The sequence below is a fragment of the Pseudomonas sivasensis genome, from assembly GCF_052938085.1.
In genome coordinates, this window is sequence record NZ_CP176442.1 from 5,583,994 (window position 1) to 5,699,336 (window position 115,343).

At 60.6% G+C, this 115,343-nt stretch carries 93 protein-coding genes, 2 tRNA genes and 1 riboswitch (2 of these 96 only partly in view); of the genes, 24 read left to right on the forward strand and 71 right to left on the reverse strand.

Features of this window, described 5'->3' with window-relative positions; genetic code table 11:
- Together amaA and amaB are read right to left on the reverse strand one after the other, a co-directional pair.
- Positions 1–289 carry the 5' end (the start) of an L-pipecolate oxidase gene (gene amaA, locus ACKZ62_RS25825; RefSeq protein ID WP_095186058.1) on the reverse strand. 995 nt of this gene lie to the left of the window's left edge, so 289 of the gene's 1,284 nt are visible here — the first part of the coding sequence; its start codon is at positions 287–289; the stop codon falls past the left edge of the window.
- 170 nt (positions 290–459) lie between these two features.
- A complete protein-coding gene (gene amaB / locus ACKZ62_RS25830) occupies positions 460–1,950 on the reverse strand; it encodes an L-piperidine-6-carboxylate dehydrogenase (protein ID WP_095186059.1) in 1,491 nt (496 codons plus the stop codon).
- Between the two features lie 154 nt (positions 1,951–2,104).
- On the opposite strand from amaB, the gene ACKZ62_RS25835 reads away from it, so the two are divergent.
- The 3 genes from ACKZ62_RS25835 to nadE all read left to right on the forward strand — a co-directional run bounded on the left by ACKZ62_RS25835 (position 2,105) and on the right by nadE (position 5,246).
- Entirely contained in the window at positions 2,105–2,995 is an 891-nt protein-coding gene (locus tag ACKZ62_RS25835; RefSeq protein WP_032890523.1) for a LysR family transcriptional regulator, read from the forward strand.
- Positions 2,996–3,200: 205 nt separating this feature from the next.
- Positions 3,201–4,415, forward strand: coding sequence for a nicotinate phosphoribosyltransferase (gene pncB / locus ACKZ62_RS25840; RefSeq protein WP_032890522.1), 1,215 nt, complete (start codon positions 3,201–3,203; stop codon positions 4,413–4,415).
- Positions 4,416–4,418: 3 nt separating this feature from the next.
- The gene (nadE, locus tag ACKZ62_RS25845; protein ID WP_032890520.1) at positions 4,419–5,246 is read left to right on the forward strand and encodes an NAD(+) synthase; all 828 of its coding nucleotides are present in this window, start codon (positions 4,419–4,421) and stop codon (positions 5,244–5,246) included.
- Positions 5,247–5,382: 136 nt separating this feature from the next.
- On the opposite strand, the gene azu is transcribed toward nadE, so the two are convergent.
- Positions 5,383–5,829, reverse strand: coding sequence for an azurin (azu, locus tag ACKZ62_RS25850; protein WP_032890518.1), 447 nt, complete (start codon positions 5,827–5,829; stop codon positions 5,383–5,385).
- A 332-nt stretch (positions 5,830–6,161) separates the two neighbouring features.
- Here azu and ACKZ62_RS25855 point away from each other — a divergent pair, with 332 nt between their 5' ends.
- Entirely contained in the window at positions 6,162–6,344 is a 183-nt protein-coding gene (locus tag ACKZ62_RS25855) for a hypothetical protein (protein ID WP_032890516.1), read from the forward strand.
- Between the two features lie 47 nt (positions 6,345–6,391).
- On the opposite strand, the gene ACKZ62_RS25860 is transcribed toward ACKZ62_RS25855, so the two are convergent.
- From ACKZ62_RS25860 to ACKZ62_RS25885, 6 genes are all read right to left on the reverse strand, one after another.
- Positions 6,392–7,282 (reverse strand): transglutaminase family protein, encoded by an 891-nt coding sequence (locus ACKZ62_RS25860; RefSeq protein ID WP_032890514.1) that lies wholly within the window; start codon positions 7,280–7,282, stop codon positions 6,392–6,394.
- Positions 7,282–9,768 (reverse strand): circularly permuted type 2 ATP-grasp protein, encoded by a 2,487-nt coding sequence (locus ACKZ62_RS25865; RefSeq protein ID WP_447096019.1) that lies wholly within the window; start codon positions 9,766–9,768, stop codon positions 7,282–7,284. Before ACKZ62_RS25865 ends, ACKZ62_RS25860 begins: the two co-directional genes overlap by 1 nt.
- 148 nt (positions 9,769–9,916) lie before the next feature.
- Complete coding sequence (locus ACKZ62_RS25870) at positions 9,917–13,207, reverse strand: transglutaminase family protein (protein WP_447096020.1); 3,291 nt, start codon at positions 13,205–13,207, stop codon at positions 9,917–9,919.
- 187 nt (positions 13,208–13,394) lie between these two features.
- Positions 13,395–13,844 carry a hypothetical protein gene (locus ACKZ62_RS25875; protein ID WP_095186062.1) on the reverse strand — a complete coding sequence of 150 codons (450 nt, stop codon included), beginning with the start codon at positions 13,842–13,844 and terminating at the stop codon, positions 13,395–13,397.
- Positions 13,841–14,773, reverse strand: coding sequence for an Ssp4 family T6SS effector (locus tag ACKZ62_RS25880; RefSeq protein WP_447096021.1), 933 nt, complete (start codon positions 14,771–14,773; stop codon positions 13,841–13,843). Before ACKZ62_RS25880 ends, ACKZ62_RS25875 begins: the two co-directional genes overlap by 4 nt.
- A gap of 209 nt (positions 14,774–14,982) precedes the next feature.
- Positions 14,983–17,286 carry a YgiQ family radical SAM protein gene (locus ACKZ62_RS25885; protein WP_032890504.1) on the reverse strand — a complete coding sequence of 768 codons (2,304 nt, stop codon included), beginning with the start codon at positions 17,284–17,286 and terminating at the stop codon, positions 14,983–14,985.
- A 218-nt stretch (positions 17,287–17,504) separates the two neighbouring features.
- Here ACKZ62_RS25885 and ACKZ62_RS25890 point away from each other — a divergent pair, with 218 nt between their 5' ends.
- The gene (locus ACKZ62_RS25890; RefSeq protein ID WP_447096022.1) at positions 17,505–21,497 is read left to right on the forward strand and encodes a dermonecrotic toxin domain-containing protein; all 3,993 of its coding nucleotides are present in this window, start codon (positions 17,505–17,507) and stop codon (positions 21,495–21,497) included.
- A gap of 5 nt (positions 21,498–21,502) precedes the next feature.
- Here the strand turns inward: ACKZ62_RS25890 and dnaB are convergent, their stop codons facing one another.
- The 7 genes from dnaB to rnr form a co-directional block, all read right to left on the reverse strand.
- The gene (gene dnaB / locus ACKZ62_RS25895; RefSeq protein WP_003217484.1) at positions 21,503–22,897 is read right to left on the reverse strand and encodes a replicative DNA helicase; all 1,395 of its coding nucleotides are present in this window, start codon (positions 22,895–22,897) and stop codon (positions 21,503–21,505) included.
- 110 nt (positions 22,898–23,007) lie between these two features.
- Positions 23,008–23,454 (reverse strand): 50S ribosomal protein L9, encoded by a 447-nt coding sequence (rplI, locus tag ACKZ62_RS25900; RefSeq protein WP_003171376.1) that lies wholly within the window; start codon positions 23,452–23,454, stop codon positions 23,008–23,010.
- Between the two features lie 18 nt (positions 23,455–23,472).
- Positions 23,473–24,363, reverse strand: coding sequence for a YybS family protein (locus ACKZ62_RS25905; RefSeq protein WP_032890500.1), 891 nt, complete (start codon positions 24,361–24,363; stop codon positions 23,473–23,475).
- A gap of 36 nt (positions 24,364–24,399) precedes the next feature.
- On the reverse strand, positions 24,400–24,630 hold the full coding sequence (gene rpsR / locus ACKZ62_RS25910; RefSeq protein WP_003171373.1) for a 30S ribosomal protein S18: 231 nt from the start codon (positions 24,628–24,630) through the stop codon (positions 24,400–24,402).
- A gap of 29 nt (positions 24,631–24,659) precedes the next feature.
- The gene (gene rpsF, locus ACKZ62_RS25915; RefSeq protein ID WP_003171371.1) at positions 24,660–25,082 is read right to left on the reverse strand and encodes a 30S ribosomal protein S6; all 423 of its coding nucleotides are present in this window, start codon (positions 25,080–25,082) and stop codon (positions 24,660–24,662) included.
- Between the two features lie 311 nt (positions 25,083–25,393).
- A complete protein-coding gene (gene rlmB, locus ACKZ62_RS25920; RefSeq protein WP_032890499.1) occupies positions 25,394–26,155 on the reverse strand; it encodes a 23S rRNA (guanosine(2251)-2'-O)-methyltransferase RlmB in 762 nt (253 codons plus the stop codon).
- Entirely contained in the window at positions 26,152–28,785 is a 2,634-nt protein-coding gene (gene rnr, locus ACKZ62_RS25925; RefSeq protein WP_447096023.1) for a ribonuclease R, read from the reverse strand. Before rnr ends, rlmB begins: the two co-directional genes overlap by 4 nt.
- Positions 28,786–29,009: 224 nt before the next feature.
- Between rnr and ACKZ62_RS25930 the strand changes: the two genes are divergently transcribed.
- The 4 genes from ACKZ62_RS25930 to ACKZ62_RS25945 all read left to right on the forward strand — a co-directional run bounded on the left by ACKZ62_RS25930 (position 29,010) and on the right by ACKZ62_RS25945 (position 32,069).
- A tRNA-Leu gene (locus ACKZ62_RS25930) sits at positions 29,010–29,096 on the forward strand.
- 153 nt (positions 29,097–29,249) lie between these two features.
- Positions 29,250–29,336: transfer RNA gene (locus tag ACKZ62_RS25935), tRNA-Leu, on the forward strand.
- Positions 29,337–29,478: 142 nt separating this feature from the next.
- A complete protein-coding gene (locus tag ACKZ62_RS25940; RefSeq protein ID WP_032890495.1) occupies positions 29,479–30,504 on the forward strand; it encodes an extracellular solute-binding protein in 1,026 nt (341 codons plus the stop codon).
- Positions 30,504–32,069 carry an ABC transporter permease gene (locus tag ACKZ62_RS25945; RefSeq protein WP_447096024.1) on the forward strand — a complete coding sequence of 522 codons (1,566 nt, stop codon included), beginning with the start codon at positions 30,504–30,506 and terminating at the stop codon, positions 32,067–32,069. The genes ACKZ62_RS25940 and ACKZ62_RS25945 overlap by 1 nt, the downstream gene beginning before the upstream one ends.
- 19 nt (positions 32,070–32,088) lie before the next feature.
- On the opposite strand, the gene ACKZ62_RS25950 is transcribed toward ACKZ62_RS25945, so the two are convergent.
- The 12 genes from ACKZ62_RS25950 to ACKZ62_RS26005 form a co-directional block, all read right to left on the reverse strand.
- Entirely contained in the window at positions 32,089–34,023 is a 1,935-nt protein-coding gene (locus tag ACKZ62_RS25950) for a methyl-accepting chemotaxis protein (protein ID WP_095186067.1), read from the reverse strand.
- 139 nt (positions 34,024–34,162) lie between these two features.
- Positions 34,163–35,452 (reverse strand): adenylosuccinate synthase, encoded by a 1,290-nt coding sequence (locus tag ACKZ62_RS25955; RefSeq protein WP_032890489.1) that lies wholly within the window; start codon positions 35,450–35,452, stop codon positions 34,163–34,165.
- A 54-nt stretch (positions 35,453–35,506) separates the two neighbouring features.
- Complete coding sequence (locus ACKZ62_RS25960; RefSeq protein ID WP_032890487.1) at positions 35,507–36,694, reverse strand: ATP phosphoribosyltransferase regulatory subunit; 1,188 nt, start codon at positions 36,692–36,694, stop codon at positions 35,507–35,509.
- Between the two features lie 293 nt (positions 36,695–36,987).
- Positions 36,988–37,854 carry a protease modulator HflC gene (gene hflC / locus ACKZ62_RS25965; protein WP_010213607.1) on the reverse strand — a complete coding sequence of 289 codons (867 nt, stop codon included), beginning with the start codon at positions 37,852–37,854 and terminating at the stop codon, positions 36,988–36,990.
- Positions 37,854–39,029: an FtsH protease activity modulator HflK gene (gene hflK / locus ACKZ62_RS25970; protein WP_032890485.1), complete on the reverse strand. Its 1,176-nt coding sequence runs from the start codon at positions 39,027–39,029 to the stop codon at positions 37,854–37,856. Before hflK ends, hflC begins: the two co-directional genes overlap by 1 nt.
- A 96-nt stretch (positions 39,030–39,125) precedes the next feature.
- Positions 39,126–40,427 carry a ribosome rescue GTPase HflX gene (gene hflX, locus ACKZ62_RS25975; protein ID WP_447096025.1) on the reverse strand — a complete coding sequence of 434 codons (1,302 nt, stop codon included), beginning with the start codon at positions 40,425–40,427 and terminating at the stop codon, positions 39,126–39,128.
- A 12-nt stretch (positions 40,428–40,439) separates the two neighbouring features.
- A complete protein-coding gene (gene hfq, locus ACKZ62_RS25980) occupies positions 40,440–40,700 on the reverse strand; it encodes an RNA chaperone Hfq (RefSeq protein WP_003188059.1) in 261 nt (86 codons plus the stop codon).
- Positions 40,701–40,794: 94 nt separating this feature from the next.
- Positions 40,795–41,766, reverse strand: a complete 972-nt coding sequence (gene miaA, locus ACKZ62_RS25985; protein WP_447096026.1) for a tRNA (adenosine(37)-N6)-dimethylallyltransferase MiaA — start codon at positions 41,764–41,766, stop codon at positions 40,795–40,797.
- The gene (mutL, locus tag ACKZ62_RS25990) at positions 41,766–43,679 is read right to left on the reverse strand and encodes a DNA mismatch repair endonuclease MutL (RefSeq protein WP_447096027.1); all 1,914 of its coding nucleotides are present in this window, start codon (positions 43,677–43,679) and stop codon (positions 41,766–41,768) included. The genes miaA and mutL overlap by 1 nt, the downstream gene beginning before the upstream one ends.
- Positions 43,679–45,100, reverse strand: coding sequence for an N-acetylmuramoyl-L-alanine amidase (locus ACKZ62_RS25995; protein ID WP_032890478.1), 1,422 nt, complete (start codon positions 45,098–45,100; stop codon positions 43,679–43,681). Before ACKZ62_RS25995 ends, mutL begins: the two co-directional genes overlap by 1 nt.
- Before the next feature lie 15 nt (positions 45,101–45,115).
- Positions 45,116–45,586: a tRNA (adenosine(37)-N6)-threonylcarbamoyltransferase complex ATPase subunit type 1 TsaE gene (gene tsaE / locus ACKZ62_RS26000; RefSeq protein ID WP_122764197.1), complete on the reverse strand. Its 471-nt coding sequence runs from the start codon at positions 45,584–45,586 to the stop codon at positions 45,116–45,118.
- Entirely contained in the window at positions 45,574–46,434 is an 861-nt protein-coding gene (locus ACKZ62_RS26005) for an NAD(P)H-hydrate dehydratase (protein ID WP_095186070.1), read from the reverse strand. Before ACKZ62_RS26005 ends, tsaE begins: the two co-directional genes overlap by 13 nt.
- A 63-nt stretch (positions 46,435–46,497) precedes the next feature.
- Here ACKZ62_RS26005 and queG point away from each other — a divergent pair, with 63 nt between their 5' ends.
- Positions 46,498–47,562 (forward strand): tRNA epoxyqueuosine(34) reductase QueG, encoded by a 1,065-nt coding sequence (gene queG, locus ACKZ62_RS26010; protein WP_032890472.1) that lies wholly within the window; start codon positions 46,498–46,500, stop codon positions 47,560–47,562.
- Here the strand turns inward: queG and ACKZ62_RS26015 are convergent.
- Both ACKZ62_RS26015 and orn read right to left on the reverse strand, forming a co-directional pair.
- Entirely contained in the window at positions 47,559–48,176 is a 618-nt protein-coding gene (locus tag ACKZ62_RS26015; RefSeq protein ID WP_172681530.1) for a trimeric intracellular cation channel family protein, read from the reverse strand. The genes queG and ACKZ62_RS26015 overlap by 4 nt on opposite strands.
- Before the next feature lie 181 nt (positions 48,177–48,357).
- Entirely contained in the window at positions 48,358–48,900 is a 543-nt protein-coding gene (gene orn, locus ACKZ62_RS26020; RefSeq protein WP_024073074.1) for an oligoribonuclease, read from the reverse strand.
- Positions 48,901–49,008: 108 nt separating this feature from the next.
- Here orn and rsgA point away from each other — a divergent pair, with 108 nt between their 5' ends.
- Positions 49,009–50,040 (forward strand): small ribosomal subunit biogenesis GTPase RsgA, encoded by a 1,032-nt coding sequence (gene rsgA, locus ACKZ62_RS26025; protein ID WP_095186071.1) that lies wholly within the window; start codon positions 49,009–49,011, stop codon positions 50,038–50,040.
- A gap of 81 nt (positions 50,041–50,121) precedes the next feature.
- Here the strand turns inward: rsgA and motB are convergent, their stop codons facing one another.
- Both motB and motA read right to left on the reverse strand, forming a co-directional pair.
- Positions 50,122–51,138, reverse strand: a complete 1,017-nt coding sequence (gene motB / locus ACKZ62_RS26030; RefSeq protein WP_032890466.1) for a flagellar motor protein MotB — start codon at positions 51,136–51,138, stop codon at positions 50,122–50,124.
- A 3-nt stretch (positions 51,139–51,141) separates the two neighbouring features.
- Complete coding sequence (motA, locus tag ACKZ62_RS26035) at positions 51,142–51,993, reverse strand: flagellar motor stator protein MotA (RefSeq protein ID WP_122764199.1); 852 nt, start codon at positions 51,991–51,993, stop codon at positions 51,142–51,144.
- A 167-nt stretch (positions 51,994–52,160) separates the two neighbouring features.
- Between motA and ACKZ62_RS26040 the strand changes: the two genes are divergently transcribed.
- Genes ACKZ62_RS26040 through asd form a run of 3 tightly spaced genes read left to right on the forward strand, consistent with a single transcriptional unit; the run spans position 52,161 to position 55,445 of the window.
- Complete coding sequence (locus tag ACKZ62_RS26040) at positions 52,161–53,696, forward strand: HDOD domain-containing protein (RefSeq protein WP_032890462.1); 1,536 nt, start codon at positions 52,161–52,163, stop codon at positions 53,694–53,696.
- 57 nt (positions 53,697–53,753) lie between these two features.
- Entirely contained in the window at positions 53,754–54,569 is an 816-nt protein-coding gene (locus tag ACKZ62_RS26045; protein WP_122753871.1) for a rhodanese-like domain-containing protein, read from the forward strand.
- Positions 54,570–54,584: 15 nt separating this feature from the next.
- Positions 54,585–55,445 (forward strand): archaetidylserine decarboxylase, encoded by an 861-nt coding sequence (asd, locus tag ACKZ62_RS26050; protein WP_095186073.1) that lies wholly within the window; start codon positions 54,585–54,587, stop codon positions 55,443–55,445.
- A 110-nt stretch (positions 55,446–55,555) separates the two neighbouring features.
- Here asd and serB read toward each other — a convergent pair whose 3' ends face one another.
- Complete coding sequence (serB, locus tag ACKZ62_RS26055) at positions 55,556–56,770, reverse strand: phosphoserine phosphatase SerB (protein WP_032890457.1); 1,215 nt, start codon at positions 56,768–56,770, stop codon at positions 55,556–55,558.
- A gap of 133 nt (positions 56,771–56,903) precedes the next feature.
- Between serB and ACKZ62_RS26060 the strand changes: the two genes are divergently transcribed.
- A complete protein-coding gene (locus ACKZ62_RS26060) occupies positions 56,904–58,436 on the forward strand; it encodes an AhpA/YtjB family protein (protein ID WP_032890455.1) in 1,533 nt (510 codons plus the stop codon).
- Positions 58,437–58,626: 190 nt separating this feature from the next.
- Here the strand turns inward: ACKZ62_RS26060 and ACKZ62_RS26065 are convergent, their stop codons facing one another.
- The 8 genes from ACKZ62_RS26065 to ACKZ62_RS26100 form a co-directional block, all read right to left on the reverse strand.
- Positions 58,627–59,337 (reverse strand): PqiC family protein, encoded by a 711-nt coding sequence (locus ACKZ62_RS26065; RefSeq protein ID WP_032890454.1) that lies wholly within the window; start codon positions 59,335–59,337, stop codon positions 58,627–58,629.
- Positions 59,338–59,513: 176 nt separating this feature from the next.
- Positions 59,514–61,778 (reverse strand): DNA topoisomerase IV subunit A, encoded by a 2,265-nt coding sequence (gene parC / locus ACKZ62_RS26070; RefSeq protein WP_447096028.1) that lies wholly within the window; start codon positions 61,776–61,778, stop codon positions 59,514–59,516.
- A 73-nt stretch (positions 61,779–61,851) separates the two neighbouring features.
- Positions 61,852–62,847, reverse strand: coding sequence for an esterase-like activity of phytase family protein (locus ACKZ62_RS26075; protein ID WP_095186075.1), 996 nt, complete (start codon positions 62,845–62,847; stop codon positions 61,852–61,854).
- Positions 62,847–64,751 carry a DNA topoisomerase IV subunit B gene (gene parE, locus ACKZ62_RS26080; RefSeq protein WP_032890449.1) on the reverse strand — a complete coding sequence of 635 codons (1,905 nt, stop codon included), beginning with the start codon at positions 64,749–64,751 and terminating at the stop codon, positions 62,847–62,849. Before parE ends, ACKZ62_RS26075 begins: the two co-directional genes overlap by 1 nt.
- Positions 64,752–64,805: 54 nt before the next feature.
- On the reverse strand, positions 64,806–65,414 hold the full coding sequence (locus ACKZ62_RS26085; protein ID WP_032890447.1) for a YqiA/YcfP family alpha/beta fold hydrolase: 609 nt from the start codon (positions 65,412–65,414) through the stop codon (positions 64,806–64,808).
- 49 nt (positions 65,415–65,463) lie between these two features.
- Positions 65,464–66,279: a 3',5'-cyclic-AMP phosphodiesterase gene (gene cpdA / locus ACKZ62_RS26090; RefSeq protein ID WP_447096029.1), complete on the reverse strand. Its 816-nt coding sequence runs from the start codon at positions 66,277–66,279 to the stop codon at positions 65,464–65,466.
- Positions 66,280–66,377: 98 nt separating this feature from the next.
- Positions 66,378–66,827: a DUF1249 domain-containing protein gene (locus ACKZ62_RS26095; protein ID WP_122753867.1), complete on the reverse strand. Its 450-nt coding sequence runs from the start codon at positions 66,825–66,827 to the stop codon at positions 66,378–66,380.
- A complete protein-coding gene (locus tag ACKZ62_RS26100; protein WP_032890443.1) occupies positions 66,818–67,435 on the reverse strand; it encodes an NUDIX domain-containing protein in 618 nt (205 codons plus the stop codon). Before ACKZ62_RS26100 ends, ACKZ62_RS26095 begins: the two co-directional genes overlap by 10 nt.
- A gap of 192 nt (positions 67,436–67,627) precedes the next feature.
- Here ACKZ62_RS26100 and ACKZ62_RS26105 point away from each other — a divergent pair, with 192 nt between their 5' ends.
- Positions 67,628–68,365, forward strand: a complete 738-nt coding sequence (locus ACKZ62_RS26105; RefSeq protein WP_032890438.1) for an RsiV family protein — start codon at positions 67,628–67,630, stop codon at positions 68,363–68,365.
- On the opposite strand, the gene cytX is transcribed toward ACKZ62_RS26105, so the two are convergent.
- Positions 68,334–69,623: a putative hydroxymethylpyrimidine transporter CytX gene (gene cytX, locus ACKZ62_RS26110; protein ID WP_095186076.1), complete on the reverse strand. Its 1,290-nt coding sequence runs from the start codon at positions 69,621–69,623 to the stop codon at positions 68,334–68,336. The two genes, ACKZ62_RS26105 and cytX, sit on opposite strands and share 32 nt — an antisense overlap.
- A 144-nt stretch (positions 69,624–69,767) precedes the next feature.
- Positions 69,768–71,657: a phosphomethylpyrimidine synthase ThiC gene (thiC, locus tag ACKZ62_RS26115; RefSeq protein WP_095186077.1), complete on the reverse strand. Its 1,890-nt coding sequence runs from the start codon at positions 71,655–71,657 to the stop codon at positions 69,768–69,770.
- 147 nt (positions 71,658–71,804) lie between these two features.
- Positions 71,805–71,910, reverse strand: a riboswitch (TPP riboswitch).
- A 196-nt stretch (positions 71,911–72,106) separates the two neighbouring features.
- On the opposite strand from thiC, the gene ACKZ62_RS26120 reads away from it, so the two are divergent.
- On the forward strand, positions 72,107–73,546 hold the full coding sequence (locus ACKZ62_RS26120; protein WP_095186078.1) for a TolC family outer membrane protein: 1,440 nt from the start codon (positions 72,107–72,109) through the stop codon (positions 73,544–73,546).
- A gap of 122 nt (positions 73,547–73,668) precedes the next feature.
- On the opposite strand, the gene waaA is transcribed toward ACKZ62_RS26120, so the two are convergent.
- Both waaA and ACKZ62_RS26130 read right to left on the reverse strand, forming a co-directional pair.
- The gene (gene waaA, locus ACKZ62_RS26125; protein ID WP_122753866.1) at positions 73,669–74,946 is read right to left on the reverse strand and encodes a lipid IV(A) 3-deoxy-D-manno-octulosonic acid transferase; all 1,278 of its coding nucleotides are present in this window, start codon (positions 74,944–74,946) and stop codon (positions 73,669–73,671) included.
- Positions 74,947–74,969: 23 nt separating this feature from the next.
- Entirely contained in the window at positions 74,970–75,860 is an 891-nt protein-coding gene (locus ACKZ62_RS26130; RefSeq protein ID WP_032890428.1) for a LysR family transcriptional regulator, read from the reverse strand.
- A 97-nt stretch (positions 75,861–75,957) separates the two neighbouring features.
- On the opposite strand from ACKZ62_RS26130, the gene ACKZ62_RS26135 reads away from it, so the two are divergent.
- The 4 genes from ACKZ62_RS26135 to ACKZ62_RS26150 are packed head-to-tail and all read left to right on the forward strand — an operon-like array spanning position 75,958 to position 79,334.
- Positions 75,958–76,293, forward strand: coding sequence for a DMT family transporter (locus ACKZ62_RS26135; RefSeq protein ID WP_032890426.1), 336 nt, complete (start codon positions 75,958–75,960; stop codon positions 76,291–76,293).
- Positions 76,294–76,348: 55 nt separating this feature from the next.
- Positions 76,349–77,524, forward strand: a complete 1,176-nt coding sequence (locus ACKZ62_RS26140) for an NAD(P)/FAD-dependent oxidoreductase (protein WP_032890424.1) — start codon at positions 76,349–76,351, stop codon at positions 77,522–77,524.
- Entirely contained in the window at positions 77,521–78,333 is an 813-nt protein-coding gene (locus ACKZ62_RS26145; RefSeq protein WP_447096030.1) for an aldo/keto reductase, read from the forward strand. The genes ACKZ62_RS26140 and ACKZ62_RS26145 overlap by 4 nt, the downstream gene beginning before the upstream one ends.
- A 41-nt stretch (positions 78,334–78,374) precedes the next feature.
- Positions 78,375–79,334, forward strand: coding sequence for a hypothetical protein (locus ACKZ62_RS26150; RefSeq protein WP_032890421.1), 960 nt, complete (start codon positions 78,375–78,377; stop codon positions 79,332–79,334).
- Between the two features lie 52 nt (positions 79,335–79,386).
- On the opposite strand, the gene ACKZ62_RS26155 is transcribed toward ACKZ62_RS26150, so the two are convergent.
- The 6 genes from ACKZ62_RS26155 to ACKZ62_RS26180 all read right to left on the reverse strand — a co-directional run bounded on the left by ACKZ62_RS26155 (position 79,387) and on the right by ACKZ62_RS26180 (position 86,298).
- On the reverse strand, positions 79,387–80,322 hold the full coding sequence (locus tag ACKZ62_RS26155) for a UDP-N-acetylglucosamine epimerase PgnE (RefSeq protein WP_095186081.1): 936 nt from the start codon (positions 80,320–80,322) through the stop codon (positions 79,387–79,389).
- Positions 80,315–81,739, reverse strand: coding sequence for a bifunctional D-glycero-beta-D-manno-heptose-7-phosphate kinase/D-glycero-beta-D-manno-heptose 1-phosphate adenylyltransferase HldE (gene hldE / locus ACKZ62_RS26160; RefSeq protein ID WP_032890418.1), 1,425 nt, complete (start codon positions 81,737–81,739; stop codon positions 80,315–80,317). The genes ACKZ62_RS26155 and hldE overlap by 8 nt, the downstream gene beginning before the upstream one ends.
- A 103-nt stretch (positions 81,740–81,842) precedes the next feature.
- Positions 81,843–82,451, reverse strand: coding sequence for an adenylyl-sulfate kinase (gene cysC, locus ACKZ62_RS26165; RefSeq protein ID WP_095186082.1), 609 nt, complete (start codon positions 82,449–82,451; stop codon positions 81,843–81,845).
- Positions 82,444–83,148 carry a sulfotransferase family 2 domain-containing protein gene (locus tag ACKZ62_RS26170; RefSeq protein WP_095186169.1) on the reverse strand — a complete coding sequence of 235 codons (705 nt, stop codon included), beginning with the start codon at positions 83,146–83,148 and terminating at the stop codon, positions 82,444–82,446. Before ACKZ62_RS26170 ends, cysC begins: the two co-directional genes overlap by 8 nt.
- Positions 83,149–83,301: 153 nt before the next feature.
- Complete coding sequence (gene msbA, locus ACKZ62_RS26175) at positions 83,302–85,110, reverse strand: lipid A export permease/ATP-binding protein MsbA (protein WP_032890412.1); 1,809 nt, start codon at positions 85,108–85,110, stop codon at positions 83,302–83,304.
- 9 nt (positions 85,111–85,119) lie between these two features.
- A complete protein-coding gene (locus ACKZ62_RS26180) occupies positions 85,120–86,298 on the reverse strand; it encodes an O-antigen ligase family protein (RefSeq protein ID WP_447096031.1) in 1,179 nt (392 codons plus the stop codon).
- A 147-nt stretch (positions 86,299–86,445) separates the two neighbouring features.
- Here ACKZ62_RS26180 and ACKZ62_RS26185 point away from each other — a divergent pair, with 147 nt between their 5' ends.
- Complete coding sequence (locus tag ACKZ62_RS26185; protein ID WP_177326457.1) at positions 86,446–87,012, forward strand: BUD32 family EKC/KEOPS complex subunit; 567 nt, start codon at positions 86,446–86,448, stop codon at positions 87,010–87,012.
- Here ACKZ62_RS26185 and ACKZ62_RS26190 read toward each other — a convergent pair.
- The 8 genes from ACKZ62_RS26190 to ACKZ62_RS26225 all read right to left on the reverse strand — a co-directional run bounded on the left by ACKZ62_RS26190 (position 87,001) and on the right by ACKZ62_RS26225 (position 95,562).
- Positions 87,001–88,098 (reverse strand): glycosyltransferase, encoded by a 1,098-nt coding sequence (locus ACKZ62_RS26190; protein ID WP_099602048.1) that lies wholly within the window; start codon positions 88,096–88,098, stop codon positions 87,001–87,003. The genes ACKZ62_RS26185 and ACKZ62_RS26190 overlap by 12 nt on opposite strands.
- A 38-nt stretch (positions 88,099–88,136) precedes the next feature.
- On the reverse strand, positions 88,137–88,901 hold the full coding sequence (locus ACKZ62_RS26195; RefSeq protein ID WP_447096032.1) for a glycosyltransferase family 2 protein: 765 nt from the start codon (positions 88,899–88,901) through the stop codon (positions 88,137–88,139).
- 50 nt (positions 88,902–88,951) lie between these two features.
- Positions 88,952–89,908 carry a glycosyltransferase family protein gene (locus ACKZ62_RS26200; RefSeq protein WP_095186086.1) on the reverse strand — a complete coding sequence of 319 codons (957 nt, stop codon included), beginning with the start codon at positions 89,906–89,908 and terminating at the stop codon, positions 88,952–88,954.
- A 23-nt stretch (positions 89,909–89,931) separates the two neighbouring features.
- A complete protein-coding gene (locus ACKZ62_RS26205; protein ID WP_447096033.1) occupies positions 89,932–91,329 on the reverse strand; it encodes a PIG-L deacetylase family protein in 1,398 nt (465 codons plus the stop codon).
- The gene (locus ACKZ62_RS26210; RefSeq protein ID WP_032890397.1) at positions 91,326–92,222 is read right to left on the reverse strand and encodes an antimicrobial resistance protein Mig-14; all 897 of its coding nucleotides are present in this window, start codon (positions 92,220–92,222) and stop codon (positions 91,326–91,328) included. The genes ACKZ62_RS26205 and ACKZ62_RS26210 overlap by 4 nt, the downstream gene beginning before the upstream one ends.
- Positions 92,222–93,352 (reverse strand): glycosyltransferase, encoded by a 1,131-nt coding sequence (locus tag ACKZ62_RS26215; protein WP_447096034.1) that lies wholly within the window; start codon positions 93,350–93,352, stop codon positions 92,222–92,224. Before ACKZ62_RS26215 ends, ACKZ62_RS26210 begins: the two co-directional genes overlap by 1 nt.
- Entirely contained in the window at positions 93,336–95,093 is a 1,758-nt protein-coding gene (locus ACKZ62_RS26220) for a carbamoyltransferase family protein (RefSeq protein ID WP_095186089.1), read from the reverse strand. Before ACKZ62_RS26220 ends, ACKZ62_RS26215 begins: the two co-directional genes overlap by 17 nt.
- Before the next feature lie 133 nt (positions 95,094–95,226).
- Positions 95,227–95,562, reverse strand: a complete 336-nt coding sequence (locus tag ACKZ62_RS26225) for a YceK/YidQ family lipoprotein (RefSeq protein ID WP_032890391.1) — start codon at positions 95,560–95,562, stop codon at positions 95,227–95,229.
- A 205-nt stretch (positions 95,563–95,767) separates the two neighbouring features.
- On the opposite strand from ACKZ62_RS26225, the gene ACKZ62_RS26230 reads away from it, so the two are divergent.
- The gene (locus tag ACKZ62_RS26230; protein ID WP_447096035.1) at positions 95,768–97,855 is read left to right on the forward strand and encodes a TonB-dependent receptor family protein; all 2,088 of its coding nucleotides are present in this window, start codon (positions 95,768–95,770) and stop codon (positions 97,853–97,855) included.
- Here the strand turns inward: ACKZ62_RS26230 and ACKZ62_RS26235 are convergent, their stop codons facing one another.
- The 12 genes from ACKZ62_RS26235 to glnE form a co-directional block, all read right to left on the reverse strand.
- Positions 97,856–98,782, reverse strand: coding sequence for an ABC transporter permease (locus tag ACKZ62_RS26235; protein WP_447096036.1), 927 nt, complete (start codon positions 98,780–98,782; stop codon positions 97,856–97,858).
- A complete protein-coding gene (locus ACKZ62_RS26240; RefSeq protein ID WP_081797839.1) occupies positions 98,779–99,729 on the reverse strand; it encodes an ABC transporter permease in 951 nt (316 codons plus the stop codon). Before ACKZ62_RS26240 ends, ACKZ62_RS26235 begins: the two co-directional genes overlap by 4 nt.
- A complete protein-coding gene (locus ACKZ62_RS26245) occupies positions 99,722–101,245 on the reverse strand; it encodes a sugar ABC transporter ATP-binding protein (RefSeq protein WP_447096037.1) in 1,524 nt (507 codons plus the stop codon). The genes ACKZ62_RS26240 and ACKZ62_RS26245 overlap by 8 nt, the downstream gene beginning before the upstream one ends.
- Positions 101,245–102,231 carry a sugar ABC transporter substrate-binding protein gene (locus ACKZ62_RS26250; RefSeq protein WP_032890384.1) on the reverse strand — a complete coding sequence of 329 codons (987 nt, stop codon included), beginning with the start codon at positions 102,229–102,231 and terminating at the stop codon, positions 101,245–101,247. Before ACKZ62_RS26250 ends, ACKZ62_RS26245 begins: the two co-directional genes overlap by 1 nt.
- Before the next feature lie 1,102 nt (positions 102,232–103,333).
- The gene (locus ACKZ62_RS26255; protein WP_339483409.1) at positions 103,334–104,776 is read right to left on the reverse strand and encodes a lipopolysaccharide kinase InaA family protein; all 1,443 of its coding nucleotides are present in this window, start codon (positions 104,774–104,776) and stop codon (positions 103,334–103,336) included.
- A complete protein-coding gene (locus ACKZ62_RS26260) occupies positions 104,776–105,528 on the reverse strand; it encodes a lipopolysaccharide kinase InaA family protein (protein WP_032890379.1) in 753 nt (250 codons plus the stop codon). Before ACKZ62_RS26260 ends, ACKZ62_RS26255 begins: the two co-directional genes overlap by 1 nt.
- Positions 105,525–106,259, reverse strand: a complete 735-nt coding sequence (locus ACKZ62_RS26265; RefSeq protein WP_095186097.1) for a lipopolysaccharide kinase InaA family protein — start codon at positions 106,257–106,259, stop codon at positions 105,525–105,527. Before ACKZ62_RS26265 ends, ACKZ62_RS26260 begins: the two co-directional genes overlap by 4 nt.
- Complete coding sequence (gene rfaP / locus ACKZ62_RS26270) at positions 106,259–107,065, reverse strand: lipopolysaccharide core heptose(I) kinase RfaP (protein WP_032890375.1); 807 nt, start codon at positions 107,063–107,065, stop codon at positions 106,259–106,261. Before rfaP ends, ACKZ62_RS26265 begins: the two co-directional genes overlap by 1 nt.
- Complete coding sequence (locus ACKZ62_RS26275; RefSeq protein WP_032890373.1) at positions 107,062–108,186, reverse strand: glycosyltransferase family 4 protein; 1,125 nt, start codon at positions 108,184–108,186, stop codon at positions 107,062–107,064. The genes rfaP and ACKZ62_RS26275 overlap by 4 nt, the downstream gene beginning before the upstream one ends.
- Entirely contained in the window at positions 108,186–109,247 is a 1,062-nt protein-coding gene (gene waaC / locus ACKZ62_RS26280; RefSeq protein ID WP_032890371.1) for a lipopolysaccharide heptosyltransferase I, read from the reverse strand. The genes ACKZ62_RS26275 and waaC overlap by 1 nt, the downstream gene beginning before the upstream one ends.
- Before the next feature lies 1 nt (position 109,248).
- Positions 109,249–110,283, reverse strand: a complete 1,035-nt coding sequence (waaF, locus tag ACKZ62_RS26285; protein ID WP_032890370.1) for a lipopolysaccharide heptosyltransferase II — start codon at positions 110,281–110,283, stop codon at positions 109,249–109,251.
- Positions 110,284–110,337: 54 nt separating this feature from the next.
- Complete coding sequence (glnE, locus tag ACKZ62_RS26290; RefSeq protein WP_447096038.1) at positions 110,338–113,277, reverse strand: bifunctional [glutamate--ammonia ligase]-adenylyl-L-tyrosine phosphorylase/[glutamate--ammonia-ligase] adenylyltransferase; 2,940 nt, start codon at positions 113,275–113,277, stop codon at positions 110,338–110,340.
- A 383-nt stretch (positions 113,278–113,660) separates the two neighbouring features.
- Between glnE and aceE the strand changes: the two genes are divergently transcribed.
- On the forward strand, positions 113,661–115,343 hold the 5' portion of the coding sequence (aceE, locus tag ACKZ62_RS26295) for a pyruvate dehydrogenase (acetyl-transferring), homodimeric type (RefSeq protein ID WP_032890366.1). 963 nt of this gene lie beyond the right edge of the window; the window shows 1,683 of its 2,646 coding nt (coding positions 1–1,683); it begins with the start codon at positions 113,661–113,663; its stop codon lies off the right edge, out of view.

The window sequence follows — 115,343 nt, forward strand, 5'->3', positions numbered from 1 at the left end:
TGAGCTGGCTGCCCACCGCTTCGCCGAAACCGGCTTCGATGTCGTCCGGGGGGATCCATAAACCGGCGTTCACCAGCCCGACATTGCGCCCCGAACCGCCGTGGCCAGTGCGATGAGCCTCCAGCACGGCGACGCTTTTACCCTGTTCCAGCAAGTGAATGGCGGCCGACAATCCGGTGATGCCGGCGCCGATCACGCACACATCCACCTTGACCTCGCCCTTGAGCGCGGCACGATCCGGCCGGCCAGGGGTGAGGTGTTCCCACAAACACGTTTCGCGTAATGCCATTGCCAGACTCCGGTGAGACCCAACAAACATCTATTCCGAACTGCAAATGAGGTCACATGCGGGAGGGGGCTTGCTCCCGATGGCGGTGTATCAGACAACACTTCAAACCTGATTCACCGCCATCGGGAGCAAGCCCCCTCCCACGCTGACCTCACTCCGACTTGAGGAAATCAGTCGAAGGTGATGCCCTGGGCCAGCGGCAGTTCCAGCGAGTAGTTCACGGTATTGGTCTGGCGGCGCATATACCCGCGCCACGCATCCGAACCCGACTCACGACCGCCGCCGGTCTCTTTTTCACCGCCAAACGCGCCGCCAATTTCTGCGCCGCTTGGGCCGATATTGACGTTGGCAATGCCGCAGTCACTGCCGACTGCCGACATGAACTGCTCGGCTTCACGCACGTCAGTGGTGAAGATGCACGAGGACAGGCCTTGGGGCACCGCGTTGTTCAGGCGCAGGGCTTCGGCGAAGTCGGTGTAGCCGACGACATACAGAATCGGCGCGAAGGTTTCGGTGCACACCACGTCGCTTTGCTCGGGCATCTCCACAATGGCCGGCGACACGTAGTAGGCGTTGGGGAATGTGTCTTCCAACTGGCGCTTGCCGCCGAACACTTTGCCGCCTTCGCTCAGCGCTTGCTCCAGCGCGTCCTGCATATTGTCGAAACCGTGCTTGTCGATCAGCGGGCCGATCAGGTTGCCTTCCAGCGGGTGGCCGATGCGCACTTTGGAATAGGCGGCCTTGAGGCGAGTGACGATTTCTTCCTTGACCGATTCATGGGCAATCAGGCGGCGCAGGGTGGTGCAGCGCTGGCCGGCGGTGCCGACGGCGCTGAACAGAATGGCGCGCACGGCCATGTCCAGGTCGGCGCTTGGGCCGAGGATCATCGCGTTGTTGCCGCCCAGTTCCAGGATGCTGCGGGCGAAACGTGCGGCGACTTTCGGCGCCACTTCGCGGCCCATGCGCGTGCTGCCGGTGGCGCTGATCAACGCCACACGCGGGTCATCCACCAGCGCGGCGCCTGCATCGCGACCACCGATGATCACTTGGCTCAGATACTCAGGGGCGCCGTCGAATTTCTTCAGCACGCGCTCGAACAGCGCCTGGCAAGCCAGGGCCGTGAGCGGGGTCTTTTCCGAGGGTTTCCAGATCACGGCGTTGCCGCACACCAGGGCCAGGGCGGTGTTCCATGCCCACACGGCGACCGGGAAGTTGAAGGCGCTGATGACGCCGACCACGCCCAGCGGGTGCCAGGTTTCACGCATGTGGTGGCCTGGGCGCTCGGAAGCGATGGTCAAGCCGTACAACTGACGCGACAGACCGACCGCGAAATCGCAGATGTCGATCATTTCCTGCACTTCACCCAGGCCTTCCTGGGTGATCTTGCCCGCTTCCCAGGACACCAGCTCGCCCAGGTCGGCCTTGTATTCGCGCAGCACGTCGCCGAATTGGCGCACCAGCTCACCGCGACGCGGCGCTGGAACTTTGCGCCAGGCGTCGAATGCATGCTCGGCGCGACTGACCTGTTGCTCCACCTCGGCGGCACCTTCCCAATGCACACTGCCGATTTGGCTGCCATCAATCGGCGAATGCACGGGCTGTTTGCCCGCCTGGTACAGCGACGGGTTCACCCCGAGACGATCAAGCAATGCGGCAACCATTGGTCACTCCTTCAAACTGCAAACAGAAAATTCGCGCCGCGGCGCGCACGGCAATCCAGACCTTATTTGTAGCTGGCTCAAGACTTGCCAACAAACGACGATTAGGCGAGATATCATTCCGTTTATTCATGCAAAGCATAAAAAGAGGCACGCCGTGCTGAACAAAAGACATTTGCCCTCGATCACCGCCCTGCAGTGTTTCGAAGCAGCCACCCGCCACCTGAGCTTCACCCGCGCCGCCGAGGAGTTGAACCTCACGCAAAGCGCGGTCAGCAAACAGGTGGCGCAGTTGGAAGAGCTGCTGCAACACCTGCTGTTTCGCCGCGTGCGTCGCCGCTTGCAGATGACCCCGGCGGGCGACCTGTACCTGGTGGAAGTGCGCAAGATCCTCACGCAAGTGGAGATGTCCACCCACTACCTGCGCTCCTACGGCGGCGAGACCGAAGTGCTGCGCGTGTCCACGCCTTACACCTTCGGCGCGCGCTGGCTGGTGCCGCGCCTCAAGGGTTGGCGGTTGCGCCATCCGCAGATCCACCTGGACCTGTGCAACGAGCAGGAGCCGGACGAACTGCTGCAAGGCAAGGCCGACATGGCCTTCTACTTCGGCCAGGGCTCGCGCCCCGGCACCGAGAGCCTGAAGCTGTTCAGCGAAGAACTGGTGCCGGTGTGTGCACCGGAAAGTCTGCCCGCGAAGCCCTTCAACGACCCCACGCAACTGAGCGAACTGGTGCTGCTGCAAAACGCCTCACGCCCCCAGGGCTGGCATGACTGGTTTGCCGATCAGGGGTATCACACCGAGCACAGCTACCACGGGCCGCGTTTCGACACCTTTTATATGTGCATTCGAGCGGCGCAGGTAGGCTGCGGTGTAGCGCTGCTGCCGCGGTTTCTGGTGGAAGAAGAACTGGCCGACGGCAAGTTGGTGATCCCATGGCAGCACGCGATGCCGAGCCAGGATGCGTATTACCTGGCCTATCCCGAGCATTCGGCGGAAGTGCCCAAGGTGCGCGAGTTTGTGAAGTGGATGATGGAGCAGGTTCTTTAGTGCCTGGAATACCGCCATCGGGGCAAGCCCCCTCCCACATTTGAAACACATTCCAAGTGTGGGAGGAGGCTTTCCCCCGATGACGCCAGTGGCCTCACTGAAAAAATCACTGGCAAAACCCCACAGGTCTATGCGCCACTAGCCCCCTTCCTTAATTGTGCGTAAAGGCCGGCGTCCATCGCCGACCCGTCTGGAGATTCCCGTTATGAGCGAGAGTGTGTTTGCCGATCGCATCGTGCAGAACCTGCTCGACACCGACTTCTACAAGCTGACCATGATGCAGGCGGTGCTGCACAACTACCCCAACGTGGAAGTTGAGTGGGAATTCCGTTGCCGTAACAGCGAGGACCTGCGCCCGTACCTGGCGGAGATTCGCTACCAGATCGAACGCCTCGCCGAGCTGAGCCTGAGCCCGGACCAACTGGGCTTCCTGGAACGCATCAGCTTTATGAAACCGGACTTCCTGCGCTTCCTCGGGCTATTCCGCTTCAACCTGCGTTATGTGCAGACCGGCATCGAGAACGGCGAGTTGTTTATCCGCCTGCGCGGGCCGTGGCTGCATGTGATCCTGTTTGAAGTGCCGATGCTGGCCATCGTCAGCGAAGTGCGTAACCGCTACCGCTACCAGACCGTGATCCTCGAACAGGCCCGCGAGCAGTTGTACCGCAAGTTCGATTGGCTGACGGCGAATGCCAGCAGCGAGGAACTGTCGGAGCTGCAAGTGGCCGACTTCGGCACGCGCCGACGCTTTTCGTACCGGGTGCAGGAAGAAGTGGTCAATGTGCTCAAGCATGACTTCCCCGGGCGCTTTGTCGGCACCAGCAACGTGCACCTGGCCCGCGAGCTGGACATGAAGCCCCTGGGTACCATGGCCCACGAATGGATCATGGCCCACCAGCAACTCGGCCCACGCCTGATCGACAGCCAGATCGCCGCCCTCGATTGCTGGGTCCGCGAATACCGTGGCCTGCTGGGCATCGCCCTGACCGATTGCATCACCACCGACGCGTTCCTCGGCGACTTCGACTTGTACTTCGCCAAGCTGTTCGACGGCCTGCGCCACGATTCTGGGGACCCGGTGCAGTGGGCGGAAAAAGCCATCGCTCACTACCACAAGCTGGGTATCGAGCCGATGAGCAAAACCCTGGTGTTCTCCGACAGCCTGTCGCTGCCCAAGGCCTTGGAGATTTTCCGTGCGCTGCGCGGTCGCATTAATGTGAGCTTCGGCATCGGCACCAACCTGACCTGCGATATTCCAGGGGTGGAACCGATGAGCATCGTGCTTAAAATGACCGCCTGCAACGGCCAGCCCGTCGCCAAAATCTCCGATGAAGCGGGCAAGACCCACTGCACCGACCCGAATTTTGTCGCCTATTTGCGTCACGTTTTCAAAGTACCTGCCATTTCCAGCAAGGAGTGAATCATGCAAGCCGTACAGCGCGAGATTGCTGAACAGCTCAAGGTGCAAGCGCCGTTCAACGACCAAGCCGCCCTTGAGGCCGAGGTTGCCCGACGCGTGACCTTTATCCAGGACTGCCTGCGCAATTCCGGACTCAAAACATTGGTGCTGGGCATCAGCGGTGGCGTCGATTCCCTGACCGCCGGCCTGTTGGCCCAGCGCGCGATGCAGGAACTGCGCGCCAGCACCGGTGACGAGGCGTACCGCTTTATTGCCGTGCGCCTGCCCTACGAAACCCAGTTCGACGAAATCGACGCCCAGGCATCGGTGGACTTTATCGAGCCCGACGAGCGCCACACCGTGAACATCGGCCCGGCGGTCAAAGCCCTGGCCAGTGAAGTGGCGGCGTTTGAAGGCAAGGCGGCGGTGTCCCGTGACTTCGTGCTTGGCAACACCAAGGCGCGCATGCGGATGGTGGCGCAATACACCATCGCCGGCGCGGCCGGTGGTTTGGTGATCGGCACCGACCATGCGGCGGAAGCGGTGATGGGGTTTTTCACCAAGTTCGGTGACGGTGCATGCGATCTGGCGCCGTTGAGCGGGCTGGTAAAAAACCAGGTACGCGCGATTGCACGGCACTTTGGCGCGCCGGAGTCGTTGGTGGAGAAGGTGCCGACGGCCGACCTTGAAGACCTGTCGCCAGGTAAGCCGGATGAAGCGTCACATGGCGTGACGTATGCCGAGATCGATGCGTTCCTGCACGGTGAACCGGTGCGCGAAGAGGCGTTCAGGATTATCTGCGAGACCTATCGCAAGACTGAGCACAAGCGGGTGATGCCGTTTGCGCCGTGAGGTGAGCCAGATATTTTTGTGTTGATTGGCAGGCCGCTATCGGGAGCAAGCCCCCTCCCACATTTGATCGCATTCTCATGTTAGAACTCGGTCAAGTGTGGGAGGGGGCTTGCTCCCGATAAACGATAACCCGGTCTTACTTGACGACCACAGTGCCTTTCATCATCGAGATGTGGCCTGGGAACGAGCAGAAGAACGCGTAGTCCGTACCAGCAGCCAGCTTGGAAACATCGAAAGTCACCGAATCTTTCTCGCCGGCACCGATCAGCTTGGTGTGGGCGATGATGCGGTCGTCACCCTCTTTCAGGTAGTTCTTGTCGATGCCAGCGGCCATGCCGTCAGTGGCAACCGGTTGCATGTTGGCGGCAGTGGTCAGCACCCAGTTATGGCCCATGACGTTTTTCGGCAAGCTGCCCGAGTGTTCCAGGTTCACGGTGAACGTCTTGCAGCTCTTGTCGATCACGATTTCCTTGGTGTTGAAGGACATCTGATCGGTGGAGTCGACGGTGACATTGCACTCTGCGGCAAACAACTGGCCACTGGCCAAAGTCAGCAGGGAAACAGCAACGAGTTTGGCAAACATGTGAATCTCCAAGGCAGGGTTTATAAAACGCGGATTGCGGTAAGGGTGCCTCAAGCAGGCTTGAATTCTTATGATCTGAATCAACAGATTGTATACAACTTTAGGCTATCAGACTTATCAACACAATCTACCAGCCAAAGTAGCAGTACCTGCCTATGATCGGCCCATCACCCACTGGAGTCCGAACCATGCGCCTCAATCACCTGTTCAATGGCCTGCTGGCCGCGTACGCCTGCGGTAAGTGAAGGCAAAGCGCCCCTTGAAGCTGCTACCATGTCGTCACAAGGCAGCTGCGCGCCGCCACCCTCACCTTCGACCCTAGAGGATCGCCCATGGCCAAACCTAATTACTCCTTCGCCAAACGTCAGAGAGACTTGGCCAAGGAACAGAAGAAAGAGGAAAAACTGCAACGCAAGAAAGCCGCTGTCGATGAAGAAGCGGGCGCACTGAACCCGGACGCGGAAGGTGAAGTGGCAGCAGACGAGACCGAAACCCCGAAAGACCCGGCTGAATAAATTCTGTTGTGGTGAGCAGGCCCCCCCTGTCTCACCACACTCCACCGTTATTCCAGCGGCATCACCGTCACCCGCACCTCCGGGTCATGGTTCCCTCCCCCCAGAATTACCCCACGCAACGGCGACACATCGGAAAAGTCCCTGCCCCAGGCCAAGGTGATGTGCTCCAGTGCCGGCTGCACATTGTTCGTCGGATCAAAATCCACCCAGCCTGACACCGGGCAAAACACTGATACCCACGCGTGGGACGCATCAGCACCGATCAGCCGTGGCTGGCCGGGCGGTGGCTGGGTGAGCAGGTAGCCGCTGATATACCGCGCAGCCAAGCCCCGCGAGCGCAGGCAGGCGAGCATCAGGTGGGCGAAGTCCTGACACACGCCACGGCGGCGTTCCAGCACTTCCACCAGCGGTGTGGCGACTTGGGTCGCTTCGGCATCGAAGGTGAATTCACTGAAAATCTTTTCCATCAGCGCCTGCACGCCCAACAACAAGGGTTCGCCAGGGGGAAAACAACTTTCGGAGAACTCGACGAAGGTTTTTTTCAGGTGCACGTAGGGTGATTCAAAGCGATACCGACAGGCTTCGATTCGCTCAGGGGTCATCGGCTGGCTGCTGTAGGTCAGGCTGTCACGGGTCTGATCCCAGGCCGGCGACTGCCGAAAATCCAGTACAGGCCGCGCCAGCACCTCCACGGTCAGCCCAGCGTTGACCAGCAATTCATCGTGAGGCCGTTCGAACGCCAGGCGGGTGATCGGGTTGCCGTATACATCCAGCTCATCGCGGCGCGAGGTCGGCTCCGGGCTGATATCCAGTTGTTGCGACGTGCAGCGTTGCCAGGCACAGGGTCGTGGCCATAAATGCGCCAGTTGCTGGGCCAGGGACACCGGGCTGTCGTAGTGGTAGTGGGTATCGTGGAAAATCTGATAGCGCGCGCTCATTACACCGACACCGTTTGCTGGCTGACATCATCCACATGGGCAAAATGGCGCAACGCGAGGCGATCCGACACTTGCCCGCTTTCAGCGGCCACCGCTTGCAGCAGGTCGGCCAGGCCGTCCAACGCAGCACGTACGCTGGACTCGCCAAACAACGGGTTCTCCAGGCAACTCAAGTCGAAACGCGCCAGGCGCTCCACCAAGGGCGCCAGGCCCGTTTCCCGTGGCACACCAAAATCATCATTAAGGCGACGCAAAGTGCGACTGACCAATTTGAGCTGGAACAGCACGGCATGGGGGTTCTGCTCGTCGAGCAGCAACAGGTCGAGCACCGGAATCAACTGCGGCACCGCCAAGTAGCGCGAGCGGTATGTGATGCTGCTGTTGCCCAACTCCAGCAACCACTCCAGCCCCGCCTGATCGAACACCGCGACGCCACGCAGGAATGCCGCCAGGCTGCTGCTTAAGAATTGCAGGCGTTCTATGCGCCGGCCCATCATCAGGAAACGCCAGCCTTCGTCGCGGGTCATGTCGTCCAGGGCAAACCCGGACAGCGCCGCCAAGGACATCACCAGGCGGTTGAGAAAATCCAGCAACTCGCCAAAGTCCGGCGCCTCACTTTCCAGCTCCATGGCTTCGCGTTGCAGCTCCACCAAGGCCTGCCAGTTCTCGCGGGACAACTTGCCACGCACCTGGGACGCCGCCCACTGCAAGCGTTGCAGGTTAGCGCGCAGGCTCGATGGCCAGTCATCGCCGAGCAACGCTGCGAGCAGACGCTCCGGCAGTTCGCCCTCTTCCGGCAGCAGGCGCAGGTTTTCGCCCAGCTCCACCGCCGCCAGCAACGCCAAGGGATCGTCGCCGTCGACATAACGCGCCAGCACGATTCGCAACCAGCGCGCGCTGTCATCGCAGCGCTCGCAGTAACGGCCAAACCAGAACAGGTTTTCCACCACCCGCGACGGCAGATAAGGATCGCGGCGCACCAGGTCATGGGCACCAATCGTGCGCTGGGCACGCCACTGCTCACCACCGGGGGCGCGTTCGCCGAGCACCCAGGTGTCTTTGCTCGCACCGCCGCGTTGCATCGACACCACTTCGGCATCGGCCTCAGCAGCCACACGGGTCAGGCCGCCGGGCAGTACGCGATAGCCCTCGTCACTGGCCACGGCGTACACACGCATGCCGATGGCACGGTGCTGCAGGTGGTCATCCACGGTGTGCCACACCGGCGCCTGGGACAGTTGCGCCAGCTCCTGGGCGACGTAGGCGTACGGCCGCGCACGCATGCGTTCGGCCAGGGCCTCGCGCTGCTCATCGTTCAGATCGCGGCCAAACACCGGGGCGAAACTCTGCGAAGGGAACGCGGGTTTGATCAGCAGCTCCGGCAGTTTTTCCAAGGCTTCGGCGAGCACCGGTGCTTCACCGCACCACCAGGTGGCGATGGACGGCAGGATCAGTTCTTCGCCGAACAAAAACTCGTTGATTTTCGGCAGGAACCCCAGCAACCCGGGCGACTCCAGCACGCCGCTGCCCAAGGCATTGGCCACCAGCACATTGCCCTGGCGCACCGCATCCAACAGGCCCGGCACGCCGAGGGCCGAGTCGGTGCGCAGTTCAAGCGGGTCGCAGAAGTCGTCGTCCAGGCGCCGCATGATCGCGTGCACCCGGCGCAGACCGCTGAGGGTTTTGAGGAACACGGTGCTGTCGCGCACGGTGAGGTCGCCACCTTCCACCAGCGGATAGCCGAGCTGGCGCGCCAGGTAGAGATGTTCGAAGTAGCTTTCGTTGAAGCGGCCTGGGGTGAGCAGCACGATCAGCGGTGTCTGGTCATCGCCGGGCGCCTGGCGGACCAGGGTTTCCTGGAGCGTGCGGAAGAAACCGGTGAGGTGCTGCACCTGCAAGTCACGGTACAAGTCCGGGAAGGCGCGAGACACGATGGTGCGATTTTCCAACGCATAACCGGCGCCCGATGGGGCCTGGGTGCGGTCGGCCGTCACCCACCAACGACCATTCGGAGTGCGCGCCAGGTCAACCGCGTACAGATGCAGGAAAGCACCGTCGGGGGGCTGGATACCCTGGCACGGCCACAGGAAATTGTTATGCCCGAACACCAACTCCGCCGGCAGCAAGCCTTCTTTGATCAAGCGTTGCGGGCCATACAGATCAGCGAGCACGGCATTGAGCAGGCGCGCCCGCTGGGCGATACCGGCCGACAGGTGCTGCCATTCATCCGCCGCCAACACATGGGGCAGCAGGTCCAGCTCCCACGGCCGATCGGCGCCCTTGGGGTCGGCATAGACGTTGTAGGTCACGCCGTTTTCCTGGATCTGCCGCGTCAGCAGCGCCTGGCGCTGGGCCAACTGCGCGGGGGTGCTGCGTTGCAGGTGATCAAGCAAGCGCCGCCAATGGGCACGCACCGCGCCGCTGTCATCCAGCAGTTCGTGATAAGTGCCCGCAGTTAGCGGGTAACGGTCGAGCAAGTCGGACATGGAACGCTCGGCAGAGGCAAAGGGGCTCAGATTACCCTAACAAACACTGCAAATCCCTCTGTGGTTTCCAGGCTTTGTGGTGAGCGGGCTTGCCGCGCGCGAGGCATGCTCGCTCACTACATTATCTGGAGTCACAGTTGGATAGGGCTCAGTCATTTTTATTGGGGAAACGCCGCAGATCCAGGGTCATAGGGAATTCGTCATTGATCACAACACTCGGTACGGTGAGCTTCCCAGGCGTGTGGCCGAGACGGAAAAACCGCGCCATGCGCCGGCTCTCAGCCTCATTGGCGTTCACCGGTAAGCTGTCGTAATTGCGTCCACCCGGATGCGCGACGTGGTACTGGCAACCGCCCAACGAGCGTTGCATCCAGGTGTCCAGCAGGTCGAACACCAGCGGCGCATGGACCGGGATGGTCGGTTGCAAACAGTTGGCCGGTTGCCAGGCGCGGTAACGCACGCCAGCGACAAACTCGCCGACTCGCCCGGTCGGTTGCAGCGGCACTGGGATGCCATTGCAGGTCAACAGGTAGCGTTGCGGTGGCAACCCGCTAAACTTCACCTGCAAGCGCTCCAGGGACGAATCCACATAGCGCACTGTGCCGCCCACTGCGCCCTCTTCGCCCAGTACATGCCAAGGTTCCAGGGCCTGGCGCAGTTCCAGTTCGATACCGCTGACGGCATAGTCGCCGACCTTGGGGAAACGGAACCCCAAATGCGCGGCGAACCATTCGGCACGCAGTGGGTAGCCGGCGGCGTTGAGTTCGACGATCACGTCGGCAAAGTCCTGCTCGATAAAGTGCGGCAGCAAAAAGCGGTCATGCAACTCGGTGCCCCAGCGCGCCAGTTTCGGCGGTGCGTAAGGCTCACGCCAGAACCGCGCCACCAGCGCCCGCAGCAGCAGTTGCTGAGTCAAACTCATGCGCGCGTGGGGCGGCATTTCAAAGGCGCGCAGCTCCAACAGGCCCAGGCGGCCGGTGGCGCCGTCGGGCGAGTAAAGCTTGTCGACGCAGAATTCGGCGCGGTGAGTGTTGCCCGTCACGTCGATCAGCAGGTTGCGCAGCAGGCGGTCCACCAGCCAGGGCGGGCAGTCCTCGCCGGGCTCGGGCATTTGCGCGAAAGCGATTTCCAGCTCATACAGCGCGTCGTTACGCGCCTCATCCACTCGCGGCGCCTGGGACGTCGGGCCGATAAACAAGCCAGAAAACAGGTAGGACAGTGACGGGTGGTTATGCCAGTAGCTGATCAGGCTGCGCAGCAAATCGGGACGACGCAGAAACGGTGAATCCTTGGGCGTCGCGCCCCCGAGCACAAAGTGGTTACCACCACCGGTGCCAGTGTGGCGCCCGTCGATCATGAATTTTTCGGTGGTCAGGCGGGTCTGTCGCGCCTCTTCATAGAGAAACTCGGTGCGCTCGACCAATTCATCCCACGTGGCGGACGGCTGCACATTGACCTCAATCACACCCGGATCCGGCGTCACCCGGAAGTTGCTCAGGCGCATATCGAACGGCGGTTCGTAGCCTTCCAACAGCACCGGGCAGTGCAGCTCTTCGGCAGTGGCTTCGATGGCGGCAACCAGTTCCAGGTAATCCTCGACGCGCTCCAGCGGCGGCATGAACAGGTACAGGCGCCCTTCCCGTGCTTCGGCGCACAGTGCGGTGCGGGTCAGCCAGTCAGCGGACTCGTCGACCTCGGGCACTCGCTCATCGCTCGGCGCTGCTTCGCCGTGGCTTTGCAGTTGGGCACTTGTTGGCAGTTCCGGCTGATCCTGATTAGGGTCGGTGGGGTGCACGAACGGATACTCCGCCGCCGTCACCCACGGCTGCGAGGCCAACGGCAGGCGATAGCCAAGCGGTGAATCCCCCGGTACCAGGCGGCAGTGGTTATCGCGCAGGTACCAACGCCCACTTTGCCAGCGGTCATTCGCGGCCGTACGTGCCAGCGGCAGCACCTGGCCGATGACTTTATCCAGGCCCTGGCTGAACACTTTGCGCAGGCGTTCGCGCTCTAGGTCGTCGCTCAAGCGCGGGTCCTGGGCGGTGACGTTCTGAGGCAACGCACCTTCGCGCCACAGGTAGTAAAAATTGTCTTCGAAGGCCGGGAATACAAAACGCGCCGGCAACTTGAGGCGTTCGGCAACACTGGCCAGGAAGCGCCCGGCCAGCACGCCATCGGCACCGTAGTCCTCTTGCTCATCGGCAATCAGTGCACTGTTGTGCCAGATCGGCACGCCGTCGCGGCGCCAGTAACAGTTGAGCGACCAGCGCGGCAGTTGCTCGCCGGGGTACCACTTGCCCTGGCCAAAATGCACCAGGCCCTTGGGCGCGTAGTGCTTGCGCATGCGCTGGAACAGCTCGGCGGACAAGCGGCGTTTGTCGGGGCCAAGGGCCGCGGTGTTCCACTCGGCGCCGTCGGGGTCGTCGATGGACACAAAGGTCGGCTCACCGCCCATGGTCAGGCGCACGTCGTCCTTGAGCAGGTCGCCGTCGATCTGCCGGCCCAGGGCCTGGATCGCCAGCCACTGCTCTTCGGTGTAGGGCTTGGTGACCCGTGGCGCTTCCCAGATGCGCTCCACCGACATTTCGTGGGTAAATTCGCACTCGCAGGGTTCCACCAGCCCACTAATCGGCGCGGCGGACGATGGATCAGGACTACAGGCCAACGGGATATGCCCTTCACCGGCAAACAATCCGGAGGTTGCATCCAGCCCGATCCAGCCGGCGCCGGGCAAATACACTTCGCACCAGGCATGCAGGTCGGTGAAGTCCACCTCAGTGCCGGACGGGCCATCCAGGGCTTTGACGTCGGCGGTCAGCTGGATCAGATAGCCGGACACAAACCGCGCCGCCAGCCCCAGATTGCGCAGCAACTGCACCAACAACCACGCCGAGTCGCGGCAGGAGCCGGAGGCGTTTTCCAGGGTGAACTCCGGGGTTTGCACGCCAGGTTCCATGCGGATCAGGTAACCGATATCGGTGGCCAAACGCTGATTGAGCCCCACCAAGAAGTCCACGGCGGGCAGTGGCGTGCGGTCGATGCCGGCCAGGTAGGCGGCAAACTTCGGCGTCAGCGGCAGGGTTTCCAGGTACGGCGCCAGCTCGCGCTGCTCATCGGCGGCGTAGCTGAAGGGGATTTTTTCGGCGTAGGGTTCGAGAAAGAAGTCGAACGGATTAAAGACTGCCATCTCAGCGACCAGGTCAACTTCGATCCGCAGCTCATCGGTCTTTTCCGGGAATACCAGGCGCGCCAGGTAATTGCCCTGGGGGTCTTGCTGCCAATTGATGAAGTGCTGCTCGGGCAGCACTTTGAGTGCGTAGGACAAAATCCGCGTGCGGCTATGGGCCGCCGGACGTAAGCGCACGATCTGTGGCCCGAGTTCGACGGCACGGTCGTAGCGGTAATGCGTAACGTGGTGCAACGCGACATGAATCGACACGGCGGCCTCCTGCGAGCCAGGGCATGAACACAACGCGCGCAAGACTTATGCCAGTGCGGCAGCCATTGCGCTTTATCGTAAGACCCGGTGCAGTACAGCACCAAAACGGCGCCATCGTAGGTGCCGTGGTGCGAGGGTTGCACATATTTGTGGCGAGCGTGTGCAAACAGGTGGCGAATCTACCCAGTCAGCCGCGCTTACCCTTCGCGATCACCGCCTGGCGCAGGTGGCGTATTTCGAAGAGCTTTTGGCGCATTTCACGATGGCGCTTGCTGTTAAGCAGCAATAACCCCAGCAACGGAAACAGCACGGCCGAGCCATAGACCCAGCCATTGAGGCCGTATTGAATCATCGGCAGTACGAACAATAGGCAGGCGCCCAAATACCCCGCGACGAGCCGCGTCGCCCAGGGATACCCGCGCGCAATCATGACATTGCCAAACACCAGCACCGCCACCAGCACCAGGATGGCGCCTCCCGAATAGCTGGACTTGAGGGCAGGATCGACACCGCGCAGATACGTCACGCCGGCCATGGACACCGCAGCCGAACCGGAGAAGATCGCCATGAAAATAGTGCCCATGAACACCGGAAAATATCGGGCCAGGAATCCGCCCATATCGGGAAAGCCGTTCATTCCGTCAGATCCTCGTACAGGCCGATAGCAATAGTTTCGGCCGTGCCCACGTGGCCGGTTCGATGGCTGCCCCAGATCCCCAACAGCCCCCCCATGGCATCCTTGAGCTGAGTCAGTGTGGCATGCCGGATTTCGGTGGAGCTGTAGCTCTTGGTCAACGTGCCGGCGCGCTGCTGCAATTTAAGCAACTTGGGGGTCAGGCTGGGGTCTTTCAGGCTCAGCAGTTCTTTGGTCAGCTTCTTGCGTTCCTGGCGGCTCAGGCCCTTGAGCAACTCGTACCAACTTTTGCCCAACGCAGCTGCTTTGTTGGCCTTGAGCAACCGAATCGTTGTCAAGGCACCTGTTCCGATACCCACCAACGAAGCCGCATCGAGAAGGGGGGAAACGGCGCCGTACCATGCGGCGTCATCCATGCGGTCGTTGGCATCCGGATCAAGCACTTCGTTATAAGTGCGCGCCACGCCAAACCCGCATTGAGCGCTGCTGGCCAATGCCGCCGTGATGCCAATGCCGACCACAAACGCGCTGGCACCGGCGGTGAACGGCACCGCGACGCTGCCGCTGAATACCACGATCCAACCGATCACCGCGGCGCTACAGGAAAGGCCCATGTCAAACGCTTCCTTCTGGAGGCGCCCTTCCCGGGGATCGGTCTTCACCTGCTCCACAAACTGTGCGGGCGAGATGTACTTCTGCGCCTCGCGCAAGATGATGCGCTTGGGTTTGATGCTGCAGATCGGCTTGAATTCGCGCAGGGTGATGACGTTGAAGTCGGCGTCGATGTACACAACGCCCGCGCCGACGATGCCGGGGTCGGCGTCGATGGCAGCGAACAGGCGCGGTAGGTTGATCTGGCTTTCGATGCGCTGGCGCGCCATGAACTGCGAACGGTTGAAGTCCATGCCGATGCCGGCCAGGGAGTTGCCCATGGGGTGTTCTTCCTTGAAGGGGTGGAGACCGAACTGACGCTATCGGGGGCAAGCCCCTCCCACATGTGATGTGTGAATACATTCAAAAAGTGGGAGGGGGCTTGCCCCCGATAGCGATTTAATGGGCGCCACCTTAACAAACAGACTCCCCACCGCCTAGAAAGCAAAACGCCAGCACGAGGCTGGCGTTTTACATAGTCAAGCGGCGATCAACGCGGCACAACCGGCTTACGCGCGGGCTTGCCGCCCTTGCCCTTGGCCGCATCGCTGCGCTCTTTGGCCGCCTGTTTGTTACGTGCCTGGGCCGCGGCCTTGGCTTGCTCACGCTTGTCCCACGGGTTGCTGCCATCGCTGCCACGAGGCGGCAGGCCAGTATGCTGGGTGAGGATCTTGGTGGTGGTTTCCTTGGCGACCTTATGGCTGCCGACCGGCGTCGAATTCTTGCGACGGGCGCTCTGGTAGCTGTCGGTGCTCGGCTGGTGCAGCGGGATCAGTTGGTCCTTGCCCGGCCCGATCAGGTCGGCACGGCCCATGCGGGTCAACGCTTCACGCAGCATCGGCCAGCCTTTCGGGTCGTGATAGCGAAGGAATGCTTTGTGCAGACGGCGCTGCTCCTCGCTCTTGACGATGGTCACCGCGTCGCTCTTGTAGGTGACCTTGCGCAGCGGGTTCTTGCCCGAATGGTACATCGCGGTGGCAGTGGCCATCGGCGACGGATAGAACGCCTGCACCTGGTCGGCACGGAAGCCGTTGCCCTTGAGCCACAGGGCCAGGTTCATCATGTCTTCATCGGTGGTGCCTGGGTGGGCGGCGATGAAGTACGGGATCAGGTACTGCTCCTTGCCCGCTTCCTTGGTGTACTTCTCGAACATGCGCTTGAACTTGTCATAGCTGCCGATGCCCGGTTTCATCATCTGGTTGAGCGGACCTTCCTCGGTGTGTTCCGGGGCGATCTTGAGGTAGCCACCGACGTGGTGCGTTACCAACTCTTTCACATATTCCGGCGACTCGACCGCGAGGTCGTAGCGCAGGCCGGAAGCGATCAAAATCTTCTTCACACCCGGCAAGGCTCGGGCGCTGCGATACAGCTGGATCAGCGACGAATGGTCGGTGTTCAGGTTCGGGCAGATACCAGGGAACACGCACGACGGCTTGCGGCACGCGGATTCGATTTCCGGGCTCTTGCAGGCGATGCGGTACATGTTCGCGGTCGGGCCGCCGAGGTCGGAGATCACGCCGGTAAAACCAGGCACCTTGTCGCGGATCTCTTCGATCTCGCGGATGATCGACTCTTCGGAACGGTTCTGGATGATGCGGCCTTCGTGCTCGGTGATTGAGCAGAAGGTGCAGCCGCCGAAGCAGCCACGCATGATGTTCACCGAGAAGCGGATCATGTCGTAGGCCGGGATTTTTTCCTTGCCATACGCCGGGTGCGGAACGCGTGCGTACGGCATGCCGAACACGTAGTCCATTTCTTCGGTGGTCATCGGGATGGGAGGCGGATTGAACCATACGTCCACTTCACCGTGCTTCTGCACCAGGGCGCGGGCGTTGCCTGGGTTGGTTTCCAGGTGCAACACGCGGTTAGCGTGGGCATAGAGCACCGCGTCACCACGGACTTTTTCCACCGATGGCAGGCGGATCACGGTCTTGTCGCGGGTCATGCGCGGGCTGGCCAGGATCTGCACGACCTTGGCTTCTTCCGGGTCATCAACCGGACCCTTTTCCTGCTCGATGGCGCAGGCCTGGGTGTCCTGGGTGTTGACGTACGGGTTGATGATCTTGTCGACCTTGCCCGGACGGTCGATGCGGGTGGAGTCCACCTCGTACCAGCCTTCGGGCGTGTCACGGCGAATGAACGCGGTGCCGCGCACATCGGTGATGTCTTCGATCTTGTGACCCCACGACAGGCGCTGGGCGACTTCGACGATGGCCCGCTCGGCGTTGCCGTACAGCAGGATATCGGCGGTGGCGTCGATCAGGATCGAGTTGCGCACACGGTCCTGCCAGTAGTCGTAGTGGGCGATGCGGCGCAGGGAGGCTTCGATGCCGCCGAGTACGATCGGCACGTTCTTGTACGCTTCCTTGCAACGCTGGCTGTACACCAGGCTCGCACGGTCCGGGCGTTTGCCGGCCATGCCGCCTGGAGTGTAGGCGTCGTCGGAACGGATTTTCTTGTCGGCGGTGTAGCGGTTGATCATCGAGTCCATGTTGCCGGCCGCGACGCCGAAGAACAGGTTCGGCTCGCCGAGCTTCATGAAGTCGTCTTTGGACTGCCAGTTCGGCTGGGCAATGATCCCGACGCGGAAGCCTTGGGACTCCAGCAGCCGGCCGATGATGGCCATACCGAACGACGGGTGATCCACGTAGGCATCACCAGTGACGATGATGATGTCGCAGGAATCCCAGCCAAGCTGATCCATCTCCTCCCTGCTCATGGGCAGGAATGGCGCAGGACCGAAACATTCGGCCCAGTACTTGGGATAGTCAAATAACGGCTTGGCTGTTTGCATGACGGTGACCGGTGTTGAGATGAAAAATCGCGGGCGCGGAATATAGCACAAATTTTGACCAATTCCGACGGTAATGGTCGGCTTTTAAACCGGCGATCTGCCGCTTCCGTATTCACCCCAGTTAATCAAGCACATACGGGGCTATTCCACTAACTCATCGGCAAAAACATCCTCGATAGGCTGGTTTCAATCAACCACAGCCCCTGGTGGCCCAGCCCATGAATACACGCCCCACCCCACCACCACGCCGCCCTCTCCTGACGGCACATCACGCGATGATAGGGCCTCAGTTGCCGTCCTGGCTGCGTCAGGCACCCGCCTCGCAGCTCAAGGATTTTCGCGACTGCCTGATCAATAGCAACCTGGCCCGGCACGACCTCAAAGCGCTGCTGGGCGAGATCCAAAGCCCTGAAGACTTTGCCCGCCCCCGCTTGCGCGCGGCACTGACTGCGCAGTTTTTCACGCTGATTGCCGACGAAAACGCGATCCTAGTGCGCGAATGGAAAAACCATCACCTGCTCGGGCTGATAAAAACCCATGCCAGAACCACTCGGCAGACGCTGCTAGAGGCGGCCCTGCAGAACTTCGAAGCCTCTGAAGCGCAAGAAGGCGGCATGGAAACCGGAACGGCAATTTATAACGTCACGGCAACCGGCGAGGTATCCAGTTCGATCACTGGCCCGGCATTCGCCAAGTTCTGCCGCAATCTGGACCTGGGCGGCCAATACCTTGCACATATCTTCAGCGCGCTTGAGCCGTCGTCGAGCTCCGCCTCGGGGCGCACGCCGCAAGAGGTGCGAAGGGTGTTTCGCGCTCAGGTGCAGCATGCCTTTGGGGTCGCGATACATATCGCTTATATGAACCGCCGCCTCACCGCCAAGCAGCATCTGCAACTGAACAGTCTGTACCGGTCGGGGTCACCCCCGGATATGCAGTGCCATCACCTGACGATCAACGAGGTGGTATTGCCGGGCGTGCTGGTGATTGAGGCGCCAAAGATCGGCCTCCCGTTCATCCTCTACACGCCCGACGATCCAAGCGCTGCGCTACGTCCGCACGCGAGCCTAGCCGAACTCAAGCGCAAGCTGGCCGAACGGCTGCTGGATGAAAACTACCGCGCCGTCTTCGAGCGGCTGGTGCCCTTGCAGCACCAAGGCAGCCTGCTGGACGCAACGCCGGAGCATTCCGGCTCAGACAATATCGAAATGGGAGGACGGATCTACACCGAGCCGGCCCATCTGAACCTTCCTGTGGACCTCACCGCATGCAGCGCAGATGTGTTCCTGTCCATCGCCGAGCACACCATCGCGCAGATCAAGAGTGATGCCCAAACCCTCGCGGCACTCACCGCAAACGTCGACGTGCTGAGCCGGCAAAAGCGTCTGCAGGGCTATATCGATGCGGGCAAATCCGTGCTGTTCTTTGCAGCGTCGTTCATTCCGATTGTGGGCGAAGTGCTGCTGGTGGTCAGCGCCGCCCAGTTGATCGACACAATTTACGAGGGGTTCTCCGCCTGGAGCCGCGGCGACAGTGACGAGGCGCTCAACGATCTGCTGGATGTGGCGGACAATCTCGCCCTCGCCGCTGCAACCGCCGGCGCGATCAAGACCGCAGGTTTCACCGCCGGCTTGATAAAAGTCCGAGTGCGCAACAAAGGCTGGCGCCTGTGGCACTCGGACCTCACGCCGTACCGTCATCCCGACGGGCTGCCGGAACATCTGGTTGCCGACAGCCAAGGCTTGTATCAGCACGGGCAACAGCAGTTCCTGAAGCTGGATGATCACGCCCACGCCGTACGCCGTACCGCTGAGGGCAAGCAATGGGAACTGGCGCACCCGACTGACCCACACGCCTATTCACCACCGCTGCTTAGCAACCAAGCGGGCGGCTGGCGCCATCTGCACGAAACGCCCGGCGAGTGGGAGGACATCAAGCTCATTAAGCGTCTGGGCCCGGATGCGACGCAGATCAAGCAAGCGGCGGTGGAGCCGATCCTGTTGCTCAGCGGTGTGGATAAGGCGGCGCTGCGTCAGATCCATCAAGAGATGGTGCGCCCACCGCCATTGCTGCTAGATACCCTCAACCACTTCAATCTGGAACAAGAAATCAATGACTTCGACCTGAGTCGCGCCGAGGGCATGACGCTCAGCCCGCATTCGCCGCAGATTCAATTCCACCTCCTCACGTCACTGGCGCAATGGCCCGCCAACCGCGTGCTGAAAATTGTCGATGAACAACAGGAGGTGCTGAGCCATGGCACCGGTACAGCCGAAACCCGTATAGACGCGGCGCGTTTCCGGCGTGGCGAGTTGCTGCACGCACTGCAAGAGCAACTGCCCCAAGACGAATTCAACGCGCTGCTGCCACCGGTGTATATCGACTACTTCACCAAAGTCGAAAACCTGGCGCGGACCTTGGAAGAACAAGTCGTAGGGCAAAAGCAGCGGCTGTTTACCTTACTCACCGCGCCGAGTGAAAAACTGATGTCTCAGACCGAAAAGAGCCTTCACACCGCCGCGCCGACACTCTCCAAACGCCACCTTGAAGACATGCAAGGCACACTCTCGCAATCCGAGCGCCAGCAGCTGGAGGGGCTAACAACCTTACCGAACACACAGCGCTGGGAAGCCGAGCAATACGCCCAAACCCAACAGGCAACGCGTTTGGGTGAAAGTATTTTTCTTGAATGCCTACGCAGCCGTGAGAGCGTGCCACTCGTTCTGCACACCCTGGAGCGCATCCCTGGCTGGCCGAAGGCGCGCCTGATCGAAGTACATGACGTAAGCCACAGCGGCCCGTTGCTGGGTCGGATCGGCACCGCGGAGGTCACAGCCCGCGATGTGTTGATTCGCCAAGGCGAGCTTTACGCCCTCCACAATGACAAAAGTGCGCCCATGCCTTTGCTCGGGGCTATCGAGCGCATGCTGCCGGAGTCAGAGCTCAGCGTAATCCTGCAACGCTCAGGAGCCGATTCGCTCGAGCAGGCGCTTTATAAAACCGGCTTGTCGGTGATGAACGAAGGCCCGCCCCCCATTCGCACCCGAGTCGCCTCCGCACAGACATCAAGCGCAGTCGGCTTGCCCCTAGACCCCTTATTCAGCGACCCCTCGCCGCCGTTGGGCCTGACACTACGCGCAGACGGCATTCATCAAGCTCCCCCGCTGGCCAACGGCAACTATCGCTATTACATCCAGGACAACCAGAAATATTACCAAGTCAAATACGACACCATGGGATGGCGCCTGCTCGATGCCCGCAGCCGCTTTCGTGCCTATCAGCCCTACCTGCGCCAGAAAACCGAGGGCGGCTGGGAAATTGATCAGGCCAAAGGCGCATTGCTCGGCGGCAAGGACTCACCTGTACGGCTGGAGGAAGGCATGGAATCCGGTGAGGAGTTTGAGTCGGCCGAATCGGTTAGTTTGAGCAGCGACTACGAGTCAGCCGAAGAGGGCGTGGTGAGGGCGCACTATTCTGCAACCGAGCTTAGCCAAATGCGCACCCACCGCGGCTACCAGTACAGCCAGAACTACCGGCGCATCTATGACCGAGCCAACAACGGCCGATACCCGTTGCGCGACACACTGGGCCGGCCTATGCGAATCCGGCAGATACAGAGCCACGGCAAATCGTTGACCACAGAAGCCGTCTTCGCCGCCAGCGAATTGCACCCCTACATTCGGTGGCAAGGTTACGAAAATGTGGCCCGCCTGTATGAAGACAAGCTTGAGGTCACCTCCTTCACCGCAGCTCATCAGAAGTGTGCACAGGAAGCGTCGCTGATTGGCGAGGCCACAGTCGTCACCCGCCGCGCTCTGAAAAAAGGTCAAGCATTGGGCGTCTACGGTGGAGAACTCTTGCCGCTATACGTCGCCAGGGCAAGGCAGGATCCTTACCTGATGCCGATCAAAAACCTCAGGCCTACTACCCCGCACGCCGTGAATATGCAATTGGTGCTCTCGGGAGACAACGCGCTCTCAAGGATAAACACGATTTTCGAGTACGAAGGCGAATTGCCGATCCGGCAGGCGAGCGTGGGCTATAACGTTGAGGCCGCGCAATTTCGTATCCAGGCGCAAGTGGACGACAACACACAGGAACAACTGATACTCACGGGTCTGTTCGCCAGCGAGGACATAGCCGCCGGCGCCGAATTACGCTGGAACTACCAGTACGACGAATCTACCATCCGGGAGCTGTTTCCTCGCCCTTAGTACGGTTACTCGTCTTCGAAGTTGTAACTGCCCGGCGCCAGGTTTTCGAAGCGGGTGTATTTGCCGATAAAGGCCAGACGCGTGGTCCCGATCGGGCCGTTACGCTGCTTACCGATGATGATTTCAGCGATGCCTTTATGCTCGGTTTCCGGGTGATACACCTCGTCCCGGTAAACGAACATGATCACGTCAGCATCCTGCTCGATCGCTCCAGACTCCCGCAAGTCGGAGTTGATCGGGCGCTTGTTCGGGCGTTGCTCCAGGGAGCGGTTGAGCTGCGACAGGGCAACCACCGGGCAGTTGAATTCTTTGGCCAGGGCTTTCAACGAGCGAGAAATCTCGGAAATTTCGTTGGTACGGCTGTCGCCGCTGGAGCCTGGGATCTGCATCAATTGCAGGTAGTCGATCATGATCAGGGCGATATCGCCGTGCTCGCGCACGAGACGTCGGGTACGCGCGCGCATTTCCGACGGGCTGATGCCCGCTGTGTCATCGATAAACAGCTTGCGGTCGTTGAGCAGGTTGACCGCCGAGGTCAGGCGCGGCCAATCATCATCTTCCAGGCGACCGGCACGCACTTTGGTCTGATCAATGCGGCCCAGGGACGACAACATACGCATGATCAGCGATTCACCTGGCATCTCCAGGGAGTAGACCAGTACCGCCTTGTCGCTGCGCAACACAGCGTTTTCCACCAGGTTCATGGCGAAAGTAGTTTTACCCATGGACGGACGGCCGGCGACGATGATCAAGTCAGCTGGCTGCAGGCCGCTGGTCATACCATCCAGATCGGTATAGCCGGTGGACAGGCCGGTGATGGCGTTGTCGGTGTTGAACAGGGTATCGATACGGTCGATGGCTTTGGTCAGCAGGTCGTTGACGCTGACCGGGCCGCCGGTTTTCGGCCGGGCCTCGGCGATCTGAAAGATCTGCCGTTCGGCTTCGTCAAGAATCTCTTCAGCGGTACGGCCTTCCGGGTTGAAAGCACTGTCGGCGATCTCGGTGGCGATACCGATCAACTGGCGCAACGTGGCCCGTGCACGAACAATCTGCGCATAGGCCTTGATGTTGGCGACCGATGGCGTGTTCTTCGCCAGCTCACCCAAGTAACCCAGGCCGCCCACTTGGGAGGTCTGGCCCTCCTTGTCCAATTGCTCGGCCAGGGTCACTACGTCGATCGGCGAGTTCTGGTCGGCCAGCTTGGCGATGGCACGGAAGATCAGGCGGTGGTCATGACGGTAGAAATCGCCATCCGAGACTTGATCCAGCACGCGTTCCCAGGCGTTGTTGTCCAGCATCAAACCACCGAGCACGGCCTGTTCGGCCTCGATGGAATGCGGCGGCACCTTCAGGGCAGCGGTTTGCAGATCGTATTGCTCAGGAGCTGAAATATCGTTCATGGCCACTTGGAATTTGGGGTTTGTAGAAAAACAAAAGGCACGACCTGTAAACAGGATCGTGCCCGATGTTAACCGTCCGGCACACGAGGTGCCAGCCAGTTAGGTGTTGCTTAAGCTGCTACCACGACAACGCGTACGGTGGCTTCAACTTCAGCGTGCAGGTGCACGGCTACGTCGAATTCGCCTACGTTGCGGATGGTGCCGTTCGGCAGACGAACTTCGCTCTTCTGCACTTCAACGCCGGAGGCGGTCAGTGCATCAGCGATGTCGTGGGTGCCGATCGAACCGAACAGCTTGCCTTCGTCACCGGCGGTGGCAGTGATAGTCACTTCCAGCTCAGCCAGTTGGGCAGCGCGAGTTTCGGCCGAAGCTTTTTTGTCTGCTGCTGCTTTTTCCAGCTCAGCACGACGCTCTTCAAACGCAGCCAGGTTGGCAGCGGTTGCAGCGGTGGCTTTGCCGTATGGCAGCAGGTAGTTACGACCGTAACCGGCCTTAACGTTCACTTTGTCGCCCAGGTTGCCCAGGTTGGCGACTTTTTCCAGAAGGATCAGTTGCATATGAAAATCCTCTAACTTTTAACCTTCACCGTTCGCGTTATCGGCGTCTTTCGGCGCAGAACGTCCGCGAAAATCAATCAGGCTGTCGACAATGGCCAAGACCACGAGTAACGGACCAATCAAGTGCATAAGCGGCAAGACAGTGACGTAAAACCCCACCAGCCAAAAACTGGCCAATTTTTTCTGCGCAACCAACCCATGAATCAAGGACAGGCCAGCGAAGAACAGCGGTACACCGCACAACGGCAACAAGATCAAGGTGTGCCAACCGATAAACGGAGCGACACACATGACGGCCAGCAGTGACAGCGCAACGCGCTTGGGGATTCGGATTGCGCGAAACTCGCTTCCGAAACCTCCGGGGTTATACAACAACGCTTGCCAGTAGCGCCCAAGAATCAGGCACAACACACTAAAGATCTGCACCGAAACCGACGTTGAAATGATCAACAGCGGGACTGTCAACGAAGCGAGAACTGCTTTCTGATCCGCCGAGAACTTCTCGTAAGACTCACCCATCACCAGCGGCAAAACGTGTTGAAACGTCTGCGCCAATGACTCGATGAAAGAACCGAATACGGTCCCCAGGCTCACTGCACACAACAACCCCACGGCCGTGCTGACCAGCAGCACACGATTCCAGGAATGACCGGCGCGCAAAACCAACGCCAGACTACAACTCCCAAACAGCACAAGAAGCGCTGTCGGGTCTTGCAGGAAATGCCAGCTCACCAACACTGACAACAACCCTAGACCCAGGACGCTCAAAGCGTCCGAACCGCGCCGCAGAAGCACAAGGCAACCTGCAGCAGCACTCAACCAAAACAACATCGGCAACACTGCACATCCAGCCACTACCAGAGTGGCCTGCACACGACCGCGCATGATGAACTCAGCTAAGGCGCGCATGCATTCAATCCCTTACTACTTGTCGACTGCCCGGTCTCAGCGGCCGTGGCTGTCGGTGTAGGCCAGCAGGGCCAGGAAGCGGGCGCGCTTGATAGCGGTGGCCAGCTGACGCTGATAACGTGCTTTGGTACCGGTGATACGGCTTGGAACGATTTTGCCGGTCTCGGATACGTAGGCTTTCAGAGTGTTGAGATCTTTGTAATCGATCTCCTTCACTTCTTCAGCGGTGAAGCGGCAAAACTTACGACGACGGAAGAAACGTGCCATTTGATAGGCTCCTTAATAAGGTCCGTGGATTACTCGTCAGCGTTATCGCTGCTGTCGCTGTCATCACTATCAGCGCTATCAGCGCCTTCGTGCTCAGGACGGTCGCGACGCTCACGGCGCTCACTGCGGTTTTCTTCAGCCTTGAGCATCTCGGATTGGCCGGTAACGGCTTCTTCGCGACGGATGACCAGGTTACGGATCACTGCATCGTTGTAGCGGAAGTTGTCTTCCAGCTCGGCCAGGGCCTTGCCAGTGCACTCAACGTTCAGCATCACGTAGTGAGCCTTGTGAACATTGTTGATTGCGTAGGCCAGTTGACGACGACCCCAATCTTCCAGACGGTGGATTTTGCCGCCGTCTTCTTCGATCAGCTTGGTGTAACGCTCAACCATGCCGCCGACTTGCTCGCTTTGATCCGGGTGGACCAAAAAGATGATTTCGTAATGACGCATGAATGCTCCTTACGGGTTGTAGCCTGCCGCTCAAAAACGGTCAGACAAGGAGTGAATGACACTTATGGATCTTGCCGCAGGGAGGCACATGCGTGCCTGCCGAGTGGGCAAGGGGCGCAATTGTAGAGAAGGGGAAGAACGGGCGCAAGGTGATTGGTGATTATTTGAACAATCTCCCACACCTCACAAAAACAAATGTGGGAGGGCGCTTGCTCCCGATTGCAGCGGGCCAGTCACAACAGCTGTAACTGAACCACTGCTATCGAGGGACAAGCCCCCTCCCACATTTTGACGCTATGTCAGGATCAGAATTACTTCTTCACCTTGGCCTTGACCTGGGCACCACGCTGACGCTGAGCTTCAAACAGGCACACGCCGGTCGCAACCGACACGTTGAGACTGCTGACGCTGCCTGCCATCGGCAAATGCACCAGATAATCACAATGCTCACGGGTCAAACGACGCATACCCTTACCTTCAGCCCCCATGATCAGAATGGTCGGTCCAGTGAGGTCCTGGTCATAAATACTGACCTCGGCCTCCCCCGCCGTACCCACGACCCACAGGCCGCGCTGCTGGAGTTTCTCCAGAGTGCGCGCCAGGTTGGTCACGGCCACCAACGGAATCACTTCCGCCGCGCCGCAGGCGACCTTGCGCACAACCGGCGTCAGGGTAGCCGACTTGTCTTTAGGCACAATTACTGCCAACGCGCCGGCAGCATCCGCCGAACGCAGGCAGGCGCCAAGGTTGTGCGGGTCGGTCACGCCGTCCAGCACCAGCAACAGCGGCGCACCTTCGGTGCGGTCGAGCAGCTCGTCGAGCATGGCTTCGCCCCAGACCTGGCTAGGACTCACGTCCGCGACCACACCCTGGTGAACGCCTTCGACCCACACGTCCATTTCACGACGCTCGGCCTGGCCGATGGCAACCTTGTTTTGGGTGGCCAACTCAACCAGCGCCTGCACGCGAGGCTCGCTGCGACCTTCCGCCAACCACACTTGTTTGACGCGTTTAGGGTGATGACGCAGCAGTGCTTCTACGGCGTGGACGCCGTAGATTTTTTCCAGACTCATGACTTGGCCTTAGGTTTGCGCGACCCGCCGCTTTTCGCGGGGGCCGAACCCGCTTTTGGCGGGCCTTTACGATGTTTACTGGGTTTGCTCGACGGCTTTTCCGCCCCTTGGGACTTTCCCCCAGACGCCGCTTTACCACCGCTTTTGGCTTCGTTGAGCAACTGCTGCTTCAGCTCGCGACTCTTGCGCAGCTCGGCGTTTTTCGCCGCTGCGTCACTTGGACGGTAGGCTTCGGGGGCCTTGTCCTTGACGGAGGACCGGCGACCAGCCTTGGCTGGCGCAGGCTCGGCGGCCGCTGCTTTCGCAGGAGTTCCTTTGCCTTTGGCGGTCGGCGCTGCGGTTTCGACGCCGCGCTTTTTACGACCCGCCGGTTCGACTGGCTTGTCTGGCATACCGAAGTCGATCTTGCGCTCGTCAAGGTCGACGCGCATGACCTGCACTTCCACCGTGTCGCCCAGACGGAAGCTGCGACCGGTGCGCTCGCCCGCCAGGCGGTGATGCACGGGATCGAAGTGGTAGTAATCACCCGGCAAGGCCGTAACGTGCACCAGGCCTTCGACGTAGATGTCGGTCAGCTCGACGAACAGGCCAAAGCCTGTCACGGCGGTGATTACACCTGGGAAGGTTTCGCCCACGCGGTCTTTCATGAACTCGCACTTGAGCCAGTTCACTACGTCGCGCGTGGCTTCGTCGGCACGGCGTTCGCTCATGGAGCACTGCTCGCCCAGCTGTTCCAGGGCCGCCTCGTCGTACGGATAGATCCGTGCTTTCGGTATGGTCATGGCGCCAGCGCGCTTAACGTGCGGGGTGTTCTGCTTGGAATGGATCACGCTGCGGATCGCGCGGTGCGTGAGCAGGTCAGGATAACGGCGAATTGGCGAGGTGAAGTGGGTGTACGCCTCGTAGTTCAAGCCGAAGTGGCCCTGATTGTCGGCGCTGTACACCGCCTGGCTCAACGAACGCAGCATTACGGTCTGAATCACATGGTAATCCGGACGGTCCTTGATGCTGGCCAGCAATGCCTGGTAGTCCTTCGGCGTCGGACCGTCCTTGCCCTTGTGCAGGGACAGGCCGAGCTCTCCGAGGAACGCGCGCAGTTTTTCCAGACGCTCCGGCGGCGGACCATCGTGCACGCGGTACAACGCAGGAATCTCATGCTTCTTCAGGAATTCAGCGGTGGCCACGTTGGCCGCCAGCATGCACTCCTCGATCAGCTTGTGCGCATCGTTACGGGTCGTCGGGGTGATTGCGGCGATCTTGCGCTCGGAACCGAAGACAATCCGGGTTTCCTGGGTTTCAAAATCGATCGCGCCACGCACATGACGAGCACCCAACAGCACCTTGTACAGCGAGTAAAGCTGCTTGAGGTGCGGCACGACATGCCCGTACTCACCACGCAAAGCCTTGGCTTCGCTTGTTTTAGGCTGTTCCAGAATGGTACTGACCTTGTTGTAGGTCAGGCGCGCCTGGGAGTGGATCACCGCTTCGTAGAACTGGTAGTCGGTCATTTCGCCGGTTTTCGAGATAGTCATCTCGCACACCATGGCCAAACGGTCGACTTTCGGGTTCAGGGAGCACAGCCCGTTGGACAATTGCTCAGGCAGCATCGGGATCACGCGCTCCGGGAAGTACACGGAGTTGCCGCGCACCTGGGCTTCGTTATCCAGTGCAGAACCGATCTTCACATAGCTGGACACGTCGGCAATCGCGACGAACAACTTCCAGCCGCCAGAGAACAGACGCAACTTGCCGGGCTTGGCTTCGCAGTAGACCGCATCGTCGAAGTCGCGAGCATCTTCGCCGTCGATGGTGACAAACGGCAGATGGCGCAGATCGATGCGTTTTTCTTTGTCTTTTTCTTCAACTTCAGGCTTGAGCTTGGCGGCTTCTTTCAGCACAGCTTCAGGCCAGACGTGAGGAATATCGTAGGTGCGCAGCGCGACGTCGATTTCCATCCCCGGCGCCATGTAGTTGCCGACAACTTCAACGATGTCGCCCTGAGGCTGAAAGCGCGCAGTAGGCCAGTGGGTGATTTTCACCTCAACGAACTGACCGACCTTCGCAGCGCCATTGCGGCCCGGGGTAATCAGCACTTCCTGCTGGACCTTTGGGTTATCCGGCACAACAAAGCCAATACCGCCTTCTTCGAAGTAACGACCAACGATGGACTCGTGGGCACGGGACACCACTTCGACGATCACGCCTTCACGGCGACCGCGACGGTCCAGGCCGGAAACGCGCGCCAAGGCACGGTCACCATCGAACACCAAGCGCATTTGCGCCGGGCTCATGAACAGGTCGTCACTACCGTCATCCGGGATCAAGAAGCCGAAGCCATCACGGTGACCGGCAATGCGGCCAAGGATCAAGTCGAGCTTATCCACAGGCGCGTAAGTGCCACGGCGGGTGTAGATCAGTTGAGCGTCGCGCTCCATGGCACGCAATCGGCGGCGCAGGGCTTCAAGCTGGTCTTCGGTGGTCAGACCGAATTCTTCAACCAACTGCTCGCGGCTAGCAGGCGAACCCCGATCGGCGAGATGCGCCAGGATCAGTTCGCGGCTAGGAATAGGGTTTTCATATTTTTCCGCTTCACGAGCGGCCTCGGGATCGAGGGACTGCCAATCGGCCATTAGAGAGTTTTCACCTTGTCTATATGTGGGTTAGTTTGGCATACGCGTATTGAAACGGGAAATTTCAGGCATCAACAAGCGTTTTAAAGCCCTTAATGGCCCTCGCTGCGCACCTTGCACGACCATTGGCGAAATATTCCAGGCTTTTTTCATAGCAGGGGTTTACAGCTTATAAGCCTCTCCGTATAGTGCGCGCCATCGACGACGGCAACGTTGTTGATGATGCCCAGGTGGTGAAATTGGTAGACACGCCAGCTTCAGGTGCTGGTGATCGCAAGGTCGTGGAAGTTCGAGTCTTCTCCTGGGCACCAAATTCAGATCAAACCCGCGAAAGCGGGTTTTTTCGTTTCAGGCTTTTGATTTTTAACGTAAATCCCGATTTATTTTATTGAATCAGGGGTTTACAGATCAAAAAGCCCGCCGTATAGTTCGCCCCATCAACAGCGGCAACGTTGCTTGATAAAGCCCAGGTGGTGAAATTGGTAGACACGCCAGCTTCAGGTGCTGGTGATCGCAAGGTCGTGGAAGTTCGAGTCTTCTCCTGGGCACCAAATTCAGATCAAACCCGCGAAAGCGGGTTTTTTCGTTTCTGGGGCTGAAACTTTGCAGGTGATTCCCTCCTGGGTCGCACTTGAGAAGTTTTATCGTTTATCCTTGTAAGAATTTGTTGCTTACAAGTGAGGAACACCCCGGATGATGATCCGCGATACCCGCCCCAAGACATCCCTTCTGCGTGGCCTTACCATCACTCTGCTCGGCCTGGCCCTGCTCTCGCCCGCGGCCTACTCTGCCGACAAAGTTTCCCTGACCCTATACAACGGCCAGCACAAAGAAGTCGGCGACGAACTCGCCAAGGCTTTCGAAGCCAAGACCGGCATTCACGTCAACGTACGCAAAGGCAGTAGCAACCAACTGGCCAGCCAGGTGGTGGAAGAAGGCGACCGCTCTCCCGCCGACGTCATCTACACCGAAGAATCCCCTCCCCTGAACAAACTCGGCGAGCAAGGCCTGCTGGCCAAGATCGACGGGAGCACCCTCGACGTGCTGCCCAAAGATTACGTCGGCAGCAACGGCGACTGGATGGGAGTGACTGCGCGCACCCGCGTCGTGGCCTTCAACCCGAAACTGATTGCCGAGAAAGACCTGCCCAAATCCGTGCTGGATTTCGCCGGCCCCGAGTGGCAAGGCAAGGTCGGTTTCGTGCCCACCAGCGGCGCGTTCCAAGAACAGGCCGTGGCGATCATCAAATTGCACGGTCGAGAGGCAGCTGAAGAATGGCTGACCGGCCTGCGCGCCTTTGGCAAGGTTTACAGCAACAACATGGTCGCCCTTAAAGCCGTGGAGAACGGCGAAGTGGCCACCGTACTGGTGAACAACTATTACTGGTTTGCCCTTAAGAAAGAAAAAACCAACCTGGACTCCAAGCTGCATTACTTCACCGACGGCGATGCCGGCGGCCTGATTACCGTGTCGTCCGCTGCCGCATTGAAATCCAGCAAACACCCCAAGGAAGCCCAACAACTGCTGGCGTTCATGGCCAGTGAAGAAGGCCAGCGGGTCATCACCAACACCTCCGCGGAATACCCGCTGCGTAAAGGCATGGAATCCAACCGAGGCCTTAAGCCTTTCAGCGAGCTGCAACCGCCAAAAGTCACGCCTGCGGACCTTGGCAACGCCGAAGAAGCGCTGGAGCTGGAACGTGATGTTGGCTTGAACTGATGAACCCATCGCTACCCGCCACCGCCCTGCGCAGGGGATTGAGCCCTCGACGCAAACGCCCGTCAATCTGGCTGCTGCTTCCAGTGCTGTTTCTGGTTGGCCTGAGCCTGCTTCCATTGGCCTATGTCGGCCTTAAAGCCTGGCAAGCTGGATGGGCGGAGGCGGTGCATCTGCTATGGCGGCCTTATGTGTTCGGGCTGCTGCGCAACACCTTGGCGCTGATGGTTGGGGTAACGGTAACCTGCGGCGTGATCGGCCTGTCCCTGGCTTGGCTGCTGGAGCGCAGCAACCTGCCAGGGCGACGTATATGGGGCGTGATCCTGTGCCTGCCGTTTGCGGTCCCAGCGTTTGTCAGCAGCTTTACCTGGGTGTCCCTGAGCGCCAACTTTGAAGGGCTGGGCGGGGCGATCCTGGTGATGAGCCTGTCCAAATACCCGCTAGTGTTTCTGCCAGTGGCAGCAACATTGCGTAATCTTGACCCCTCCCTTGAAGAATCTGCTCGCACGCTGGGCCTCAATCGCTGGGCAGTTTTTCTGCGCATTACGTTGCCGCTGCTGTGGCCATCGCTGCTGGCCGGGGCACTGCTGATCGCGCTGCATATGCTGGTGGAATTCGGTGCGCTTTCGATCATCGGCTTGCAAACCTTCACCACCGCGATCTACCAGCAGTTCGAGCTGGAATTCAGCAACGCCAACGCTGCGATGCTTTCAGCGGTACTGCTGATGATGTGCCTTACCCTGCTGTGGCTGGAACTGCGCGTGCGCGGCAAGGGCCGACATGTACGTATCGGCCAAGGCGCGGCGCGGCATGCCGAGCAGGTTCGATTGGGCAAGTGGGCGCCACTCGGCCAGGTGTACTGCCTGGCATTGGCGGTCATCGGTAGTGGGATTCCGCTGGGCATGCTCGGCTACTGGCTGGCCGTGGGTTCGTCGGCGGCTTTTCCAGTGGCAGAAATTGGCGAAGCGCTTCTGTCCTCGCTGGCGCTGTCCCTGGGCGGTGCAGCGTTGTGCCTGGTACTGGCCGTGCCGGTCGGCCTGCTGGTGGTGCGCTATAAAGGCAAACTGGCGATCTGGGCTGAGCGTCTGCCGTACCTGCTGCACGCGCTGCCCGGCCTGGTGATTGCGCTTACGCTGGTGTATTTCGCCTTGCATTACGTGCCTGCGCTGTACCAGACGTCTGCGTTGTTGCTGATCGCCTATGCGCTGTTGTTCTTGCCACTGGCTCAGGCGCCGATTCGCACCGCCTTGAATAAGGCCGCGCCGCAGCTGGAGGAAGCAGCGCGCACACTGGGTGCTTCGTCGTTCAGTGCGTTTTGCCGAGTGACTTTGCCGATTATCTTCCCGGCGCTGGGGGCAGCGTTTGCGCTGGTATTCCTGGATGCGATGAAGGAATTGACGGCGACGCTGCTGCTCAGCCCGACCGGGCTGAACACACTGGCCACGGCGGTATGGTCGCATACGTCGAATGTGGAATTCGCGGCGGCAGCCCCTTATGCGGCGTTGTTGATACTGGTGTCGGGGCTGCCGGTGTATCTGCTCACAACGCGGATGTATCTGAGTCGCTGAAACCGCTATTGAGGCAATGCTAAGCGCGAAACTGCCCCAAGCTCGCCTTCAACTGCGCCGCCAGCCCATCCAGGACTTTGCCACTGGCGGTCGTTTCCACCACCGCCTGCGCGGCACGCTCAGCCTGGGCATGGATCACCTCCACCCGACCACGCACTGCATGGGCGCCCTGGGCCTGATGCTCAGCCGCACGGGTAGCCAAGCCGATCGCGGCATGCACCTGCTCTACCGAAGCCTGCACCGTCTGCTGCAAACGCTCGCTCTCACGCAGCACCAGTAAACCTTCGCTGGCCTGGCGCCCGGCCTTGCCAATGGTTTCCACAGCCTCACGCGCGCCCTGTTGCAACGCCACGATATGCGCCTGGATATCACCGGTGGAGCTCTGGGTTTTACTGGCCAGCGCACGCACTTCGTCCGCCACCACCGCAAAACCGCGCCCGGTCTCACCAGCGCGTGCCGCCTCAATGGCCGCGTTGAGCGCCAGCAAGTTGGTTTGCTCGGCGATACCATGGATTACCGTCAACACCACTTCGATCTGCTCACTTTGCTGAGCCAGCCGTTCGATCACCTGTGAGCCAGCCTGGACCTGCCCCGCCAACGCCTCGATCAAGCTGCCGACTTCAGCCGAAGTGCGTGAGTTTTCATCCGTGGCCTGGCGAATATCGACGACCTGTTGCAATGCCGCCTGCATGGCGTGGCTTTCGGCCTGGGCTTCGTCGGCCATCTGCGACAACGCGCGCAAGCTCTCGGCCACTTCGTCGCGCTGCAAGCCAGCCGCCGCATCAGCACCGGCATTACGCAAGGTCATGGCACCAATCTCCACACCGGTACGCTGGGCCACATCGCCCGCCTCGCGCACGATGGGCTGCAACTTATCCACAAAGCGATTGACCGCTGAGGCCATGTCGCCGATTTCGTCCTTGCTACTGATCTGCACGCGCTTGGTGAGATCCCCCTCGCCCGCCGCCAGATCATCCATAGCGGCAATCAACAACTTCAGGCGATTGACCACGCGGCGACCGAGCACGACAGCGATCAACACCAATACGCCGAAACCCACTACGGCCAACCCCATGCCGATACGCCAGCGCAGCGTGCCCGCGGCCTCCTGCACGGCCTCGGTGGTGTTGGCAGTCATCTGGGTCGCAGTGGCCTGTGCCGACTGCAGGCGAGCACCCATGGCCGCCGCACTGTCGGCTGCGGCGCCTTTGAGACTATCGCCGACCAACTGATCACCGCTGGCAATCAGGGCGGCAAAGCGCTTGTCCAGTGCTTGCAGGTCGGCCTCTACCGAAGCAGTCGATACGCCCATGAGCACTTTGCCGATTTCTACGCCATTGGGGCTGATGGAGGCCTCAACGTAGAACACCGAAGGGTCGTTTTTCGCGGCATTCAGCACTTTGTCCAAGGCGCGGTCGCCTTGGCCTTTTTCCAGCAGCGCCTTGTTGATCGGATTTTCGCGATTCAGGTAACGGGTTAGATGCTCACCCGCTGCGTCGTCGTAGACCACAAACAGCACGTTGGGATTGCGCTGGGCGCGTCGGGCAAACTCGGACAATGTAGGTACGTCGCTGTCCCACATGGCGCGGGGCGCCACCGAAGCCAGCAGCTGCGCCATGTCGTTGGCGGAATCCTTCAAGTCTTTTTCCAGGGTCGCACGCAGCTGCTTCTGCTCTTCCTGCAGGCGTGTGGAAAGCCCTGCCGTCAGACGTTGCCGAGTGCTGGCAGACAAGCTATCGAGGCTTGACGTGACCTCCTTACCGGCTTGGGCCAACTCACCAGACAGCTTCTGGCTATCGATACCCAGACGATTACCCAAATCAGCTTCCAATGCAGTGACGGTGCTCCGGGTTAGAGCGACCGCCACCAGCACTTGCACCAAAAGGGCGATACCCAAGGTAACGAAGACCGGTCGCAACAGACGACTTTGTAACAACGACAGAACGGCAGACATCAAGAATCCCTCCACCACGGGTGCCATTAATTTGATAGCACCGCGAAAAAGAGAAACACAGCAAGGGTCGTGCCGCTTGGCAAACAGAAACGACAAAGGGCTCCCGAAGGAGCCCTTTGCTTTTTACATCAACAGCTTATTAAGCGAACGGATGACGCAGAACGATAGTTTCGTTGCGGTCCGGGCCCGTCGAAATAATGTCAATCGGCGCACCGATCAGCGCTTCGACACGCTTGATGTAAGCGCGGGCGTTGGCCGGCAGCTCTTCCAGGGTCTTAGCACCCACGGTCGATTCGGTCCAGCCCGGCACTTCTTCGTACACAGGCTGCAAGCCTACGTAGCTGTCAGCATCAGTCGGAGCAACATCATTGCCTTCCGCATCTTTGTAGCCGACGCAGATGTTGATGGTTTCCAGACCGTCGAGTACATCCAGCTTGGTGAAGCAGATGCCCGAGATGCTGTTCACATCGATAGCACGACGCAGGATAACGGCGTCGAACCAGCCGCAACGACGGGCACGACCGGTGGTAGCACCGAACTCGTGACCTTGTTTGGCCAGGTGCGCACCGACTTCGTCAAACAGCTCAGTCGGGAATGGGCCCGAACCTACGCGCGTGGTGTAAGCCTTGGTGATGCCCAGGATGTAGTCCAGGAACATCGGGCCAACGCCAGACCCGGTCGCAACGCCGCCAGCGGTGGTGTTGGAGCTGGTCACGTACGGGTAAGTGCCGTGGTCGATGTCCAGCAACGAACCTTGGGCGCCTTCGAACATGATGTCTTTGCCAGCGCGACGCAGGTCGTGCAGCTCGGCCGTCACGTCCAGCATCAGCGGCTTGAGCAGCTCAGCGTATTCCTTGCACTCGGCCAGGGTCTTGTCGAACTCAATGGCTGGCTCTTTGTAGTAACCGACCAGCATGAAGTTGTGGTAGTCCACCAGCTCACGCAGCTTGTCTTCAAAACGCGGCATGTTGAGCAGATCGCCCACACGCAGGCCACGACGTGCAACTTTGTCTTCGTAGGCTGGGCCGATGCCGCGACCGGTCGTACCGATCTTCAGCTCGCCACGGGCCTTTTCACGGGCCTGGTCCAGCGCAACGTGGAAGGACAGGATCAGCGGGCAGGATGGGCTGATACGCAGGCGCTCGCGCACCGGTACGCCCTTCTCTTCCAGCTTGATGATCTCGCGCAGCAGGGCGTCAGGTGCAACCACCACGCCGTTGCCGATCAGGCACTGCACACCTTCGCGCAGGACGCCCGATGGGATCAGGTGCAAGACGGTTTTTTCGCCATCGATGACCAGGGTATGGCCAGCGTTGTGGCCACCTTGGTAGCGCACTACGGCGGCAGCATGTTCGGTCAGCAGATCAACGATCTTGCCTTTGCCCTCATCACCCCATTGGGTGCCCAGGACTACGACATTCTTACCCATAACACTTGTCCTCATTCGCGCAAACTTGGTGCCGGCGATGGCCGGCAGGAAAACTCAAGAAGCCAGTGGCGATACTTGCCAAAGCCCGTTCTGCAGAATCAATTGCCGGTCGCAGTCCGCTTCACGGGCGGCGGCCAATGGCTGGCCAGGCAAGGCCTGGACAACACGCTGACCCTCACTGCGCAACTGGCAAACCTGCTGCCAGAGTGCTGCGTCCGTACTGTCGGGCATCCAAATGCCACCAGACGGCAGCTCGACCTCAGCACGCCCCAGGGTCACCAGGGTTTTCAAATCGGTGGAGAAGCCAGTCGCCGGACGCGCACGACCGAAGTCGGCGCCGATATCGTCGTAACGACCGCCTTGGGCGATGGCCTGGCCAACGCCCGGAACAAACACCGCAAACACCACACCGGTGTGGTAGTGGTAACCGCGCAGCTCGCCCAAATCAAAGTACAGCGGCAAATCAGGGAAACGTGCCGACAGCTGCTCGGCAATCGCCAGCACATCATCCAGCGCCGCCAGTACCGGCGCAGGCGCATTGGCCAGGCGTTCACGCGCAGCTGCCAGCACTTCACGGCCGCCGCACAGATTCACCAGCGCGCGCAGCATGCCAGCCAGGTCGGCAGGCACACCTTCGGTCAGTGCGATTACTTCATCGATAGCCTTACGCTGCAGGGCATCGAACAGCTGTTGCTCTACCTCACCGGACAAACCGGCCGCACGGGCCAGGCCACGGTAGATACCGACGTGACCCAGGTCCATGTGGACATCAGGCACGTCAGCCAGTTGCAGCATGGCCAGCATCAAGCTGATCACTTCAACGTCGCTGCTCGGGCTGGCATCACCGTACAACTCGGCGCCCAGCTGGATAGGGCTACGGGAAGACGACAAGGCACGCGGCTGAGCATGCAGCACGCTACCGGCGTAGCAAAGACGGCTAGGGCCTTCGCGGCGCAGGGTGTGCGCATCGATGCGCGCCACCTGCGGCGTGATGTCTGCCCGAAAGCCCATTTGCCGGCCCGATTGCGGATCAATGACCTTGAAGGTGCGCAGATCCAGGTCCTGGCCCGCGCCGGTCAGCAGGGATTCCAGGTACTCGATATGAGGAGTTACGACAAACTCGTAACCCCAGCTCTGGAACAGATCCAACACCTGGCGACGCGCTACTTCAATGCGCGCAGCTTCTGGTGGCAGTACTTCTTCGATGCCATCTGGCAGCAGCCAGCGGTCTACCGTTGCCATTACGCCATTCCCCTTTGATCCGGGCGGCCAGCCCTCGGCCGAGCCTTGAGTGAAGCAGAAAATACCCGCCCCCTGCATAAACCACGCGCAAGAGCGACGTGACGAACGGCCTGTAAACGGCCTCGTCGGGCACTTTCCTCGAAAAACCTGTCACGCCTGCCGAATCAAACACGCAGACGCAAAAAAGCCGGGAATTTCCCGGCTGCCGCATCATACACCCGTTTTCTGAAAGGATCACCCCGCCAGGCATTTTAGCCGCCCGACGGAGTGCGCCCTACAAAATCACAGGCTGATTACTTGGACTTTTCCAGGTAGCGGAAAAAGTCGCTGCTTGGGTCCAGCACCATGACGTCGGTTTTGTTTGCGAAGCTTTCACGATAGGCGCGCAGGCTACGGTAGAACGCGTAGAACTCCTGGTCCTGGCCGTACGCCTTGGCGTAGATCGCCGCAGCTTGAGCATCACCATCACCACGGGCCTCTTCAGACTCGCGATAGGCTTCTGCCAGCAGTACGCGACGCTGACGGTCGGCATCCGCGCGGATACCTTCAGCCAGCTCGTTACCCTTGGCGCGGTGCTCACGAGCCTCCCGCTCACGCTCGGTGCTCATTCGCTCGAACACGCTGCGATTCACTTCTTTAGGCAGGTCGATAGCCTTGACCCGAACATCGACCACTTCGATACCCAGCTCTTTTTCCGCCATCGTGTTGAGCGAACGCGTGATGTCAGCCATCAGTGCGTCACGCTCACCGGATACCACCTCGTGCAGAGTGCGCTTACCAAACTGGTCACGCAGGCCCGATTCCAGACGGCGCGACAAACGCTCGTCGGCAATCTGCTTGAGGCCGGAGGTCGCAGTGTAGAAGCGCTCGGCATCCTTGACGCGCCACTTGGCGTAGGCATCAACCATCACAGCTTTCTTTTCCAGGGTCAGGAAGCGTTGTGTCGGTGCATCCAGGGTCATCAGGCGGGCGTCGAACTTGCGCACTTGGTTGACGTAGGGCACTTTCACATGCAAGCCCGGCTGGACATCCGCCTGAACCACGCGACCGAATTGCAGCAGCACCGCACGCTCGGTCTGAGCCACGATGTAGAAGCAGTTCCAGGCAGCGATGACCACGACGACGCCCACAATCAGGGCTGTCAGCGATTTATTGCTCATCAACGACTCTCCCTGGTACGTGATTGCTGTTGCAGCAAGTCAGCGGCGGCACGGGCGCTCGCTTCGTTGGCAGCGGCATTGGAGCCGGAGGCCGGTGCGCTGGTGCTGCTACGACCACCTTCGATCATCTTGTCCAACGGCAGGTACAGCAGGTTGTTCTGCCCACCCTTGCTGCCGGTCACGAGGACCTTGCTGGTGTTGCTGAAGACTTCCTGCATGGTGTCCAGGTACAGACGCTCACGGGTGACTTCAGGAGCTTTGCGGTATTCGGCGACCAGTTTGGTAAAGCGATCCGCCTCACCCTTGGCGCGGGAAACCACTTCGTCACGGTAACCGTTGGCATCCTCAAGGATACGCTGGGCCTGACCACGAGCTTCCGGCACAACGCCGTTGGCATAGGTTTCAGCCTGGTTGCGCGAACGCTGCTCGTCTTCACGGGCGCGGATCACGTCATCGAAGGCTTCCTGCACTTCGCGCGGTGCAGCTGCGCTCTGTACGTTTACCTGAGTGACAGTGATGCCGGTGCGATAGGTATCGAGGAACCGTTGCAGGCGCTCCTTGATCTCGCTGGCCATCAATTCACGACCTTCGGTCAGCACCTGGTCCATCGCAGTGGAACCCACCACGTGGCGCAGGGCGCTTTCGGTTGCGTGCTGCAGGCTGATTTCCGGCTGATCAACGTTCAGCACGAAGTCCTGCAGGTTGCTGATCTTGTACTGCACGGTCAGCGGCACTTCGACGATGTTCTCGTCTTCGGTCAGCATCTGGCCCTGCTTGGTGTAGGCACGCTCACGCGTGACATTCTCCATGTACTTCTTGTCGATCGGCGGGAAGTAGATATTCAGACCCGGCCCGACCGTTTCGTAGTACTTGCCGAAGCGCAGCACCACGGCCTGCTCCTGCTCGTCCACGACGTAGACTGCGCTGTACAGCCATACGGACGCCAGCACGACAAGACCGAGGCCCAGCAGGCCATAGCCGCCGCCCTTGCTTGTGCGACCACCGTCGTCACCACCACGTTTTTTTCCACCACCGAACAACCCATTCAGGCTTTCCTGCAGCTTTCGGAAGGCCTCGTCGAGATCTGGTGGCCCCTTGCGGTCGCCATTATTGCGGCGCTTACCACCCCAAGGATCCTGATTATTCGAGTTGCCACCCGGCTCATTCCAAGCCATAGCGCTCTCCATCTGATAAAGCAAAGACGCGCCCACGGCGCGCCGACCAATGCTACAGAATGCCTGCTACTGCGGCACAACCGCTTTCGGAGGCTTTTATTGCAAAGTGTGTTGTTCGATGAACTCTGTCGGGACTACACCTTCACGGCTGACCAGCCGATTGAGCTCCGAGCGCGGCAACCGAACGGCCAGCAAGCTGACACCTTCTTCGTCGTGTTCTTCTTTCTGTACCGCGCCCAGCTCGAAAAACTGTGCACGCAGTCGAGCAAAACGCTGAGGCAAGCGCAAGGTGCCGACAAACAAATCGCTGCCGAGCAATTCGGCAATGGCCTGTTCAAGCAGCTCCAAACCACTGCCATCACGCGCCGACAGCCATACCCGTTGGGGCCTGCCGTTCTCGTCGCGCTGGATTTGTGGCTCAACGTCTTCAAGCAAATCGAGTTTGTTATACACCTCAAGGATCGGCAAGTCCTGGGCACCAATCTCGCCCAGCACCACCATCACCTGCTCAATCTGCAACATGCGATCCGGTTCGGCCGCATCGATCACGTGCAACAGCAGGTCGGAATTGCTCGACTCTTCGAGCGTAGACCGAAATGCCTCGACCAGCTTGTGGGGCAAGTGACGAATGAAACCCACCGTGTCAGCCAGGACGATCGGGCCGAGGTCGTCAATGTCCAAACGGCGCAAGGTCGGATCGAGGGTGGCGAAGAGTTGGTCGGCTGCGTAAACGTCGGATTTGGTCACGTTGTTGAACAACGTGGACTTGCCTGCGTTGGTATAGCCCACCAGGGACACAGTAGGGATATCCGCTCGGGAACGCCCGCGTCGCGATTGCTCGCGCTGGCTGCGCACTTTTTCCAGGCGCCCCTTGATCTGACGCAGGCGAACCCGTAACAGGCGTCGGTCGGTTTCGAGCTGGGTTTCACCCGGGCCGCGCATGCCTATACCACCACCTTGACGCTCAAGGTGAGTCCAGCCGCGAACCAGCCGGGTGCTCATGTGGTCAAGCTGGGCCAGTTCTACCTGGAGCTTGCCCTCATGGGTACGGGCGCGCTGGGCGAAAATATCGAGGATCAGGCCGGTACGGTCGATCACGCGACACTCGAAAACACGTTCGAGGTTACGTTCCTGACTGGGCGTGAGGGTGTGATTGAAGATCACCAGATCGGCTTCTTCGGCGTGGACCAGGTCGCGCAATTCCTCGACCTTGCCGCTGCCAATCAGAAATTTGGCGGTTGGCCGATGACGCGGCACGTTAAAAAACGCAACGGTCTCGGCGCCGGCCGAATTTGCCAACTCCTGAAACTCCTGCGGATCTTCGCGCGCCTCAGGGTCCTGTCCATCCAAGTGAACGAGGATTACTCGCTCACCACCACCGTGGCGCTCAAAGAACAAAGGAGACTCCTATCAGGCGTTACCTGGCTCAGCGTCACCTTGTTCGTCACCAGCTGCGCTAGGCAGACGGATTGGACGAACTGGAACGACTGTCGAGATAGCGTGCTTGTAAACCATCTGGCTGACGGTGTTTTTCAGCAGGATCACGAACTGGTCGAACGACTCGATCGTGCCTTGAAGCTTGATACCGTTGACCAGATAGATGGAAACCCCAACTTTCTCTTTACGTAAAGTATTCAAGTAAGGGTCTTGTAGCGAATGCCCTTTTGACATGTGCCGCACTCCTTTAAGGATCAATAATAAAAAATCGGAAAATAGATAGCTCAAGGCCGTCACACCCCCAAGGATAGACGGCAATTGCAAGGACTCAGCTCAATATGGAGACCGTTCCCAAGTATTTCAAGGCGCGTGACAGATTGTCGCTGTCCAGGCTGTCCAACCAGTGCAAATCGCTCCAGCTGCGCAGCCAGGTGAACTGGCGTTTCGCCAATTGGCGCGTGGCAATGATTCCGCGCTCCTGCATTTCGGCTGACGTCAGCTTGCCATCCAGATGATCCCAGACTTGGCGATAGCCTACAGCACGTATCGAAGGCAACCCTGGATGCAGGTCACCTCTGGAACGCAGTGCTACGACCTCGTCGATAAACCCCTGTTCCAACATAATTGTGAATCTTTGTGCAATTCGTTCATGCAGCACCTGGCGATTTGCCGGAGCGATGGCCAGATTCGCCACAGTATAGGGCAATTGTGACTGTCCAGATGCGCCTGCGTCAGCACTTTGCGCACTTTGTTTAAGCCGCAGTTCAGTCATGGTCTGGCCGCTGACACGCCAGACTTCCAGGGCGCGACTGAGACGCTGGGGATCGTTAGGGTGAATGCGCGCGGCCGAGACTGGATCAACCGCAGCCAACTGATCGTGCAGAGTCTGCCAACCGAAGCGTGCAGCTTCTTCTTCGAGCTCCGCACGCACTTGAGCGTCGGCCGGCGGCATATCTGCCAGACCTTCCTGCAAGGCTTTGTAATAGAGCATCGTGCCGCCCACCAGCAGCGGAATATTGCCCCGCGCGGTGATCTCGGCCATGGCGACCAAGGCGTCGGTACGAAAGTCAGCGGCCGAATAGCTCTCGGCCGGGTCAATGATGTCGATCAGGCAGTGCGGATGCTGAGCCAATTGCGCTTTAGACGGCTTGGCCGTGCCGATGTCCATGTCCCGGTAAACCAGGGCAGAGTCGACACTAATAAGCTCGCAGGGCAACACCTTGGTCAGCTCAATGGCCAGGTCGGTCTTACCAGCGGCCGTAGGGCCCATCAGGAAGATCGCGGGGGGCAGGGCACTCATCAACGGCCGCGCAAGAACAGTTTGTCCAGATCGTCCAGGCCCATCTGGGTCCAGGTCGGCCGGCCATGGTTGCATTGCCCGCTGCGCTCGGTGTTTTCCATGTCGCGCAACAGCCCGTTCATTTCCGGCAAGGCCAGGCGTCGGTTAGCGCGGATGGCGCCGTGGCACGCCATGGTGCCGAGCAATTCGTTGATGTGCGCCTGGATACGGTCACTGGTGCCGTACTCCATCAGGTCCGCCAGCACGTCGGCCACCAGCCGGTTCGCTTCGGCCTGCTTGAGCAGCGCGGGAATCTGGCGGATCGCCAGGGTTTCCGGGCCCAGGCGTTGCAGTTCAAAACCCAGTTTCTGGAACACGCTGTGATGCTCTTCGGCGCAATCGGCTTCACGCTGACTGACGGAAAGAGACTCCGGCACCAGCAGCGGCTGACCGCTGAGGCCTTCGCTGGCCATGGCGATTTTCAGGCGTTCGTACATGATCCGCTCGTGGGCGGCGTGCATGTCCACCAGCACCAGGCCATGAGCGTTTTCCGCGAGGATATAGATGCCTTTGAGCTGCGCCAGCGCATACCCCAGCGGAGGAATATCACCGCCACCCTCCGGCAAGGCGACTGCGCCCGGCTCGGCGCCTGGCAGAGGCGCGAAGAATTCGCGGTAGGCCGCCTGGGCCTCGGCCACTGGCACGGTCGATTGCGGGCGCGGGGTGTATTGGTATTGATAGCCCGCGCCAGCCCCAGACCCCGGTGCGGTGTAGGCAGGCTGCGACTGCGGCGATTGCAGCAGGTTAGCCGCCAGGCTCATTTCGCCCTGGGGGCCGAACTCACCCGCTTCGGGACCGCTCGGACGCACCACAGCGGTCACTATCGGAGACGACAGTTGATCGTCCGGGCGCACATCGCCCAGCGCGCGGTGCAAGGTGCCATAGAGGAAGTCATGCACCATGCGCCCATCACGGAAACGTACTTCGTGCTTGGTCGGGTGCACGTTGACGTCGACGACCGAGGGATCGACCTCAAAAAACAGCACAAATGTCGGATGACGCCCGTTGAACAGCACGTCGCGATACGCTTGACGCACCGCGTGGGCCACCAGTTTGTCGCGCACCGCACGGCCATTCACGAAAAAATACTGCAAGTCCGCCTGGCTGCGGGAGAAGGTCGGCAAGCCAACCCAGCCCCACAGACGCAGGCCATTGCGCTCGATCTCGATCGGCAGCGCCTGCTCCAGGAACCCGCCGCCGCAGATCGCAGAGACTCGCCGAGCGCGCGCGGCGTCGTCATGAGCCTCGTGCAGGCTGAGGATGGTCTTCCCGTTGTGCCGCAGATGGAAGGCCACGTCGAAGCGGGCCAGGGCCAGGCGCTTGATGACTTCTTGCAGGTGATCGAATTCGGTTTTCTCGGCCTTGAGGAATTTGCGCCGCGCCGGGGTGTTGAAGAACAGGTCGCGCACTTCCACCGAGGTGCCCACCGGGTGTGCGGCCGGCTGGACCCGAGGTGCCATGTCGCGGCCTTCGGTTTCCACTTGCCAGGCCTGCTCGGCATCGCGGGTGCGCGATGTCAGGGTCAGACGGGCCACGGAGCTGATCGAAGCCAAAGCCTCACCGCGAAAGCCCAGGCTCATGACCCGCTCAAGGTCTTCCAGATCGCGGATTTTGCTGGTGGCGTGACGGGCCAGGGCCAGGGGCAGGTCATCGGAAGAGATGCCGCTGCCATCGTCACGTACCCGCAACAACTTGACACCGCCCTGCTCCACATCGACATCGATACGCCTTGCACCAGAGTCGATGCTGTTTTCCAGCAGCTCCTTGATCACCGATGCAGGGCGCTCAACAACCTCACCCGCTGCAATCTGGTTAGCCAGGCGCGGGCTGAGCAACTCAATGCGCGACCCGCTGTTCAAGGTAGATTCGCTCATTACTGCGCCGCCAATTCTGTGCCTGGGATGGTCAACACCTGACCGACTTTCAACTCATCGGTCTTCAGGTTGTTGGCACTGCGCAACGTCGCGGCCGAGACTTGGAAACGCACCGCAAGCATGGCCAAGGTATCGCCGGGCTGCACGCGATGGTCACGCGGGCCTTGGGCGATCTTGCCGGAGTCACGCAGCCAAGCGACGTAAGTGCCCGGCGGCGGGTTCTGCTGGAAGAACTGGCGCACGCCGGCACTGATGGAACGCGCCAACGCCTGCTGATGGCTGGCGCTGGCCAGCTTGGAGGCTTCGTTGGCGTTGGAGATGAACCCGGTTTCCACCAGAATCGATGGGATGTCCGGAGACTTCAACACCATAAACCCGGCCTGTTCCACACGCTGCTTGTGCAGCGAAGTCACGCGACCGATGTTGCTCAAGACCTTCTGGCCGACATTCAAGCTGGAAGTCAGCGAAGCGGTCATCGACAGGTCGAGCAGAACGCCAGCGAGCATCTTGTCCTTGTCATCGAGGGACACGTTGCCGGCACCACCGATCAAGTCGGAACGGTTTTCGCTGTCCGCCAGCCAACGAGCAGTCTCGGACGTGGCCCCGCGATCAGACAACGCAAACACCGAGGCACCGAACGCAGCGGACGACGGCGCAGCATCGGCGTGAATCGACACAAACAGGTCGGCACCTTTCTTACGGGCGATTTCGGTACGGCCGCGCAGCGGAATGAAGTAGTCGCCGGTACGGGTCAGTTCGGCGCGATAGCCTTTCATACCGTTGATCTGACGCTGCAACTCACGGGCGATAGCCAGTACCACGTCTTTTTCATGCTGGCCGCGTGAGCCGGAAGCACCCGGGTCTTCACCACCATGGCCGGCATCGATCACTACGATAATGTCGCGCTTGCCAGCCGGGGCCGGTGGCGGCGGTGGCAACTTGACCTGGGGTTGCGACGGGCTGACAGGCACGGCAGGCACCGTTGCCACGCTCGGGGTCGGCGCAGGCGGCGGTGCGGCATCGGCAGCGTTGTCGAACAAGTCGACCACCAGTCGGTTGCCATATTGGGCATTCGGCGCCAGGGAGAAGCTTTTCGGCGTCACGACTTTTTTCAGGTCGATGACAACGCGCAAATCGGTGGGCGTGCGCTGGGCCGAGCGCATGGCGGTGATCGGGGTGTTGGCAGTAGACACTTTGAGCGGCGCGGCCAGGGTCGCACCGTTGATGTCGATCACCAGGCGATCAGGCGCCGTGAGAGTAAAGACGCTGTGCTGGACCGGGCCAGACAGGTCGAACACCAGTCGCGTGTTATCCGGTGCTCGCCACAGGCGAACACTTTTCACCTGTGAAGCAGCCAGAGCATTGACAGTCATTGCCGCAAGCAACACCCCTACGACAGCAACCAACGCGCGAAAGCGCATACCTAACCCCACCAATTATTTGAATTCCAATGCCAAAGCGGCGCACCACGACTCTGCGCGCGCACTCTGGGGCAACAACTTCAGCTGACGTCCTGATTCACGCGGCGTAATGGTAATGGTCAGGTCCGGCTTTGGCAAAAAGCCTGTGCCTTTATCTGGCCACTCGATCAGGCACAGTGCGTCTTCGTCAAAGTAATCACGGATGCCCATGTACTCCAGCTCTTCGGGATCGACCAAACGATAGAGGTCGAAGTGGAAAGCACGCAACGCACCGATCTCATAGGGCTCGACCAAAGTGAACGTTGGGCTTTTCACCGCCCCTGCGTGCCCCAAACCGCGAATGATGCCTCGGGACAACGTCGTCTTGCCCGCCCCCAGGTCACCTTCGAGAAAGATGAGCCCCGCTGCGCCCGTGACCTCTGCAATACGATGACCGAGCGCGACCATGGCGTCTTCATTGGCCAGGAAAAGGATTACTTCAGGCACGGCGACTGCTCCTCCAACAATTGACGAATGGCCGGTATCAGGTCGCTGGCCGCCAAGCCGCGACCCAGGCTGCCCTGGCGGTCCCCCGCCGTAGCGTGCAACCACACAGCCAGGCAGCTCGCTTCATAAGCAGGCATGCCTTGGGCCATTAACGCGCCCACCAGCCCGGCCAGTACATCGCCAAGGCCCGCTGTGGCCATCGCTGGATGCCCCTGATCACAACGGGAAACACGTCCATCGGGGCAGGCAATCAAACTGCCAGCACCCTTGAGGATAGCCACTGCACTGAATTTCTGGCTCAACGCGCGCGCCACCTTAAGGCGATCGGCCTGAACCTCGGCTGTAGAAATGCCCAATAAGCGCGCAGCCTCGCCCGGATGCGGCGTAATCACGCTACCGCTCGGAAGACTCACATTGCCGGTAGCCAGCTGATTCAGCGCGTCTGCGTCCCACACCTGCGGCAGCAGCGCGTTGGCGGCAACCGATAGCAGGCTTTTACCCCAGGACGCCTCACCCAACCCCGGACCAATAACGATTACCGAGATTTTTTCCAGCAAGCCCATAAGCTGGTTCGCCGAACTCACGCCCACGGTCATGACCTCAGGCACGCGGGCCAACGCGGCAGGCACGTGTTCAAGGCGAGTGGCCAGGGACACCATGCCGGCGCCGCTGCGCAAGGCACTTTCCGCGCTCAGCAGCGCAGCGCCGCCAAAGCCGCGGTCGCCACCAATGACCAACAAATGGCCGAACTGACCTTTATGGGCGTCCGAGGAACGCGCAGCCAGTTGCGGCAAATGGCCGTGCAACAAGGACTGAACGTCGGTTATTTCGTGTTTTGTCTGCGGCATGCGTCTTCAAGCTCCGATGTCTGGCAGAATTATACGCATCTAACCTGTGGTTTCCCGTGTCTCATGCCCGCTATTACCTCCGATCTGCCCGCCCTCGCCCAATCGATCAAAGACTGGGGCCGCGAACTGGGCTTTCAACAAGTCGGCATCAGCGGCCTGGACCTGGCCGAGCATGAACAGCACCTGCAACGTTGGCTAGACGCGGGTTACCACGGCGAGATGGACTACATGGGCGCCCATGGCAGCAAGCGCTCCCATCCCGACGAGCTCGTGCCCGGCACGTTGCGCGTGGTGTCGCTGCGCATGGACTACCTGCCTGGCGACACACAAATGGCGCAACTGCTGGCCCAGCCGGAAAAAGCCTACATCTCGCGCTACGCCCTGGGCCGCGACTACCACAAACTGATCCGTAAGCGCGTACAGCAACTGGCCGACCGCATTCAGGCACAGATCGGCCCATTTGGCTTTCGTGCATTCGTCGACAGCGCCCCCGTACTGGAAAAAGCCATCGCCGAAAAAGCCGGCCTGGGCTGGATCGGTAAAAACACCCTGGTACTCAACCGCAAGGCCGGCAGTTATTTCTTCCTCAGCGAACTGTTCGTCGATTTGCCGCTGCCGGTCGATGAGCCACACAGCACCGAACACTGTGGCCGCTGCACCGCCTGCCTGGATATCTGCCCAACCAATGCCTTCGTCGGTCCCTATGTGCTGGACGCCCGGCGCTGCATTTCCTACCTGACCATTGAACTGAAGAACGCGATCCCTGAAGACTTGCGCCCATTGATCGGCAATCGGGTGTTCGGTTGTGATGACTGTCAGATCGTTTGTCCGTGGAATCGTTTCGCTCGATCCACCGCCGAGGGCGATTTCAAGCCACGGCATAACCTGGATAACGCAGAACTGGCCGAACTGTTTATGTGGGATGAGGATAAATTCCTCAGCAGCACCGAAGGTTCACCCCTGCGCCGCGCGGGCTACGAGCGCTGGCTGCGCAACCTCGCGGTGGGCCTGGGCAATGCGCCGTCGAGCATTCCGGTGTTGGAAGCCTTGAAGGCACGCCGGGATTACCCGTCGGAGTTGGTGCGCGAACATGTGGAATGGGCGCTGAACCAACACGCTACGCGCTAGTGCACGTCGTCGTTGTAGACGAACTTAGGCATTTCCCAGTGAAAACGGATCGCCAGCAGGCGCAATAGAAAGCCGCTGAACAGGGTCAGCAGAATTGCCTGCTCGCTGGGCAATTCCAGATACAGACAGAGCAAGTAGAACCAGGCGGCCAGGAATGACACGCTGGCGTACAGCTCACGGCGGAAGATCAGCGGAATGTCGTTGCAGAAGATATCCCGCAGAATGCCGCCGAAGACGCCGGTGATCACCCCGCTGACCGAGGCCACCAGCATGCCGTGGCCCATTTCCAGTGCAGTCATGCAGCCGATCAGCGTGAACGCGACCAGGCCTACGGCGTCCAGCGCTAGAAACAGCGAGCGCAGATGGCGCATCAACGGTGCGATAAAGATCGTCACCAGCGCCGCGACGGAGGTCAGCACCAGGTATTCCGGGTGTTTGACCCACGTCAGCGGGTAATGCCCCAACAGCACATCGCGCACCGAGCCGCCGCCCAGCGCCGTTACGCAAGCGATCAGCACCACACCAAACCAGTCCATGCCGCGCCGACCAGCCGACAAGGCACCGGTCATGGCTTCGGCGGTGATGGCGATGAGGTAGAGCATCAGCAGCATGATGGCGATCCTTGCAAAGAGGCCGGCAGTCTAATCATTTGCTGATGGCACCAAAAGGGGGCGCTTGGCGATAAAACGAGTTGCCTGCATCGGGGGCAAGCCCCCTCCCACATTTGGACCTGGGAATACATTCAACTGTGGGAGCTGGCTTGTCTGCGATGGCGCCCGGTCAGCCGCCCCCATTTCAAGCCTTGATGAAATGCTTGCGGTAATGCTGCAGCTCGGCGATCGACTCGCGAATATCATCCAGCGCCAGATGGGTGCTGCCTTTATGGAAGCTGTCTTTGACTTCCGGCGCCCAGCGCGCGGCCAGTTCCTTGAGCGTGGACACATCCAGGTTGCGGTAGTGGAAGTAGCTTTCCAGCGCCTTCATGTGGGTATAAAGGAAGCGGCGGTCCTGGCAGATGCTGTTGCCGCAGATCGGCGATTTGCCCTTGGGCACCCACTGTTCCAGAAAGGCAATGGTTTCGGCTTCGGCTTCGGCCATGCTGATTCGGCTGTCGCGTACACGCTGAGTCAGGCCGGAGTTGCCATGGGTGCGGGTGTTCCACTCGTCCATGGTGGCGAGCACGGCGTCGCTGTGGTGGATGGCGATCACCGGACCTTCGGCCAAGGTGTTGAGGTTGCTGTCGGTGACAATGGTCGCCATCTCGATGATGACGTCGGTGTCAGGGTTCAGACCGGTCATTTCCAGATCGATCCAAATCAGGTTCTGTGGGTTTTGCATGGCTTGATTCTCTTGGCACCTTGGCGTAGCTGCGCAGTTTAGCAGGCGGGGCCGTGCTAGACTCGCGACCGTTTCACCCAACCTTTGCATTATCGACACGGAACACCAATGGCCAAACGCCAGCTCAACCGTCGCCAAAACTGGCGCATCGAAAAGATTCAAGGTGAGCGCGCCGCACGCGCCGCCAAACGTGAATCCTCCGCCGTGGAAGCGCTCGAGGGCGGCGACCTGGGCCCCGAGCAAACGGGCCTGGTGATCGCGCACTTTGGTGTGCAGGTCGAAGTCGAGGCGCTGGAAGGCGAACTCGCAGGCCAAGTATCCCGCTGCCACTTGCGCGCCAACCTGCCTGCACTGGTCACCGGCGACAAGGTGGTGTGGCGCGCCGGCAACCAGGGCATCGGCGTGATCGTCGCCCAACTGCCGCGCACCACCGAACTGCGTCGTCCTGACAGCCGCGGCCAACTCAAGCCGGTAGCGGCCAACGTCGACATGATCGTGATCGTGTTCGCACCGTTGCCCGAGCCCCATGCCAACCTGATCGACCGCTATTTGGTGGCGGCTGAGCATGCGGGTATTCGCCCGCTGTTGCTGCTGAACAAATTCGACCTGATCGACGAACAGAACGCCCCAGCGCTCAACGCGTTGCTGGCGGTCTACCGCACCTTGGGTTACCCAGTGCTGGAAGTCTCGGCTCACCACGGCAACGGCATGGAACAGCTGCAACAGCAGTTGGACGGACGCATCAGTGTGTTTGTCGGCCAGTCGGGCGTTGGCAAGTCATCGCTGGTCAACAGCCTGCTGCCGGAAGTCGACACCCGTGTAGGCCCGCTGTCGGAACTGTCCGGCCAGGGCACTCATACGACCACCACCGCGCGATTGTTCCACTTCCCCGGCGGCGGTGAGCTGATCGACTCCCCAGGCATTCGCGAATTCGGCCTCGGCCACGTCAGCCGCAGCGATGTGGAAGCGGGCTTTATCGAGTTCAACGACCTGATCGGTACGTGCCGCTTCCGCGACTGCAAACACGACCGCGAGCCGGGCTGTGCGTTGCTCAAGGCCCTGGACGATGGCCGTGTGCAGCAGCAGCGGATGAACAGCTATCGGTCGATTATTGCGAGCTTGCCCGAGAGCAGTTACTAAACCGCCCGCCCGCCGCGTTGCGGGTGAGCGGGCTTTTGGTGATGAGCGGGCTTGCCCCGCTCATCACAACCGCAAAAGAACTTACGAGCCCGTCTTAGGCGCCGTAGGATCCTTCATCCCACCATCGTCAAACAGGTTCAGCTTCTGCCGCAGTTCATGGGCCGGCAACGGCTCCTGCCCTGGCGGAATGGCATTCGGGTCAACCGGCACTTCGCCCGGCGCGCCCGCACCTGGGGTTGGCACGACAGGTGGCTGATCACCTTCTATCGCACGCTGAGCCTTCTTGGTCAGCACGACGATATCAATGCGCCGGTTAATCGGATTGAACGGATCCTTGGGTTCAAATAGCTGCGAGGAGGCAAAACCCACCACGCGCGCCACTTGCGGGTCGGGGTAGCTGCCTGCCACCAACGCACGACGGGCAGCGTTGGCGCGGTTGGCCGAGAGTTCCCAGTTGCCGAAGTCACCCTGGCCGGCATACGGCTTGGCGTCCGTGTGGCCGCTGATGCTTATCTTGTTCGGCACTGCCTTGATGGTGTCAGCCATGGCCAGCAGGATGTCTTCGAAGTACGGCTTCAGCCGCGCACTGCCGGAATCGAACATCGGCCGGTTTGCGGCATCAGTGATCTGGATGCGCAAGCCTTCCGGAGTGATCTCGAACGAGATCTGATCCTTGAATTTCAGCAACTGCGGATTTTCATCCACCTTGGTCTGCAACTCTTGCAGCAACAGCTCCAGGCGTTCCTGCTCAACCTGTTCAGCCATGCTCTCGACGGTGTCGCGCTCGATCGGGATGTTCTCCTGAGGCGATTCGGTCTTGACCTCTGGATTGATGGTGCGCTCAGGTGCCAACTGCGGCGAGCCGCCCAGGTCGATCACAAAGGGCGTGCCACTCTCCGAGAAGCCAATCGGGTCTTTGAAGTAACCGGCGATGGCGATCTTCTGTTCGGGCGTGGCGGTCGACATCAGCCACAGCACCAGGAAGAACGCCATCATCGCCGTCGCAAAGTCGGCGAAGGCGATTTTCCAGGCGCCGCCATGGTGCCCCGCAGCGAAGCGCTTGACGCGCTTGATGATTATCGGCTGGTTGTTTTCCATGGCTTAGCGACCGCGAACCGCTTGTTCCAGCTCGGCGAAACTTGGGCGATGCTTCGGGTACAAGACCTTGCGACCGAACTCCACTGCCAACGATGGCGGCATGCCGGACGCGGACGCTACCAGACTGGCCTTGATCGATTCGTACAGGTTGATTTCTTCCTTGGCATCGTGAGCCAGGGAGGTGGCCAGCGGGCCGAAGAAACCGTAAGCGGCGAGAATACCGAAGAAGGTACCCACCAGCGCCGCACCTACGTGCATACCGATGGCCGCCTGATCGCCCTCGCCCAGGGAGGCCATGGTCACCACGATACCGAGTACCGCCGCGACGATACCAAAGCCGGGCATGCCGTCGGCGATGCCGGTCACGGCGTGGGAAGGATGCTCCAGCTCTTCTTTAAGGCTGAACAATTCCATGTCGAACAGGCCTTCCAGCTCATGGGGAGCCATGTTGCCGGAGGACATGATGCGCAGGTAATCGCAGATATAGGCGGTCATGCGCTCGTCTTTGAGCACGGCCGGGTACTTGGCAAAAATCGGGCTGGCAGAGGCGTCCTCGATGTCGGCCTCAATGGCCATCATGCCTTCGCGGCGGCTCTTGTTGAGGATCTCGTACACCAGGCCCAGCACTTCCAGGTAGAAGGTATGAGTGAAGCGCGAACCGAACATGGCCAGCGATTTCTTGACCACGTGCATAGTCATGTAACCGGGGTTGGCCTGAAGGAAAGCGCCCAGTGCAGCACCGCCAATGATCATCACCTCGAAAGGCTGGATCAGTGCCGCAATTTTACCGTGGGACAGGACGTACCCGCCGAGCACGCTCGCGAAGACGACGATGATGCCGATAATTTTAGCCATAGGAGATGAGTACTTGCGCCGTCGGGTTCATGGACATATTTGGGGGAACTGGAAAACTCTTGTTCCTCTTATCGGCAAAACTGCGCCAGACTATAGCCCGTTAAGGCGAAAAGCCAGTTCGGCCCGCTCCGGGCGTGTTGACCGCAAGTGATGATCGCGCCCCAATCATGGCTAATGAAACGACAGTCCCATCTGTAAGACCTATCTCTCTCGCCGCTTGGATCAAGCGCCTGGACGACGTGCTGCTGCCAGTTCCCCAGGCCAGCCACGACCGTGTGTGCAAAGCCATCCGCGACAGCCGCAGTTCGTTGCGAGATATTGCCGAGCTGATGCAAAACAGCCCGGCTTTGGTACTCAGCGTCATGCGCGAGGCCAACAGCCATAACCATGGCAGCCTGGCGGAGCCGGCGGAAAACCTCGAAGTAGCGCTCAATCGCCTGGGCCTCAAGCGCGCCGAGGAACTGCTGGCGCGCCTGCCCTCGGTGCCCGCCCAAGAGATTCCCGTAGCATTGCGTCAACTGTTGCTGGTGAGCCAGCACGCGTCGCAGCAAGCCAACGGTCTGTTCGGCAGTCGTCTGGCGCGGCTTTGGCAAGACATCCACTGGGGTAGCCTGCTGTTTCTGTCGCCGCTGTGGCCGATGGCCGTTGCCTACCCCAAGCTCCTTGAAGAGTGGGAACTGCGTGTCATCCACAAGGGCGAGCCTGCACGCAAAGTCGAGCAGGAGCTGTTCGGCGTGCGCCTGCTGGACCTGTGCCTAGGCCTGACCGAAGCCTGGCACCTACCGATCTGGGTATCCCAGGGCTATAACCTGCTGTTGAACGAGCAACGCTTGCTGGTCAAGGCACTTCATATCGCCCGTGAAGACGACTCATTGCGCCATCAGCAATTGCTAGACGCCGAACCCAACCTGCGCCGTTGGCTGAACCAGCCGGCCAATACCGTGCTGCTAGCCAACGGCCTGGCGATGTCAGCCCAAGAGTCCTGGACCTGCCCGCACACTCAACGCTGGCAATACCTTACCGCGCTGTATTTGCAGCAACCGCTGGCTGAAGTGCAGCAACAATCTCACCAACAAGCCGTCACCAGCGCCCGCAGCACTCTAATGCCCGACCTCTGGCACCCGGCGCTGTCGCTGATCTGGCCGTGGAATGTGCAGAAGATTCATCGCGGCCTGCTGCCGGCGCCGCCACCGACTGCCGAGGCCCTGGCCGTGTGGCGTAACCGCTGCACCGAACTGCTGTTGGAACCAAGCCGCTTTGCCAACGCCATGCATTTGACCACCTGCGCCAAGGAAGCTCTGGTGGCCAGCGGCATGCAGCGAGTCTTGTTGTTCATGGCCGATCGCGCCCTGAGCACCTTGCGCGTGCACCAGGCCGACGGTCTGCCCAAAGACGCCGCCAACCTGAGCCTGGACGTGGTCAACAGCACGCTGCTACAGCGCCTGCTGGAGAAATCCGCCCAAGTACGCCTCACGCCGGATAACCACGCGCAGTTCTCGGCCTTGCTGCCGCCGATCCTGCGCCGTCTGTTCACAGGCGAACACCTGCTGTTGCGTTCGATGAGCTGCAACGGCCGCGTGGTAATGCTGATGGTCGCCGACCAGGGCGGCGGACCGTTTTCGGAAACCACCGTGCAGGCTTTCGGCAAAACCGCCCAGTGCATAGAGAAAGCCCTGCACAGCTTTACCAACCGCAGCGCCTGATGCTTGCGCTACAATCGCCGTCCTTTATCGCCAACATTTGTGCCCAGGAGACCTCACATGCCTGACTTCTCTGGCTTGCCGCTGGTGATCGAATCCAGCGACCTGCTCGGTCAACTGGATGCCGAACACCTGATTCTGGTGGACCTCACCAGTGCCGCCCGCTACGCCGAAGGGCATATCCCCGGCGCGCATTTCGTTGACCCCAAGCGCACCCAACTGGGCCAGCCGCCGGCCCCCGGCCTGCTGCCCAATAAAGCCGACCTGGAAAAACTCTTCGGCGAATTGGGCCACACGCCCGACGCCACCTACGTGGTGTACGACGACGAAGGCGGCGGCTGGGCCGGGCGCTTTATCTGGCTGCTCGACGTAATCGGCCACCAGAAATACCACTACCTCGACGGCGGCCTGCTGGCCTGGCTGGAAGAGAAATACCCCGTTTCCACCGAAGTGCCCGGCCCCGTCGGCGGCCCCGTCAGGCTCACGCTGCATGACGGCCCCACGGCCACCCGCGAATACCTGCAAAGCCGTCTCGGCGCGGCCGACCTGGGTATCTGGGACGCACGCGGCCCGCTGGAATATTCCGGCGAGAAGGTACTCGCCGCCAAAGGCGGGCACATCCCCGGCGCGGTAAATTTCGAATGGACTGCCGGCATGGACAAGGCACGCAACCTGCGTATCCGCCGCGACATGCCGCAGATCCTCGAAGACCTCGGGCTGACGAAAGATAAAGAAATCATCACCCACTGCCAGACTCACCACCGCTCTGGCTTCACCTACCTGGTGGCCAAGGCGCTCGGTTATCCCCGAGTCAAAGGTTATGCCGGTTCCTGGGGCGAATGGGGCAACCACCCCGACACCCCCGTTGAGATTTAAGGTTTAAGGACAGTTATGAAAAAGCAGTTGTTTATCCTCAGCCAGTACTTGCTGCCGCACCATTTGCTGTCGCGCCTCGCGGGCTGCATTGCCGAGTGCCGCGTGCGTTGGTTCAAGAACGCTTTCACCACCTGGTTCGCTAAACGCTACCAAGTAGACATGTCCCAGGCGTTGGTTGAAGACGTGACCGCCTACGAGCACTTCAACGCCTTCTTCACACGCGCCCTCAAAGATGGCGCGCGCCCGCTGGATCAAACCCCAGGCGCGGTGCTCAGCCCCGCCGATGGCGCGGTCAGCCAGCTTGGTCCGATTGAGCATGGGCGTGTGTTCCAGGCTAAAGGCCACAGCTTTAGCGTGCTGGAGTTGCTGGGTGGCGATGCGGCCTTGTCGGCACCGTTCATGGGCGGGGACTTCGCAACGGTTTATCTGTCGCCGAAGGACTACCACCGTGTGCACATGCCATTGGCTGGCACCCTGCGGGAAATGGTCTATATCCCAGGCCGTATCTTCTCGGTAAACCAGACCACCGCCGAAAATGTGCCGGAGCTGTTTGCGCGTAACGAGCGTGTTGCCTGCATCTTCGACACCGAGCGCGGTCCGATGGCCGTCGTGTTGGTGGGTGCGATGATCGTCGCGTCGATTGAAACCGTATGGGCTGGCCTGGTGACCCCACCGAAGCGCGAACTGAAAACCTTCCGCTACGACGAAGCGGCGCGTGCGCCTATTCATCTGGAAAAAGGTGCGGAGCTGGGTCGCTTCAAGTTGGGTTCGACCGCGATTGTGCTGTTTGGGCCGGATCAGGTGAAGTGGGCTGAAGAACTGGTGGCGGGTTCGCCAGTGCAGATGGGCCAAGGTATCGCTTTACCTAAAGCCTGACACCGAACCCAATGTGGGAGGGGGCTTGCTCCCGATAGCGGGGAATCAGTCAACACATCAGTGACTGAACCACTACCATCGGGGGCAAGCACCCTCCCACATTTAGTCAGTTACAGCTGACCGTCGCGGTCGCGAAAGCCCAGCAGATAGAGCACGCCATCCAACCCCAAGGTCGAAATCGCCTGCTTGGCCGATTGTTTGACCAATGGCTTGGCGCGGAACGCCACACCCAAACCGGCGATCGCCAGCATCGGCAAGTCATTCGCCCCGTCGCCGACCGCAATGGTCTGCTCCAGACGCAAACCTTCCTTGTGTGCCAATTCCTTCAGCAGATCCGCCTTGCGCTGCGCGTCGACAATCGGCTCGACCGCGACGCCGGTCACCTTGCCATCGACCACTTCCAGCTCGTTGGCGAACACATAGTCGATGCCCAGCTTTGCCTGCAATTGCTTGGCAAAGTAGGTGAAGCCGCCGGACAGGATCGCAGTCTTGTAACCCAGACGCTTGAGTTCGGCGAACAGGGTTTCGGCACCTTCCGTCAGGCGTAGCGAGGCGCCGATGGAGTCCAGCACGCTGACATCCAGGCCTTTGAGCAGTGCCAGGCGCTCCTTGAAGCTGGCGCGGAAGTCCAGCTCGCCGGCCATGGCGCGCTCGGTGATCGCGGAAACCTGCTCGCCCACGCCGGCGGCTTTGGCCAGTTCGTCGATGACTTCTGCTTCGATCAGCGTGGAGTCCATGTCGAATACCGCCAGGCGACGGTTACGACGGAACAGCGAATCTTCCTGGAACGCGATGTCGACATTCAGCTCCTGGGCAACGCTAAGGAATTCGGCGCGCAGGGCCTGCGGATCGGCCGGCTCGCCGCGAACGGAGAACTCGATGCAGCCCTTGCCCTGATCTGCCGGCGTGTCCAGCGGCATGCGCCCCGACAGACGGTCGATATGGTCGATATTCAAACCATACTGCGCGGTAATGGAGCTGACGCGCTGCAGTTGTTCGGCGGTGACCTTTCGGGTCAGTAACGTGACGATATGGCGTTTCTTCCCTTGGCCAGCCACCCAATGCTGGTAGTCGTCTTCGGAAACAGGGGTGAAACGCACCTGTTGATCCAGCTTATACGCCGTAAACAGGATGTCCTTGAGTACGGACGAGGCCTGTTCGGTGCTGGGGATTTCCACCAGGATGCCGAACGACAGGGTGTCGTGGATCACTGCCTGGCCAATGTCGAGAATGTTCACACCACCCTGGGCCAGAACACCGGTAATGGCGGCGGTAAGACCCGGGCGGTCTTCACCGGTGATGTTAATCAGGACAATTTCGCGCAAGGCGCACCCCCAGGCTGGAAAAAAACCGCATTCTACCCACTTTCAGTGACCATCGGGCACAGCCAGCGCTTTGCCGGTCCTAGGCCTGTCGCTATACTGCGCGTCAACTTCACGGACCGAGAGCCGAGCGCAAGTGAACCGGCCCACGCCAGTAAAAACCGATAACTTCTTCCTGCTGATCTTCCGGGCACTGCGCCACCGCCGTGTACCGATCGCATTACGCATCGCCAGCCATAACGTGATCCTGGTGGCCTTGGCCCTGGTGATCTACGCCTGCGTGATGGGTTTGCAGTTCAAACAGGCCATGCACGAGCAAGCCGACGCCCTGGGCGAGAGCTTGACGACCCAGACCGCCACCTCGGCGACTGAGCTGTTGGTGTCCAACGACATCCTCAGCCTCAACGTGCTGCTCAACAACCTGACCAAAAACCCGCTGGTGGCCCACGCCGCCATCTACAGCGTGGACAACCGGATCATGGCCGAAGCCGGGCAACGCCCGAAAAACGGCCTGCTGGGTGAAGCCGAAGGCCTGTACCAGAGCAACATCACGTTCCAGGATGTGAAGGCCGGCCAACTGCGCATCAGCCTGGACATGCAGCAATTCCAGCAGCCGATGACCATCAGCCTGCAAAGCATGGGCATCCTCAGCGCAATCCTGCTGGCACTGGCCTTGGCCTTAAGCCTGCGGCTGGGTCGGCACATTTCTACGCCATTGATGCAACTGCGCATCTGGTTACGGGACATCGACGAACACACGCCAGCCACCGACCGCCAGGACGAAATCGGCGACCTCGCCCGCCAACTCCACGCCAGCTTCGCCCCGGAGCCAGTGGTTCGTGAAGTGGAGCCGGAACCTGAGTTCGACGACACCGATTACGACGACGAGCCCGAGTTTGAAGTGCGCGACCTGCGTGATCCTGGCTTCGACGAAAGCACCCCGGTGGCAGGCCTCAAGCCTGCAACACGCAAGGTCATCCAGGCTGAAGAAGACGAGCTGGACGATGAAGACCCGTTCGCCGACCTGCGCGACACCTCGGCCAACAGCCCGGCCGTCGCGCCGAAACCGGTACCTGCGAGGAACACCGAGCCCCAGCACAGCGCCGTATTGGCCGTGCAACTGGGTGCCCAGGACCAACTGCGCCGCCTGCCCCGCGCACGCCTGACGGAACTGCTGGAACGCTATCGCGATTGCCTCGACCAAGCGGCCTCGCTGTACCAGAGCGAACTGCACACCCTGAACGATGGCAGCACGCTGATGCTGTTCCACAGCGAAGACAGCGGCGAAGACTACCTGACCAACGCCATCTGCTGCGGCGAACTGCTGCGCGCCCTGGGCCATGCCCTGCAGATCGAAGTGGCGGACAGCGGCATCACCCTGCAACTGCAACTTGGCTTGACGGTAGGTGACGACCTGTTCGGCATGAGCCAGATCGATCTGCTGCTGACCGAAATCGCCCAAGACGCCCTGGCCCTGTCGCAACACAGCCGCAACCTGCTGCTGGTGGAGCGCAAGATCAGTGAAGACACGCTGATCCGCCAACGCGCTCGCATCCGACCGATTGCCAGCCCTGAAGGCGCAAGCTGTGTGGAGCGGTTGATGGAGCCGTATCCCTCGATGCTTGAACGCCAGTTGGCGCGGATGCATGAGACTCGCTCCAAGCCCTGAAGAACACCGCCAAACCAATTGGGAGGGGGCTTACCCCCGACTGCGGAGCATCAGTTAGCACATCATTAACTGAACCAACGCTACCAGGGACAAGCCCCCCTTCCACACTTGATCTGCGCCGTGACTTATATCTCCACAAACAAAAAGGCCCGCTAAGTCAGCGGGCCTTTTTTGTTGAAGCTGTTTCAGATCAGAACCTGAACACTTCCATATCCGTACGAATGGGCGTAGCCATCGGCATCTTCGGCTTCTGCGGCTCTGCTGGCTTGGCCTGTACCGCCGGAGCTTGCTTGCGCGGCGCCTCGGCAATCGGCGGCTGGTTGGCCAGTGGCTTGAGGGCCACCGACAACTGCTGTGCCAAGTGCTGCAACAGCACGCCCTGGGCCTGGACCTGGGATGCCGTGGAACCGGTGTGTTCTTCCTGCAGGTGCACGATACGGTTATCGCGCACCTGGCCACGACGGTCGATCAAGCGCCACTGTGCATCCAGGATTGCCGGTTGCGACACACCCGAGTCGAGGCGCGTAATGGTCAGTAGCACCTGCACATCCGGGCTGAAACCCGTCGGTGCGGGTGCCAGTACCACGCGCTGGCTATCGAGATGGCCCGCGACTTGGCGCAATACCAACTGGTTGATATCCGAAGACAGGCTACCCGCCCAACGACCATCGGTGGAACCTTGCAGGCTACCGTCATTCTGACGCTGCAGCAGGGTTTCGCGTTGCAGGTAGTCGGCAACGACCACCGGGCCCAGCAGAACTGCCATACCGGCACTTTGTGCAGGTTGCGCTGGACTTCCGCTGTCCAGCTGGTACAGCGACACCGGTTGGTGTGTGCTGCAACCCGCCAACCCCAAAAGGCCAGCGAGCATCAAAAATAAAGGAAGGCGTGGAGCAGTCATCATCCCATCCAGGTGGCTGCCACAAGGCGAACCACAATGTAATACTAAAAATAACCTAAACACGCTCGGCCACGCCGGCGCTGGAAAGGCCATATCATCCGTGAATATGCGCCATGACTCCAGCGCCAAAGAGTCGATCTACGCTTTAAATCGTAGATCGAGGGCTCTAATACGCCTTAAACCGGCGTTTCCACCAGCAAAGCATCCACACGCTGGAAGCCGCGAGGCAGTTTATTACCGCGACGACCACGCTCGCCCTTGTAGTGTTCAAGGTCGTCAGGGCGCAATGACAACGTGCGCTTGCCGGCCTGGAGCACCAGGGTGGAACCTTCCGGGATCACCGCGATGTCGGTCACGTACTCTTCGCGACTGGCCACCCGCTCCCCTGAAATACCAATAATCTTGTTGCCCTTGCCTTTGCCCAGCTGGGGTAGATCGCTGATCTTGAACACCAGCAGACGCCCTTCGGTGGTCACTGAAGCCAGCCAATTGCTCTCACGGTCATCTACCGGTCGCGGCAGGATCACCTTGGCGTTATTCGGCAGGCTCAACAACGCCTTGCCCGCCTTGTTCTTGGCCTGCAGGTCTTCACCCTTGACCACAAACCCGTAACCGGCGTCGGAGGCGATGACGTACAGCGAGTCATCGTCCGGCAGCAGCACGCATTCAAAATTCGCCCCTGGTGGCGGCGTTAGACGCCCGGTCAACGGTTCGCCCTGCCCCCGTGCTGACGGCAAGGTGTGCGCCGGCACTGAATAGCTGCGCCCCGTCGAGTCGATAAACACCGCAAACTGGTTAGAACGCCCGGCCGCGGCGGTTTTAAAACCATCACCCGCTTTGTACGACAAGCCAGTGGCGTCAATATCATGCCCCTTGGCCGAACGAACCCAACCCTTTTCCGACAGAACGACGGTAATTTTCTCGTTTGGCAGCAGTTCGGTTTCTGTCAGCGCCTTCGCTTCAGCACGCTGCACGATTGGCGAACGACGTTCATCGCCGTAGGTTTCGGCGTCTTTGATCAGCTCGGTACGCACCAGCTTTTTCAGCTTGGCTTCACTGCCCAACAGGGCTTGCAGCTTGGCTTGCTCCTTAAGCAACGCGTCTTGCTCGTCGCGCAGTTTCATTTCTTCCAGTCGCGCCAATTGACGCAAGCGGGTGTCGAGGATGTAGTCAGCCTGGATCTCGCTCAGCTCGAAGCGCGCGATCAATTCGGCTTTCGGGTGCTCGGCGGTACGGATGATGTGAATCACTTCATCCAGGTTGAGATAGGCAATCAGCAAGCCGTCCAACAGGTGCAGGCGGCGCTCGACCTTGTCCAAGCGGAATTGCAGGCGGCGACGAACGGTTTGTACGCGGAACTCCAACCACTCCACCAGCAGGTTGCGCAGGTTTTTCAGCTGCGGCTTACCGTCCAGACCGATGATGTTGATGTTGACCCGGTAGCTGGACTCAAGATCGGTACTGGCGAACAGGTGCTGCATCAGCACTTCGTGATCGACCCGGCTGTTGGTCGGGATGATCACGATACGGCATGGGTTTTCGTGGTCGGACTCGTCACGCAGGTCGGCGACCTGGGGCAGTTTCGACGGTTTGGCCTGCATCAGCGCAGCAATCTGCTCCAACACTTTGGCGCCCGACACCTGATGCGGCAGAGCGGTGACGATAATGTCGCCGTCCTCAATGTGGTACACAGCGCGCATGCGCACCGAGCCCTTGCCGGTTTCGTACATCTTCAGCAGGTCGGCGCGCGGCGTGATGATTTCCGCTTCGGTCGGGTAGTCCGGGCCCTGGATATGCTCACAGAGCTGCTCGACGGTCGCCTTTGGCTCATCCAGCAAGCGTACGCAGGCGGTGGCGACTTCCCGCAGGTTGTGCGGCGGTACGTCGGTGGCCATGCCGACCGCGATACCGGTGGTGCCATTGAGCAGGATATTCGGCAAACGTGCCGGCAACACCAGAGGCTCGTCCAGTGTGCCGTCGAAGTTCGGACCCCAATCCGCAGTACCCTGGCCCAGTTCGCTGAGCAGCACTTCCGAGTAACGCGACAACCGCGCCTCGGTGTAACGCATCGCGGCGAAGGACTTAGGATCATCCGGCGCACCCCAGTTACCCTGGCCGTCCACCAGCGTGTAGCGGTAGCTGAACGGTTGGGCCATCAGCACCATGGCTTCGTAGCACGCCGAGTCGCCATGGGGGTGGAACTTACCCAGCACGTCACCGACGGTACGCGCCGATTTCTTGTGCTTGGAATCGGCATCCAGGCCCAACTCACTCATGGCGTAGATAATGCGCCGCTGTACGGGCTTGAGGCCGTCGCCGATATGCGGCAACGCGCGGTCCATGATCACGTACATGGAGTAGTTGAGGTAGGCATTTTCGGTGAAGTCAGCCAGCGACCGGCGTTCTACGCCGTCTAAGCTGTCTGCGAGGATGTCACTCATGCGGGCCTCATCATTGTTTGGTAAGGCGCAGCGGAAATGCCGCTGCGCTGAGTCAATTCAAGTGTTTGATCATTCACGGCTGGGCACTCCAGCCGCCGACCGGGGCGGCAAAACGATAGACCACCGGGCGTTTTTCACCATCGGCGCGAGGGCCGAAGTTGTTGTCGATACCCAGCCACGCGCCTTCAGCATCAACCACAAGGGCTTCGGCAAGACCATAGGGCTGGGCATAACGCCGCTCGGGCACCAGGGTTTCGTCGGCAAACGACCAGCACAGCTCGACCTTGGCGGTGACCGCATCGCGCCGGCAAATCTGGAACGCGTTGCGCTCCAGCGTAAACAGCTTGCCGTTGAACAGGGAGAGATCAGCGAAATCCTTGGACACGGGCTTGGCGTCGGTGAATTTAGCCGGTTGTACCTCCTGGCCGGCCTCACTTAACAACACGCAAGGGCCCTCACAACTCCACAGGCTTTGCCCACGCTTGATGGAAATTAAGCCACGCCGCTCACGCTCGGCCGCCAGCCAGATTTGATTGCCTTCAGGGTTCACCGCCAAGCCTTCAAACAGCGCATTGAAGTGCAGCAACATGCCACTGGCCCGGGCCTCACGCACCATGCTTGGGGCAATTTTCAGCCATTCAGGTGCGCCGGTGGCAGGCACTTGCAGCACTGCCGCATGGGCTTCACTGACGATGTAGCGATTACCGGCAACATCGCAGCTGATCCCTTCAAAGTCCAGGTCGCCACCGCGAATAAACGAAGCAGCCGTGGTGCGCGAACGCAGCCCCCAAGGCAGACCGGACTCTGGCACGGGCGGGACTTCGATTTTCACTGTTTCTGCCTGCCAGGTCGGCGCGCTGATATCCAGACGGTAGATCTGATCGTCGTCACGGTCGGAAACCGTCCACAATTCCTTGCCGCACACAGCCAGACCCGACAGATTGCCGCCGCGCATGCCATCCACCGGGTGCTCGGACACGAGTTTGAGCTCTGCCACGGGCGCAGCAACCACCGGGGTGGCCGCCAGCCCGCTCATCATCAGGATCGCCAGGGCGACGCCTGTGCGCATCAGCCCACCACCTCGGCCAGGTTGCCTTTGGATTCCAGCCAGGACTTGCGGTCCGGCGCGCGTTTCTTCGCCAGCAGCATGTCCATCATTTCCGAGGTGGCGGCGTAGTCTTCCAGGGTCAACTGCACCAGGCGCCGGGTGTTGGGGTCCATGGTGGTTTCACGCAATTGTGGCGGGTTCATTTCACCCAGACCTTTGAATCGCGTGACCTGCGGCTTGCCACGTTTCTTCTCGGCCACCAGGCGGTCGAGGATGCCATCGCGCTCCGCTTCATCCAGGGCATAGAAAATCTCCTTGCCCAGGTCGATGCGATACAGCGGCGGCATGGCGACGTAGACGTGACCGGCATCCACCAACGGGCGGAAGTGCTGCACGAACAGGGCACAGAGCAACGTGGCGATGTGCAGCCCGTCGGAGTCGGCGTCGGCGAGGATGCAGATCTTGCCGTAACGCAGTTGGGCGATATCCGCAGAACCTGGGTCGACACCAATGGCCACGGCGATGTTGTGCACTTCCTGGCTGGCCAGGACTTCGCTGCCGTCGACTTCCCAAGTGTTAAGAATCTTGCCGCGTAACGGCAGGATCGCCTGGAATTCCTTGTCCCGCGCTTGTTTGGCGGAACCGCCGGCGGAGTCACCCTCCACCAGGAACAGTTCGGAGCGCATCGGGTCCTGCCCCGCGCAATCGGCCAGTTTGCCTGGCAGTGCCGGGCCTTGGGTGATGCGCTTGCGTTCAACCTTCTTACTGGCTTTGAGGCGACGGCCGGCGTTATTGATCGCCAGTTCAGCCAAGGCCAAGCCCAGCTCAGGATGCTCGTTGAGCCACAGGCTGAAGGCGTCCTTAACCACACCAGAGACAAACGCCGCCGCCTCGCGGGACGACAGACGCTCTTTGGTCTGGCCGGAGAACTGCGGTTCCTGCATTTTCATCGACAGCACGAACGCAATGCGCTCCCACACGTCTTCCGGCGCCAGCTTCACGCCGCGCGGCAGCAGGCTGCGGTATTCGCAGAATTCGCGCATGGCATCGAGCAGGCCCTGGCGCAAACCATTGACGTGGGTGCCGCCCTGAGCCGTGGGAATCAGGTTGACGTAGCTTTCCTGCACGCTGTCGCCGCCCTCGGGCAACCACAGCAGCGCCCAGTCGACGGCTTCTTTATTGCCGGCCAGACTGCCGCAAAACGGCTCGTTGGGCAGGCGCTCGAAGTCGCTGACGGAATCTTCCAGATAAGAGCGCAGGCCGTCTTCGTAATGCCACTCGACCTTCTCACCGGTGCCTTTGTCTTCAAAGGTCACCAGCAGGCCCGGGCACAACACGGCCTTGGCCTTGAGTACGTGTTTGAGGCGGCTGATGGAGAATTTCGGCGAATCGAAGTATTTCGGGTCCGGCGCGAAGTACACGCTGGTACCGGTATTGCGCTTGCCCACAGTGCCGATCACTTCGAGGTCGGTGGCTTTGTAGCCATCGGCGAAGGTCATCTGGTACTCGTTGCCGTCGCGCTTGACCTTGACCCGCACCAGCGTCGACAGGGCGTTGACCACGGAAATACCCACACCGTGCAAGCCACCGGAAAACTGGTAGTTCTTGTTGGAGAACTTACCGCCGGCGTGCAGCTTGGTGAGGATCAGCTCGACGCCTGACACGCCCTCTTCCGGGTGAATGTCCACGGGCATGCCGCGACCATCGTCGGACACTTCGAGGGAGTGGTCAGCGTGGAGAATGACGTGCACCGACTTCGCGTGCCCGGCCAAGGCTTCGTCAACGCTGTTGTCGATGACTTCCTGGGCGAGGTGATTCGGCCGGCTGGTGTCGGTGTACATGCCGGGGCGTTTGCGCACCGGGTCGAGGCCCGAGAGGACTTCGATGGCGTCGGCGTTATAAGAGCTAGCGCTGGGAGTGGCCATGGGGTCTCGTCGTGAGTCGTTCGATTAAAAAGTAACCTGCGGTTTTCAAGGCAATTACAGTGCCGAAAAATCGAAGGATTGATACTGATCTGCGCCAATGCCGGCAAAGCTCAACAGCGCCGGCAATTGCTGGGCGAACCCTTGGTAACCATGGTCGCCACCGGCCTGGATGCGCAAGGCGCAGGCCCGGTAATACTGTTGGGCGAGGCGATAATCCAGGGTTTCATCCCCGGTCTGCAACCACACCTGATAACGCGCAGCATCCTGGGGTGCCGGCACTTCCAACTCGGCGAGTGCCGTGACGTGGTCGTGGGTCAGTTCCCAGGTTTCATCGGTGTAGAGGTTCTTCTGGGTGCCCAGGTAGCCGTCGAACATCCGATGGGGGCTCACCGCCGGGTTGACCAGCAGCGCCTTGAGGCCATGGCGCTCGGCAAGATGGGTTGCATAGTAGCCGCCGAGTGAGCTGCCGACCAGCAGTGGCCGCCCCAGTTGGGCAATGGCTTGCTCCAACTGAGGAATTGCCTGACGGGGGTGGTGATGCAGCGCCGGCACGCGCAGTTGGTCGGCCAGGCCGAGGCTGTTCATCACGGTGATGAGCTGGCTGGCCTTGTTGGACGCCGGCGCACTGTTGAAACCGTGGATATACAGGATCGAAGCAGACATACCGGGCTCTCCGTGCTTGCGCCAAAAGCGCGCAGTTTACAGGTAAATCTCAGTAGCCGTTGCTACCGTAATCCACCGTAAACGCGAACCCGACCAAGCGCTCTACCCCGGTCTCCAGCCGCCCGTTGGCATGCAAACGCAACCAACGATACCCCGGCGCCTGCTCACTGACCTTGAAGTCCTCGCTGCCCGGCGCGAACTGGATGCACGTAGACGGCGACGCTAGCAAGCGCACGCCATTACGTTCGCGGTCGATTTCCTGATGCACATGCCCCCAGAGCACTGCCCTGACTTGGGGAAAGCGGTCCAGCACGGCAAACAACGCTTCGGGATTGCGCAGGCCGATGGGGTCCATCCACGCACAGCCGAAAGACACTGGGTGATGGTGAAAGCACACCAGATGATGACGGCCGGGGGCTTCACTCAGGGCTTGGGCCAGCAATTGCAGTTGCGAGTCCTGAAGGTAGCCTGGCACCGAGCCCGGTACGGCAGAGTCCAGCAATGTGATGCGCCAGTTGCCCACATCCACCACCGGTTCAAGCAGGTCGCTGTGCGCAGCGGCGTGCGCCATGATTTGCGGCTCGTCGTGGTTACCGGGAATCCAGCGGGCAGGGGCGCCGATGGATGCGGTCATGTCGCGAAATTGCTGGTACGACTCCAGCGTGCCGTCCTGGGACAAGTCCCCGGTAGCCACTATCAGGTCGATTTGCGGCTGTTGCTGGCACACCAACTCAATTACACGCCGCAGGCTCTCACGGGTATTCATACCCAGCAGCGTGCCGTCGGCCTCGGCAAACAGGTGGCTGTCGGACAGTTGCACCAGCAACGCCGGCGCATCGGGGTTCACGGTGGATACGCTCGGCAAGGCGCTCTCCCAAGGCAATCACAGGAATAGACAATTGGGGCGATTATGCTGGGGCAGAACGCAAAGAGGAAACCCAAGGAAGCAGACGCAGTTCACATCTACCGCACGACCTCAAACTCATGACCCAGAGCCAGGCAATGGCTCAACCACTCGCCGAGGAACACATTGAGCTGTGCTTTCTCATCGGGCTGGTGCATGAACACATTTGGGTAAGGATAGATGCTGCGGAAGCGTCGTGCATGTTCGGCGCTGATCACTTCGGCCATGCGGGCGTCGTGGTAAACCTGCACTTCCAGTTGCGGCACCGGCAGCCAAGGCAGGCTGTGCTCCTGACGAACGCGCAGGGTGGTGGTGTACGGACAGTTGACGATAACTTCCAGGGCCAGTACGCCGAGCATTTGGTCGCCATGGGTTACGCCGATACGCCGTGCCTCGGGGGCGTGGCGCATATCGGGCAACAGGCGCATCAGCCGCGCATAGTTGGCTTCGCAGGCGGCTTGCAGCCCGATCAAGTCGACTCGATAACGTTCCCGTACCTTTACTGCCATAACCCCCTCACTTCCGCGCGATTAAGCGCAAGCCATTGCAGGGCGATAATGCTGGCTGCGTTGGAAATCTTGCCGTCGCGCACCGCTTGCAGGGCATCTTCGAAGGCCCAGACGGTGACGCGGATATCTTCTGCCTCTTCTTCCAATCCATGGACACCACCTGCACCGGCGCTCTCGCAACGGCCCAGGTACAAATGCACAAACTCGGTACTGCCACCGGGCGACGGGAAATACTTGGTAATCGGCCACAGTGCGGAGAACGTCAGCCCAGCTTCCTCCTCGGCTTCGCGGTGTGCAACCTCCTCCGGCTCTTCATCCTTGTCGATCAGGCCCGCGACCATTTCCACCAGCCAAGGGTTGTTGCTGCGGCCCATGGCGCCTACACGGAACTGCTCGATCAACACCACTTCATCGCGCTGCGGGTCGTACGGCAAGACACACACCGCGTCGTGACGGACGAAGACTTCGCGGTTGATCACCCGGCTCATGCCGCCATCGAATTTTTCGTGGCGCAGTTGCACGCGATCAAGCTGGTAGAAGCCCTTGTAGGCATTGTCGCGCTGAACAATTTCGATTGTGCTCGGCGTCGATTTTGCTGTGTCCGTCATATCCCTTCCTCGTTATGCCTGAGCAATTCGCGCCATCCTAACGCGCTCCCGCCCTCGGATGCAGCCCCTTTCCGGTTGCCGGGATAGACGGCGGGCGTCAAACTCACTCTAATCAGCTTAGTGGCGAACTGACTGCCTTGCTGGTAGTCGAAGCTGCACAATTTCGCTCTTATCGATAGACGAAGGACACCCATGTCGCTTTTAAAAATCGCCTCCGTGGCCTGCATCGCCTTGACCCTCGGCGCCTGCCAAAGCTTGTTCCAACCCAACTGGCGTACCCCGCTGGAAGCCACCCGCGACACCACTGAACAAACCCGGCCGGGCTGCGCCAGCGCCGATTGCGCGCTGGTGAATATCGACACCGTGCACTTCGCCAAGGAACCCAAGCTGGACGCGCTGATCGAACAGCGCCTACTGGAAATGACCGGCGCCAACCCGCTGCCGACCAGCCTTGAGACCTATCGCGAGCAATTCCTGAAAACCGCGGCCCCAAGCAACAGCATGTATTTGCAGGCCAAGGTACGGGAGCAGCATGACGGCTTGGTGATCATCGAACTGTCCAGCTATCTGGACCAGGGCGCCACCCATGGCGAGCCGGGCCGCGCATTCATCAACTATTCGCGCCAGCAGCAAAAGGCCCTCTCGCTCACCGACATGCTACTGCCGGGTAAAGAGGACGCCTTCTGGAAAGCCGCCCAAGTGGCACACAACAGTTGGTTGATCAGCACCCGCCTGAGCCTGGAGCCGGAGTTTGTGAAAACCTACCCCTTCCAGAAAACCCCGAACGTTGCGCTGACCTATGGTGGCGTGGTCCTCAAGTACCCCACCACCACCATCGCGCCGTATGCCTTGGGCCATGTCGAGTTGCAGATTCCCTACTCGCGGCTGGACGGCATTCTCAAGCCTGAGCTGGTACCCGCACGCCGCTGAAGGCCCGACCCAGGATGAACTGCAGCAGCCCTGCCAGCACCAGCGCCGGCAGGGTTGCGCCGACATCCGGGTACAGATTGGCCAACAGATGGTAAGTGGCAATGCCACCTAACCAGGCCAACAGCGCCGGCCAACGCAGGCCGGCAACCACACCCTGACCACGACGGCGCAGGATGAAATGATCCACCAGCACCACGCCGAACAACGGCGCAAACACTGAGCCGATCAATAGCAGGAAGTTCTGGTACTGGGCCAACGGCGCGAAACAGGCGATCAAGGTGCAGATGACACCGATGGCCAACGCCAGATGCTCGACTTTCAAGCGCAACAGAACCCCGCTGGACACCGCCGCCGAGTGAATATCGGCAAAAGCATTTTCCGACTCGTCCAACAAGATCAGCAGCAGCGGAATCCCCAGGCCGGCGCCAGCCAAAGCCAGGAGCAGCGCGTTCACTTCACCGCTCGGCGCAAATGCCAGGGTGTAGGCCACGCCCAGGCTCATCAGCCAGAAATTACCGATAAAGAAGCCCACCGCGGTGCCGCCGAACACGCTTTTAGCGCGCTTACCAAAACGCGAGTAATCGGCAATCAGCGGTAACCAGGACAGCGGCATGGCGATGGCAATATCGAAGCCCACGGCGAACGGCATCGAACCATCACCGACCTGAGCCCATAGCGCGGCCAAATCAGCCTTGGCGAACAAGTTCCAGGTGAGCCACAGACAGGCGGCGAGCAGCAGCCAGATGCCCCATTTGCGCAGGATCTGACGCACAAAGGTCAATGGACCGCTGACTGCCAGCAGCGTCGCCAAGCCGCCGAAAAACAGCGTCCACAGCAACGGGCTGGCCAGCAGGCTGCCCTCGCTGAATGCTCGCGTACCCAACAGGCTGGCCGCATCGCGCATCACAATGATTTCGAATGAACCCCAGCCGATCAACTGCAGCAAGTTGAGCAACGCGGGCAGGCTCGCGCCTTTGGCACCGAGGCTGAGCTTGAGCGCCGCCATGGCGGACAGGCCGGTGTCGCTGCCGATCACGCCGACGGCGGCCAGCAACAACACGCCGACCAGAGTGCCGAGGAAGATTGCCAGCAATGAACCCGACAGGCCCAGCCCCGGCGCAAGCAAAGCGCCGGTTTGCAGGACCATCAGGCCAATGCCGAGGGAGAACCATAGGGAGAACAGGTCGCGGGCGCCGAAGACACGTTTGTCTTGGGGGACTGCGATGTCCGGTGAGTAGGTGCTCGGTTGAATGTTCAAGGGTGTTATCTCTGAGGGGCATGTGTTGTTTGAAAGATTGCTATCGGGGGCAAGCCCCCTCCCACATGTTGAATGGCGAACACGTTCAAGTGTGGGAGGAGGCCCGCCCCCGATGAGGCCCTTAAAAGCACCTGCAACCTCGGATCAGACCTTCTTATAAAGCTGACTACCTTCCTGCTTGAACCGCTCTGCCTGCTCCGCCAAGCCCTTGGCCACGTCCACATCCACCGCTTCAATGCGCTGGTTGGCCGCGTATTCACGCACTTCCTGGGTGATTTTCATCGAGCAGAATTTCGGCCCGCACATCGAGCAGAAATGCGCGACCTTGGCCGAGTCCTTCGGCAGGGTTTCATCGTGATAGGAGCGCGCGGTATCAGGGTCAAGGCCGAGGTTGAACTGGTCTTCCCAGCGGAATTCGAAGCGCGCCTTGCTCAAGGCGTTATCGCGGATCTGCGCGCCCGGGTGGCCTTTGGCAAGGTCGGCGGCATGGGCGGCGATCTTGTAGGTGATGATCCCGGTCTTCACGTCATCCTTGTTCGGCAGGCCCAGGTGTTCCTTGGGCGTGACGTAGCACAGCATGGCGCAACCGAACCAACCGATCATCGCCGCACCGATACCGGAGGTGATGTGGTCGTAACCCGGCGCGATGTCGGTGGTCAGTGGGCCGAGGGTGTAGAACGGCGCCTCGTCGCAGCACTCCAGCTGCTTGTCCATGTTCTCTTTGATCAACTGCATCGGTACGTGGCCGGGGCCTTCGATCATGGTTTGCACGTCGTGCTTCCAGGCGGTTTTGGTCAGTTCACCCAGGGTTTCCAGCTCGCCGAACTGCGCGGCGTCGTTGGCGTCGGCAATCGAGCCGGGGCGCAGGCCGTCGCCGAGGGAGAAGCTGACGTCGTAGGCCTTCATGATTTCGCAGATTTCGTCGAAATGCGTATAGGTGAAGTTCTCTTTGTGGTGCGCCAGGCACCACTTGGCCATGATCGAACCGCCACGGGACACGATGCCGGTGACGCGCTTGGCAGTCAGCGGCACGTAGCGCAGCAGCACGCCGGCGTGGATGGTGAAGTAGTCGACGCCCTGCTCGGCCTGTTCGATCAAGGTGTCGCGGAACAGCTCCCAAGTCAGGTCTTCGGCGGCGCCGCCGACTTTTTCCAGGGCCTGGTAGATCGGCACGGTACCGATTGGCACTGGCGAGTTACGGATGATCCACTCGCGGGTTTCGTGGATGTGCTTGCCGGTGGACAGGTCCATCACGGTGTCCGAGCCCCAGCGAATGCCCCAGGTGAGTTTCGCCACTTCTTCTTCGATGGACGAACCCAAGGCGCTGTTGCCGATGTTGCCGTTGATCTTCACCAGGAAGTTACGGCCGATGATCATCGGCTCCAACTCGGTGTGGTTGATGTTGGCCGGGATAATTGCGCGGCCACGGGCGATTTCTTCGCGCACAAACTCGGGGGTGATGATTTTCGGCACGCTGGCACCGAAGCTGTGGCCGGCGTGTTGCTGGTCCAACAGACCACTGGCGCGGGCTTCTTCGAGCTTCATGTTTTCGCGGATGGCGACGTATTCCATCTCGGCGGTGATGATGCCTTTGCGCGCGTAGTGCATCTGGGTGACGTTGGCGCCGGCCTTGGCGCGGCGCGGATTTTTCACATGGGCAAAGCGCAGTGCGGTCAGTTCGGCATCGCTCAGGCGCTGCTGGCCGAAATGCGAGCTGAGGCCGGACAGGCGCTCGGTGTCGCCGCGCACTTCGATCCACGGCGAGCGCACATCGCCCAGGCCTTTACGCACGTCGATGATTACATTGGGGTCGGTGTACGGGCCGGAGGTGTCATAGACCACCACGGGTGCGTTGATTTCACCGCCAAAGTCGGTAGGGGTCACGTCCAGGCTGATCTCACGCATCGGCACACGAATGTCCGGGCGAGTGCCTTGCACGTAGATTTTTTGCGAGCGGGTAAACGGCTGCACAGAGCCGGAGTCGACCTTGGCCGATTCACTTAAATGCACAGTGTTTTTTAGTTTTGTAGTCATCACGGGCTCCAACTTATCCAGGCGGTGGATTTTTGTCGGAGCGAACCTGTGACGGATGGACGCACTGAAACCAGTGCTGTGCTTGGCGCACGAGGACTGTTCGATTGTCGAACAGCATCCCGGACGAAGCACAAGAGGACTCGCCGGGTGACGAGAAATCTTGTTCCCTACGCAGGCGTTAACCTGATCAGGTTCAACGGGATCCGGTATTTACCGATCTCAGCCTTCCAACAAGGCACCCCGACAAGAACGCGGCCAGTCTAGACCATGGCGTGGGCAAATTGCCAACAGTGGAGCATTCAGCGTGATGAATGGCGCAATTACAGGATTGTTGTGCCGGGGTCGCGCCACTACACTCGGATGCCGCCTCAAGGCTTGACGCCAGAAATGACCAGCCGTAGCCTTGGGCGCTAAATTATCGCCGTAATATTCACACTAGGGATCGCCTCATGCTGCGCAAACTTTCACTGGCTGTTGCCGTGTCTTGTGCGACCAACGGAATGGTCTGGGCAGCTGAAGCGCCCTTGTCTGCCAGAACCGATCTGGTCAGCGTCTATCAGGAAGCGGTGGATAACAACGCCGACCTGGCCGCCGCCCGTGCCCAATACGGTGCGCAAAAAGAAGTGGTACCCCAGGCCCGCGCCGGGTTGCTGCCGAATCTGTCGGCTGGTGCCGATATCAACAATGTGCGCACCCAGATCGACACGCCCTCGGCCACCGCCAACCGTGACGCCCATTCCTGGCGCGCGACCTTGAGCCAGCCACTGTTCCGCGCCGACCGCTGGTTCCAGTTGCAAGCCGCCGAAGCCGTCAACGAGCAGGCCGCATTGCAACTGTCGGCCACCGAACAGAACCTGATTCTGCAGAGCGCCGAAAGTTACTTCGCCGTGCTGCGCGCCCAGGACAACCTGGCCTCCACCAAGGCCGAAGAAAATGCATTCAAGCGCCAACTGGACCAGTCCAACGAGCGCTTCGATGTGGGCTTGTCGGACAAGACCGACGTGCTGCAATCCCAGGCCAGCTACGACACCGCTCGCGCCAACCGGATCCTGGCTCAGCGCCAGGTGGAAGACGCCTTTGAAGCGCTGATTACGCTGACCAACCGCCAATACAACTCGATCCAAGGCATCGTGCACACGTTGCCGGTGTTGCCGCCGCTGCCGAACGACGCCAAGGCGTGGGTCGAAACCGCTGGCCGCCAAAACCTGAATCTGTTGGCCAGCAACTACGCCGTCACCGCCGCTGAAGAAACCCTCAAACAGCGCAAGGCCGGTCATGCGCCGACTCTGGACGCAGTGGCGCAATACGAAAAAGGCGACAACGACGCGCTCGGTTTCAGCAACCCGAATGCTTTCGGCACACCGTATCGCGGCGACGTCGAGCAGCGCACCATCGGCCTGCGCCTGAGTATCCCGCTGTACAGCGGCGGCCTGACCAGCTCGCAAGTGCGTGAGTCCTACTCACGCCTGGGCCAGACCGAGCAGCAGCGCGAGGGCCTGCGCCGCCAGGTGGTGGAAAATACGCGCAACCTGCACCGCGCGGTGAACACCGATGTGGAACAGGTGCAAGCGCGCCGCCAGTCGATCATCTCTAACCAGAGCGCGGTGGAAGCCACGGAAATCGGTTACCAGGTGGGTACGCGCAATATCGTCGACGTGCTGGATTCACAGCGCCAGCTCTACTCGTCGGTGCGCAACTACAACAACAGCCGCTACGACTACATCCTCGACAACCTGCGCTTGAAGCAGGCGGCGGGCACCTTGAACCCAGGGGATTTGCAAGACCTGGCACGCTACCTCAAGGCGGACTACAACCCGGACAAGGACTTCCTGCCGCCGGACCTCGCCAAGGCCGCTGCCGAACAACTCAAGGCCCGCCCGGGATACTGAGCACACGACAAAACAACTGTGGGAGGGGGCTTGCTCCCGATAGCAATCTTTCAGGTCAGTCGTTTTGACTGACACTCTGCTATCAGAAGCAAGCGCCCTCCCACCTTTGGATCGGCGCTGGGTCAGCGAGCGATCAATCGGCCCAAACCATCCAGCAACCGCTTCAGCGCGCCCTGATTAGCCTGCATCACTTTGAGCCCCGCCTGCGCCATTTTGCGCGCATCCTGCGGCAGTTCGAACAGCTGTCGCACGGCTTCGGCCAACCCTTCAGCGTCATCCACCTCACGCAACGCACCCGCTTCGCGCATCATCGCGGTGATTTCGAGGAAGTTGAACACATGGGGCCCCATGATCACCGGCTTGGCCAGTGCCGCCGGCTCCAGAGGATTGTGCCCACCGGTCGCCACCAGGCTGCCGCCGACGAAGGCGCTGTCGGCGAGGGCGTAGAGAAACAGCAACTCGCCCATGGTATCGCCGAGCAGCACTGAGGTTTGTGCGCTTACGGGCTCGCCTGTAGAACGGCGCACCGTGGCAAATCCTTGCTGCTTGCACAGCTCGAACATCGGGCCGAAGCGTTCCTGATGACGCGGGACCAGAATCAGTAACGCGTTGGGATAGTGGCTGAGCAACTGACGATGAGCGGCCAACACCACTTCATCTTCACCTTCGTGAGTACTGGCGGCGATCCACACGGGACGCTCGCTGGCGCCCCATTGCTCGCGCAAGGCGGCGGCACGCTCAAGTAGCTGCGGGTCGATGGTCAGGTCGAACTTGATAGAGCCGGTCACTTCCACAGTCTCCGGCCGCGCGCCCAGGCTCAAGAAACGTTGGGCCTCGGTGTGCGTCTGCACAGCAAACAAGCTCATTTCAGCCAGCATCGGCGCCGTCAGCTTGGCGAAACGCCCATAGCCCTTGGCAGAGCGCGCCGACAGCCGCGCATTGGCCAGCGCCACCGGAATTCCGCGCTGGGCGCAGGCGTGGATATGGTTGGGCCACAGTTCGGTTTCCATGATTACCGCGAGCTTGGGCTGCACGCGATCGAGAAAACGCTTGGCGGCGCACGGCAAGTCATAGGGCAAATAGCAGTGCTGGATACGCGGCTCGTTGGCGAACAACGCCTGGATCCGCTCGGAACCGGTGGGCGTCATGCAAGTGACGGTGATCGGCAGCTGTGGATAACGCTCCAGCAGCCCACGGATCATCGGCGCAGCGGCAATGCTTTCGCCCACTGACACGGCATGCACCCAGATTCCGCCAGGCTGCATCACCGGCAAGCCATAGGAAAACCGCTCGCCCACGCGCCTGGCGTAGGCCGGTGCCTTGCGCGCGCGCAGCCACAGACGTAAAGCCACCAACGGCAGCGCCAGGTAAAACAGACAGCTGTAGAGAGTTCTATTCATGGCGGCGGAGTTTATCCACTTTTTCAATCAATCGCCCGCAGGCACTCGGCAAAACGTTCGGCAAGGAAACGCGCAGCAGGCCCAAGGTGCTCGTCGCGACGCCATACCAGCTCCACCACCAGGGCCGGCGGCGTCCATTCGCTGTCCAGCTCCACCATTTGTTGCTGATAGGTCGGGTATTGCACGATATGCCGCGGCAACCAGGCCCAGCCCAGCCCACTCATCAGCCATTCGGCCAATACGTAGAAACTGTCGGCGCGCCACACCAGCGGACTGGCAGCTTCGCTGCCGGGGTAGACACTGGTCTGAGTCGACATCAACAGCTGCCGGTACTGGGCCAAGCGCTGGCACGTCACGTACCCGTCCTTGGCCAGCGGATGGTTCACGCCGCAGACGGTGACCATTTCCACACTGCCCACCACGCGCCGCTCAAGGGCCTCGGGAATCTGGTCGTGATAGAACAACAGGCCCAGGTCTGCCTTGCGCTCCACCAATTTGCGCGCCACGTCGCCTTGGGCGGCACTGGACAGTTGCACTTCCAGCAACGGGTATTGCACCGCCAGCGCCTCAAGGCTATCGAGCACCGGCTGGAACAACATCGCCTCGTCCTGAGCCAATCGCAGGCAGGCTTCTTCACCACGGGTCAATGACAGCGCGCGGCCATTGAGCCGCTCACATTGGCGCAACACTTCGCGCGCTTCCTCCAGCAACACACTACCGGCTTCAGTCAGGCGCGGCTGGCGCCCGCTGCTACGCTCAAACAGGCTCACCCCCAAGTCCGCTTCCAGCAATGCAATCCCATTGCTTACCGCCGATTGCGCCTTGCGCTGCCCACGCGCCACCGCTGAAAACGAACGCTGCTCGGCGACGTCGACAAATAGACGCATCTGTTCAAGATTCCACTGCATGGCCAACCCATCTTCAAATCGGATAGGTAATGACTTTACCCCATCTGGTAAAGCCCTAAAATGCCGACCTTATCAAGTGCGCTGTACACCGAGGATTGACGCCATGAACCCTGCCTACTACTACCTGGCTATCGCCATTTGCTCGGAAGTGATCGCTACCGTCTCGATGAAAGCCATCAAGGGTTGGAGCACGCCGATCCCGTTGTTGCTGGTAGTCGTCGGCTACGGCGTGGCCTTCTGGATGCTGACGCTGGTGGTGCGCACGGTGCCGGTGGGTGTGGCCTACGCCGTGTGGGCCGGGATGGGTATCGTGATGGTCAGTATCGCGGCGCTGTTTATCTATGGGCAGAAGCTGGATGTCCCGGCGATGCTGGGGATGGGGCTGATTGTGCTGGGCGTGGTGGTCATCCAGTTGTTCTCGAAAACCGCCGGGCACTGACCGCTACTCAACAGCCTGTATACTGCGCCTCTTGTCTTGAACACTGAGGTCGCCCATGCCATCCGTTATTTCCACCGACGTTCTGATTGTCGGCGCCGGGGTTGCCGGCCTCTGGCTGAATGCGCGGCTGCGCCGCCAGGGGTTTTCCACGGTGGTGGTGGAGAGCGCCACCTTGGGTGGCGGGCAAAGCGTGAAGTCCCAGGGGATTATTCACGGCGGTGCGAAATACGCCCTTCATGGCGCCCTTACCGGCGCCTCCGAAGCGATTGCCGACATGCCGCGCCGCTGGCGTGAAGCCTTGGCGGGCAACGGCGAACTGGACCTGTCGGGCGTGCGTTTGCTGTCCGAAGCCCATTACCTGTGGTCCCCCGGCACCCTCGCCGGCAACCTCACCAGTTTTTTTGCCAGCAAGGCCGTGCGTGGCCGTGTCGATCAGGTCAAGGGCGACGACCTGCCACCGGCACTGCAAGACCGCCGCTTCAAGGGCAAGGTGTATCGCCTGGCCGAGTTGGTGGTTGATGTACCAAGCCTGATCGAACGCCTCGCGCAGCTTGCCGGTGACGGCTTGCTTGCTGGTCAACATATCGAACCGCTGCTGGACGCCAACACGCTGGTGGGCTTGAAGGTGGATGGCCGTGAAATCCGCGCCCAGCGCATTGTCTTGAGCGCTGGCGGCGGCACCGCTGAACTGCTGAGCACCCTTGGCCTGAACAATCCGGCCATGCAAAAACGTCCACTGCATATGATCATCGCCAAAGGCCCAGGCCTGAAACCGCTGTACGCTCACTGTCTGGGCGGCGGCACCAAGCCACGTATCACCGTGACCACCCACCCGGCTGCCGATGGCAACTGGGTGTGGTACATGGGCGGTGATATTGCCGAGGCCGACGGCGTTGCACGTACGCCCGAGGAACAAATCGCCACCGCCCAGAAAGAACTCGCGCAATTGCTGCCTTGGATCGACATGAGCCAAACCCGCTGGGCCACTCTGCGCGTCGACCGCGCCGAACCGCTGCAATCAGGCCTCAGCCGTCCCGACAACGCCTTTGTCGCCGACGAAGGTCGCCTGCTGGTGGGCTGGCCGACCAAACTGGCCTTGGCGCCTGACTTCGCCGATCGCGTAATTAACAGCCTCGAACGTGACGGCATCCGCCCAAGCGCAGCTGAACCGCTGCCGGACCTGCCAAAACCCGCCCTCGGCGTTCCAGCTTGGGAGCAACTGTTGCCATGAGCCTGCCAACTTTGCACGACCTGCATCGCCCTTTGGGCAGCACCGGCATTCTGGTATCGCCGCTGGGCCTGGGCACCGTCAAGCTGGGCCGCGACCAGGGTGTTAAATACCCCAACGGTTTCCAGATTCCGGATGACGACGAAGCGCGAATGCTACTGCGCCAAGCTCGTCAGCTTGGCATCAACCTGATCGACACCGCGCCGGCTTATGGGCGCAGCGAAGAACGCCTGGGGCCGCTGTTACGCGACCAACGTAAGGATTGGGTGATCGTCAGCAAGGTAGGCGAAGAGTTCGAAAATGGTGTCTCCCAGCACGATTTCAGTGCCGTCCACACTCGGCTGTCCATTGAGCGCAGCTTGAAACGACTTGAAACGGATTTTATCGACCTGGTGCTGGTGCATTCCGATGGTAACGACCTGCACATCCTCAACGAGTGCGAGGTCTACCAGACCCTCGCAGAGCTGAAAAAAGAGGGCAAGATTCGCGGTTTCGGCTTCTCCGGCAAAACCGTCGAAGGCGGCGTGAAGGCTCTGGAACAAGGTGATTGCGCGATGGTTACCTACAATTTGAACGAACAGGCGGAAAAAGCCGTCATTGATTATGCAGCGGCCCATGGCAAGGGCATCCTGGTCAAAAAGGCACTGGCCAGCGGCCACGTTTGCCTGGAGCCCGGAATGGATCCAATACATGCCAGTTTCATGCTGTTGTTTGCGCAAACCGGCGTCGCCAGTGCTATTGTCGGGACCATTAATCCGCTGCACCTGGCCCATAACGTGGCGACCGCTGCCAAGGTCATTCGTCAACTCTGATGCCGCCCACGCGGCCGACCCCGTCGCAAAAAGGAGCCGACATGCCGCGAACGCTCATAAGAAAAAACCCCAGCAACTTTAAAACACTGCCGCTGCACGTCGAAGCCACCCCTGAAGGCCTGAGCTATCAGAGCGTGGGCATGCCGCTCAACTTCGCCCAGACCCTGCAACGGCGCAAGCCGGTGGAGGTGGCAGACTCGGAACGTTTCGTGCTGGAACTGGCCAACCTCGGCGTGTCGGTACGCTTGACCCTGCACTGGCAAAACCGCGATTACTGGGTGCTGGTGCGCCAGCGTCGCCAGGACCGTGGTGATGTGGTGCTCAAGCTGATCTCCGGCTACGTCCCGGCCCACGAGCTGAATCTGCCACTGCACACCGCCATCCAGGAAATTGCTGAAGAGTGCCTGCTGGAAACACCCGAAGGCTGGCTCGGCGGGCGCTTCAATGACACCTGGCTGCCGGCGCCCTACTCCGCGGCGCTGCATTACCGCGAAGCGCTGCCGTTTCGCCTGAGCCCGCTATCCGGTGCGGCCCGCCCGGTGCGTTGCGCCACCACCCAGTTGATCGAACGACCACGGGCCTATGTGCATTTGCCCACGGCATCGCTGCAATTGATCTACGACCTTCGCCTGGAAGTGCCGAAGGAAGCCAAGTCGCTGAGCCTGTTCCATGTCGATGAGCGCCTGGAAGGCGACCAGTTGGTCGCGCGCCTGGACCGCAAGCGTCCGGACTTGTACCTGATGCCGCTAAAAGACGGCCAGCCCCTTCCCGAGTTGTACACCGTGAAGAAAGACCAACTGTACCCGGCCAGTACGCGGGGTTTGTACCTGGCGGAAAGCTTCGCCCAGCAGGAAGGCTGGCTGGTGCGGGAAGAGCGCATTCGCTGGAAGGATTGGCTGAGACAGCAAGGTCTGGCGGAGCCGGAGAAGGAGTCGAAGTTGAAAGGATTGGCGCGGCGCGTGTTGCGCAAGATCGTGCCGAAGAAAAAGGCCAAGGGCTAAACTGCAATCTAAATGTGGGAGAGGGCTTGCCACTCCCACATTGAATTGATGGTTAGCCGTTAAGCAGTCGTTCCAGGCCGACTTTCAGCGGGGTAGGTTCCGGCAACGTGAAACTCGCCAACAACCGCTGGTTGTTCGCCCGTGAATGCCGAATATCCCCCGACCGCGCCGGCCCGTAAGTCACGGATGGCAAGGAGCCCACCGCTTCTTCCAGCGCCTGCAGCACTTGCTTGAGCGTAGTGGTACGGTTCCAGCCCACGTTGATCGCCCCCAAAGGAGCCTGCGGCGCTTCGATCGCCTGCACCAACACGTCAACCAGGTCTTCCACGTACATGAAGTCGCGGGTTTGCTCGCCATCGCCAAACACGGCAATCGGCAAACCCTGCTGTGCACGTTCGCTGAAGATACTGATCACGCCGGAGTATGGCGACGACGGGTCCTGGCGCGGCCCGAAGATATTGAAAAAGCGGAAAATCACCGGCTCCAGACCATGCTGGCGGCGATAGAAATCAAAGTAGTGCTCGCCGGCCAGCTTATCGGACGCATAGGGCGTCAACGGCGCCTTGGTAGTCTCTTCGTCAATCGAAGCACCTTCGCCGTTGTTGCCATACACCGCTGCGCTGGATGCAAAGACCACGCGCTTGACGCCTGCCTTGCGCATGGCTTCGCAGACATTCAGGGTACCGACGAAATTGCTCTGGTGCGTGCTGACTGGATCATCCACCGAGGCCTGCACGGACGCGACCGCCGCCAGGTGCACCACCGCCGTTGCGCCAACAGCGGCACGCGCAACCAGCCCGGCATCGGCGACATCACCTTCGAGCAGCTCGACAAGCGGGTTGTGCAACGGCAGGTTGCTGCGTTTGCCTGTGGACAAGTTGTCCAGCACACGCACCGCGTAGCCCTTAGCTAGCAAGGCATCCACGAGGTGCGAGCCAATAAAGCCCGCGCCACCGGTGATCAGAACCAACGGATCAGCCTTACTCATTATTGCGGATCTTCTCGACAATCGCCGTGGTCGAGCTGTTCTCAACCAGACCCAACACTTTGACCTTGCCGCCGTAGGCGCTGACGATATCTGCACCGACCACCTGGTCGACGGAATAGTCGCCGCCCTTGACCAGGACGTCCGGCTTGACCTGAGCCAGCAGATTTTCCGGGGTCGCTTCAGGGAAACTGATCACCCAGTCCACTGCACCCAACCCAGCCAGCACGGCCATGCGCCGGTCGACGCTGTTGATTGGACGGCCAGGGCCTTTCAGGCGGCTGACCGAAGCGTCGTCGTTGACCGCAACGATCAGGCGATCGCCTTGGGCGCGCGCCTGCTCCAGGTAAGTCACGTGGCCGGCGTGCAGGATGTCGAAGCAGCCGTTGGTGAACACAATGCTTTCGTTATGCGCGCGAGCGTCGTCAATCGCCAGCAGCAATTGCTCGATGGTCAGCACACCGCGCTCCGAGCCTTCGGAGCGTTGGATGGCGCGGCGCAGCTCAGGTGCGCTGATGGCAGCGGTACCCAGTTTGCCGACCACGATGCCCGCCGCCAGATTGGCCAGGGCCACGGCGTGAGGCAGCTCTTCGCCGGCCGCGATGGAAGCGGCCAGGGTAGAAATCACGGTGTCTCCGGCGCCGGTGACGTCGAACACTTCACGGGCCCGCGCCGGCAGGTGCATCGGCGGGTGGCCTGGACGCAGCAGGGTCATGCCGTGCTCGCCACGGGTTACCAGCAAGGCACCGAGGTCGAGATCGGCCATGAGTGCCGCGCCTTTGGTCACCAGTTCGTGCTCATCGGCACAACCGCCGACGATGGCTTCGAACTCGCTGAGGTTCGGCGTGATCAGGCTGGCGCCCCGATAAATCGAGAAGTCCTTGCCCTTGGGATCGGCCAACACCGGGATGCCCTTGGCCTTGGCGGCCTGGATCAGCACTTGGTGATTCTTCAATGCGCCTTTGCCGTAGTCGGACAGCACCAGCACCTTGATGCCTTCGAGCAACTCGTCGACCTGCCCACTGAGGGCCAAGGCGTCGGTGGCGAAGGGTTCTTCGAAATCGATACGCAGCAACTGCTGGTGACGGCTCATGACCCGCAGCTTGACGATGGTAGGCTGGTGGGCAATGCGCTGGAACAGCGCACGCACGCCAGCACCGCGCAGGCTGTTGGCCAGGCTGTCGGCGGCTTCGTCGTCGCCGGTCACACCCACCAGGGAGGCCGGGGCGCCGAGGGCGGCAATATTGAGGGCAACGTTGGCAGCGCCACCCGGACGGTCTTCGATTTGCTCGACCTTGACTACCGGTACCGGCGCCTCAGGGGAAATCCGTGAGGTACCGCCATGCCAGTAACGGTCGAGCATGACATCGCCGACCACCAAGACAGGGGCTTGATCGAATCGCGGCATGGACAACTTCATGGAGCAACCCACATACAAAATGAACAGGGGCGCGATATTAGCACAGGGTGAGCGCTGCCTAGTTCGAGAGCTTTATCCGCAATGCGCCATGCGCCAAAACTGGTTATTTTTTAAACAAAACCGCCAGGATCTGCTCAACGGCATCGGCCAGCTCGACCTCATCGGTGTTGATCTCACAGTCAGCCGCGCTCGGCGCTTCATAGGGGCTGTCCAAACCGGTGAACGCTTTGATACGCCCATCCAACGCCGCTCGGTACAAGCCCTTGGGGTCACGCCGAGCACACACGTCGAACGGCGTGCTGATGTAAACCTCAAAGAATTGCCCCGGCCCGAACAGCGCCCTGGCGGTTGCCCGATCAACGCTGAACGGCGAGATCGCTGACACAATCACAATCAATCCCGCATCGACCATCAACCGCGCTACTTCGCCAATGCGCCGGATATTTTCCTTGCGCGCCGCATCGCTCATGCCCAAGTCATTGCACAACCCCGTGCGCAAATTATCGCCATCGAGCACAAAGGTGTGCCGGCCCTGCTCGTTGAGTTGCACCTCAAGGGCATTGGCCAGGGTCGACTTGCCGGAACCGGACAACCCCGTCAACCACAGGCAGCACGGCTGTTGATGCTTGAGCGCGGCCCGTGCCGCCGCCGACAACGACAGGGCAAAGGGACGAATGGCAGCGGACCCACTGGCAAGCGACTGGTTATTCATAACCCAACACCTCGTAATCACGCTGATAGGCGCGCCTGACCAAACGGCGCGTACGCACCGAGCAGAACGCCCTGACCGGCTCGCTGCGCCGCCCCAGTGAAACATTCAGATGTGGCAGAGATGAAGTCACGCCGAGGCGCTCGCACAGGTGCTGGAAATCTTGTTCCAGCGATTCCTGACGGCCGAGAAAATCCATAGCCATCCCGCCCAGGTGATCAACCAGAAAGTCGGTCTGGGGCGCGAAATGCAGTTGGCGGCGCAGGTTGTCCGGGTGCAGCCAGCCGGCCACAAATTGGTCGAAGTCACGGTAGCTGCTGACCAGTGCCTGGGCTTGCACGTCGCGGGCACCCATGTGGTTGCCGCGCAAGTAGGTGTAGGCCGAGTAAGCCCGCTCCAGCGGGTCACGCACAAAGGCAAACTTGAAACTGCGCTCGCAGTGTTCGGGAAACTGCTGCTGATACCAGTAATAAGGCAGATGCCCCGGCCAGCGGCCATCAAGAAGCGCCGAGCACACGCTGCTGCCGGCGCATTTTGGCACATGGATAAACACGCATTTGTGTCGCTCGAACGCGGGATTAAGGGTGGTCACCCCAGACAGGGATTTGTTCACGGCCTGACGGTCAACCACCGACAAACGCCCCAGCAGAAACACCCTCTGGTGCTTGGGAAGCATTTTCCAGAACAGACGTTGCAACATTCCATTACCCACGCAAGAAGGTTAGCCCTCTCGTTCGTCATTCGAATCGAGAAGGCCAACATAACAAACGATAGGCAACGAATTATTTGGCTTTGGTCAAGCCCTGTAAGGAACTCGATACAAACAACGGGGCGCATTGCGCGCCCCGTCGGATCAGGTGATGTTGTTCGCGACCGGCTCGTCCAGCCCCATCGCATGCAACCGCGAGTAGTAGCCGCCTTTGGCGAGCAGTTCGACATGCGTACCACGCTCGACAATTTCACCGTGGTCCATCACCAGAATCAGGTCGGCTTTCTCGATAGTGGACAAACGGTGCGCGATCACCAGGGTGGTGCGACCTTTCATGACCTTATCCAACGCAGCTTGAATGTGCCGCTCGGACTCGGTATCCAGCGCCGATGTCGCCTCATCCAGGATCAGCAGCGGGGCATTTTTCAGCAGGGCCCGGGCGATTGCCAGACGCTGGCGCTGACCACCGGAGAGCAGCACGCCGTTTTCACCGACCTCGGTGTCCAGGCCTTTTGGCAGCTCCGAGATGAAGTCCATGGCGTAGGCATCGGCCGCAGCTTTCTCGATGTCGGCACGCGGCGCGTCGGCCAGGTCGCCATAGGCGATGTTGTTGGCCACGGTGTCGTTGAACAGAGTCACGTGCTGGGTAACCTGGGCTACATGCCGGCGCAGGTTGCGCAGGCGGTAGTCTTCAATCTCGACCTCGTCCAGCAGGATTTCCCCGGTTTCATGATGGTAGAAACGCGGGATCAGGCTGGCCAGGGTCGACTTGCCGCTGCCTGAGCGGCCAACCAGAGCGATCATCTGCCCAGGGGCTGCGCTGAAGCTGATGTTCTTGAGCACCTCGCGTTCAGTACCTGGGTAAGTGAAGCTCAGGTTGCGCACGTCCAGGCGACCGCTGACGCGATCACGCTCCACGGTACCGCCGTCGACTTCAGGCACTTCATCCAGCTGTTCGAAGATGCTCTCGGCACCCGCCACGCCTTTCTGGATCGTCGAGCTGACTTCCGACAACTGGCGGATCGGCTTGGGCAGCAGGCCCGCCGCGGTGATGTAGGCAACCAGATCGCCCGCCGTGGCGTCACCGCGCAACAGCAGTACCAGGAACATCAACACAGCCATGGCCGTGTAGATCACCAGCTGCAGCATCGGCGTATAGACCGCACCGGTCTTGTTCATGCGCAATTGCTTGTCGGTGTTGCCCTGGCTGGCGGCGGCAAAGCGACGCTGTTCATAGTCTTCGCCACCGAAGCTGCGCACCACACGGTAGCCCTGGATAGTCTCGGAGGCGACGTGGGTCACGTCACCCATCGCCACCTGGATCTTCTTGCTCTGCTTGCGGAATTTCTTGCTGGTGCTGCCGACCATGATTGCGATCAGCGGCAGGATCGCCAGCATCACCAGGGTCAGTTTCCAGTTCATCCACAGCAGGTAACCGAACAGGAACACCACCGTCAGGCCTTCGCGGATCACGACCTTGATCGCATCCGTGGCAGCGCCGGTGACCATGGTCACGTTGAAGGTGATGCGTGAGATCAGGTGCCCCGAGTTATGGGTATCGAAGTAGCGGTTAGGCAGCACCAATAGCTTGTTGAACAGCTGGACCCGCAGGTCATGCACCAGCCCCAAGGAAACCTTGGCCAGGTAGTAGTTGCCCAGGAAAGACCCGAGGCCTTGCCACGCGGCGATCAGGATGATCAGCAGCGGCACGGCCATCAGCAACTTCAGGTCCTTGAAAAACGGAACCTTGGGCAGGAACACCACATCGGGATTGCTCAAGCCATCCACGAAGTACTTGAGAATCCCGGCGAGCATTGGCTGGGTCGAAGCAAAGATCACGAAGCCCACGATACTCAGCAGGAACATGCCGAGGTACGGTTTCACATAGCCCAGCAGCCGGAAATAAATTTTCAGGCTGGATTCCTGGTCCGCTTTGGGCGGTGCGTCACTCATGTGTCGAGCTCACTGATTGGGTAGGACGCGAACTTTATCACACACGTCGGGTTTGGCCCGCGCCCAGACCAAAACACTGGCCAGCGCAACCGGCAACCAGGTGATGAACCACTCGGCCCGAGGAGTGCCTGTGAGGCTTGCCGCATCGAATTGCATCGCCAGGGACGAGAACACCCACATGCCGATAATGCCCTTGCCGTACGGGGTGTCGCGCATTTTCAAGGCTTGCCACAGCACGCCGAACCATACCGCCGACCACAGGATCAGGCCCGGCAGGCCCAGCTCGATGGTCACATGGGTGAACAGGTTGTGGGAGTGATCGAAACGGTGCTCACCCCAGAACAGATTGTAATCACCACCCAGGCCCAGGCCCGTCCAGGGACGCTCGCTAATCATCTGCATCGCTGCCATAAAAATCTGCGGCCGGAAGGACGCGCCACGAGACAGCATCAACGACTGCATCGACAGGAATACCAGCACTGCCGCCACCACTGACGCGATGGCAATCAGGGTGCTGCGCCGGTCTCGGCACCACAGCGGCATGGCCACCACACTCAAAAACAGGGCCAATGCGGCGCCGCGGCTTTGGCTGGCTACCACAAACAGGCCGAGCAAGCCGATCGCCGCCATGCAGGCTACTTGCATCCAGCGCTCACGCGGCATCCAGTGCAGCAACCACACGGCAGCCAGACCAATCACATACGCGCCCAGGATCGGGTGAGACAACTGACCCAGCCCTTCAAGACGCGCGTACCAAACGTTCCCTTCCATGCCATAGAACTTGATCATGGCCAGCAGCGACGACAAGGCAAGACCAAAGCCGCCCCACTGCATCAAACGAATCACGCGCTGGGGCTGTGCTTCGGCGAGTATCGGAAAGAACAACAGGAACACGCCGATATAGAGCAGGCGCTTGGCCTCGCGGGAGCCGTCTTCGGCATTGGTCCACCACAGGCTGATCAAGCCCCATGCCGCCAGCGCGGCGAGTGCCAGACAGATCCAGCGCTGAGCGCGCCAGACTTGTTTGAGTTGCTCACGGGCAGACCAGGCAAACACCAGCGCCGGCAGCCACAGAAAGAGCGCCAGCCCCTGTTGATAAACTTTGTTGGTCGGCGCGAACGCTATCGCCAGCAAAAACCACAACAACCCAAAACACATCCATCCGCGCGCCCAACGACCTGCTTGCATCACCCGCTCCTAATACGGCCAACCTGCCAACCTGGCATGGTTAAAACTAAAAACTTTCGGCATCATTGCCGACCACTGTGCCCGTGACTCCAACAAGGCTTTCCGACGATGCAATGTTCAAGGCTCCCCCAAACCACGCTAAACACGATGATTGAAGGCGCCAGAATCCTGGAAAAGGACAGCTACGGGCCCAAAGTCTACCTGCTGACGGACGGGAACATTCTTAAACTGTTTCGTCGTAAACGTTTTTTTTCGTCGGCACTGTTGCGCCCCTACTCCAAGCGCTTCATCGATAACGCGGTCAAGCTGCAAGAACGCGGTATTCCAACCCTGACCGTCCTTGAGTACTTCCAACTGGACGCTGCAGGCATGACCGCTGTGCTGTATAGCCCGCTGCCGGGCGAGACACTGCGCCAGATTGCCAACAAAGAAGGCTTTGACTGGGAGCAGAACCTGGACCCGCTGGTGGCGCTGATTCGCCGCTTGCACACTGCCGGCATCTACTTTCGCTCCCTGCACCTGGGCAATATCGTCGTCACGCCGGACAACCAGATGGGCCTGATCGACGTAGCAGACATGCGCTTCCTGCGCGCGCCGTTGAGCCCGGCACTGGCGCGGCGCAACCTGCAGCATTTCGCCCGCTATATTGCGCGCGAGAAGCTGAACGAACGCTTTCCAATGCAGGCACTGGAGCAAGCGCTGCTAGGTGCATGAGAACAGACGCCGGGTGGTTTCACTGAATTCATTCCAGGCTTGCTCCGGCGCCAACGCCCGCAACTGAGCCTCGACAACCTCCTCACCCGAACTCGCGAACGCGCGGGTCAGGAGCTCGCCCCAAAACGCGGCATTGTCTGCCGGGGCGTACCAACCGGCATCCCCCAGTTGCTCGCGGAACACTGCCAGTTCACTGGTCAGTACGGGCACGCCGACCATCACCGCCTCTTGCAGAATCAACCCCAGGCCTTCTTCCGTCGAAGGGATGGCAACCCAGTCAAACGCCCGGTAAAGGCTGGCCGCATCAGGCAGATGCCCAGGCAGCGACACTTTGTCCTGCAAGCCAAGCGCTGCGATACGTGCCTCAAGCCCGGGCCTCGCTGGCCCTTCGCCGAGGATCACCAGCCGCGCATGGGGCTGATCAGCCGCCGCACGGGCAAAGGCCTCCAACAAACAGGCAAACCCCTTGCCGTCTACCAGTCGACCAACCGCACCCACTACGGGCGTGCCAGACAACGGCAAGCCCAGACGGGATCGCGCCTGCTCACGGGAAAGCGCCGCAGCGCGAAAAACGGCCGGGTCAAAGGCGCTGCGCAGCACCGTCACTGGCCGTTGCAGAGAACGCTCCAGCGAGTGTGCAAGGGTTTTCGAGACGGCCGTCAGCGTCAGTTGGGACGCCGGGAATTGATCGAACAACTGTTGATCAGCACGCCGCAAGCGCGTGGCACCATGAAAAATCACCACCGCACGCACGTTCGGTAAACGCTTGAGCACGGGCAAAAGCACCCGCGCAACACCGACCCCATCAAGAAGCACAACCTGTACATCCTCAGGCAGGGCCTTCTGGAAACGTGCACGCATCAAGGGCATCAACCATTTCCAGAAGTGCCGCCCCTTGAGCCTGGCGGAAGAGAGGTTCCACTCCACGGCCTGTTCAACCAGGCCGTCACTCGAATCAGCACTGCCTTGAAGCAACCAGGTGTGAATCGGTACGCCGCTGTCGGCGCGGGACAGTATCTGCCGATGAACCTTCTGCACCGAAGCAAATGCAGAACCACCGGCCCACATGATGTTGAGAATACTCATCGCAAAACCTTATGAGGCGTTGTTGTCGCGTGTTGGAATTACCAGGGAATCGCCCACCCGATAACCAGCCCCAGGCTCAGCATGACTGCCAGCTTCACCCGCTCTCTGCGCTTACGCCGTGCTTTGGTCGCGCGCTCTTCTGATGTCGACACATGCAAGCCAAAGCCAGTGTGCAACACCGCATCGCCTTCCAGGGTAACGGCAGGCAGATTCAACTGGGCGTACCGCCTGGAAAGCCCCTTCTCACCCTCGAACCCGGCGTAAGGTGCGCACAACCAGTATTCCTTGATACGCCGCAGGCCGGGGTTAAGAGAAAACCCCTGCCATTCAGGTTTCTCAGACAACAACGGATAACACGGTACGCCACCAATCACCTCGCGTGGCCCACGGTGGATATAGGGGCTGTGCACCTGCAAATCGTAGACAAAGTTACGCAACCAGACTTGCAGGATATCGGGACGCTGCTCCAGCACCACCTTGGAATCTTCGACAAACCCAGGCCGGTAAAACGCCCAGTCATCTTCGCAATGGAAGATGTAGGGGGTTTTGACCGATCCATAGGCCAGGTCGATGGAAGCCAGTTGCCCAAGCTTCGGACGGTTGATCAAAAAAGTGCAATGACTGTGCCAGTGCTCGGGAATCGCGAGACGTACCGCTTCATCGCCAGAGTCTTCAGTAATGAAGACTTCGCGTATGTCTGCGGTATTGAACAGGTCGAAGCTCTCAAGCGTACGCTTCAACAAATCGAAGCGGCCGCAACTGGTCACGACGAGGGTTATGTCGCTCTGATCGGAGAATTGCATTCAAGTCTCGATAGGTTGTTTAGCCATCATTGGCTGCCATGCGTCCGATGTCACACGCCCAGTTTCAGGCGCAGCGTTTCCAGCAAACTCAGTGGAGCACGCGGCCGCAACGGCGGCTTCAGGGCTTCAACAATACGCTGCCCGATGCGCGCAAAGCTGAACTGGCTGACGGCGAGGTCTTGCCCGTTGCGCGCAATCTCTGCAGCCAGTTGCGGGTTGGCGCGCAGTTGCGAGAGCTTTTGCTGCAACTGTGGAATGTCCTTGTAGAACACCACATTGACCATGTCCTTGAAGCCAAGGGCCTCGTTCTCCGCAGCCCCTTGGTCAAACGCCAGCAGCACACACCCGCAGGCCATGGCTTCGAAGTTCTTGATCATGTACTCGCCCATGCCCACGTCGGCGCTGACGAAAAAGCGAATCCGGTTGAGGGTCGCGCAGTACTCCTCACCCGACTTGGTGCGCGTGACCACCAAAGGCTCAACCCGTGCCAACTCATCGAGCAGTGCTTTGCGTCCGCTATAGGCCACGCTGTTGGTGCTGCCGACAAATGCCAGCTCGATGTCGCGCTCAAGTCCCTGGGGCTGCAACAGCGCCTGGTCGTAACCCTTGGGCACAAACACCGCATCAAAGCCTTCGGCACGCAGGCGCTCGGTCACCATGTGGCCCGAGCTGATCACCCGTGCCCAGGGCAAACGACGGTAGTGGGCACTGAATTTACCGGTGTACTTGCAGGGAATGTAGTTCTGGTAGGCATCGTGTTCGAGGATCACCAGATTCGGGATCGTACGGATGAACCCGGCCTGGCGGATTTCCTGCTTGAAGCGCAGGAAGAACACGATGCGGTCATAGCGCGTCACGTCGACTTCGCGCTTGAAGTAACCGCGCAGGTTGCGCTGCTCATCACTGCTCAGCCAGCGGGTATCACACTCGCAGTGCTCGGCAATGCCTTCGTACAAGCGATCCAGAATCGCACGCTGCTCTTTCTGCACCAGAAATAAAACTTTCATGACTTTCCCTTTCACAAATGCCTTCACAAACGCCAGAACAACTCATGCCGTCGTACGGCCTTGCGGAAAAATTCGTTCTCACCATAAGGCGACCGCGCCCGGCCCGCCAACACCCGCTGCAGCCAGCGGCGCATACGCCGCTTGAACGGCGGAGCGGGCTGCAGGTCATGCATCATGCCCAGCGCCATGGCTTTGTCACGCTGCTGCGCCAACGACAGTGGCAGGCTGCACGGGCGTAGCTCAAGCGTATCGTCGAACAGCGGCGGCAAGGCAATACCGGCGCCCGCGTCACCCATGGGCCAGCGGTCGTTGTCATGCAGATGGTTGGCGTAACCCAGTACGACGGTCGGCTGCCATTCCAACCCTTGCAACGCCTCGACCACCGCTTGCTGCGCGCAGATATGGTCTGGGTGAGGGTCGAGCACTGGATGCGGCAATACGATCACTTCGGGACGTGCCGTCAGCAGCAACTGGCGCAGATCGGCCAGCAGGTTGTTCCAAGTCGGCAGGCCGTCAACATCCGCCGGCAACGGGAACGGATTGAACTGGCGAAACAGGCGGATATCCGACAGCTCAGCTTCGCGCGAGGCCACTGGCTGATCAGGCGTTGCGCGCATCGCCGGCAGTTGCAGGCAGAAGTAGCCCAACTGCACGCAATGCGCCTGCGGCACACCGGCCCAAAGCGGCACGGCAATGCTGTCCCAGGCGCGCAGTCGGCCCTTGATGCGCGAGGCTTCGACCGGGTCCAGACCCATTTGCTGATAATGCTCGGCTTCGATTTCACCGGCGGTGAGGGTCACGATCCACGGTTTTTCAGCCTGGCTGTATAAGCCAAAAGCGGCCAGCTCGGCGTCGTCGGCATGGGGCGCGATGACCATCACCCGCTGTTTTGAATACTCCGGATTGCCCCAGGCCCACAACCGGGGCGCGCCGTGCAACGTGCAAAAGCGCCCGCGCAAACGCAGCTCGCCCGCCGCCAGGGCGGGCGCCAGACCACTGAGATTGAGATAACGAATGCCGTTCACACCGCGCTCGAAAGCCTGGCGATCAGTGCTGTCACCGCCTGTAATCTCAACGGCCGGATCCAGAAAGCGACCTAACCAACCGCTCTTGATCTTGATGGCCAATACCAAGGTCGCATCGGCTTGCAGGGGTGAATCAACCCGCAGCTGCCCGCCTTCGAAGCGAACCCCAGCCACTTCGGCTTCCGCCGAAAAACGGTATTGATAGTCTTCGCTGGGGGCATAAAACAGATGGTCGGCAAACCACGCCTCATGGGCGATCCAGGCCAGCACTCCGAGTACCAGCGGCAGCCACCAGGCAACCCAGACACCGATCACCACCAGCAGCAACAGGCCGATCAATACGGCGACACGTTTGTTGCGCCGATGGCGCTTGAGCAATTGTTGTTTGCGGCTCATACGGTCAGCACCGGCACGGGGTTGCACCAACGGTCCTTGTACTCACGGTCGGCACGCCCGAAGGAAAAGCGCAGCGGCTTGCCGACTTCACGCGCCTGTTCCCAAGCGCTTTGGGTGTTGAGGAAACTCAGGACGCTGCCCGGGCTGAACGCGCGGGTTTCAGGGTCGACACCGCCGTTGACGTACTCCACGCTGATCCACTCGGGCGATTCGACCCGGTACACCAACTGGACAGCGATGGGCGCATCGTTGAGAAAAATAACCGAGCCGATCAGCCACTCGCGCAGCAGCTCGATTACTTCAGCCATGCGCTCGGCCCCCGTGGCGACAAATCCCCAGCGGCGTAGGAACAGATCGCAGTAGATAGCAGCCAATTCCTGACTGGAAAACTCACTGACCGGGCGCACGACACCGCCTGCCTCTTCGAGCAAACGCAGTTCGCGGCGCTGGTTATAGCGGAATTTCTTCGACAGTTCTTCCGGGGTGCGGGCCATGGCCAGTTGCTCGGCCTGGGGCTTGAGGCCGCTGAAACGGCCTTCGTTCAGGACCGACAGGTAGCGTGCGCGGTGGCGCAACGGCGCCTGGGTGTTCGCGGCGGCCGGCAGGATCAACTCGGCGTTACCCAAATCAAACAGGCCTTTCTTGCCCTTTTGTTTGAGCACGTCCTTGGACAACGCAAGGTCGCGGCCCCAGGTGGCGATGCACGCCTGCAGTTCACCGCCCTGCTCCCAGGCCAGGTAACGCACCGGGATATCGGCCAACCCGGCCAGACGTTCGATCACTTGAGGATGGGTCGCGACACTGCCGCCAAAACGTTGCCAGGCGTCGTTGTACGCACGCGCGTCGACGACGGACCAGCCGCGCTCGCGCCAGCCTTGAAATCGATTGAGCATCAAGCCCCCGCGGTCAGTTCAATAACGTGCGGCAGTTGCCAGAAGGTATCGCGTACCGCCTGATCCGAGAAACGCGTATGCAGGCGTTCCAGCATCATCTCGGCACACTGCCGTTGCTGGTGCTGATCCATCCCGGCCAGGTGCCGCAGCCCCTGCGCGAGATGTTCGGCGTCGCCGAAGGGAAACAGAATACCGACGCCTTCGACCACTTCCTTCGCGCCGCCACAGGCCGTGGCCAGCAACGGTACGCCGGCCGCCATGGCCTCCAGCAGCACCATGCCGAACGGTTCGTGATCGGAGCTCAGGGCAAACACATCGAATGCGCGGAAATACCGACGCGCATCCGGCACCTGGCCGAGGAACAGCACCTTGTCGGCAATCCCCAGCTCACGAGCCTGATCCTTGAGCGCTTGTTCAAGGCGTCCGGTACCAAGGATCGCCAAGCGACTCTCGGCCGGTAAGTGCGGCAATGCCAGGGCAAAACCCTTGAGCAGCGTGGCCTGGTCTTTATCCGGGTGCAGGCGGCCGACATTGCCGACCACCCACTCATCCGGCGACAGGCCCAAGGCATCGCGCGCCTCATCCACAGCCACCTGGATGGCCTGCAACGCGTCGACATCAATGCGGTTATACAACGTCTGGATGCGCGCAGCGGGCCAGGCCGGCAGGCAGCGGCGCATGTCATCACGCACAGCGTCGGAAACCCCCAGCAAGCTCAGGCGCTTGCGAAAGATCCCAGCAAACAGCTTACGGCTGCCGCGCAGGTAATCACCGAACGCGTGATGCACGCCGATGACCGGCAACCGCGTGCCAAGCAAGGCGATATAGATCGGCTTGAACCGGTGGGCGATACAAAAGCTGAAATTGCGCGACGCGGCGATCTTGCGCAGTTCACGGATGGCACCCAGCTTCAAGCCACGAATGGCTTTGGAGCTGAATTCCATGAACAACACTTCATCGGACGCACACCCGGCCGCTACAGCAGGGTCAGCGACCCCGGTGAGAAACACCGTGGTCACTTTGTAGCCAGAGCCTGCGAACAGACTCGCGTACTGCCGTGCGCAGTCCAGGAACGGCCCGTCATAGCCATGGCAGAACTGCAGGACGTGGCGGTCAGCCGAGCGCGTCATAAGGGTCCACGCCGTCTTTGACGACCAGGATGTCTTCCATGATCAGGTACTGCAGGTCGGAGCCGAAGAACATGTCCAGCGCGTCTTTCGGCGAGCAGATCATTGCTTCGCCACGACGGTTGAGCGAGGTGTTCAGCGACACGCCGTTGCCGGTCAGCACTTCGAGCTCTTTCATCATGTCGTAGTAGCGCGGGTTGTATTCGCGCTTGAGGACCTGGGCGCGGGAGGTGCCATCTTCATGGACCACTTCCGGCACGCGGGTCTTCCATTCTTCCGACACTTCAAAGGTGAAGGTCATGAACGGCGCCGGGTGATCGACCTTGATCATCTGTGGGGCCACGGTGTCGAGCATCGACGGGCAGAAAGGCCTCCAGCGCTCGCGGAACTTGATCTGGTGGTTGATGCGGTCAGCCACGCCGGTCGCGCTTGGGCAACCGATGATCGAACGACCACCCAACGCACGCGGGCCAAACTCCATGCGGCCCTGGAACCAGGCCACGGGGTTGCCATCGACCATGATCTTGGCAATGCGCTTGGGCATGTTTTCGATTTTGCGCCACACCGGTTTGCTCTCGTGCTTGGCGCACGCAGCAATCACCTCTTCGTTGCTGTAGGACGGGCCGAGGTAGACGTGCTCCATCTTCTCCACCGGCACACCACGGGCGTGGGACACATAGGCCGCCGCGCCAACCGCAGTGCCGGCATCGCCGGACGCAGGCTGCACGAACAGCTCTTTCACGTCGTCGCGGGCAATGATCTTCTGGTTCAGCTTGACGTTCAGTGCACAGCCGCCGGCGAAGGCCAGCTTGCCGGTGTCCTTGAGGATGTCGCCCAGATAGTGGTCGATCATCTGCAAGGCCAGTTTCTCGAACAGCGCTTGCATGCTCGCGGCGTAGTGGATGTAAGGCTCGTCGGCGATGTCGCCTTCGCGCTTCGGACCCAGCCACTCGATCAGTTTTGGCGAGAAGTAGAAGCCCTTGCCCTTCTCTTTATACCGGCGCAGGCCGATGACGTTGGCGTAGTCGGTGTTGATCACCAGCTCGCCGTTCTCAAAGGAGGCCAGGCGCGAGAAGTCGTACTTGCTGGCGTCGCCGTACGGCGCCATGCCCATGACCTTGAACTCGCCGTCGAGCATCTCGAAACCGAGGAACTCGGTGATCGCGCCGTACAGGCCGCCGAGGGAGTCCGGATCGTAGAACTCCTTGATCTTGTGGATCTTGCCGTTTTCGCCGTAGCCGAAGAACGTGGTGGCGTACTCACCCTTGCCGTCGATCCCGAGGATCGCGGTCTTCTCCTGGAAGCCGGAGCAGTGGTAGGCGCTGGAAGCGTGGGCCAGGTGGTGTTCAACCGGTTCGATCTTGATTTTCTTCGGATCGAAGCCCAGTTGCTCCAGGCACCAGACGATCTTGTTGCGATAGCGTTTGTAGCGACGGTTGCCCATCAGGATCGCGTCGAGGGCGCGGTCCGGGGCGTACCAGTAACGCTTGGCGTAGTGCCAACGTGCCTCGCCGAACAGGCTGATCGGGGCGAACGGGATCGCTACCACGTCAACGTCGGAAGGCTTGATACCGGCCTGTTCCAAGCAGAACTTCGCCGATTCGTAGGGCATGCGGTTCTTTGCATGTTTGTCGCGTACGAAGCGCTCTTCTTCGGCGGCCGCGATCAGCTTGCCGTCGATATACAAGGCTGCGGAAGGATCATGGCTAAGGGCGCCGGACAGGCCAAGAATCGTCAATGCCACTGGGGTCTAGCCTCTTTTAGTCTGCATGCAGGCGGGTTGCGCCTGAAAAAAGTGTGCTTCCCACCTGGGCAGGAAACAGCTAAAGGGCGGGATTATAGCTTAAAAATGATGGGAAACTGCTAGCCGCAAGGGGTTAGCGAAGCTCAACACTCCCGTCAGCACGTTGCCGGTAGATCGTGTAGGGCAGGATGAGCGTATCGAGAACACCGGATACCGGCACATCGAGAACAGCCCAGGGAATTCCGTTCAGCGAAAGCCCATCGGCAGAATTCGCCGGCCCATGCAGCACGCACAAGTCATACGCCACGCCGCTGTAGACACGAGGGACAGACTGACAATAGGTTTTTTTCCCCTTGAGTTCCCGCACGGTGACGTCATCACCGCGAAACACCGTGGTGACCGTTCCGCAGCCGCCCACGATTAACGTCATGCCCACCAACACCAACAACCGCACGATAGGGGTCCGCATATCTAATTCTTCTTTTAAATTCAGGGAGCGAAAAGCTAGCACTGCGAAACCCGCGGCTCAGGCATCCGGAACCGACGCCTAGCGTAGGACGCTTCCGGTTCTGACCAGTTGCAACGAATTCGGCAAAACAAGGGTTGAATCGTTAAACTCGCACTTTTTACGCCTACGCCAATCACTCGCGTTGCGCCATAGACCCGGCCTCATCATGACCCCAATTATCCCCACTCGCCTTGCCGTTCTGCTGCTAGGCCTGTGCACCACCGCCCTGGCCGACGATGCGCCCCTGGTCCTCGATCCCAGCGTGGTCACCGGCTCGCGCAGCGCCAGCCCGACGTTCGACCTGCCGTATTCGGTGGACAGTGTCAGCCGCGAACAAATCAGCGACGGCCAATTGGGTATCAACGCTTCCGAAGCCCTGTCCCGCGTGCCCGGCCTGGTGGTGCAGAACCGCCAAAACTACGCCCAGGACCTGCAGATTTCCTCACGCGGCTTTGGCGCCCGGTCGGCCTTTGGCGTGCGCGGCATCAAGTTGATCGCCGACGGCATCCCCGCCAGCACCCCGGATGGCCAGGGCCAGGCGGCCACATTCAACCTCGACACCGCCGAACGCATCGAAGTGCTGCGTGGGCCGGCCGCCACCTTGTACGGCAGCAACGCCGGCGGCGTGATCCAGATGTTCTCCCGCGACGGCGAAGGCCCGCCACGTATCGGCGCCGAAACCCTGATCGGCAGCGACGGCCTGAACAAAAACCACCTGAGCGCCGAAGGCGCGACCAACGGCGCAGGTTTTGTGCTCGACGCGTCGCGCATGGACACCAACGGCTACCGCGACCACAGCAGCGCACGCCGGGACCAGACCTTTGCCAAGCTCAATGTCCAGCCCGATGACGACAGCAAACTGGCGCTGATCTACAGCAGCCTGGAACAGAACGGCACTCAGGACCCGCTGGGGCAAACGTGGGAAGCGTACAAAGCGGACCCGCGCTCGGTGAGCAGTAATGCGCTGACGTACAACACGCGCAAAAGCATCGATCACCAGCAATTGGGGATGAATTACGAGCGCTACATCGGCGATGCGACGTTGCAGGTAAATGCCTACACGGGGCGTAGGAGTGTGATTCAGTACTTGTCGATTCCAGGCACTATCCCCGCGGGCAAACGCGGCGGCGTAGTAGCATTCGACCGCAAGTTCTACGGCGGCTCTGTCCACTGGCTGCAACCTATCAACAGCGCGCCCGGCGACCTGACCCTGATCGCCGGCCTGGACTACGATCGCAGCCAGGATGATCGCCAAGGTTATTCCAACACCGTCAACGGGGTGCAAGGCGTCAAAGGCGCCTTGGGCCGCGATGAAATCGACACCGCCACCAGCCTCGACCCGTTCGTGCAAGCCAACTGGTTGCTGGGCGACTGGACTCTGCAAGCCGGTTTGCGTCACAACACTATGAAAATGGACGTGGAGGACCGCTTCGTCAGCGGTACCGACGGCGACGACAGCGGCAGCAAGACCTACCAGAAGAACACCCCATCGGTCAGCGTGATGTACGCTTTCACGCCCGACCTGCACGGCTATGTGAGCGCGGGCAAAGGTTTTGAAACGCCGACACAAGCCGAGTCGGCCTACTCCAGCAGCTCAAACGGTTTCAACTTCGCGCTCAAACCGTCGGTCAGCACGCAGTACGAAGTCGGTTTGAAAGCACGACTTGGCCAAGACACACGCATCAACGCTGCCGTCTTCCAGATCACGACCGAAGATGAACTGGTGATACAGCAATCCTTTGGAGGGCGTTCCACCTATCAAAACGCCGGCCGCACCCTGCGCCGCGGCTTCGAACTGGGCCTCGAAAGCCAACTCGCCGAACACTGGACCACCAGCCTCGCCTATACCCGCCTGCAAGCCACCTACGACAGCGACTTCGTCAGCGGCACCAGTACCGCCGTCGATAAGGGCAACTACCTCCCTGGCGTCCCGCAAACCACGCTGTTCGCCGAACTCAACTGGAAACCCCGCGACTGGGTGAGCACCGCCATCGAGGGCATGTACCGCAGCAAGGTCTACGTCGAAGACACCAACAGCCAGCACGCCGCGCCGGGCTACAGCGTGTTCAACTGGCGCGCGCGCTTCGAACAGAAAGTCGAGCACTGGACCTTCCACCAGACCCTGCGCCTGGACAACCTGCTGGACCGCCAGTACGTCGGTTCAGTCATCGTCGGCGACAGCAACGGTCGCTACTACGAAGCGGGACCGGGCCGCTCGTGGTACGCCGGCGCAGGTGCCGAGTACCAGTTCTGATCAGCGGGATTCCAGCAACCGGCGACTGGCAAAGCTGAACGCCAGCACCACAAAAATCAGCACACCGGTCGCCACTTGCTGCCAGTAGAAATTCCAGCCGATCAGCAGCAAGCCGTTGGCGATCACGTTGATAAACAACACCCCCAGCAGGGTTCCGGGAACATTCGCCCGCCCCTGCCGGCTCAAGGTGGTGCCGATAAAGACCGCGCCGATGGCATTGAGCAAAAACGCATTGCCCGACAGCGGCACATAGGCGCTGACCGTCGAACTGAGCAACACCCCCGCCACGCCACAGGCCAAGGCAGTCGCCAAGGCCACGACGGTGACGATTCGCTGCACCGATAAGCCTGAGTAATACGCCAGCAGCGGCTGGGTGCCCTGGGCCAGGAGTTCGCGGCCCAGTCGTCCGCGCGCCAATACCAGGCCATAGAACAACGCCAGTCCCAGCACGATCAGCAAAGGCGTAAGGCCGATCAGTTCAGGCTTCACACCCTGGCTGATGTAGATAGGCTGGCCGCCGTCCGAGAGCAATTGCTGGGCACTGGTGCCGATAAACAGCGTGCCCAGGGTGGCAAGGAATGGACTGATCCGCAGGCCGGCGATCAACCCAGCATTCACCACACCGACCAACAGGGCCGCGACCAACGCCCCGGTCGCGGCAACTGCCCAGCCATGCCCACCATTGAGCAACACCACAAAACTGAAACTGGCGAAATCCAGTGCCGTGCCCACTGACAGGTCGATGCCACCCGCCGCCACGGCGTATGTCATGCCGATGGCGACAATCGCCAGCAGCACGAAGTTATTCAGCACCAGGCTTTTGAGGTTGCCGCCGCTCAGGAAGCCCGGCGCCTGCAAGGCAAACACCAACACGATCACCCCAAACACCAGCGGCAACGTCAACGGCAGTAAGACGCGTGGGTTCATGAGCCGGCTCCCCGATTCAATGCGCTGGACGCGGCCACCACCAGCAGGATCAGCACGCCCTGCACACCGTTGACCCAGAAATTCGACAAGTTGAGCAGTTGAAATCCATTGATCAGAAAACCGATCAGCAACGCCGCCAACAACGTCCCAGGAATACTTGCCACCAGCCGCCGCGAAAACACCACGCCCAGAAAGGCAATCGCCACCACCGACAGCAACATGTCACCGGAGCCCGTGGTGCTGCCGCTGAAAAACGCTGCCGAACATAACGCCGCCACACCAGCGCACAGGCCAGACAGCGCGTAACTCGACACCCCATAAGCCCGTACGCGAATGCCCGCCGCTTGCGCCGCCTGGGGATATTCACCCACCGCATGCAGGCGCAGGCCGTAGGCCGAATGCTGGACCAACAGGGTCAGCAACCCGGCCGTCAGCAGCAACACCCAGGCCAGTGCCGGCACCGCCAGCCAACTGCCGCCGCTGAGCACGTCCAGCAACGGCGAGTCGGTGGAAACCACGGTATTTTCCGTCAGCACCAATTCCAGTCCCGCCAGCACATTCATGCTCGCCAGTGTGGCCAACAGCGGCGGCAAGCGCAGCAACACCACGGCCAAGCCGTTGACCAGACCGACTGCCAGGCCGCAGCCCAAGGTCAGCAGCAGGGTGAGCCAAAGCTCCAGCCCGGCATTGTTAAGGCGGCTGAACACCGCCGCGCACAACCCCAGATTGGCCGCCAGCGACAGGTCGAGCCCACCGGCCAGCACATTCGAGCCGCCGCCGATAATCACGCAGGTCAACCCGAAGGCCAGCACGCCGAGAATCGCTGATTGGCTGAACACATTGGCCACGTTGCCCAGCGACAGAAACCCCGGCGCCGCCAGGGCAAACCCCAGCAAAATCGCCAGGAATACACCCACCGAACCCCGTCTCAGTAGTACCTCAAGCATGCTCGACCTCCCGCACCGGCACAGCAGCAGCGGGCACGGCGCCTGTAGCACAGGCGAGCAACTGATCGCTGTCAGCCTCCCCCGCACGAAATTCACCCGCAATCTCGCCGCGATGCAGCACCAGTATTCGATCACTGATCCCCAGCAACTCCTGCAAATCCGATGACAGCACCAACACCGCTGCGCCCTCTTCTACCAGGCGTCCAATCAGGCGATAGATTTCCACCTTGGCGCCCACGTCCACGCCCACACAGGGCTCATCCAGCAGGTACACCGCCGAGCGGCGGCTGAGCCATTTACCCAGGGCGACTTTCTGCTGATTACCCCCACTCAGTTGGCTAACGGCGGCGTGAGGCCCAGGCGTCTTTATCGCCAGCTCTTCAATCAACCGCGCGGTTTCCGTCTGCTCGCTGCGCCGGCTCAGCAAGCCCCAGCGGCTGAACCGCGAGAGCCCCGCCAGTGTCAGGTTTTCCAGCACCGACAACACCGGCGAGATGCCCTGACTACGCCGTTCCTCGGGCACCAGCGCGATGCCGTCGGCAATCGCCTGGCCCGGTGAACGCAGGCGCAGCAAGCGCCCGTCCAGATGCACACTGCCGCTGTCGGCCCGCTCGACACCAAACAGCGTCTTGAACAATTCCTTCGCGCCGGAACCGACCAATCCGGTGAGGCCGACGATTTCTCCGCGCCGCACCTCCAGGTCAATTTGCCGATAACGCCGTGCCAGACTCAGCCCGCGCACCTGCAACAGCGGCGCCCCCAACTCGACCTTGGCCTTGGGGTACATCTCCTGCACGTCGCGGTTGACCATCAGCCGTGCAATCTCTGCGCTCGACGTGTGCCGTGGCTGCACCACCGCCACATCCCGACCGTTGCGCAGCACCGTGACGTCATCGCACAGGCTGTCGATTTCCTGCAGGTAGTGGGAGATGTAGAGGATCGACAGCCCCTGGTCGCGCAGGCGCTTGACGATGCGCAGCAACTGGTCGACCTCGCGCTTGACCAGCGCCACGCTGGGCTCGTCGAACACCAGGATCTTCGGCTGGCGAATCAGCGCCCGGGTGATTTGCAGTACCTGGCGCTCGGCGCTGTTCAACTCGCCGACCAAGGCACCGGGCGGCAGTTGCAGGTCAAAGTATTCCGTCAGCAGGCGCTGCGCTTCACGCTGTTGCCGCCGCCGGTCCACAAACGGCCCCCGGCGCAACTCATGCCCAAAAAACAGCGCTTCGCCCACGGTAAAACTGGCGGGCAGCAGGCGTTCTTGATGGATGAACTGCACGCCCAATGCGTCCACTTGACGCGGCGACAGCGTTGCATAGGCCTGGCCGTCGATACTCAGCTGCCCGGCGTCGGCCGTGTGGATACCGGCGAGTATCTTGATCAACGTCGACTTGCCCGCGCCGTTCTCGCCCACCAGCCCATGGATGCTGCCGCGCTCGACCTTAAGGCTCGCATCATCCAGCGCCTGGGTGGCGCCAAAGCGCTTACGCAGGTGTTGCAGGTGCAATGCCGCCATCAGTCACCCCGCAACTGTTGAACCTGTGCCAGGTTGCCGGCGGTGGTCAGCAAGGTGGCGACATGGGTTTCCTTAGGCAGGTCACGTTGCCCGGCCAGGTAGCGCGCCACGTTTTGCACCGCCGTCTTGCCGATCAGCGCCGGTTGCTGCGCGACCACTGCGCCCACCGGCGAGTTCGCCTGACCGAGCAGCGCCAGCACTTCGGGGGTGCCATCGACGCCGTAGGTCTTGATCTCGGTGCGCTTGGCATCGATCAACGCTTTGCTCGCGCCCAACTGCGGAATGTCCCAGGCCGACCAGATCGCCGACACGCTGCCCGCCGGGTACTTGTTGAGCAACGCCGACACTTGGGAGTAGGCGTCCTGCACGGTATTGGGGATCACATCGCGCAGCTCGGGCTGGATGATTTCCAGCTGCGGATAATCCTTGAGCGCCAGCTTCAACTGGTCATAACGAATCGCACACACCGGCACACCGTAGAAGCCGTTGAACACCAGAATCTTGCCCTTGCCGCCAGCGTCCTTGATCAGTTGATCGGCCAGGGCTTTGCCGGTGGCGACGTTGTCCGAAGTGGTGTTATTGAGGCTGTACTGCGACGGCGCATCGATGGTGAACAGCGGAATCCCGGCCTTGCTGATGCGCTTGAGCCACGGGTCGATCACGCTGAGGGTGCCGAGGGTCTGGATCACCGCGTCGGGCTTCTGGGTGACCACGGTTTGCAGTTGGGTCACCAGGTTCTTGTCATTGCGCCCGGCGTCGAGGGTGATCGGCGTACCACCCAGGCGCTTGATCTCATCCACCTGGGCCTGGAACGCCTTGATATCAAAATAATGACTGGTGCCGGTCATGCTCACCGCAATGCGCTTACCGGCCAGGGACGGCACGGCATCATCGCCTTCGGCAGCGTGGACGACGGCAGCGTGGCCCAGCAGCACAGCAACGCCGAGGCAAATCAAACGGGTAAGCGAGGAAAGGCTGGAAGGCATACAAGGCTCCGCGGGCGGCTGGTGAAAGGGTTCACCAGGAGACTTTGCAGAGGCCATGCCAGATTTTTTATCTATAAAAATCAGTCGGATAGAAAATACTGAGTGCGTAAGCGCTGTCGTTCTTCACTCACAAATGCCCAAGCACTGTTGCTGACACAACACTTAAGAAGAGCACCATAACTGTGGTGAGCGGGCTTGCCCCGCGCTGGGCTGCGCAGCGGCCCCAAAACCAGCCGCTGCGATTTACCTGAAGCATTGCGGTGCTTCTAGTGGGGCTGCTACGCAGCCCAGCGCGGGGCAAGCCCGCTCACCACAGGAAGACCGCTCACGACGTGTAAGCGCTGTCGCTCTTCACTCACAAATGCCCAAGCACTTTTGCTGACACAACACTTAAGGAGAACACCATAACTGTGGTGAGCGGGCTTGCCCCGCGCTGGGCTGCGCAGCGGCCCCAAAACCAGCCGCTGCGATTTACCTGAAGCATTGCGGTGCTTCTAGTGGGCCTGCTACGCAGCCCAGCGCGGGGCAAGCCCGCTCACCACAAGAAGACCGCTCACCACGTGTAAGCGCTGTCGTTCTTCACTCACAAATGCCCAAGCACCGTTGCTGACACAACACTTAAGGAGAGCACCATAACTGTGGTGAGCGGGCTTGCCCCGCGCTGGGCTGCGCAGCGGCCCCAAAACCAGCCGCTGCGATTTACCTGAAGCATTGCGGTGCGTCTAGTGGGGCTGCTGCGCAGCCCAGCGCGGGGCAAGCCCGCTCACCACAGGAAGACCGCTCACCACGTGTAAAGCGCTGTCGTTCTTCACTCACAAATGCCCAAGCACTTTTGCTGACACAACACTTAAGGAGAGCACCATAACTGTGGTGAGCGGGCTTGCCCCGCGCTGGGCTGCGCAGCGGCCCCAAAACCAGCCGCTGCGATTTACCTGAAGCATTGCGGTGCTTCTAGTGGGCCTGCTGCGCAGCCCAGCGCGGGGCAAGCCCGCTCACCACAGGAAGACAGCTCACCACAAGAAGCACACTCACCACAGGAAGACAGCTCACCACAGGAAGCCCATTCACCGCAGGAAGACAGCTCACCACAGGAAGCACGTGTTCAGTCGATGGTTTTAGGCAGTCGCTGATCAATCAGTTTGTACAACGCACTGTCCTGCGGCCAATTACGCATAAAGCGCGCACGATCCTTCGCGTATGCCGTGGCGAAGCTGGCGGCGGAGGTGTGTTGGCACATTGCATCGAGGTCTATCAGCGACCAGCGGTCCTTGTCCCAGAACAGGTTATGGCCCTTGAAATCGCCATGACTGATGCGTTCGCGGATCAGTTCGGCAAACAGCTTGTCGAGTGCCAGCAGCTCACCTTCCGGTGCATCACCGTGTTCAATATAGGGCGCAAAACGCTCGATGATGTCCGGGCCCGGCAGGTATTCGGTGATCAGATAAGCCCGACTGCGCAGCCACAAAAAGCGCTTTTCCAACACAGCCAAAGGCTTCGGCGTGGCGATACCAAGGAACGCCAGGCGATTGCCTTCGCGCCAGGAATGCCAGGCGCGACTTGGGCGCCAGAAGCGCTTGAGCCAGTGGGCAAAGCCCTTGATGTTGTAGCGCTTGATAACCAGCGGGCGACCGGCTACCTCGACCTTGGCCACGCTCGCGGCGCCACCGGTCTTGTACAAGTGGCCCTGGTCGAGCAGCGCATCGGCCTGTTCCAGCACCGGCAGCATCGCGGCCTCTTCTTCGCGACGAATCGCGCGCAAACCAAAGGCGCCGCGTACCACGCTGAACAACGTGCATTCGCGGCCGACCTTGTTCAAAAAGTCCTTCAAGCGCCAAGCGCTGACCTTGCGCACCTGCTTCTCCAGGGCTTCCAGCGGCAAGGCGTGTTCGCCGTTGCTCAGCAGGTAATACACAAGCAACTCTTCGGTAAACGGCTCAAGGTTTTTCGGCAACTGGGCGAAAAACACGCCGAGGTTTTCCAGCACGCGGTTACGCGACAGCGGCTTGCCGGCCTCTTCGACGCGGATACCGGCACCGTCGATCAGGTACAGCTTGCCGTCCTGGCGCAGCAGGTTGTCCAGGTGCAGGTCTTCCTGCCACAAGCCTTTGGTGTGCATCTGGGCAATCGCGCCCAGTGCTTCGGCGAGCACGGCGGTTTGCTCGTCAGCCAACGGTGGCAGGCCTTCGACGGCATGCCAGGCATCGGCCAGGCTTTCGGCGCCTTCGATAAACTCAAACAGCAGCCAGCCGCCTTCGCCTTCCTGCAGGCCATCGGCGAGCAACAGCGGCGTGGTCAGGCCTTGTTCGGCCAGTAGTCGTACGCCACTCAGTTCACGCTGAAAGTGCCGCGCGGCCTTGCTGCCCACCAACAACTTGGCCAGCACCGGACGCCCGCGCCAGACTGCCGCGCCCACGTAACGCTCGCCCGGTAACACGCGCAAAAGGCTCAGCAGTTGCAGTTGGCCGGGGCCAGCGGCATCCGCCAGGTCAAGGGTCAGGGGCAGGCTCGGTGTGCGGCCGGCGCTTTTCAGCTCGGACAGGCGCATCAGCGGTTCTCCTTGTGGCTACGCCGAACCGTCAGGCGTTGCAGCCAGGTCGCGACCAGCGCGCTGTCTTCGGGCTGATCGAGGTAGGCCGCCAGCAGTTGACGCACCTGCACGTCCGACCACTGCCGTGCACGACGCAACAACGGTTCCAGGTCCTTGACCCGATCACGCCAGCCGAACAGCAGCGGGCGGGTTTTTTCCAGGTCGATCAACTGCGCGGCATAACCGTCGCCGGTCGCCTGCAGGAAAATATGCTTGGGGTAAAAGCAGCCATGGACCTGGCCGAGGCTGTGCAACCGGCGCGCCAATTGGCCGCACGCCAACAGGATCGCGCGGTGCTGGGCGTCGCTCAGTTGCGGCCACTGCTCCAGCAATGAATCCAAGTCATTCCAGCCGTCGAGGGCGCGGGTCAGCAGCATTGCGCGGTGTTCACCGGCGACCTTGCGCTCCCCGTAAAACGCCGCCTGCAAGGCCGGGATACCCAGCGAGCGGTAACGACTGATATTGCGAAACTCACGGGAGAAACTCGGCTCGCCCAGCGGTCGGTGCAAGCTGCGCGTGAGGTAGTTGCTCTGGCGCTTTAGGTAATACCCGTGGCCATCGAGCTCCAGACGAAACACGCTACTCCAGCCGCCACGGCTGGTGTTGGGCTCGTCCACCGCGTCCAGTTGCTTGGCCCACAGCGCGTCGAATGTCGCGAGGCCGTGGCGCTCCAGCAAGGCACGGTCTTCAGCCGCCAGAAAATCACTCATTCGCGTCCCTCGAAAAACTTCACTACGTGGCGGATCCGCCGCTTGTCCGAATCGCTCAGGTGCCGACACCCACGGTACTGCATGTAGAAACGCAGACGCTGGGTAGCCGACAGGTGATACTTGGCCACCTTGTCGAGGCAGGCCAAGTCCTTGGTGATGCGGTACTTGAGCCAGAAACCGCGCCAGAAATCGCCGTTGGGGCAATCGATCAGGTACAGGGTCTGCTGGTCGTCGATCAGCAGGTTGCGCCACTTCAAATCGTTATGGGTAAAGCGCTGGTCGTGCATCGTGCGCGTGTACTCGGCGAGTTGGCGGCTGACGACATCGACCCACTTGGGGTCGCGCAGGCGCGCATCTTTACGCTCGGCCACCACCGAAAGATCTTCGGTATTAGGCAACTCACGAGTGATCATCGCACCACGGTCGTAGGCCAGGCCATTGCGCTCCAGGCCCCAAGCCACCACATCGGCGGTGGGAATGCCCCACTTGGCGAAGCGCTTGAGGTTCTGCCATTCGGACTTTACCCGCGGCTTGCCCAGATAACGCCGCAGGCCCTTGCCGGCGCCGGTGTAGCGCTTGACGTAGTAATTGACCCCGCCGCGCTGCACCCGGATCACTTCCGATAACGGATCGCGGGTCAGCCGCTCGCCTTGCAGGGCGAACACCGCGTCGAGGCTTCCAAAATCATCCGCCAGGGCGGCATAAGCAGGTTCCAGGTTCCAACCCGCCATCAGATCGCATCCCCGTAGCGTTGCTTGCGTGCGTACAGCTTGTCGGCCTTGCGCTGCATCAGGCTCAGGGACGCCGATTGCTCGGTCAGGATCTGGCGCAGCGGCTGGCGGAAATAGCCCTTGAGGAAGCGCAGTTTGTCGCGACGGGTCAGGCCGATGTCCAGCGCTGAGTAATACAGTGCCGACAGGTCCTTGTCGCGCCAGCGCAGCGGCAAATGGGCCCGCATTTGGGCGCGGTGCAGGTCGATCACCGAGAGTTTGATGTCACGCGCGTCGATCGGCTTGGACGTGTCCAGCAGGAAGTGGCACAGGTAGCAGTCGCGATGGTTTACGCCGCCCCGGTGCATGTCGCCGACCATGCGCGCCAGCTCTGCGGTGAGGGCATGACGCAAGGCAGGTGCGGGCGGCTCGGCGGCCCAGTTGAGGGTCACGTCTTCAAGGCTGAGGGTCGGCGCCAGTTCTTCGGTGATGATGAACGAGTGTTGGTCCGCCGGGTTGCTGCCTTTTTCGCCGAAGGCCACGCCGGTCATGGTCGGTACGCCGATCTCCTGCAAGCGGTGAATGGCATCCCATTCCAGACCGGCGCCCAGTACCGGCAACTTGGCGGTGATCAGGTTCTTGAAGATTTCTGCCCAGCCAATACCGCGATGAATCTTCACGAAATACGGGCGGCCATCCACCTCGGTGCGCAGCGTGCGACGCGCTGCCAGTTCACGGAATACCTGGCCTTGCAGTTTCTCGACTTCGGCGAAAGCATCACGCCCGGCCCATAACGTCTTGAACGGTTCGGCAAGAATCAACTTCATCGTTTTGGCTCCGCCAGAATCACATCCGCAGCGTGCTGCGGCATGCTGTAGAGGTCGGCCGTCTCGGCGAAGGCCAACCCATTGCGGCCCCAGGCCGCGCGCTGTGCAGAATCGGTCAACATTTGCGCCAGGTACTGGTTCAACTGAGCCTGTTCAAAGGGCTCGTCCAGCACCAGCCCACTGTCGGCTTCGGCGATGTAGTGCGCATAGCCACACACGGCGGAAACCAACACCGGCAACCCAGCCACCAGGGCTTCGAGCAACACGGTGCCGGTGTTTTCGTTGTACGCCGGATGGATCAGCAGGTCTGCGCCCAGCAGGAAACGCGGGATATCGCTGCGCCCCTTGAGGAACTGCACGTTGTCGCCCAGCCCAAGAGTGGCGCTTTGCAGTTGGAATACTTTGGGGTCGTCCTGGCCGATTACAAACAGGCGCGTACGTTTTTTCAGTTCAGAGGGCAACGCGGCCAAGGCTTTCAGGCTGCGGTCGACGCCCTTGGTCTTGAATCCAGAGCCGATCTGCACCAGCAGCAGGTCGTCATCGCCGAGGTTGAATTCCTTGCGGAAACCTTCGCGGATTTCAGCCGCGTTCGGCGGCGCGCGACGGTCCTGGGCAATGCCCGGCGGCAGCAGATGGAAGCGTTCCAGCGGGGTGTCGTAATGCTTGATGAACAGCGGCTGCTGCACCTCGGAGATCATCAGGACTTCAGTCTTGGCGTCCTTGGCGAACACCGCACGCTCGTATTCGGCAAAGTGCTTGTAGCGGCCAAAGCTGCGGTACAGCGAATGGCGCAGGTTTTGCGCCTTGTCTTCAAAGCAGCCATCGGCGGCGTAGTACACGTCCAGGCCTGGCATCTTGTTAAAGCCGATCAGGCGGTCCACCGGGCGCTTGGCGAGGTCGGCCTCCATCCACGCACTGAGCTTCTCGTTGCGCTTATGGTTGAAGAACGCTTTGACTGGCGCCACCAGCACTTCGAAGCCGGGCGGGATGTCGCCTTCCCAGATCAGCGTGTAGACACGAATCTGATGGCCGCGCTGCTGGCACTCCAGGGCGATGCGCATGAAGTCGCGCTGCAGGCCACCGAAGGGGAAGTATTTGTACAGAACAAAAGCCAGTTGCATCAGTGCAGCTCCTCAGCCAATAACAACGTGCTCAGCCGGCTTGCCACACGCTCAGGGTTCAGGCGCGTGAAGCACAGGGGCGACTCGCGCTTGATGTCGAACCGACGCAGGTCGTCGGCCGTGGGTTGATAGGTACATTGCTTTTGCAGACACGGTGCGCACGACCAGTCGCTGCCCAAGTGAATCTGGCCCTTGCCGTAAGCGCCGGTCAGGCCGGGGTTGGTGGGGCCGAACAGGGAAATGGTCGGCACGTCCAACGCGGCAGCCAAGTGGCCGAGACCGGTGTCCACCGCGACGCAGGCACGGGCGCCAGCCAATACCCGAGCGACGCCGGCCAGGTTGAGTTTGGGCAGCACTTCGGCGTTGCCCAGGCCTTGGGCCAGGCGTTCGGCGCGGGCTTTTTCGGCGGCATTGCCCCAAGGTAATTTCACGTCCACACCCAAGCGGCCCATGCGCTCAGCCAGCTCGCGCCAATAGGCTTCGGGCCAGTGTTTAGTGTCCCAGGTGGTGCCGTGCAACAGCAGCACAAACGGTTTTTTCGGCGGCAGGCCGAGCAGTTTTTCGGTGCTCAGGCCGTAGTCGCCCAAGCCTTTGGGTAAGTCATAACCCAGCGCCACGGCGAACAGCTGGCGCAGACGCTCCACCGCGTGTTGCCCACGGGCCACGGCCAAGCGTCGCGAGTAGAAGCGCGCCGCAATGGGTTCACGGGCGGAGTTCTTATCGAAGCCCGCTACCGGAGCACGCACATAGCGGGTCAACCAAGCACTTTTGAGCAGGCCTTGGGCGTCGATCACCAGGTCGTATTTGGTCGACTGGATCTGCTGCTTGAAACGCCGCCACTCGCCGCTTTTGATGGTCTGCCAGAGGTTCTTGCGCCAGCGGCGGATCGCCACCGGGATCACTTTGTCTACGGCCGGGTGCCAGGTCGGGATCTCGGCGAAGCCTTCTTCCACCACCCAGTCGAATTGAATGCCGGGGATCGCGCGCGCCGCGTCGGTGAGTGCCGGCAACGCATGAATCACGTCGCCCAGGGATGAGGTCTTGATTACCAGTACCCGCAACTCAGTGAACCTCGACCGCAGTGCCCTGCAACCGCTGCAAAGCCTCGTTCACCGGCTGTGGCAGCAACTGGCGCATGCAGTTGTAGTGGCCGAAACGGCAAGTACGGTCAAAGCAAGGGCTGCATTCAAGGCCCAGGCGCACCACTTCAACCTTGTCGGCCAGGGGCGGGGTAAACCCTGGAGACGTCGAACCGTACACGGCCACCAATGGGCGGTTCAGCGCTGCAGCCACGTGCATCAGGCCGGAGTCGTTGGACACCACCGAATCCGCGCAAGACAGCAGGTCAATCGCCTCGGCCAGCGATGTGTCGCCACTCAGGTTCACCGACTCTTCGCGCAGGCCAGGAATCAGGCGCTGGCGAATCTCTTCACCCACCGGATGATCTTTTTTCGAGCCGAACAACCACACCTGCCAGCCTTCGCGAATCTTCATCTCGGCGACTTTGGCGTAGTGCTCCGCCGGCCAGCGCTTGGACTCGCCAAACTCGGCGCCAGGGCACAGGGCAAGCACCGGGCGATCCAGCGTCAGGCCGAACTTGGCCAGGGCGGCGTCGCGGGTTACTGGGTCGATCTGCAGGCTCGGGCGCGGGTACGGCTTGGGCAGCTCCGCGCCTGGCTCATATGCCAACGCCATGAAGCGTTCGATCATCAGCGGATAGCGCGCCTTATCCAACGTGCGCACATCGTTAAGCAATACGTAGCGAAACTCGCCGCGCCAGCCGGTGCGCTTGGGGATGCCAGCAAAAAACGGCACCAGCGCCGACTTCAGCGAGTTGGGCAACAGGATCGCCTGGTCATACTGGCCGGCCAGGGATTTGCCGATGCGACGGCGGGTTGCCAGCTCCAGGGCGCCGTGGCCGAGCGGGAAGCTCAAGGCGTTGCGCACTTCGGGCATGCGCTCAAGGATCGGCCGGCTCCACTCAGGAGCGAGCACGTCGATCTGGCAGTCTGGGTGGCGCTGGCGCAAGCACTGGAACAGTGTCTGTGCCATCACCATGTCACCGACCCAACTGGGCCCAACGATCAGAATATTCATGTAGTTTCCACAAACGATGCGGGGAGGCTTATGCCTCCCCGCCCTAATAGTGTTTCAGCTCAACCCCAGCTCCTGCCAGATGCGCATCACCTGTCGCCGTTCGTCGGCGAACTGATCCCCCGCCACCGTACCGGCCTCGTTTTGCAAGGCCTGGCGATGCGCAGCGGAACGGTAGGCCTTATACACCTCGCGCAGCAGGTGGGCATCGGCGGCGGGCATCAACCCCACCTGCTCCAGGCCTTCCAGAATGCGGATATTGTCGGTGTAGCGCAGCAACGATGGGTGCTGGGCAGACCACGCCAAAGCCGCGTATTGCACCATAAATTCAATATCGACGATACCTCCGGCGTCCTGCTTGAGGTCGAACACGGCCGCGGCGTCGAAGGCATTGGCGCCGGTACCGGCTGTGGTGGCCTTGGTGCCCAGGTTGTCACGCATCTTGGTGCGCATCTCGCTGACCTCCTGGCGCAGTTTCGCCAGATCCCGCTCACGCCCCAACACTTTAGCCCGTACCTGCTCGAACGCACGGCCCACATCCTGACTGCCAACCAGCACCCGCGCGCGGATCAGGGCCTGATGCTCCCAGGTCCACGCTTCATTTTGTTGATAGCGATCAAATGCACCCAGCGAACTGACCAGCAAACCGGACGCACCGGAAGGTCGCAGGCGCATATCCACTTCGTACAACTGACCGGAGTTGGTCTGGGTGGTCAGCAGGTGAATGATGCGCTGGCCCAGGCGCGTGAAGAACTGCGCGCCGTCAATCGGCTTGGCGCCATCGGTTTCGGCCTGCGGATCGCCATCATGGATAAACACCAGATCCAGGTCCGAACCATGCCCCAGTTCGATCCCGCCGACTTTCCCATAACCGACAATAATGAACCCAGGATCGCACAGGGTGCCGTCCAGACGCTGCGGCGAGCCGTGGCGCGCCACGGTCTGGCGCCAGGCCAGGGCCAGCACTTGTTCGAGGATGGCTTCGGCGAGCCAGGTCAGGTAGTCGCTGACTTTCATCAACGGCAGGCTGCCGGCGATTTCCGAAGCGGCCACGCGTAGGCGGTGGGCGAGCTTGAAGTGACGCAGCGCTTCCATCTGCTGCTCAAGGTCGTCCTCGGGGATACGCGTAAGGCGCTCGCGCAATTCGGCGGCCAACTCCGGCGCCAGCGGCGGCTTGAACAGGCGGCCTTCGTTGAGCAACTCGTCCAGCAACAGCGGGAAACGGGTGATCTGCTCAGCAATCCACGGGCTGGCGGCGCACAGGGTCAACAGGCGGCGCAGGGCGTCGGGGTTTTCCGTGAGCAGCACCAGGTAAGCGGAGCGACGGGCGACGGCCTCCACCAGCGGCAGCACGCGCTCCAACACCAGGTCCGGGTTGGCGTGTTCGACCGCCTGGGCCAACAGGCGCGGGATAAACGCATCCAGCCGTTCGCGACCGAGGCGCTGCATCGCACGTAACTGCGGGCTGCCGCGCAAACCAGCCAGAGCCTTGAGCGCCCTGGGCGCGTCAGTGAAGCCACCTTCGGTCAATTGGCGGCAGGCGGCGTCTTCATCCTGGGACTCTTCCCAGAGCGGCAACCACTCACCGCCCACTACCAACTCGCTTTCTTCGCCCTCTTCTTCATCGGGGTCGGCAATCACTTGGCGGAAGTGCCAGTCCACCCGGCCACGCCAGTGCATCAGGCGCTCATGGAACGCGGACCAGTCGGCAAAGCCCAGCATAAAGGCAATGCGCGCCTGATCTTCCGGAGTGCTCGGAAGCATTTGGGTCTGGCGGTCAGCTATTGCCTGGATGGCATGCTCGGTGTAGCGCAGGAACTCGTAGCCATTGCGCAACTCGGCGATCACCGCCGGCGGCAGGTAACCCTGGCCCTCCAGGGTACCGAGCACTTTGAGCAGCGGGCGTTGTTGCAGGCTGAGGTCGCGACCGCCGTGAATCAACTGGAAGGCCTGAGCGATGAATTCCACCTCGCGGATACCGCCCGAGCCGAGCTTGATATTGTCGGCCATGCCTTTGCGCCGCACTTCCTGCTGGATCAACTGCTTCATGGTGCGCAGCGCTTCGATGGCGGAGAAGTCCAGGTAGCGGCGGTACACAAACGGTCGCAGCATATCGAGCAATTGCGCACCGGCCACCTGGTCGCCTGCCACTACGCGCGCCTTGATCATGGCGTAGCGTTCCCAGTCGCGGCCCTGATCCTGGTAGTACTGCTCCAGCGCATTGAAGCTGAGCACCAGCGCTCCGGCCGAACCGTAGGGACGCAGGCGCATATCAACGCGGAACACAAAACCGTCGACGGTCATGGGGTCGAGGGCCTTGATCAGTTTTTGACCAAGGCGAATGAAGAACTCCTGGTTATCCAGTGAACGCTTCACGCCCACTGTTTCGCCGCCTTCGGGGTAGGCGAAGATCAGGTCGATATCCGACGAGAGGTTCAGCTCCACCGCGCCGAGCTTGCCCATGCCAAGGATGACCATGTGCTGCGGCTCGCCGCTGCGCCGGCCGGTGGGCGTGCCGAACTGCACGCAGTGGCGTTGGTACAGCCATTGGTAGGCTTGGTCGATGCAGGCGTCAGCCATGTCGGACAGATCTCGACAGGTCTGCACCAGATCAGCCTGACGGGTCAGGTCGCGCCAAATAATCCGTACTTGCTGGCGCGTGCGCTGGCGACGCAATACGCGGCCCAGTTCGTCTTCGGTTTCGGCCTGTTGCACAGCGCCTGCAATTTGCCCGCACAGCTCGCCCGGCGCAAAGCCGCGGTCCAGCTCGCCCCAGGCCACCAGCTCCAGCAACATCAAAGGGTCACGAACACTCTGTTCAATGACGAAATCACTGGCGGCGCACACCCGGGTGAAGTCGGCCCAGCGTTGCGGCGTCCACGTACAAAGTCCATGATCGTCGTCCAGCGCGGCCACTGCGTCACGAAATGACTGCTCGGCCCGCTGGGCAATTGGGAGGAGAATGGCCGGCAATTCGGCCAGCATTGGAAGGCTCATGGTCTATCCTTGATCGGCGCGTAATGGGCTTGTTGCTGCGAACGCAAGAAGCACGCTCGATGAAGGACTGTCGAACAAAGGTTATAAATAGCTGAAAATTGATAGTTTTTGGCAGACAACATTAAACTTCTACCTTTTCTTGTTCGCAAAAGATCAACAATAACGATTATGCTCACCAGCCAGACCGAGCCATACGCTCGGTCTTGTGTAGTTTTACTACTCGTATATACATTCGAAAGGCTGAAATGGCCGACGATTTGTAGTAAAACTACAGGACGCCGAAGCAACCTTCGGCCATCCAAGAATTTATGTCGTCTGCCCACAAGGCCAGTCGCAAACTTCAGGCAACCGATTCTGGTAGCCTTTCCGCCCTGGAGCAAGCCATGCAAGACCTCGATCCCGTCGAAACCCAGGAATGGCTGGACGCCCTGGAATCGGTTCTCGACAAAGAAGGCGAAGACCGTGCTCACTACCTGATGACCCGTATGGGCGAACTCGCGACCCGCAGCGGCTCGCAACTGCCCTACGCCATCACCACGCCATACCGCAACACCATCCCCGTTACCCACGAAGCACGCATGCCTGGCGACCTGTTCATGGAACGCCGCATTCGCTCGCTGGTACGTTGGAACGCCATGGCGATGGTAATGCGCACGAACTTGAAAGATTCGGACCTGGGCGGTCACATCTCCAGCTTCGCTTCCAGCGCAACCCTGTATGACATCGGCTTCAACTACTTCTTCCAGGCCCCGACCGACGAACACGGCGGCGACCTGATCTACTTCCAGGGTCACACTTCGCCAGGCGTTTATGCTCGCGCGTTCATGGAAGGTCGTATCACCGAAGACCAGATGAACAACTTCCGCCAGGAAGTCGACGGTGGCGGCTTGTCGTCCTACCCGCACCCTTGGCTGATGCCTGATTTCTGGCAGTTCCCGACCGTTTCCATGGGTCTGGGTCCAATTCAAGCGATCTACCAGGCACGTTTCATGAAGTACCTGGAAGCCCGTGGCTTCATCCCTGAAGGCAAGCAGAAAGTCTGGTGCTTCCTGGGCGACGGCGAGTGCGACGAGCCGGAATCCCTGGGCGCCATCTCCCTGGCCGGCCGCGAGAAGCTGGACAACCTGATCTTCGTCATCAACTGCAACCTGCAGCGCCTCGACGGCCCGGTTCGCGGCAACGGCAAGATCATCCAGGAACTCGAAGGCGTGTTCCGCGGTGCTCAGTGGAACGTGACCAAAGTCATCTGGGGCCGTTTCTGGGACCCACTGCTGGCCAAGGACGTTGACGGTATCCTGCAACGTCGCATGGACGAAGTCATCGACGGCGAGTACCAGAACTACAAAGCCAAAGACGGCGCGTTCGTACGTGAACACTTCTTCAACACGCCTGAACTCAAGGCAATGGTTGCAGACCTGTCCGACGACGAGATCTGGAAACTCAACCGTGGCGGCCACGACCCGTACAAGGTCTACGCGGCGTACCACGAAGCGGTCAACCACAAAGAACAACCAACCGTCATCCTGGCCAAGACCATCAAGGGTTATGGCACCGGTGCTGGCGAAGCGAAGAACACTGCGCACAACACCAAGAAAGTCGACGTCGACAGCCTGAAGTTGTTCCGCGACCGCTTCGACATCCCGGTCAAGGACGAAGAGCTGGAAAACCTGCCGTTCTTCAAGCCAGAGCCAAACAGCGCCGAAGCCCGCTACCTGAGCGAGCGCCGCACTGCACTGGGCGGTTTCGTACCACAGCGCCGCGCCAACAGTTTCTCCGTACCGACCCCGGACCTGAGCACCCTCAAGGCCATCCTGGACGGTTCGGGCGACCGTGAGATTTCCACCACCATGGCCTTCGTGCGGATCCTCGCGCAGTTGGTCAAGGACAAGGAAATCGGTCCACGCATCGTTCCGATTATCCCGGACGAAGCCCGTACCTTCGGTATGGAAGGCATGTTCCGTCAGTTGGGCATCTACTCCTCCGTCGGCCAGCTCTATGAGCCAGTCGATAAAGACCAGGTGATGTTCTACAAGGAAGACAAGAAGGGCCAGATCCTCGAAGAAGGC

Coding starts and splice junctions, on each gene's coding strand:
- amaB (WP_095186059.1), bottom strand. CDS start 1,950: ATGGTTGCCGCATTGCTTGATCGTCTCGGGGTGAACCCGTCGCTGTAC.
- pncB (WP_032890522.1), top strand. CDS start 3,201: ATGAGCGAGAGTGTGTTTGCCGATCGCATCGTGCAGAACCTGCTCGAC.
- nadE (WP_032890520.1), top strand. CDS start 4,419: ATGCAAGCCGTACAGCGCGAGATTGCTGAACAGCTCAAGGTGCAAGCG.
- azu (WP_032890518.1), bottom strand. CDS start 5,829: ATGTTTGCCAAACTCGTTGCTGTTTCCCTGCTGACTTTGGCCAGTGGC.
- ACKZ62_RS25855 (WP_032890516.1), top strand. CDS start 6,162: ATGGCCAAACCTAATTACTCCTTCGCCAAACGTCAGAGAGACTTGGCC.
- ACKZ62_RS25860 (WP_032890514.1), bottom strand. CDS start 7,282: ATGAGCGCGCGCTATCAGATTTTCCACGATACCCACTACCACTACGAC.
- ACKZ62_RS25865 (WP_447096019.1), bottom strand. CDS start 9,768: ATGTCCGACTTGCTCGACCGTTACCCGCTAACTGCGGGCACTTATCAC.
- ACKZ62_RS25875 (WP_095186062.1), bottom strand. CDS start 13,844: ATGAACGGCTTTCCCGATATGGGCGGATTCCTGGCCCGATATTTTCCG.
- ACKZ62_RS25880 (WP_447096021.1), bottom strand. CDS start 14,773: ATGGGCAACTCCCTGGCCGGCATCGGCATGGACTTCAACCGTTCGCAG.
- ACKZ62_RS25885 (WP_032890504.1), bottom strand. CDS start 17,286: ATGCAAACAGCCAAGCCGTTATTTGACTATCCCAAGTACTGGGCCGAA.
- ACKZ62_RS25890 (WP_447096022.1), top strand. CDS start 17,505: ATGAATACACGCCCCACCCCACCACCACGCCGCCCTCTCCTGACGGCA.
- dnaB (WP_003217484.1), bottom strand. CDS start 22,897: ATGAACGATATTTCAGCTCCTGAGCAATACGATCTGCAAACCGCTGCC.
- rplI (WP_003171376.1), bottom strand. CDS start 23,454: ATGCAACTGATCCTTCTGGAAAAAGTCGCCAACCTGGGCAACCTGGGC.
- ACKZ62_RS25905 (WP_032890500.1), bottom strand. CDS start 24,363: ATGCGCGCCTTAGCTGAGTTCATCATGCGCGGTCGTGTGCAGGCCACT.
- rpsR (WP_003171373.1), bottom strand. CDS start 24,630: ATGGCACGTTTCTTCCGTCGTCGTAAGTTTTGCCGCTTCACCGCTGAA.
- rpsF (WP_003171371.1), bottom strand. CDS start 25,082: ATGCGTCATTACGAAATCATCTTTTTGGTCCACCCGGATCAAAGCGAG.
- rlmB (WP_032890499.1), bottom strand. CDS start 26,155: ATGAGTCTGGAAAAAATCTACGGCGTCCACGCCGTAGAAGCACTGCTG.
- rnr (WP_447096023.1), bottom strand. CDS start 28,785: ATGGCCGATTGGCAGTCCCTCGATCCCGAGGCCGCTCGTGAAGCGGAA.
- ACKZ62_RS25940 (WP_032890495.1), top strand. CDS start 29,479: ATGATGATCCGCGATACCCGCCCCAAGACATCCCTTCTGCGTGGCCTT.
- ACKZ62_RS25945 (WP_447096024.1), top strand. CDS start 30,504: ATGAACCCATCGCTACCCGCCACCGCCCTGCGCAGGGGATTGAGCCCT.
- ACKZ62_RS25950 (WP_095186067.1), bottom strand. CDS start 34,023: ATGTCTGCCGTTCTGTCGTTGTTACAAAGTCGTCTGTTGCGACCGGTC.
- ACKZ62_RS25955 (WP_032890489.1), bottom strand. CDS start 35,452: ATGGGTAAGAATGTCGTAGTCCTGGGCACCCAATGGGGTGATGAGGGC.
- ACKZ62_RS25960 (WP_032890487.1), bottom strand. CDS start 36,694: ATGGCAACGGTAGACCGCTGGCTGCTGCCAGATGGCATCGAAGAAGTA.
- hflC (WP_010213607.1), bottom strand. CDS start 37,854: ATGAGCAATAAATCGCTGACAGCCCTGATTGTGGGCGTCGTCGTGGTC.
- hflK (WP_032890485.1), bottom strand. CDS start 39,029: ATGGCTTGGAATGAGCCGGGTGGCAACTCGAATAATCAGGATCCTTGG.
- hfq (WP_003188059.1), bottom strand. CDS start 40,700: ATGTCAAAAGGGCATTCGCTACAAGACCCTTACTTGAATACTTTACGT.
- miaA (WP_447096026.1), bottom strand. CDS start 41,766: ATGAGTGCCCTGCCCCCCGCGATCTTCCTGATGGGCCCTACGGCCGCT.
- mutL (WP_447096027.1), bottom strand. CDS start 43,679: ATGAGCGAATCTACCTTGAACAGCGGGTCGCGCATTGAGTTGCTCAGC.
- ACKZ62_RS25995 (WP_032890478.1), bottom strand. CDS start 45,100: ATGCGCTTTCGCGCGTTGGTTGCTGTCGTAGGGGTGTTGCTTGCGGCA.
- ACKZ62_RS26005 (WP_095186070.1), bottom strand. CDS start 46,434: ATGCCGCAGACAAAACACGAAATAACCGACGTTCAGTCCTTGTTGCAC.
- queG (WP_032890472.1), top strand. CDS start 46,498: ATGCCCGCTATTACCTCCGATCTGCCCGCCCTCGCCCAATCGATCAAA.
- orn (WP_024073074.1), bottom strand. CDS start 48,900: ATGCAAAACCCACAGAACCTGATTTGGATCGATCTGGAAATGACCGGT.
- rsgA (WP_095186071.1), top strand. CDS start 49,009: ATGGCCAAACGCCAGCTCAACCGTCGCCAAAACTGGCGCATCGAAAAG.
- motB (WP_032890466.1), bottom strand. CDS start 51,138: ATGGAAAACAACCAGCCGATAATCATCAAGCGCGTCAAGCGCTTCGCT.
- motA (WP_122764199.1), bottom strand. CDS start 51,993: ATGGCTAAAATTATCGGCATCATCGTCGTCTTCGCGAGCGTGCTCGGC.
- ACKZ62_RS26040 (WP_032890462.1), top strand. CDS start 52,161: ATGGCTAATGAAACGACAGTCCCATCTGTAAGACCTATCTCTCTCGCC.
- ACKZ62_RS26045 (WP_122753871.1), top strand. CDS start 53,754: ATGCCTGACTTCTCTGGCTTGCCGCTGGTGATCGAATCCAGCGACCTG.
- asd (WP_095186073.1), top strand. CDS start 54,585: ATGAAAAAGCAGTTGTTTATCCTCAGCCAGTACTTGCTGCCGCACCAT.
- ACKZ62_RS26065 (WP_032890454.1), bottom strand. CDS start 59,337: ATGACTGCTCCACGCCTTCCTTTATTTTTGATGCTCGCTGGCCTTTTG.
- parC (WP_447096028.1), bottom strand. CDS start 61,778: ATGAGTGACATCCTCGCAGACAGCTTAGACGGCGTAGAACGCCGGTCG.
- ACKZ62_RS26075 (WP_095186075.1), bottom strand. CDS start 62,847: ATGCGCACAGGCGTCGCCCTGGCGATCCTGATGATGAGCGGGCTGGCG.
- parE (WP_032890449.1), bottom strand. CDS start 64,751: ATGGCCACTCCCAGCGCTAGCTCTTATAACGCCGACGCCATCGAAGTC.
- ACKZ62_RS26085 (WP_032890447.1), bottom strand. CDS start 65,414: ATGTCTGCTTCGATCCTGTATATCCACGGTTTCAACAGTGCGCCGGCG.
- ACKZ62_RS26095 (WP_122753867.1), bottom strand. CDS start 66,827: ATGGCAGTAAAGGTACGGGAACGTTATCGAGTCGACTTGATCGGGCTG.
- ACKZ62_RS26100 (WP_032890443.1), bottom strand. CDS start 67,435: ATGACGGACACAGCAAAATCGACGCCGAGCACAATCGAAATTGTTCAG.
- ACKZ62_RS26105 (WP_032890438.1), top strand. CDS start 67,628: ATGTCGCTTTTAAAAATCGCCTCCGTGGCCTGCATCGCCTTGACCCTC.
- thiC (WP_095186077.1), bottom strand. CDS start 71,657: ATGACTACAAAACTAAAAAACACTGTGCATTTAAGTGAATCGGCCAAG.
- ACKZ62_RS26120 (WP_095186078.1), top strand. CDS start 72,107: ATGCTGCGCAAACTTTCACTGGCTGTTGCCGTGTCTTGTGCGACCAAC.
- waaA (WP_122753866.1), bottom strand. CDS start 74,946: ATGAATAGAACTCTCTACAGCTGTCTGTTTTACCTGGCGCTGCCGTTG.
- ACKZ62_RS26135 (WP_032890426.1), top strand. CDS start 75,958: ATGAACCCTGCCTACTACTACCTGGCTATCGCCATTTGCTCGGAAGTG.
- ACKZ62_RS26140 (WP_032890424.1), top strand. CDS start 76,349: ATGCCATCCGTTATTTCCACCGACGTTCTGATTGTCGGCGCCGGGGTT.
- ACKZ62_RS26145 (WP_447096030.1), top strand. CDS start 77,521: ATGAGCCTGCCAACTTTGCACGACCTGCATCGCCCTTTGGGCAGCACC.
- ACKZ62_RS26150 (WP_032890421.1), top strand. CDS start 78,375: ATGCCGCGAACGCTCATAAGAAAAAACCCCAGCAACTTTAAAACACTG.
- ACKZ62_RS26155 (WP_095186081.1), bottom strand. CDS start 80,322: ATGAGTAAGGCTGATCCGTTGGTTCTGATCACCGGTGGCGCGGGCTTT.
- hldE (WP_032890418.1), bottom strand. CDS start 81,739: ATGAAGTTGTCCATGCCGCGATTCGATCAAGCCCCTGTCTTGGTGGTC.
- cysC (WP_095186082.1), bottom strand. CDS start 82,451: ATGAATAACCAGTCGCTTGCCAGTGGGTCCGCTGCCATTCGTCCCTTT.
- ACKZ62_RS26170 (WP_095186169.1), bottom strand. CDS start 83,148: ATGTTGCAACGTCTGTTCTGGAAAATGCTTCCCAAGCACCAGAGGGTG.
- msbA (WP_032890412.1), bottom strand. CDS start 85,110: ATGAGTGACGCACCGCCCAAAGCGGACCAGGAATCCAGCCTGAAAATT.
- ACKZ62_RS26180 (WP_447096031.1), bottom strand. CDS start 86,298: ATGCAAGCAGGTCGTTGGGCGCGCGGATGGATGTGTTTTGGGTTGTTG.
- ACKZ62_RS26185 (WP_177326457.1), top strand. CDS start 86,446: ATGATTGAAGGCGCCAGAATCCTGGAAAAGGACAGCTACGGGCCCAAA.
- ACKZ62_RS26190 (WP_099602048.1), bottom strand. CDS start 88,098: ATGAGTATTCTCAACATCATGTGGGCCGGTGGTTCTGCATTTGCTTCG.
- ACKZ62_RS26195 (WP_447096032.1), bottom strand. CDS start 88,901: ATGCAATTCTCCGATCAGAGCGACATAACCCTCGTCGTGACCAGTTGC.
- ACKZ62_RS26200 (WP_095186086.1), bottom strand. CDS start 89,908: ATGAAAGTTTTATTTCTGGTGCAGAAAGAGCAGCGTGCGATTCTGGAT.
- ACKZ62_RS26205 (WP_447096033.1), bottom strand. CDS start 91,329: ATGAGCCGCAAACAACAATTGCTCAAGCGCCATCGGCGCAACAAACGT.
- ACKZ62_RS26210 (WP_032890397.1), bottom strand. CDS start 92,222: ATGCTCAATCGATTTCAAGGCTGGCGCGAGCGCGGCTGGTCCGTCGTC.
- ACKZ62_RS26215 (WP_447096034.1), bottom strand. CDS start 93,352: ATGACGCGCTCGGCTGACCGCCACGTCCTGCAGTTCTGCCATGGCTAT.
- ACKZ62_RS26225 (WP_032890391.1), bottom strand. CDS start 95,562: ATGCGGACCCCTATCGTGCGGTTGTTGGTGTTGGTGGGCATGACGTTA.
- ACKZ62_RS26230 (WP_447096035.1), top strand. CDS start 95,768: ATGACCCCAATTATCCCCACTCGCCTTGCCGTTCTGCTGCTAGGCCTG.
- ACKZ62_RS26235 (WP_447096036.1), bottom strand. CDS start 98,782: ATGAACCCACGCGTCTTACTGCCGTTGACGTTGCCGCTGGTGTTTGGG.
- ACKZ62_RS26240 (WP_081797839.1), bottom strand. CDS start 99,729: ATGCTTGAGGTACTACTGAGACGGGGTTCGGTGGGTGTATTCCTGGCG.
- ACKZ62_RS26245 (WP_447096037.1), bottom strand. CDS start 101,245: ATGGCGGCATTGCACCTGCAACACCTGCGTAAGCGCTTTGGCGCCACC.
- ACKZ62_RS26250 (WP_032890384.1), bottom strand. CDS start 102,231: ATGCCTTCCAGCCTTTCCTCGCTTACCCGTTTGATTTGCCTCGGCGTT.
- ACKZ62_RS26255 (WP_339483409.1), bottom strand. CDS start 104,776: ATGCGCCTGTCCGAGCTGAAAAGCGCCGGCCGCACACCGAGCCTGCCC.
- ACKZ62_RS26260 (WP_032890379.1), bottom strand. CDS start 105,528: ATGAGTGATTTTCTGGCGGCTGAAGACCGTGCCTTGCTGGAGCGCCAC.
- ACKZ62_RS26265 (WP_095186097.1), bottom strand. CDS start 106,259: ATGGCGGGTTGGAACCTGGAACCTGCTTATGCCGCCCTGGCGGATGAT.
- rfaP (WP_032890375.1), bottom strand. CDS start 107,065: ATGAAGTTGATTCTTGCCGAACCGTTCAAGACGTTATGGGCCGGGCGT.
- ACKZ62_RS26275 (WP_032890373.1), bottom strand. CDS start 108,186: ATGCAACTGGCTTTTGTTCTGTACAAATACTTCCCCTTCGGTGGCCTG.
- waaF (WP_032890370.1), bottom strand. CDS start 110,283: ATGAATATTCTGATCGTTGGGCCCAGTTGGGTCGGTGACATGGTGATG.
- glnE (WP_447096038.1), bottom strand. CDS start 113,277: ATGAGCCTTCCAATGCTGGCCGAATTGCCGGCCATTCTCCTCCCAATT.